Source organism: Cognatiyoonia koreensis (assembly GCF_900109295.1).
Taxonomy (GTDB): domain Bacteria; phylum Pseudomonadota; class Alphaproteobacteria; order Rhodobacterales; family Rhodobacteraceae; genus Cognatiyoonia; species Cognatiyoonia koreensis.
In genome coordinates this window covers 1,644,643-1,755,047 of sequence record NZ_FOIZ01000001.1, presented here as the reverse complement: position 1 = coordinate 1,755,047, position 110,405 = coordinate 1,644,643, and the positions used below count along the sequence as shown (strand labels likewise).

The following is a 110,405-nucleotide window of genomic DNA, read 5'->3' as shown; positions in this document are numbered from 1 at the left end:
GCTGGCTCCTGCTTAGTCTTTCGCTGCTGGCCGGACCGGTTGCGGCTTGTAGCGACCAGACTGACTGCGTGGTTGGCGATCGGATCTATCGCATTTCCGGTGTCGACAAGGCGGCCAATGGTGCGCTGGTCTTTGCCCACGGGTATCGCGGATCGGCGGCAGGTGTGATGCGCAATGGTGCGCTTAGACGGTTGGCCGACGAAATGGGCGTTGCGCTTGTCGGTCTTGAAGGCGTCAACGGGTCTTGGCAACTGCCCGGTCGCCCGCGCAACCGCAATGCGACCGGTGAGGTTGAGTTCGACTATGTCACTGACGTGCTTGCCGATGTCGAGACCCGGTTCGGGTTGAACCGCGACCGCACGGTTGCGACAGGTTTTTCGGCGGGCGGCATGCTGGTCTGGAACCTGGCCTGTTACAGATCGGACCTGTTTGCAGGCTACATTCCCATGTCGGGCACCTTTTGGGATCCTGTGCCGCAGACTTGCGCCGGACCTGTCGCGAATGTGGTCCACATCCACGGCACAAGCGACAAGACCGTCCCACTGTCGGGCCGCGCGATTGGTGATGGACGACAGGGCGACGTCATGGCAGCGCTAGAGATGTATCGCGACTTTGGTCAGTTTGGTCCAGCGACGGCGGATGAGGTCGATGGTGTGCTTTGCGAAATGTCCGCGAATGACGAGGGCAAGACCCTGTCCTATTGCCGCTTTGAGGGGGGGCATTCGTTTCGATTGAAGGATTTGCGTGTTGGCTGGGATATGCTTCTTGGCGCGCGCGAATAGAGGCGTCTAGCTGCGCGGATCCAACAATTTGGCGAGTATCCTGTCCTTTGTGATCTGCCCGATCAGTTTGCCGTTTTCAGAGACACCAACGATGGAGTCGCCGTCGCCGATCTGTTCCATCACGTCGCGGATATCCGTATCGGGCGCGACGATCACGTCCGGCGAACTGTTCAGCGGTTCTGCCACATCACGCGCGCACAGAACGCCAAGCGGGTTCATGTGGGCCACGAAATCCGCGACATACCCATTTGCAGGATTTGAATAGATCTCTTGCGGCGTGCCGCATTGCACGATCCGTCCGCCTTCCATGATGGCGATGCGGTTGCCGATCTTGAAAGCCTCATCAAGATCGTGGCTGACAAAGATGATCGTGCGTTTGAGTTTGGACTGCAAGTCAAGCAGTTCATCCTGCAACCGTGTGCGGATGAGGGGATCAAGTGCGGAAAACGGTTCGTCCATCAGCAGAATTGGCGCTTGTGTCACAAAGGCGCGGGCCAGACCGACACGCTGTTGCATCCCGCCTGACAATTCGTCCACTTTACGATCTGCCCAGTCTGACAGCTGTACCATGGCAAGCTGTTCGTCTACGCGAGTGGCACGTTCCGCAGGTGCCATTCCCGACAATTCCAGACCCAGCCCGACGTTGTCGCGTACCGTCCGCCATGGCAGAAGTCCGAACTGCTGGAACACCATCGCGATATGGTTCTGCCGCATCTTGCGCAGGACGGATGGCGCGGCCTCGGTGATGTTCACCATAGTGTCGCCGTTGTTCACCAGCACTGAGCCGCGCACCACAGGGTTCAGCCCGTTTACGGCCCGCAAAAGCGTTGATTTTCCTGACCCGGAAAGGCCCATCAGAACCAGTATTTCGCCCTCTGCGACCTCCAGCGCACAATCATGCACACCGAGCACCTGACCAGTCTTTTCTTTGACGCTGGCCCGGTCTTCGCCATCGTCCATGTACGGCAGCGCGCTTGCAGGTTTGTCCCCGAAGACAATGGAGACGTTATCGAAGATGACAGCCGCCATCGTCTAACGCTCGACCCGCAAGATGCGATCAAGCATGATCGCAAGCACGACGATGACAAAGCCCGACTCGAACCCCAGTGAGGTGTTCACCTGATTGAGGGCGCGCAGCACTGGTACGCCAAGACCGTCTGCCCCGACGAGTGCGGCGATGACGACCATCGACAAGGAAAGCATGATCGTCTGGTTCAGACCGGCCATGATTTGCGGGAGCGCATAGGGCAGTTCCACTTTGTAGAGCGTCTGCCATCCTGTGGCCCCGAAGGCCTGCGCGGCTTCAAGCAATGGTTTCGGGGTCGAGGCGACCCCAAGTTGCGTCAGCCGGATCGGAGCGGGCAGGACGAAGATCACCGTGGCGATCAGGCCGGGTACAAGCCCGATCCCGAAGAAGACGATCGCGGGGATCAGGTAAACAAATGTGGGCAAGGTCTGCATCAGGTCAAGCACGGGCCGGATAAGCCGAAAGAGGCGGGGGCGGTGCGCCATGGCAATGCCGATGGGTACGCCGATCGACATGCAGACGAGACAGGCGCTGAGAACGAGCGTGAGGCTTTCGGTTGTTTCTTCCCAATAGCCTTGGTTCATGATGAAGAGAAAACCCAAGAGCACGAAGACGCAGGTCAGGATACTGCGCTGCAGTGCCCACGTAATCGCGACAAATATGGCGATGATGATCAGAGGATGCGGTGTTTGCAGCACCCAGAGGATCGCATCGATCATAAATTCCATACTGTCTGACAGCCCGTCGAAAAAACCTTGGAATGTGGTCTGGAGCCATTCGAACACAGCAGCGGCAGCTTTGCCGACCGGGATCTTTGTTTCGTCATACCATGCCATTGAACCGCCCCTTGAAAAATGCGCGCTGCCCCGTGTCAGGGCAGCGCGCCGGTCATGTTGTTGTCAGCAGCCTAGAGGCCAAGCGCGGCCTTCACGGCACCCATGGCGTCGCCGCCATCCTGTGTTGTCACACCGTCAAGCCATCCGTCCAGAACGGCAGGGTTCGCCTTGAGCCATGCGCTGGCTGCATCCGCTGGATCGGCCCCGTCGTTCAGGATCGCGCCCATGATTTCGTTTTCCATGGCCAGTGAGAATTCGAGGTTTGTCAGCAGTTTGCCGACGTTTTCGCATTCGGCCACATATCCCGCCCGCGTGTTTGTAAAGACGGTCGCACCCCCCAGATCGGGTCCGAAGAAATCATCGCCGCCCGTCAGGTAGCCCATTTCAAAATTGGCATTCATCGGGTGCGGTTCCCAACCGAGGAAAACGATTGGTTCTTCGCGTCGCGTCGCGCGGTCCACCTGAGCAAGCATCCCCTGTTCAGAGCTTTCCGCAACTTCGAAACCGCCCAGACCGAAAGCATCGTCGTCAATCATCGACTGGATCAAGCGGTTGCCGTCGTTGCCGGGTTCGATGCCGTAGATCTTGTTTTCAAGCGCATCCGCATGCGTAGCGATATCGGAAAAATCGGCGATACCGAGATCCATCGCGGCCTTGTTCACAGCCAGTGTGTATTTCGCGCCTTCAAGGTTCGCGCGCACTGTGTCGACGGTGCCAGCATCACGATAAGAGGCGATATCGCCTTCCATGGTGGGCATCCAGTTGCCAAGAAACACGTCGATGTCACCGGCGGCCATGGATGTATAGGTGACGGGAACGGACAGCACCTTGATGTCGGTCTCGTAGCCCAGTGCGTCGAGAACGACGGTGGTTGCTGCGGTTGTCGCCGTGATGTCGGTCCAGCCGACGTCGGAGAACGTCACCTCTTCACAGGCGGCGGCTGCGCTGTTTGCGGCCGCGAGGAGCGCGAGGGTGGAAAGCGTTGTGCGAATTGTCATGAAAGTCTCCCTGGGTGTTTGGTCTTCATTATCGTCACGTTAACCCGTTTGTCGGGGCGGGGAAACTGCCATGCGCATCGTGGACAGTGCTGACCTTGGATACCGGTTGATCTGCGTCAATGAACCTTTTGTCCGCACCTCCTAGACTTGTGAGGAACCATCGAGGGAGTTGACCCATGCGTGCCTTACTTCTCGCCGGACTTTTGTGCCTGCCGCAGATGACTGCGGCACAGGATGCTGCTGCGGGGCAGTTGATTTACGAACGCAGTTGCATCACCTGCCATGGTGTTGCGGGGCAGGGCGATGGTCCGATGGTGGGCAATCTTCTGGTGCAACCTGCCGATCTGACGCAGCTGTCCAAAAGCAATGATGGCGTCTTTCCCATCGTGCGGGTGTTGTCACGCATCGACGGGCGCGATCCGCTGGTGAGCCACGGAAGCGACATGCCGATCTATGGCTGGTATTTCGAAGGCGAGTCCTACGTCATGCGCACCCCCGCCGGACAACCGATCCTGACAACTGTGCCGGTGGCCGATCTGGTGGCTTATCTGGAGACGTTTCAGGTGGAGTGACGACCGCCCGGGCGTGAGTGCGCGCCGGGATGGACGGGCACGGCCCGATGAAGCCATGCGACCGTGTTTTAACCCCGGCTGGGGCCTATCTGAGGGTCAAACATCCAGTTCTTCAACAAACTGTGCGTTTTCCTGAATGTACTGAAACCGCAGTTCGGGCTTTTTCCCCATCAATCGCTCGACCAGATCGCCGGTTTCGCCGGGGAATTCGTCGCCGACTGTGACCCGGATCAGTTTGCGGGTTTTGGGGTCCATCGTGGTTTCCTTCAGATCCTTGGCGTCCATCTCGCCCAGACCCTTGAAGCGTTGCACGTCGATCTTGCCCTTGCCGCCAAGGCCCTTGGCCAGCACGGCCTCTTTCTCGCGATCGTCAGCGACGTAGACGCGCTTGGCCCCTTGCGTCAGCCGGTACAGCGGCGGGCAGGCGAGGTAGAGGTGCCCTTGATCGATCAGGGGGCGCATTTGGGTAAAGAAGAACGTCATGAGGAGCGAGGCGATATGCGCCCCGTCCACGTCGGCGTCTGTCATGATGATGATCTTGTCATAGCGCAGGTCTTCGACGTTGAACTTGCTGCCAAGCCCGACGCCAAGTGCTTCGCACAGATCGCGGATTTCCTGGTTCGTCGTCAGCTTGTTCGACGCAGCCCCAAGAACGTTCAGGATCTTGCCCTTGAGCGGTAGCAATGCTTGATTCTCGCGGTTGCGCGCGCCTTTGCCGGACCCGCCGGCAGAGTCCCCTTCGACGATGAAAAGTTCGGTGCCCGCACGATCTTTTGACGTGCAGTCCGTCAGCTTGCCGGGCAGCCGCAGTTTCTTTGTCGCCGATTTGCGGGCGGTTTCCTTTTCCTGCTTGCGGCGCATCCGTTCTTCGGCGCGCAGGATCAGGAAATCGAGGATCGCACCGGCAGATTTTGTGTCCGCAGCAAGCCAGTTGTCAAAGTGGTCGCGCACCGCAAGATCAACCATGCGTTGCGCTTCTGTCGTGGCCAGCCGGTCCTTTGTCTGTCCGACGAATTCCGGTTCACGGATGAAACAGGACACAAGGGCGCAGCCGCCGGTTGTCAGGTCTTCGCGCGTGATTGTCGCGGCCTTCTTGTTGTTGGTCAGTTCGCCGTAGGCCTTGATGCCCTTCAGCACCGCGTTCCAGAACCCGATTTCATGGGTGCCGCCTTCGGGGGTGGGCACCGTGTTACAGTAGGATTGAATGAATCCGTCGCGCGTAGGGGTCCAGTTGATCGCCCATTCAACCTTGCCGGGGACGTTGAATTTCTCTTTGAAATCGACGGTGCCTGCGAAAGGCGCATCGGCATAGGTGGTCGACCCGTTCAGCGTTTCATTCAGGTAATCCGATAGACCGCCCGGGAATTTGAATGTCGCCTCGGGTGGCGTGTCGCCGTCTTCGATCGCGGTTTTCCAGCGAATTTCGACGCCCGAGAAAAGATAGGCCTTGGAACGGGCCATCTGGAAAAGCCGCTTGGGTTTCAGTGTCAGCCCGCCGAAAATCTCCGGGTCAGGGTGGAAGGTGACGGACGTGCCGCGCCGGTTGGGGGCCGCGCCGATCTTGGCAAGCGGGGCCTTTGGTTCGCCGCGCGAAAACTCCATCATGTAGAGTTCCTTGTTGCGTGCCACCTCGACCCGCAGATGATCCGACAGGGCATTTACAACCGAGGAGCCGACCCCGTGGAGACCGCCGGATGTTTCGTAAGAGTCGCCCGAGAACTTGCCACCTGCGTTCAGCGTGCAGAAAATGATTTCGAGCGCGGATTTGTCCGGTTCGTTCGGGTGCGGGTCCGTGGGAATCCCGCGTCCGTTGTCGCGCACGGTTACATGCCCGTTTTCGTGCAGTTCGATTTCAATCCATGTGGCGTGGCCCGCGACCGCTTCGTCCATGGAGTTGTCCACGATTTCTGCGACCATGTGGTGCAGCGCCCGTTCGTCCTTGCCGCCGATGTACATGCCGGGGCGCAACCGCACATGTTCCATGTCCTTGAGGACCTGGATCGAGGACGCATCATAGGTTGACGATTTCTTCGGGGACTCTGCGGATGTCAGAAGGTCGGCCATGCGTGCTGCTCTTTTCTTTGGTTTTGCGCATTATGGCAGGGCACTTCCCGAATCGGAAGCGGGAAGTCGGCTGGCACGACGCTGTTCAAACTCGTCGATTGTCGCCAGAAGCGAAACAATAACCCCGATTTCTGCTCAAATACTGTGATTTTCACCGATGATTGGGGGCCTGTCCCATAGACGCGGACCCATGCCGGCTGATAAGTTAACAAAGTATTAAGGGGAATAGTAATATGTTAATAAAGACAATGATGGCGGGCGCGATTGCGCTTGCAGCCACAGCAACGACCTCCACAGCAGCAACGTTTGATTTTGTTTCGATCGCGAACGCATACGATGGGTTGGCAGATTCCGGCAACTCGCGTCATGAAGCAGAATTCGACACGCTGAACGCATTCAATTCGTCGCTGTTCACAGTCGATGGAATTACGATCAGCGACATGACCGCGGGCTATACCAGCGGCAATTACGCTGAAGCGTTTTTTGACAAAACAGACGGCAGCGGACCTGCAGGTTTGGGTGTTTGTCACACTGTAACGCCACAAGATGCAAGCGGATGTTCGACAGCTGGTGGTACAGGCACTGATGCCGGTGACGACAACGTCACCATGGGCGAGTCTGTGGTGATTGTGTTTGATCAGGCTGTGTCGGTAATGGATCTGGTGTTTTACAACGGAACCCACAAGTTGCTGAATGGGGCAGTTGAGATCAACGGACTGAATATCAATGTCGCAGGCGGTGTTCTGACTGCTGCCGATTACCTCAATATCAACGCGAACAGCTTGTTTGCTCCCAACCAGGTGTCATTCGCGAATAATGGGTCCGAGTTCTACGTCGGTCGCATCGACGTGACGGCTGTTCCATTGCCAGCGTCTGCCCTGCTTCTTCTCATGGGGCTCGGTGGTCTTGGCGCGATGAAGCGTCGTCGCAAAGCCGCTTGAGACTAGCGCATTTGTAAATCGAAGCGGCACCCGGTTGGGTGCCGTTTTTCGTTTCAGCGTGCGTTTTCCAGCGTTTCAAACCGCAAACCCGCAGCGGTGCGGTTCGGGAAACCTTCCCAATACGTGTGCCCATCGGTCGGAACCCCTGCATCATCCACCGCCCAGACCCCGTCACGCGCATTTTCGGTCAGTTCAAAGTAGCTGCCCGTATCCGCACCCTTCAGATGCATGTCGAGGTAAGCGGTGATGAAATGCACAGAGATATTATTCATGCGCACGTTGTCCCACACTGCATCCGCGTAATGTTCAAACGGTGAAAACCCGAGTGCTTCGGAGTAGAAATAGCTTTCGGCCGGTGCCGGCATCGGCGCGCCTGCGTTGTGGTTTGCATCATTGAACGTCAGAAGGTGGCGGGTCGTGTTCGTCAGGCCGGTGAAAATGTCGCGCATGTTGTCATAGACCGACACGTCGTCGATGCTGCCTGCAATCATCAGAACCGGCTTTTCGACCCCGGCCAGTCCGTTCGCATCCCAGAACCCAGTATTCATGCCCCAGGGTCCGAAGGCGACGATCGCCTTGACCCTATCGTCCACAAGGCTTGCATGGCTGTTCGATCCCGCAAGATTGCGTTCCAAGAGGCCCTGCGGTGCCCCCCATTCGTAGGTTGTGCTGATTTCGGTTACGCCAGCGCCAGCATAGATCAGTGCGCCATAGCCGCCCATCGAATAGCCAATCACGGCGCTGTTTTCGGCGTCGATAACTGCGCCAAGCTCGTCATCCAGTGCTTCGAGGCTATCGATGACAAACCGCTGGTCCCAAGGCCGGTTCACAAGGGTCGAACCAAAGGCCCCGAGATCGGAATAGATGCTGTCTGCATGGTCGATGGATGCAACGACGTAACCCTTGGAAGCGAGGTTTTCACCAAGGTGCGACAACAGGAACCGGTTGCCGGGATACCCATGCGAGATGATCACAAGAGGATAGCGCGCATCTGCAGGTGCCGCGTCACGCGCAGCGCTGCCGGTCAGTGTTGCGGTCGTTGTGCCATCGCGCAGAAACGCTGTGTAGGTCCCGCCCGGTGTCGTGCCTGCCGAAGCCGGATACCAGACTTCGACCGTCAGGGTCCGGTCATAGGTGGGAATATCGCCTATAGCCTCGGTCCGGGCCACGTCGATCTGGTCGGGATTGGTAAAGGTCATCGTGCGCACGCCGATGGGGTTGTCACCAAAGGCCGCCAGTGCTGGCGCATCGGGCCGGATCGTATCAATCCGGTTTTCAGCGCTTGCGGTGCTGGCAAGGGCGATGGTCGCTGCGGTCATGGCATGGCGCATGTGTCTCTCCTTCAATCAATGGTTGAAAGCTAGCACGTATAAACGACTTGTCGCCCATGTTCATGACGCTAGGCTGGTCTTTGCAAATCGGGAGGACATGATGCGCGTATTTTTCACAGGCGGCAGCGGGAAAGCGGGACAACATGCGATCCGCCATCTTCAGGAGCAGGGGCATACGGTCATCAACGCGGATCAGGTGCCATCGGGTCTGGATTGCAGCGAGCTGCTGATCGACCTTTGCGACTCCGGACAGGTCATCGGTGCGATGTCGCAGTTCGCCGATTTTCACGAGCTTGATGCAGGGACTGGCGTGCCGACCTATGATGCTGTCGTGCATTTTGCCGCCATTCCCCGCGTCATGATTGGGTCGGACGGTGAGTGTTTTCGCCAGAACACCCTGTCCACCTACAACGTCATCGAGGCCGCGACGAAGCTGGGGATTCCCAAGATCGTCTTTGCCAGTTCAGAGACCACCTACGGCGTGTGTTTTGCCGATGGCGAGTTGAAGCCAGCTTATGTTCCTATTGATGAGGATCACCCGACCGTTCCTCATGACAGTTATGCCATGTCCAAGGTCTGCAATGAGGTCACGGGGCGGTCGTTTCAGGCGCGATCGGGTGCGGACATCTATGCGTTGCGTATCAACAACGTCATTGAACCGCATGAATACGAAGAGAATTTCCCTGCCTTCATGAAAAACCCCGCCAGCCGTCGCCGCAATATTTTTGCCTATATCGACGCGCGCGATCTAGGTCATATGGTCGATTGCTGTCTGAAAACGGATGGCTTGGGTTACGAGGTTTTTAACGTCGCCAATGACGATATGTCCGTCAATATCACCAGCGACGAAGTTATTGCGCAATTCTATCAGGGCGTCCCTGTCAAACGCGAGATGCGGCCAGACGAGACGTTCTATGCCAACGACAAGGCCAAACACTTGATGGGCTTTGCCCCGAAGCATTCCTGGCGCGAGGTCCTTGGCGATGTTTGAGCGTTTTGATCTTGCCGCATTCGAGGCAGATTCAACAGACGCAACCGCAGTGGACCGGATCTGCCGCGAGACGGGCTTTCTGATCCTGCAAGGTCATGGTGTGCCGCAACAGGTGATTGCAGATATGCAGGCAGCCGTGACAGCATTTTTCGCCCAAGACGCCGCCGCGAAAGAGCAGGTGCGCGCGCCGTATCCCGGGTACCCTTACGGCTATATCGGCCCCCAGATGGAAGCGCTGGCTGCATCGCAGGGCGAGGAGACACCGCCGGATTTGAAGGAAAGCTTCAATGGCGGCCCTTTACGTGTCCCTGCGAATGCGTCGGCAGATGCGCTTGCTTTCTGTTACCAGCCGACGCTTTGGCCTGACCTTCCGGGCTTTCGGCCTGCGTGGGAGGCCTATTACGCCGCGATGGAGGATCTGGCTACGCGCGTGATGCGTGTATTTGCGGTCGCCCTTGGCAAAGCTCCGGATTTCTTTGCGCCATATATCGGAGAGCCGATATCTGCTTTGCGGGCACTGCACTATCCGCCGACCCAAGGTGTGCCGCTGGACAATCAGCAGCGCGCCGGCGCCCATACCGATTATGGATCGCTGACGATCCTCTTGCCGCAGCCGGGTAGTCAGGGACTAGAAGCGCGTGCCCCGAACGGCGATTGGGTTGCTGTTCCGGCACCCGCAGATGCCTTTGTGATCAATATCGGTGATCTGATGGCCCGATGGACGGCGGACCGCTGGGTCAGCACCCTGCACCGTGTGGTTGCCAAGCCGCATCAGCCCGCGCGTCAATCGCTTGCTTTCTTCCATCAACCCGACTGGGACGCCGAAATCGTGCCGTTGGATGGGTCCGATAGCTATGCGCCAGTACGGTCCGGTCCATATCTGATGGACAAGTTCAAAAGCACTGGCGCATGATTGCGGCGGCTTCTTTGCCGGATCATGCCCTATTGCGACGCTATGCCGATCGCGCCGATTGTTTCACCGATTGCTATGTTGCCGACATCGGAAGGCCGGTCGAACTTGGCACCTACCTGTGTGCGTTCTACGCGACATGGGTCTTTGCACCGGAAAAGGCACTGCTGCGGGTAGTGTTGGGACGTCCGGCGCGCGATTTCGATGTCATGCCGCTGGCCTTGGGCGAATCTGACAGGTTCGCCGCTTGGGATGTAGAAGAGCGGGCTGAAGGGCAGGTCTTGTTGTGCGATCTCAGCGGACGGACGCGGTCTTGGTTCATGGTGGATGGCACGCAGGTCTATTTCGGGTCCGCTGTCGTGCCGCCGTATGAAGGTGCGGACTTGGGCCGCGTGTTCAGGGCCTTGCTGGGCTTTCATCATGTTTATTCCCGCGCTCTTTTGCGGGCGGCGGTCGCGCGGCTGCGCGCAATGTCGCGCTAGGCTTCTACGATCTGGATCAGCAGGTTGTTCAGCGGCCAAAGTGCTGCAAAGGCGGCCAGAACATCGGTTTCGACCGTCGCGGTCTGCCCCAATTCTCTGCTGGCAACGCATCCTTTCATGCGCAACAGATCGCCCGCAGGGTGATCCTTGTCGTAACCTGATGGCACACGTTTGAGCGCCGGTTCACGCAACGTGAACTGATCCGCCTTCAATCGCTCGACGATCTTGAGGATGCGTTTCTGATCCTGATCCACAAACAGCCGCCAGTTTTCCAAGGTGGGTTTTTCAAAGGACATGATGCCGCCCCCGGCGCTGACATAGTCTTGACCGATGCCAAAGAAAAAGGCCACGTCCTGCAGTCCTTCTGTCTTGGCCATCCAGATCATGTGCAGATGGGTGTTGAAAGGTGTCTTGTCTTTGGAAAAACGCACGTCCCGATGCGCGCGGAACAGCTTTCCTGTGACGGGAAGACCGCTAAGGTCGGCAATCTCTGGTGTGAGCCGTTCGATCAATGACAGTGCCGGTGCCTTCAGCTGTGTGTCGTATGTATCCTTGTGCGCGCCCCACCATTCACGGTTGTTGTTTTTGGCAAGCGTGCTGTGGAATTTGCGGGCATCGGTGATGAGCGTGGCAAAATCTGGCAAGGGACACCTTTCGGGCTGCGTATTCGATTGAAACCGGGCCCACTGTGTCTATTTTCCATCCAATGCGGGGAATCAGACATATCTTCTTGGCTGCGGGCATTATGACGCCGGCTACAGGTCTGGCGCATCCGCATTTGTTTGTCGAGACCGCGCTGACCATCCTGTATGAAGGAGATATCCCCGTTGGCGTGCAGGTCGAGTGGATTTATGATGATTTCTTTTCGCTCTTACTAACGTCCGATCTGGGCATTGATCTGGACGGCGATCTTGCGCTTTCCGCTGAAGAAGAAGCTGTCCTTGATGCGGCTGTGACTGCGTGGCCAGAGGGGTTCGCTGGTGATCTGGAAGTGCGCCAGAACGGTGAACTTGTACCCCTCGGAGACAAGACGGATCACACAATGTCTTATGAAGCGGGTATTGTGCGCGAAACCCATGTGCGCCCGCTGCCCCAATTGAATGACCCGAATATCACGCTGCAAGCCTTTGATCCATTTTACTATATTGCCTATGACCTGACGCAGCCCGTGCAGATCATCGGCCGCACTGATTGTGACGTTGCCGTATTTCCCGCTGATCTGGATGCGGCCCGCGCGCTGGTCGCTGATCTGCTGGATGGACTTGCCCCCGAGGATGTCGGGCCTGACGAACCGTTTCCCGAGGTCGGCAGCGAATTTGCCGACAAGGTCAGTGTGACATGCGGCTGACCGGTCTGATGTTTCTTGCCGTTCTAACTGTGCTGGCGCTGTGGCTTTGGGGCCTTGGCGGTGCTGACGTTGTGTCGCGCTGGGCGGCTGACATGCAGCGCGTTGCGCAGAATGCGATGGCGGGCGCATTGCGGGCGCTGCGGGCCAATGAACCCGGTGCACTGGCAAGTCTGTGGGGCCTGTGTTTTGCCTACGGGTTCGTTCACGCGGCGGGACCGGGTCACGGCAAGCTGATCATTGGCGGCTACGGCGTTGGTGCCCGTGTTCCGCTGAAACGGTTAAGCCTTCTGGCACTGGGGTCATCCCTTGCACAGGCGCTGACGGCTGTCGTTTTCGTTTATGCAGCAGTGCTGGTGCTCGGTTGGACACGGCAGCAGGTGGCTGGCACGGCGAATCAAATCATGGCCCCTTTGAGTTATGCATTGATCGGGCTGATTGGCCTTTGGCTCATGTGGCGCGGTATCAAGGCATGGCGCACACAACCCGCGCACGATCATGCGGGCGGCCATTGCAGCACTTGCGGTCATGCCCACGGGCCGACATTGGCGCAGGCTGAAGCGGTGGCGGGCTGGCGCGAAGCCTTGTCTGTCATTGGGGCGATTGCGATCCGCCCCTGCACCGGTGCCATCTTTTTGTTGATTCTGACGTGGCGGCTGGGGCTTGATTGGGCGGGGATTGTCGGCACCTTCGTTATGGGTCTTGGCACGGCCAGTATTACCGTCATCGTCGCCGTCGCAGCCGTTGGCTTGCGCGAAAGTGCGCTGGCGCAGTTAGCTGGCAGCCCGCAGACTGCGCGGGTCATGGCCATAGCCCAGTTGGGGGCGGGGCTGATCGTTGCTGTTCTGGCCGGACAGCTGATGCTGCGCGGTCTGGCAGTTTAGCGCAGCGATCCGTCTGGACCCGGCTTGCGAAGACGCCTAAGGCTGGTGCTATGCAAGACGTCGCACTCTCTCGCGCTGCCCATGGCAGGGCCATCCTGAAGCTGGGTTTGCCGCTGATTGCGAGCAACGTAGCGCAATTCGCGATTCACATTACCGATACGATCATGTTGGGTTGGTATGATGTCACGGCACTTGCTGCCGCGACGATTGCCACCACGTTGTTCTTTCTGACGTTTATCGTCGGGGCTGGTTTCGCCTTTGCTGTTACCCCGCTGGTTGCCGCCGCAGCCGAGGCCGAAGATTCAGTGCAGGTGCGCCGCGTCACACGCATGGGCGGCTGGCTGTCCATCTTTTACGGCGGCGTCGTCATGGTGCCGTTTTTCTGGTCCGAGGACATACTGCTTTGGATCGGGCAGGCCCCTGACGTGGCCGCATTGGGCCATGATTATCTGATTATTGCGCTTTGGGGCATGGTGCCGGCACTTCTGGTCATGACGCTGAAATCCTATCTGGCCGCGCTGGAGCATACCGCCATCATTCTTTGGGGCACGATAATCGCGGCGGTCCTGAATGTGGCGCTGAACTACGTGCTGATCTTTGGCAATTTCGGCGCACCCGAACTGGGTATTCGTGGGGCTGCGATCGCGTCAGTTGCACTGCAAGCCGCGACGGTGGGCATTTTGCTGCTGTATGGTTTGCGTGTGCTGCCGCAATACAAGCTGCTTCAGAACATCTTCAAACCGGATAACGAAATCATGGGGCAGGTGTTCCGGCTTGGCTGGCCCATCGGCGTCACGTCGCTTGCCGAAGGCGGTCTGTTCAGCGTTAGCGCGATCATGATCGGCTGGATCGGTGAACTTGAACTGGCTGCGCATGGAATTGTCATTCAACTGGCAAGCCTTGCTTTTGTTGTGCACGTCGGTTTGTCACAGGTCGCAACGATCCGCGCGGGCCGCGCGCTTGGCCGCCGCGATGAGGCGAGCTTGCGGCGGGGCGGACATGTCGCTTTTTTCATGTCCTTTGCCTTTGCAATGGTCACTGTCTGTTTCTTCCTGCTGTTTTCGCGGCCTGTGATTTCCGCTTTTCTTGGGGCAGACGAACCGGCCCGCGATCAGGTCATTGCAATTGGTATCGGATTGTTGGCGATGGCCGCATTGTTTCAGGTCGTTGATGCATTGCAGGTCATGGCTCTGGGGATGCTGCGCGGCGTGCAGGATACGACTGTGCCGATGTTCATGGCGGCGATCAGCTATTGGGGAATTGGCATTCCCGTCAGTTATCTGCTGACATTTGAGATGGGCCTTGGTCCTGTCGGAATCTGGCTGGGGCTGGTCATCGGCCTGACGATTGCATGCATGCTGCTTAACTGGCGGTTCTGGACGCGTTCGGTGCGGATCAACGATCGCTTTGCAGCCGAAGGCGTTGCAGCGTCTTAGCGCCTAGTCCTTGTCGTCTTTCAGCAGGCGGTCCGCCTTCTTGCGTACCAGCACCGTGCGCAAATCATGCATGGCAAGCAGCAGATCGTCCGTGACCTCTTCGAGTTCATCGTCTGTTGCCTTGGATTGCACCCATTGCGTCGTGGTGTTCATATAGTCGACGGCACGAAGGATATCGTCGATGTTGCGCTGTGCGAGAAGGGCGACGCGTTTGTTCAACCAGTCCTGTATGGCGGCCACGTCTTCTTCAGATAGCGTCCGGTCACCATGCGGTTTGACTTCGCCCTTGTTGACGTTGACGACGGCGATCTGGTCCATCTCGATGCGGCGTTGCCGGTTTTCCGTGTCCACGCGGAAGACAGTCGCGCCATTTTCGCGGATGCGGAAATAGTAATCTGGAAGGTCTGCGCCCATCTGCCCCTCGGGTGGTTTTCGGGCAAGTTAGCAGGGGACGTAGCGTTGCGTAAGGGGTTTATGGTGTCGCGCCGCTAGTCGGTCGGGTCCAGCGCTTCAAAGACTTTGCGCGCGACGCGAAAGCACTCAAGCCCCTGTGGCACGCCGCAATAGATGGCGATCACATGAATGATGGCCCGGATTTCTTCCTTGCTGACCCCGTTGCTGATGGCGCCACGACAATGCAGTTCCCATTCCGACATTTTGCCCAACGCACCAATCATCGACAGGTTCATCATAGAGCGTGTTTTGGCATCAATCGTGTCATCGCCCCAACCGAAACCCCAACACCAAGCGGTCATGGCCTCTTGAAACGGCAAGGAGAAGTCGTCGGCGGCTGCAAGGTTCTTTTCGACATACTCCGCCCCAAGGGTGGCTTTGCGTTGTTCCAGTCCTTTCAGGAACAGGTCTTCGTCAAAGGTGCTCATGCGTTGTTTTTCCGGTGACAGGGCCGCATCAGTTCAGCCCTTCGCAGAAGGTCTTGATCCGTGCGCAGGCTTCGGTCAGTTGCGCGTCTGATGTGGCATAGCTGACCCGGAAATAGGGCGAGAGCCCGAATGCCGCCCCGAAGACAACCGCAACGCCAGTATCTTCAAGAAGCGCTGTCGCGAACGCCTCGTCTGTATCAATCAGCGTGCCTTTGGCAGATGACTTTCCTATGCAGTCGGCAATTGATGGATAAACGTAGAAGGCACCTTCTGGCGTCGGGCAAGTGATCCCCGGGCAGGCGTTCAGCGCGTTCACAACCAGATCGCGGCGTCGTTCGAACAGTTTCGCGTTCGGGGCCAGAAAATCCTGTGGACCATTCAGCGCCTCGACCGCTGCGTATTGGCTGATTGAACAGGGATTCGATGTGGATTGCGACTGGACCTTGCGCATCGCTTTGATCAGCATTTCCGGCCCGGCCGCATAGCCGATCCGCCAACCGGTCATGGCGTAAGCTTTAGAGACACCGTTCACCGTCAAAGTGCGATCATAAAGCTGGGGTTCGACCTCTGCCGGTGTGCAGAATTTGAAATCACCGAACACAAGGTGTTCATACATGTCATCCGTCATCACCCAGACATGTGGATGACGCATCAGCACATCGGTCAGCGCCTTGAGTTCATCATGGCTGTAACCGGCACCTGTCGGGTTGGACGGCGAATTGAACAGAAACCATTTCGTCTTGGGCGTGATCGCTGCTTCCAACTGCTCTGCTGTCAGTTTGAAGTTTCGCTCCAGCGAGGTTTCGATACAGACCGGGGTGCCGCCGCCCAGGAGCACCATATCGGGATAACTGACCCAGTAGGGTGCAGGGATGATAACCTCGTCCCCGGGATTGAGCGTCGCCATGAAGGCGTTGTAGAGCACTTGCTTGCCACCCGTGCCGACGCTGATCTGTGCCGGAGTGTAGTCAAGATGGTTGTCGCGCTTGAACTTCGCGCAAATCGCCTGTTTTAGCTCGGGAATGCCATCAACAGCGGTATAGCGCGTATGCCCGTTCGAGATGGCGGCCTTCCCTGCAGCCTGAATATTCGCAGGTGTGTCGAAATCGGGTTCACCCGCGCCAAGACCGATGACATCGACGCCTGCTGCTTTCAGTTCGGCAGCTTTTGTCGTGACGGCAATGGTCGGGGATGGCTTCACCCGGTCAAGTGTTGCTGATAGGAAAGGCATGGTCGGCTCCCGGTGGCCAAGAATGATCAGGTCTGTCATAGGATGGGCCGAATGCGCGATGCAAGGGAATGCAACATGACAGCTGAAGAGAATTGGTATGCAAATGATGCGGCCACGTTTGGCGACCGCCTTGCAGGTGCGCGTGAACAGACAGGGTTGACCCAGGGCGAACTCGCCGAGCGTCTCGGCGTGAAGCTGGCCGTGCTGGAAGCGTGGGAGCAGGATCTTAAGGAACCACGTGCCAATCGCCTGCAGATGCTGGCAGGAATGTTGAACATCTCGCTCAGTTGGTTGCTGACCGGGCAGGGTGAAGGCCCCGAAGGCCCGCCAGACGAAGAACCGCTGGATTCAGACATCAACCTGCTGCTGACTGAAATGCGTGGCCTGCGAGGCGAAATCGCGCAAACCGGTGAACGACTGGCCCAGCTGGAAAAGCGTTTGCGCAAGGCGTTAAAGCAAAGATGAGCGAGACACGCGAAGTCAGGATCAAGCGCCTGCACATGCGGTCCATCCGCCGTGGCATCAAGGAGATGGACCTGATCCTGACGGATTACGCGACGCGGCATTTGCCGAACCTGTCGGATGACGAGCTTGACGTCTACGACTCGCTTCTGTCCGAGAGCGATCATGATATCTATGGCTGGATCACGAAACAGTGGCCGGTGCCAGAGCGGTATCAGCCGATCATGTCAGTCATCATGGCTGATGCTGAAGGGCTAACGAAACCGGCTATACGCCTTTAACCCAATTTTGTTCTTTTTCCCTGAAAACAGTCACAACGACGGTTTTCGGAGAAACGGAAGATGAGCATACATCAGTCACTGGCCAAGACTAAGGACGTGCCCGACCTATCGCCTGCGGGCACCGCTTTCATGGCAAGCTATCTGGAAGGGCTGACCCTTGTGGAACGGCTTCACCGCCTGCTGCTGGATGTCATCAAGGATGAGTTTGAGCGGGTCGGCGTGCAGGAAATCAACGCGGTGCAGGCGCTTTTGATGTTCAATGTCGGCGATAACGAGGTGACCGCGGGCGAATTGAAATCGCGTGGATACTATCAAGGTTCGAACGTCAGTTATAACCTGAAAAAGCTGGTGGATTCCGGTTACATGCACCACGAACGCAGCGAGATTGACCGCCGTTCGGTTCGCGTGAGGCTGACGCAGAAGGGCCGCGATATACGCATGATCGTCGCGAAATTGTTTGCAACCCATTCCGAAGGATTGATGAGTCGCGGTGTGCTTGACCAGTCGGGGATGGACGATATCACGCGATCGCTGCGCCGGGTGGAACGCTATTGGACCGAACAGATCCGCTATATCTATTGATCGACAAGTTGGCCGATCGCCAAAGCCTGCAATTCACGTAGCAGTTTGCGTTCCATCGCGGTGGCATAGCTGCTGAACCCTGCGGCGGTTTCGACAAATGCGTCGGGGCCGCCAATGACATACGCCCGGTAATAGGATGACAGCGATTTTATGTCTTCCTGCCGCTGGTCGCCGATATCGGGATCATCTGCACCGATCACCAGCCCGTTCACGATGATTTCTGCCGGGCGGGCGATGTCCTGCGGTCTTGGCCCTGTATTGGACGGGCCGTCGCCTGAAATATCGAGGGTCTGTTTCCAACAATCGGGCTGTTCTGACAGATAGGCAAAACCGGTTCGAAGTGCGGCTCCCAAAGCCGTCGTCGGGCTTTGCGGCCCGCGCTGATGGGCGCGGAGCGTTGTCGTGGCAGTTGTGATGTCTGCCGCAGAATTGATGGTAAGCCATGGCAGGATCAGCGTGGAATCATCAGATCCCGCCCATTCATAGACCAGCACCCGCACAGGCGCATTGCTGCCGCCCAATAGCGCTTTTTGCACAGCCGTGCTTTCCAGCGCGCTGGCCAGACCATCAATCTGGAGCCTGTATTCTTCGGCATTCACGGAGCCTGACACATCAAGACCAAGGGCAAGCGCCTGACGGCATTGCGCTGAAGCTTGCGCGCCCCAAAGGCAGATCAGGAATGCCAGCGTCGTACGCATCAGCCCGGATCAGCGACACCGGCGTCGATGGCACCGATGACCTGTGCAGAAAGTTCGCGGATCAGCTTGCGGCGGATTGCGCGGGCATAATCTTCAAACCCTTGCGCGATTTCGACAAAGGCCCCCGGGCCGCGGATCACTTCGGTTTCGTAGAATTCAATCAAATCGACTTCAGACGTGAATTCGGCGGCGTTGACCACCAGCCCGTTGACAGTGACGCCATCGAAGGGGAAGGCGGCATAGGCTTCGGCGGGACCAAAGCCATCGTTGTTGATACCGTCGCCCGACATATCAATCGTGCTGAACTGGCAATCCGGACCGCCGTCCAACGCGGTCGCAGCATAGCCCAACGCGTAGCCAAGTGCTGTGGGAAAGTCATTGTGACTGCGAATCGAGCGCCCGATTCGACCCGATGCGCGGAGCAGATCAGCCTGATTTTCGATCATGGTCCAGTCAAGCAGGTTGACCTGATTATACCGCCCTGACCATTCGAAAACCATCAATGCCACGGGTTCAGGGCTGACAAAGAACGCGTCCTGCACGTCCGGATCAAGCAGCGCGCGCGCAAGTCCACCGCGTTGCAGCGCATCTTCTGTTGCGTCGACAGAAGAAGATACATCAATCGCCAGGACCAGTGCGAGCCGACAGGCCAGCGCGGCCTGCGGTATCAAAAGCAACGTCAGACAGAGAGCGAAACGCTTTACCAATGCCCGGTGTTTTCCATGCTTGCCCACGGCTCTTGCAGTGGCAGGCTGTCGCCCTCCTGCAAGAGCTCGATCGAGATATTGTCGGGCGAGCGTACAAAAGCCATGTGGCCATCGCGCGGCGGACGGTTGATCGTGACACCGTTGTCCATCAGATGCTGGCACAGGTCATAAATATTGGACGTGCGGTAAGCGAGGTGACCGAAATGACGGCTGTCGGACGGCAGGCCATCGTCACCGTCCCAGTTGTAGGTCATTTCGATCGGGCAGTCCTCGTCCCCTGGTGCCGCCATGAAAACGAGGCTGAAACGCCCGCCTTCATTGTCATGCCGGCGGATTTCCTGCATCCCAAGCAGTTCGAAAAATGCCTTGGTCTTGTCGAGATCTTTGACCCTGACCATCGTGTGAAGATATTTCAGTGACATCGCCGGCTCTCCTTTGCGTGCATTCGCAGCATCATGCTAGAAGGAGGAGCGGAGATCAAACCCAATACGGAAAGTGTCGGTATCATAGCGCGCGTTCACTGATTCTGTCGTCGTGCCGTTGAATGAAATCTCGGGCTGGAAGCCGTAGAATTCGAAATCGGTAAACCGCGCGCGCGCATTAACAGAGATGATTTCATCGACGCGGTTGCGCTGCGACAGCCCGTCAAACCCGAAGTCTTTCTCGGAATAACCAACCCCGATCCCGAACAGCACTCCACCAAAGGAGCGCCCGAAACCGTAATCAGCATAGATCGAGACTTGCTCAAAATCGCTATTCGCGTTCGACGACTCGGATTTCGCCACGTCGAATGAGACAGAAACGACATCGTTGTTTGCAAGGGCAAAGGCCGCAGCAACGCGCCCGTCGATCTTTGTGACGCCGTAGGGATCATCGTCATCGCGTTCCAGTATGTTGCGCTTTTCCGCGCCAATCTGGAAGCTGAGTTCGATATTATCGGCCACATCGTAATTCTGTGACACGCTGCCGCCGTATTTCCACGAAAGCGGATCACCCGCATACCAGGTGTATCCTGTATTCAGGCGGAAGGTTGTCGGGTCCCAGCCTTCAAACAAAATACGGCGGTGCGTCACGCCGGTGCCCAGCACGATCGAAGAGAAATCACTGCCTGACACGTCCTGCGCCTCGAACGTTCGTTGCGAAATGCTGTCCTGAATGAGGGCCTCGAACAGGATGTTCTGGCGTTCCGCGCCGATCGGCAAAAGCTCTGCTTGTGCCAACAGCTCGTCCCGCCGGATCGCTGCGGCGGCAGCTTGATTTTCGACCCGTTCCCGTTCTTTTGCGTTTTCATCATCGATCGCGCTTTGCTGCAGGACCGCGGTGCGGAAATTGCCGGAGAAATTGAGAAAAGTCGCCGATTTCTGGTTCAGCGAAAGTCGATAGTTCGAACTGAACCCGCCGAAGATTTCCAGCCCGGGCAGCGCACGTGCGTCCAGCGATAGCACGGACGAGCCGCCAAGTGACGGGATAAAGAGCGTGTCTTCGGAGGATCCGTTGTTCACGTTGCTGGAGGGTGTGATCCCGAATTGCAGTCTGGTTGACCAAGGGTTGCGTTCTGCAAGAAAGCGATAGTCCCGCGCGACCTGTTCTGCATTGGCAGCGTCCGGCGCAAACTGCCGGGCCCGCCGTAGCCAGAGTTGCGCAAATGTATCTTCGCGCTGTTCGGCGTGGGCCAGTGCCGCAAGCCGTGCAGTCACGTACTTTACCGTGGGGTTCGACGTGCTGCGATAGGCCCGCTTGGCCACCGTGGCGGCCGTGTCGAAATCCGACAGATCAAGCGCGGCACGCGCCCGCACAATCAGTGCGTCCGTATCGTTCGGGTTTTCCGCAAGCAGGAGATCCGCAAGTTCAGCCGCGACTTCCGGCCGCCCATCTGCAAGGAAGCCCGCGCTTGCGGCGCGGACTTCATCAGGTGTCAATCTGGCTTGTTGGGCTGTGGCCGGAGTCGCCAAAAGGGCGACCAGGGCCAGTGCCATCCAGTTTTTCATGCCTGTGCCTTAGGGCTGTGCGCGATCAAGAATGAAGCCACCGGTTTCCTGCACGAACAGGTCATTGACCCGCGGATCTTCGCTGTCGACAACAAAGACACCAACGAGTTCGCCGCCGTCACCCGCTGTCGCGTCACCTGCGATGATGGCATAGTATTTTCCATCTTCGTAGATTTCGAGTTCACCATTGTTATTGACCCGTGTATTCCGCAATTCGCCGGAAAGTTCACCGGTTGGCAGAAGCGTATCAATCCCCTGCTGGATGACAAACGGCAAATCAGGCAGCAGCAATTGATTGCCAACGAACAGATCGACCTGTGCCCCTTCCGGCGTAAAGGCGCGACGGTTCGAGACAGTCCCTTTTACACCGTCGTTTGAATTGAAGTCGTCAAAGTCGATCGCGATTGCAACATCGCCGACTGTGTATTCAAAGATCGCGAGCGGGTCGAAAACGCGGATACCGGCGTATTCACCTTCCCACTGAGCCTGACCAGAGGTCGGAAGCGTGACGTCGCCGTTGCGCGCATAAACGAAACCGCCAAAGCCGTAGCTGGAATATCCGCCCGTCCGCACGATCGCGAATGTTGTGCGTGGATCGCCGTCCTCGGTGAGGATGCCACTGCGTCCGGTGATTGCGCGGTAGGGTACGATCTGGTCAACCGGGCCGCCGGTCAGAAGGTCGGGCACCGTTTCATCTGCCGCGTAGACCCCGTAACCACCAAGCGTCGTGAACACTTCATCGGGCTCGTATTGGTTTTCGCCATCGAAGGCGAGGTTGTCGAAGACGTAGACATCGTCATCTTCGTTATAGGTAGCGCCGCGAACAAGGCCCCCACCTTTTTCGTTCGCGTTGCCGTCACCGTCGCCAGGTTCGATCCGGATGATGCTGCGGTTCGCGTTCGGATTGTCGGTGCCATCCAGCTCGATCTGGACGTCAGGCACTTCGCCTTCTTCGTCGACATCGTAGAAAGGCTGACCGTCGCCACACGCAGTTAGTAGTGCCATCGCCGAGATGGCAGTGAGTGAACGCATCATAGCAGCAGGTCCCCATCCTCAAATTCAAAGTTAACGCATTAATCCTGTTGCGCATGGCATGAGTCAATGCGCATTGGCACGGAAAACGGGATTCTTTTCCGCATATCGACGCCTTAGCATGGTGAATCGCAATATATAGTTAAATTTTCGCACTTTGTTCCACTCTTGCTACTTGGCGGGCCGGGGAATCGTCGTTACCCATGAGACCCGCGATATCCGCCAAGGGGGAAGAGATGGAGCAGTATCACGCACTTTTGCAACGCATCCTTGACGAGGGCGAGTCGTCGGATGACCGCACCGGCACTGGCACGATATCGACCTTCGGGATGCAGGCCCGCTATCGCATGGCTGATGGATTTCCGCTGGTCACAACGAAAAAGCTTCACCTGAAATCCATTATCCACGAACTTCTATGGTTCATCTCGGGCGATACGAACATCGGCTATCTCAAGGCCAATGGTGTATCGATCTGGGATGAGTGGGCGGATGAGAATGGCGATCTTGGTCCGGTCTATGGCTATCAGTGGCGCAAGTTCCCCAAGGCCTTGCCGTCCGGTCAGGTCTATGACGGCCAGCCGCTTTATTTTGCCGACAGCGTCGATCAGATCGAAGACCTGGTAACGGCGATCAAGGCAACGCCAGACAGCCGTCGTCTGATTGTATCGGCGTGGAACCCGGCGGATGTGCCCCATATGGCGCTCCCACCGTGCCATACGATGTGGCAAGTGCGGGTGTTGGGCGGAAAGCTCCACCTGCAATTATATCAGCGGTCTGCCGACATGTTTCTTGGCGTGCCGTTCAATATCGCATCATACGCGCTGCTGCTGCACATGTTGGCGCATGTGACCGGATACGAACCGGGGGATTTTGTCCACACGCTGGGCGATGCACATATCTATTCCAACCACATGGATCAAGTGAAACTGCAGCTTTCGCGCACGCCCAAAGCGTTGCCGCTACTGCGCATCAAACGGCAGGTCGGCAGCATTTTCGACTTTACCTATGATGACTTCGAGATCATCGGCTATGACCCCGATCCGGCAATCCGCGCGCCGGTGGCCGTATGATTACCCTGATCGTTGCCCGCGACCGCAACGGTGCGATCGGCAAGGATGGCGATATACCTTGGCACGCCCCAGAAGATCTTAAGTTCTTCCAGCGCGAGACGGTGGGCGGGGCGATTGTCATGGGACGCAACACGTGGGACAGCCTGCCGTTCAAACCGCTCAAGAACCGACTGAACATCGTGGTGTCTTCGCAAGATGTAGATGCTGAGCACGTGGTTCGTTCGGTGACAGAGGCCGTCGCCTTGGCCGAAGCGCACGGCCATCGCCGCGTCTATGGGATTGGCGGGGCAGGGATTTATAAAGAGATGCTGGGCATCGCCCATCGGCTGCTGATCACCGAGGTGGGAATTGATGTTGCCGGGGCTGACACTTGGTTCCCTCAAATCAATGATGATGCGTGGCGCGTGGTCGGTGAGAGCGTTTTGCGGGATGCGGAGCCAGAATGCCGGGCCCTGGAGTTGCTTCGCCGGATGGGTTAACCTCAAGCGGAGGTCTCAGAATTCGAGCTGCTGTTCACGCTCGCGCAACAGTTTGAATTATGGACAGTGACTGTTTCAGCGTTTGCATCGCGCGGCGTTCGGTCGATGAAAACCTTAGTTCTCTGATATATATGGGAAATTTCAGGAATGACGTGGCGTCTGGGGAATTCTGGGTGCCGCTTCCCATTAATCGAAAGGCAAATCTCTTAGATTTCGTTGCTATCAACTTGTCTCGATAGGGGTGCCAAGATGCAGAATGAAGCTACTGGGAAATCGCGTAACACGTTTCCAACTATTGAGTCTGATATGGTTAACCGACTGGTCAAAGAGGCCGAGGAGCGCACGATGCAGCCGCAGCAGGTGGATTGGAAAGAGGTCCACCAACAAGCTTCACTCGTGCGGGATCGGTCCTAGTAGGGTTTTTTGAAAACTGACCCGGTTTCAGGTCATGCGCCGGGTGATAACCGGCGTTAGCCCGCAGCCAAATTCCCGGCCATCTTTCGTCCGTCACGGCCCTCAACCAGGTCGAACGAAACTTTCTGGTCGTCGGCAAGGCCCGTCATGCCAGCAGCCTCGACAGCTGAGATGTGCACAAAAATATCAGAACCGCCGTCATCGGGTGCGATGAAACCGAAACCTTTGGTGGTGTTGAACCACTTGACTGTACCTGTGGGCATGAACGCCTCCCTTTCTTGTCACAACGCCAGTCTTGATAGCGCCGCAGAGGCGGTCGTAATTCTGGCCTTGTCGTCAAAGATGTGCGCCTCATTGTAAAAATCAAATGACATACGCGTTAGAATGCCCAATTATCGGCTTCTGGCGATCACTTGCCTAAAAAGGAGGCAACATGCGGTTTTTTGGGCTGAAATCCTGTGACACGTGTCGCAAGGCGTTGAAAGCGATCCGGGAAAATGGGCTTGACGTAACAGTGACCGACGTGCGCGCCGACGGTATCGCATCCCGAGATCAGGCGCGGATCGTGGAGGCGTTTGGCGAAAAATCATTGAACCGGGCTTCAACGACCTGGCGCGGGCTAAGCGATGCCGAAAAGGCGCTTAGCCCGGCGGACCTGTTGTCCACCCATCCCACCTTGCTGAAGCGACCAGTGATCGAGAAGGATGGCGTCTGGACCATCGGCTGGAGTCCTGACGTCCAAAAATCGGTCCTTGGCGGGTGAGGTTTCCCTTCCTATGTGGAGGACGACAAAAGGAGAAACCCGATGCGCAATGCAGCATTCACACTTGGCATGATCGGCGGACTTATCGGCATTCTGGTCAGCCTGTTCGGCTGGGGTTACACCAGTTTTGCCGAAGCTCAGCCTGAACTGGCGCGCACCTTTGGCCTGTTCGACAATCCCGGCGTGGTAAAAGCCGCGAGTTTCTTTGCGCCTTTGCTGGCCATTGGTGGTGCTGCAATGTCGCGCGATCGGGCCTTGTGGGGCGGTATCGCGATGATCCTCGGGGCAGGGGCGTTTTATATCGGGTTCGGCTTTAACGTGGCGACACTGTTCCCGATCGGTTTCGTCGGCCTTGCAGGCGTTTTGGCGATTGCGGCGCGCAAACCGGACGCGCCAGTGGCCCACTAGCTTTCCGCGTCCCGGAGCGGATCCGGGACGAGGTTTCCCTTAGCGCAGATCAGGCGGTGTAGCCGTGCCTTGCAATTCAGTGACAATCGCGTCCAGCGCCATTGTGGCTGTCTTGTTTTCACCAAGCCGCCGTACTGTGACAGTTCGCTCATCAATTTCCCGCGCGCCAATGGCAAGGATGATCGGCACCTTGCCGTGGCTGTGTTCACGCACCTTGTAGTTGATCTTTTCATTGCGAAGGTCCGCTTCGGCGCGCACGCCCGCGGCCTTGAGTGCGGTGACAACTTCGCGCGCGTAATCATCCGCGTCTGACACGATTGTTGCGACAACCACCTGACGCGGTGCCAGCCAGAACGGCAGTTTGCCCGCGTGTTCTTCGATCAGGATGCCGATGAACCGTTCAAACGATCCAAGCGTCGCACGGTGCAGCATGACTGGACGGTGTTTTTCGCCGTCCGACCCGATGTAGGTTGCGTCTAGCCGTTCAGGCAGCACGAAATCAACCTGGTGCGTGCCACACTGCCAGTCCCGCCCGATGGCATCTGTCAGCACGAATTCCAGCTTTGGGCCGTAGAACGCGCCTTCGCCGGGATTGATCTCGGGCTCGATCCCTGCAGCACGTGTCGCGGACAACAATGCCTCTTCGGCCTTGTCCCAGACGGCATCGCTGCCAGCGCGCGTTTCCGGGCGATCCGAGAACTTGACGCTGAAGTTTTCAAAGCCAAGGTCTTTGTAGATCGCGGAAAGAAAGTCGATGAAGACGGCTGTTTCTTCTTCGATCTGGTCTTCACGGCAAAAGATGTGGCCATCGTCTTGCGTAAACCCGCGCACCCGCATGATGCCGTGCAACGCACCCGAGGGTTCATAACGGTTGCACGACCCGAATTCAGCCATCCGCAACGGCAGGTCGCGGTATGATTTCAGGCCTTGATTGAAGATCTGCACGTGGCAGGGGCAGTTCATCGGTTTCAGGGCGTTGACTGCTTTTTCACGGGCGTGTTCTTCGTCCACTTCGACGATGAACATGTTGTCCTGATACTTCTCCCAATGACCCGAGGCTTCCCAAAGCTTGCGATCCACAACCTGCGGTGTGTTCACTTCGACATAGCCACCAGCCCGTTGGCGGCGGCGCATGTAGTCCTGCAGTTCGGTGTAGACTGTCCAGCCATTCGGGTGCCAGAACACCTGACCCGGGGCCTCTTCCTGCATATGGAAAAGATCCATCTCGCGTCCGAGCTTGCGGTGATCGCGCTTGGCGGCTTCTTCGAGCATGTGAAGGTGTGCTTTTAGCCCTTCCTTGTTGGTGAAGGCAGATCCGTAGATGCGCTGCAGCATCGGGCGGCTTGAATCGCCACGCCAATAGGCACCGGCAATCGACATCAGCTTGAAGCAATCACCAGCGATCTGGCCTGTGTTCTGCAAGTGCGGGCCGCGGCACAAGTCTTGCCATTCGCCGTGCCAATACATGCGCAGCGGTTCGTCGCCGGGAATGCTTTCGATCAGCTCGACCTTGTAGGGCTCACCGCGGTCCTTGTAATAGGCAATAGCCTTTTCACGATCCCAGATTTCCGTCTTTACCGCATCGCGCTTGTTGATGATTTCCTTCATCTTCTTTTCGATCAGCGCGAGGTCTTCGGGAACAAACGGTTCCTTGCGATCAAAATCGTAATACCAGCCGTCCTTGATGACCGGGCCGATAGTGACCTGCACGTCAGGCCAGATTTCCTGCACTGCGCGGGCCATGATGTGCGCCAGATCGTGACGAACGAGTTCGAGCGCCTGCTCGTCGTCCTTCATGGTGTGCAGCGCGATGGTCGCGTCTGTTTCGATTGGCCATTGCAGATCCCAGTGCTGACCGTTCACGGTCGCGCTGATTGCTTTCTTGCGTAAGCTTGAAGAGATATCGGCAGCGACATCGGCGGCAGTGATGCCAGCGTCATATTGACGCGCATTGCCATCGGGAAATGTCAGGGAAATTTGGGCCATGTCGGCTCCTCGTCGGTTTGGCGCCTACGAAACGCCGGGTTGCGGGTGTGGTGTTGATGCGTAATGGCAAAGGGGAATGGGCCTGTCAACGCGGACCTCGCGTTGCAACCATTGGGCGAAAATGGCAAGGGTTGCGCTCAATCAAAAAAACAGGCGCACGCGCCCCTCTCAAGGACAGTATCTTTCGTATGACATTCTCAACACGCCCTCATCACTTTGTTGCTTTCGTTTCACTTGTTGCCCTGGCCGCGTGTGGTGGGTCCGGTTCGGGAGGGTCAAGCTTCAGTTCAATTGAAAGCCGGGCAGAGACGCTCGCGCAGAAACTTGACCGCGCAGACCCGACGCCAATGGCTGACCTGCCATCAGGCAGCAGCACGTACGACGGTGTGTTTGGCATTATTCTTGATACAGACCGCCCGGACGGTGTGCTTGGTGACGCAAGGATAGACGTGAACTTTCGCAGCAACACATTCTCGGGGAAGGCGGACAACTTCTACAATCTGTCCCAACAACGTGCATCAGGGAGCGTCACAATCAGCGATGGACGGTTCGACGGCGATGAAGAAGTGATCGGTATTGCAGAGGTCAGCGGCAGCGCCCAATTCGAATCTGGCCGCCGGACAATTGACGGTATCGCAGTTGCGACATTTGCCGGAGATGACGGTGAGCTGATGACCGGAATTGTCGGCGGCGACGCAACCCGTTCGGGTGCCAGCGCGGTCGGGTTCGAAGGTGTCTGGATCGTCGAAGACTAAAGTGCCCTTGCGCGGTATACCCAGATATACGTTGACTGCGACCTGATGGCGTTTAAATACGACATCAGGTTTCCAATCGGAAACGTCGCAAAACTGGGGATTGATATGCCGCGCTACAACCGTTCTTTTGATCTAAGCCTTCATGACGTTGACTTGATTGAAGAGGCGCTGCGCGCGCGCGGACGGGAGTTGTCGAACATGCGGCTTGCCTTGTCAGACCAGAATCCGGCCCACTTCGAAAGCATCCGTGTAATCGAACAGGACCAACGCGAGAACGAGGAACTTCTTGGTCGTTTGCACCACCAGAAGATATTCTATCGGCCGCAGGCGAACGTTTACGTCGGCGGCTGAAAGACGCCTGTTGCTTCGCCGCATCCATTTGGCGTGGCTCTCTGGTAACACATTGATTTTACGTCACTATCAGGTTGACCCGAACGTCCCTTTGCTTAGTCTGAAATCGCGCGTGCTGTTCTAGTATGCTGCATTCATTCTACAAAAGGACGACCTATGAAACTTGCGACAATTTTGCCGCTTGGCGCGATCGCTTTCACCGCAGCCTGTGGTGGATCTTCGACCAATTCGAACACCAATGCCGGAACACCTGAGCAGACGGCGCAATTGCAGGCGTTCCTGACAACCGGTGAAGATATCTCTGACCGGATCGAGACATTCATCAACGATGACGAATTTGGCGCGTTACCGGATAACGGCGACGCGAGCTACTCCGGGGTGTCGCTGGTCGTGGTCGGAACAGGTGATCCTTCTGACGAGGGCGCAGACACGTCCGTTGACTCGATCGCCGTTGGGTCGTTCGAGGCAGATGTCGATTTTCAGCGTGGCGAACTGAACGGTTCTGCGACGGATTTTATCGAGATCGCGAATGCGTCTGAGATATTTGGTATCGATACCGACGAAGACGACTTTGACATCAAGCAGATTGAAAGCGGGGGGGCGGTTTCCGGCACGCTTGATTTCGAGGCGCGTGGTCCAGATCCGGTTTTTTCAGATTTGCTTGCAGTCGGCATCTCTGGTCACCTGAGCGATCAGGCCGGGAACACACTGACATTGCAAAACCTGGCAGGTGAAGCGGAATTCTTTGGTCCTGACGAAGATATTGTCGAAATTTTCGCGGCCGATACGTTGCAGCTAGACAATGCCGAGACTGGCTTCGTCAGCATCACTGCGATTGGCGACAAATAACTTGAGATGCAAAGCCACCGCTGGACATCCGGCGGTGGCTATTGATGTGATCAGGCTAGCCGTGCGGCAAAGACCGCATATCCCATCAGCAAACAGCAGACCCATCCCAGTGTAAAAATTATGGGGCGGATCGGAAAACCGGCCCAGCCTGTGATGTAGCCGACCGCGTGCGCGACCCGCAGCCAGAAAAAGGCGATGGCGGTCCAGTAGGTCAGGGCGCTGAACCCGTTGACCCGATCCACAAGGAGGACGAGCAGAGCAAATGGCACGAGTTGTTCCAACAGGTTGAGGTGGGCGCGATAGGCCCGCTGTACCCAGGGTTTGTGCAGCAACGGATTGGCGATCCGGGTGAATCCGTCAGGCGCATCGGCGGGCAAATTCGCACTGGCCGCGCCTGCGATATACGGAATCCAAAGCGATGCGGCCAAGAGGCCGAGGCAGGTCAGAATGCCAAGTTCGGTTGGAAAAATATCCATGGGATCAACTCCTTACATTACATCGCGGCTTTGAGGCCGGTTCCGGTTTCGAGATAGGTTTTCAGTGACGACGCCAGACGGGCCCAGCCTTCGGCAAAGCCTTCCTGACCGGGGGCCATGTCGTAGTGTTCGATCGTCAGCTTGCACATGTCGCCCTGCGGTTCGATGAGATAGACCATGTGTGACGCAGGGGCGTCGGGGCCCATGAAAAGTGGCTCAAACGTCATTGCGATCCGGGTTTTCGGGTCAACCGCCGTTGTCACCTGCCGCAGCATCGCGCTGCCATCCGGGCGGATGAATGTCGTGGCCTCATCGACCAGCGCGTTACCTTCGACCACATTGCAGGCAAAGTGATATGCGGCCATTTTGTCGGCTTCGGTCAAGGCCGCCCAAAGCGCGTCCTGCGTGCATCCGATGAAGGTCTGCATCATGAAATCAGGTTTTCCCATATGCGTGTCTCTTTCTAGTTTCTGTTTCAATTCGGTCAGTGCGCGGGCTTGGCGCTGAAGAAATGGTGCGGCCCACCGGTCCATAACGTCCTGCAAGGGAACGATGTTGAGATAGTGGTATTTGAACCGGCCCTCCTTGCGGGTAAGGACCAGACCGGCCTCTTCCAGGACCTTGAGGTGCTTCATCACGCCAAAGCGCGACATCGACAGCACGGTTTCGAGGTCCGAAAGCGATTGCCCGTCCTTTCGACGCAAACTGTCGAGCAGGTCGCGACGGGCGGGATCGTTGAGGGCTTTGAAAATTGCATCCATGCGGATCACTATAGGTGACTTTGTAGTCACGTGACAATAGGGTAACGTGACAAGCTGGACATTGCCTCTAGGTTCCTGATCACGACCAGAGGGGATTTTCCATGTCATCGACCAAGATTGCAGATGCGGTATTCGAGGGGCTGACTGAGACCCCGGATCAGGCGAAAGGCCTTTCTGATAAGGCGATCAAGGCCGAACCACTGAATTTCATCCGACATATTCTAAGCCTGAGCGGCAGCAAGATCGCAGACGGCTTGATCGATCCCAAGCTCGTTCTGTCATGGCTGCTGACCCACCTTGGTGCAGGGGCATTCTGGACTGGATTACTTGTCCCGGTTCGGGAATCGCTTGCACTTTTACCGCAAATTTTCACCGCACCGCGAATCGCACGGATGCATCGCCGCAAGTGGGCTTGGGCCGGTGGGGTAGCTGTGCAGGGCATCTGTGCCGCTGGTATCGCGGTTGCAGGACTGACGCTGTCAGGCCGCACCGCGGGGATCGTCGTTGTTGCATTGCTTGCCGTTTTGGCACTGGCGCGTTCCGTGTGCTCAGCCAGCTACAAGGACGTGCTGGGCAAGACTGTCGCCACCGCGCGCCGTGGCACTGCCACTGGGACGGCAAGTTCTGTCGCATCCGCCGGTGTGATCCTGTTCGCGCTGTTGCTGATCACTGGCTGGGTCGATCGCTATGTTTTGGTCATCGGCGCAATCTTTTGTGCCGCACTGTTCTGGATCATGGCGTCAGCGATATTCGCGACTTTGGTCGAGGAAGATAATCCAGCCGAACCTGATGGAAGTGCTGCGCAGTTTGCATTGTTGCGTGAATATCCGCAGCTGACCCGCTTTATCATCGTGCGCAGTTTGCTGGTCGGTACGGCGCTGGCACCGCCGTATCTGGTGATGCTGCAAGGGCAGGGTGCGCTTGGTGCGTTGGGGGTCATGGTTCTGGCCTCGTCTGCGGCGTCTTTTCTATCCTCCTATGTCTGGGGGCGTTTGTCGGACCGCTCGTCGCGCGTGGTTTTGCAACTGTCCGGTCTCGCGGGTGGGGCCATCCTTTCGGCAGTGGCCCTCGTCGGTCTGCTCGACTGGGCGAATACGCCGTTTTTGGTGCCAGCTCTCTTGTTCGGACTGATGATCTCTTATCACGGGGTTCGGCAGGGTCGGTCCACCCATTTGGTCGACATGGCCCCCGAAGACCAGCGCGCCGCCTTTACTGCTGTGTCAAATACGCTGGTCGGGCTGGCTCTGATCGCGGCAGGGGCTGCATTTGCCAGTCTGGCCACGATCAATGTCCCCCTTGTCATCGGGGTGTTTGCTGTGATGTGTCTTGGCGGTGCGGGGTTGGCCCGTGGTCTGGACGAGGTACAGGATGGCTGAATTTCTTAACACGCCACAGGGGCGCAAGATTGCTTATCATCTGACGGACGGGACGGGGCCTGCTGTCGTCTTTCTGGGCGGGTTCAAATCCGACATGGGCGGCACGAAAGCGGTCTATCTGGAAGACTGGGCGCAGAAATCGGGCCGTGCATTTCTGCGATTCGACTATTCAGGTCACGGCGAAAGCAGTGAAGCCTTTGTGGACGGGTCCATCGGTGACTGGTTCGAGGACGCCTGTGCTGCCATTGGATTGCTTGCCGGGCCAATCATTCTGGTCGGCTCGTCCATGGGCGGTTGGATCTCGCTTCTGGTGGCACGCGAGATGCCTGAGAGGATTGCAGGCCTTGTCACGATTGCTGCTGCCCCCGATTTCACCGAAGACAGCATGTGGGCAGATGCAAGCGATGAGCAGCGTCGCCAGTTGATGGACGACGGGCAGATCGCGCTGCCATCCGATTACGGCGATCCCTACATCATCACGCGGCGTCTGATCGAAGAAGGGCGCGACCGGCTTGTCTTGCGCGCGCCGCTGACATTGGATTTCCCTGTGCGCTTTTTGCAGGGAACGGCGGATGAGGATGTGAAAATGACTGTGGCATTGCGGCTTTTGGAACACGCCGAAAGTCCCGATATGCGCCTGACACTGGTCGATGGGGCTGACCACCGGTTTTCAGATGATACATGTTTGGCATTGATCACGGCCTCGGTAGAAGAGGTCATAGCCCGGACCTGACAACCCATGGAAGCCACCGATACAGTTCCGACGTTCCTGTTGTTCGCATTTCAGGGATGTCATGCGCCGGGGCTGCTTGCTGACCCTTGGGCGCGTCAGGATACCTTGCAAGAGGTGCGTCCGGTTACAATTCCGCTGTTCCTGATCTGCATGGCCGCCGCGTCGATGCTAATGGCGACGGTGCTTTGGTGGCGCGAGGTTGCGAAGACCGTCCCCATGATGCTGATCGCGGTGTCTTTCGTCTGTGTTACAGCGTTTCTGGGCTATCAGGCCAACGACGTCTATCAGAACACACCCAGTTTCGAGACCTTCCTGAACGGCGGAAACTACTTCATCGCAGTGGGCGAATTCAGTTTCTATCTGCTGGGCGTCTTTGCGATGTTGTTTGTGTCTTTCATCCTTGTTTGGCGGGAAGTCGGCTGGGAGACAGAGCGTAACCTGATGTTGCTGTCCACCGGCAGCGTAACCGTCATGGCGGTTTGCTGGACCTTTTTCAGTGCGGCTGTCTGGCAGTGCCTATGACGGCAGCGCTATTGCGGCAGTTCATGCCAATTGATGTGCTGAACTGTGGTGACACAGGGTCGAGAGAGTCGCCCTTTCCAGATGACATCTTCCCACCTTCTGATTTTCCGACGATGCCCGGTTTTGATTGGACGACTGTAGCTTTGTGTCTCGCTGCACTGGCGCTGATTGCAATCGCCTTAAGGCTGCGCGCCTCGCGAAGAAACGCGATGTGGGCAACTGGCGGGGCGTTGTTTTGCGTTCTGGCGTGGATGGCCGTGGTTGCAATGCGCATTTACGACCCGCAACTGGTGTTCGACTACAATGGGCAATGGTTGCTTGCTGCCGGCTATTTCGGTGTGACGTTCCTGTTTGCAGCGATATGCCTGATCGTGGCGCTGATGCTGTTCTTTTTTCGCGCCCGCCGTGTGATACCGATCGTGGCGCTGACCGTGGGACTGGCGACGCAGGCTTATGTCACCATCGGCTGGGTCATGTTTTCGTATCAGTATGCGAATTGCGTCTGACGCGACGTTTCGCTTTCTGAAATTGTTGGTTGCCCTTTAACGTCCGCCAAAAGCGGGGGGACACGCATGGCACTTTCTCTAGGGCAGAAGGCGGGCTGGGGCCTTGCGGACATGGGCATTGTTGTCTTTGTCGTGGTCAAACAGCTTTTGATCCTGAATTACCTGACAGCTTACCTTGGCGTGCCGGTTGGCATCGCAGGTTTTGTGACAACCGGTGTGCTTGTTTTTGATATGATCACCGATCCTCTGATTGGCTACTTTAGCGATCGCACCATCAGCAGGCATGGCCGCCGTGCGCCTTGGATGTTCTTTGGTGCGCTGGTGATGTGTGCGGGGATGGTAGGTCTTTTTGCCGTGCCTGCGGGATACGGTATGGCCGGAAACCTGATTTGGGTGATTGCGTTTTTCGGGCTTGCCACCATCGGTTTTACGATGGTTGCCATCCCCTACAGTGCGCAAGCAGGCGAAATCACACAGGACCGCCGCGAACGATCTACGATGACCGGCTGGCGGATGGGTTTCGCCAGTCTTGGCATTCTTATCGGTGGGGCGATGATCCCTGCCTTTGCCGGGTCATTGGGTTATGCGATGGCAGCACTGATAGTTTGCCCGTTGATTGTCGGGGCGATCTGGCTGTCGCTGTTTGCCACGCGCAACGCGCCTCGTGCTGAAGCCAGCGGTGAAAGCCTTGGCGGCATGTTTGCGTTGGTGTTCTCGAACAAGCCCTTTATCGTATTGGCTTTGCTTTATGGTTTGATGACGCTTGCGATTGCGCTCATCACGGCGGGGCTGCCGTTTGCAGCGACTTACCTGATCGTCGATAGCGGTGATACGATGTTGTCCGGTGCAGCTGGAGCGTTGAGCACGCTGAGCCTGATGTTTGCGGCCTTTGTGCTGGGCTCTATCCTTAGTCAGGCAATCTGGGTGCTTTTGTCCCATCGAATTGGCAAGGTGAACGCGCTGCTGGTCGGGCTCGGGCTTTATGCTGTTCTGCTTTATTTCCTGAATGCCAGCCTACCGTCCGTGAACGTGACGGCCATCGCGGGGCTGTTCGTGCTGGCAGGCATGACAAATGGATCCTATCAACAAATCCCCTGGGCGATTTACCCCGACCTGATGGACGTCACCCGCGCGAGAACTGGCGCCGCAATCGAAGGCGCGTTTTCCGCAATCTGGCTGTTCGGGCAGAAGCTTGCCAATGCGATCGCACCGGCGCTTTTGGGGCTGATCCTTGCCGCAGCGGGTTGGCAGGAAACCACCGAAGGACAGGCGATACAGACGCCAGAGGCATTGGGGCAGTTGCAGTGGGCTATCACGCTCCTGCCAGTGCTCATCCTGCTCGTGTCACTCGCGGCACTGGCGCTGGTTTATCTTCCCATGCAGCGGCGAGTCTTGGCCCAATTCGCGACATGATGCCTTGCACGCAAGGGCTGTCTCTGTAATCTGCGGGGAAAAAGAGCAGAGGCAGAACATGAGCAATGAACCACTGGTTCTGATACCCCCGATGCTATGCGACGCACGCGTGTTCGCCCCCCAATTCGAAGACCTGTCACTTGATACGCCGGTTATGTTTGCACCTACATCCACGGGCGAGCGGATCGAAGAGATTGCCAGCAACATACTCGGGGCCGCACCCGCGAAATTCGCGCTCGCGGGCATGTCAATGGGCGGGGCTGTCGCGCTTGAAATGCTGCGCCGCCAACCGGACCGCATCACCCGCATCGCACTGATTTCCGCGTCGGCCCAAGGAGAGACCCCGCAAGCTGCCTCTGCCCGAGAGCCATTGATCGTTGCGGCGCGGTCGGGGCGTTTTGGTGATGTGATCCACCAGGAAATGAATCCCAATTGGCTGGCCGAAGGACCAGAGCGCGTGCGTATCACCAATCTGATAACGTCGATGGGGCAGGCCGTCAGCGCCGAGGGTTACGTGCGCCAGGCGCGTGCCATGCAAAAACGCAAAGATCAGCAAAGTACCCTGCGCAACGTCAAACAGCCCACACTTGTCGTCTGCGGGGCAGAGGACAGCTTGCTGCCGCCCCGCCGTCACGAGTTTCTGGCCGAACTCGTGCCTTACGCCAAGCTGGAGATTATTCCGGGCGCAGGGCATCTGCCAACGCTGGAACAGCCAGAGCTGACCAACCACGTCCTGCGAACATGGATGCGTCAACCGCTGGTGCTGCGGTAGGTCAATCTGTTTGGGGCAGGACGCGCGGCTGCGCGTCCTATTTCAGTGCGACGACCTTGCCGCTTTTGCGGCGTGCCGGTTTGGGCACATCGCTGTTGGCGTCGATGAAGTCGAGCACCAGCGGGCGGATGTTGCGGCGCCACTTACCACCAGCAAAGATACCGTAGTGACCCGCACCCGGTTCAAGGTGTGCGGCTTTCTTGCTTTCCGGCAGGCCGGTCAGCAGCCCAAGTGCTGCAAGGCATTGGCCCGGGGCTGAGATATCATCTTTTTCGCCTTCGACGATCTTGACTGCGACAGTCGTGATCTTTGAAATGTCGACGGGACGGCCGTCGACGACGAAAGCGTTGCGCGCAATATCGCGGTCTTTGAAAATGCGCTGCACCGTCGAAAGATAGAACTCCGCCGTCATGTCCATGACCGCAAGGTATTCGTCGTAAAAGGTGTTGTGCTTGTCATGATCCGCGGCTTCGCCCTTGGCGGTGCGGATGATCTGGTCACGGAACGCGTTGGCGTGCGTTTCGCCATTCATCGAAATGAATGATGCAAGCTGTAGCAGCCCCGGATAGACCATCCGGCCGACGCCTGCGTATTTGAAGCCGACGCGCTGAATCATTGTTTCTTCCAGCTGGCCCATGGTGACTGACCGGCCAAAGTCTGTGACTTCGGTGTGGTTCGCCTCTGGGTCGACCGGTCCGCCGATCAACGTCAATGAACGGGGCTGAGCGGTCGGGTCTTCTTCGGCAAGATATGCCGTGGCGGCCAAAGCGAGAGGGACAGGCTGGCAGACGGCGACCACGTGAATATCACTGCCGAGCTTTTTCATGAAGTCGACAAGATAAAGTGTGTAGTCCTCAACGTCGAACTTGCCAGCGCTGACCGGGATGTCACGGGCATTGTGCCAATCGGTGATAAACACGTCGCAGTCGGGCAGGAGGCTCATCACTGTTTTGCGCAGCAGTGTAGCGTAGTGGCCCGACATCGGTGCGACCAAAAGCACGCGGCGTGCCATAGGCTGACGTCCGACGACCTTGAAATGGATCAGATCACCGAAGTCGCGTTCCAGAACCATCTCGACCTTTACGTCGTGGTCTTTACCATCTTCCATAGAAACAGACGGGATGCCCCAGTCCGGCTTGACGACCATGCGGCTGAAAGTGCGCTCTGTCACCTCGCCCCACGCCTTGAGCCAGTCAATCGTGGGGTTCGCGCCCCAAGACATTATTGGATAGCTTGCGTAGGCGCGTGCGGTGGCCCCCAACCATTGGTTAGTATTGCGCATACTTTCCATCAGGTCGTAGGTTAGCATATACTTCATTGTATTTCGTCTCCCGATGGGACAAGTGCAGACAAAATGCTGCACCTGCAAACTAGGCCGAGGATTCCATTATGGCAACCGATGATGTCACGAAAGACGCAACATCTGGTAAAAACCTTGCCAAACTTGAGGCAAATCTTGCCCATGTGGAGGAATTGACCCAACGTCTTTTGACCGCAATGGGCAAAGGGCGTGCTGTGCCTGCATCATTGCAGGGGCCGTCCAGCGAACTTTATGCCAAGGCCGCGGGCGCGTATTGGGCCGGAATGATGAATAATCCGGCAAAATTGCTGGAACATCAGCTGGGTTACTGGACCAAATCGGTCAAACATTATGTTGAGGCCCAGCACTTGCTGGCCCAGGGCAAACTGGAACCTGCATCGGACGAAACCCCGAAGGATCGCCGGTTTTCGCACGAGTTGTGGGACACGAACCCCTATTTCAACTTCATCAAACAGCAATACCTCATGAACGCCGCTGCGATGAAAGACGCCGTGGAAAAGCTTGATGATCTGGAACCGGGCGAAAAGAAGCGTCTGGAATACTTCAGCCAGCAGATCGTTGATATGTTTAGCCCGACGAATTTCCTGCCGACCAATCCCGAAGCGCTGGCGCTCGCCGCCGAAACCGACGGCGAAAGCCTTGTGAAGGGTTTGGAAAACCTTGTTGCCGATCTGGAAGCGAACGACGGCGATCTGGTTGTGACCCTCGCAGACCGGGATGCCTTCAAGGTGGGCGAAAATCTTGCCACGACCGAAGGTAGCGTGGTCTTTCGCAACCACATGTTCGAGTTGATCCAGTATGCGCCGACAACCGGAAAGGTGCACGAGACGCCGCTGATCATCTTTCCGCCGTGGATCAACAAGTTCTACATCATGGACCTGAAGCCGCAGAATTCGCTGATCAAATGGATCGTGGATCAGGGATATACGCTGTTCATTGTGTCCTGGGTCAACCCGGATGCAAGCTATCGCGGGACCGGCATGAGCGAATACGTCGAGGACGGATATCTGACAGCGATCCGCGAGGTGAAGAACATCTGTGGCGTCAAGAAGGTGAATGCTGTCGGCTATTGCATTGCCGGGACCACCCTGAACATCACGCTTGCCTTGATGAAGCAGCGCAAGGATACATCGATCAATTCGGCGACATTCTTCACGACGCTGACCGATTTCTCGGATCGCGGCGAGGTGGGTGTTTTCCTTGATGACGATTTTGTTGACGGGATCGAGGCCGAGGTGGAAGCCAACGGTATCCTCGACAGCTATTACATGTCGCGGACCTTCAGCTTTTTACGTTCGAACGACCTGATCTATGGCCCTGCGATCAAAAGCTACATGATGGGCAAAGCTCCCCCCGCATTCGATCTGCTTTATTGGAACGGGGATGGGACAAACCTGCCGGCCAAGATGTCGGTCGAATATCTGCGCGGGCTGTGTCAGGCCGACAAGCTGGCAAGCGGTGAGGGGTTTGATGTCTGTGGCACGACGGTTCATCTGAAAGATGTGACAGTCCCCGTCTGCGCGATTGCGTGCGAAACTGACCACATCGCCGCTTGGAAAAGCAGCTATCGTGGCGTTCAGAAGATGGGGAGCAAGGAAAAAACATTCATCCTGTCAGAAAGCGGTCATATCGCCGGGATCATCAATCCACCGACAAAAGTGAAATACGGTCACTACACCAACCCCGAAATGGGGCTGTCTCCCGAGGACTGGCAGGCTGATGCGGACAAGCATGAAGGGTCGTGGTGGCCGCGTTGGGAAAGCTGGCTGAAGAATAAGTCAGGCAAGCAGGTTGCAGCACGCGAACCGGGTGACGCAGATCATCCGGTGCTTGGGCCTGCGCCTGGCACCTACGTATTGCCCAAGCGGTAACGCAAGCGATCGGTGTGCGGCGGACAGTTTTACCGGACCCAGATAAGCTGATCGCGAACATCAGTCTTTACAAGATGCCGTCACAAAGCGGGAAGGCTCGGGTAGGGTGTGATGCAGATGCCAGCACAATAACGACGATGCCCAGACATGCCAGATCGCTGTCATTTCGAGGCTCCACCGACTCAGCCTATGCCTGATTCCAGCGCTGGCCGATGATTTGGTTCAGTGCCAAATGCCGTTATTCCTAACGCCCATGACAGTTGCATGGTTGAATATACCAATCAAATCAGGCCATTATGCAAATGCAGAAAAAAGTTATGCTGCAGTGCAGAAAATACTTGAAATGCCGCACTGCAGCATCTAACTTAGGGTCAAGACGAAATAGCGGTGCCTCCCTGCCGCAACTTACAACCCGAAGGAACAAGACAATGGCTAAGACACAAGATTTCACAGCTGCTTTCAAAGACGTCATGGGTGCATTCCCAGTTGACACGAAAGCAATGGAAGACGCTTTCAAATCCCAGACAACTCTGGCTGAGAAAATGTCCGCAGTTTCCATCAGCGCCGCACAGCAGTCGACAGACCTGTCCGCAAAGTGGGCCGCTGACACGCTGACGAAAATGCAGGACCTGACAAAGGCCAAAGCAGAGCCAGCAGACTACGCAAAGTCCGTCACAGATTTCGCATCTGCTTCTGCTGAGTCCGCTGCTGAGCACATGGCTGCTTTCGCTGAGATCGCGAAAAAAGTTCAGACCCAGACAATGGAACTGATGATGGCTGCTGGCAAGGACATGTCCGAAGAAGCAACCAAAGCTGCCAAGAAGGCAACGGAAGAAGTGACTGCTGCTGCTAAGAAAGCAACAACAGTAAAGTAAGCTGATCGGTTCTGCCCTCCCTCAGAACCTCGCTTTCAACGGGTCGCCCATCTGGCGGCCCGTTTTCTTTTGACGTAGTGTAACTGAACGTCGTTCATAATAGATATTGAACGTTGTTCATGATTTTAGTATATCCGATCCTGTAGCCTCACAATGGAACAGGATCATGCAACAACAACGCCCCAAAGCACACTTCATTTTCGTTATTCTTTCGGCACTCGCTGCACCGCTGGGGGCGTTTATCATCGCCTTTACCCTGCTAGTCGCGATCGAGCTGCCCCACCAGACAGGCATGATTGATTTGGGTCCGTTCTTTGCCATCTTCGGCGCGCTTGCCCTGCTTGTGTTGACAGCAATCATGGTACCGATCTGGTATGCAATCTACCGCGAAAGCGCTGCGCGTGTCGGCGGCTATCTCGGGTGGTCCGCTATATTCACGCTGATCTTCGGAGTGAACGCGTTTGTCTTCAACGGGTTCGTTCAACGTAACCTTCCATGGGATGCGCATGCAGGCTATTTTGAGGCGGTCGGATACACCTTGGCACGACCTGACGGTAGCGCGATCTTCCTGCTGCTTTGGCCACTCATACCGGCACTTTTCTTTGCTGTGCTGTGGGTCCGTTCACGGACATTCAAGCTGCTGGCCCTTCCGTCATGACCGCCTGTTTGCCCCATCACATCGCAAATTTGCACTGAATCTAAACGTATCGCCGAAATATATGGTCCATTGACAGCACATTCGGCGGCACGGTTTCCCTTTCCTTTTGTGCATTCGCGGCATAGGCTTTCTCTGCACTGCAATATGTCTTGGGAGGGACGCACGTGGCCGGAACCGACAAACCACTGCTGATCAAGCGCTACGCCAGCCGTCGTCTCTATAATACCGAGACATCTGATTACGTCACGCTAGAGGATATAGCCGCCTTTATCCGGGAAGGGCGCGAAGTGCAGATTGTTGATCTGAAGTCTGGCGACGATCTGACCCGCCAATACCTGTTGCAGATCATTGCCGAACACGAAAGCCGTGGCGAAAGCGTTTTGCCGGTGGATGTGCTCACGGATCTTGTCCGCAGCTACACCAGTCAGGCTGCAAGCGTTGTGCCGCAGTTCCTGCAGGCCAGTTTCGAGATGCTCCGCGACGGTCAGTCCAAGGCGATGGAAAACATGACGAAGGCGAACCCGATGGCTGCCATGCCAGGTTTCGAAGCAATGCGTGCCCAACAGGAAGCTTTTTTCAAAGCGATGACCGGTGGGATCATCAGTGCTCCTGGTGCTGAGCCCAAAAAGGGTGGGGGCGACGATCTGACCGATATCAAGGATCAGCTCGCTTCATTGCAGGAAAAACTGAACAAAATGGGCAAGTAGCCGATTACGTCGGACCGGACAGGGTTTTCACCGTGCCCGGTCGTGTTGCACATGATCAGCCGACTTCTGCAAAGACCTTGTCGAGGGCGCTATCCAGTTTGCTGAACATCTCATCCATATGCGCCGGTGTCATGATGAATGCGGGGCAAAGCACCACCGCCTGGCCAAGCGGGCGGCAGATCAGCCCGTGATCGGTGCAGGCATTGGCAATGCGTTCGGATACGGACAGCGACCCGTCAAAGGGTGTTTTGGTATCCTTGTCCTTCACTGCCTCTAACGCGCCCATCAGCCCCTTGCCGCGCCATTCGCCGATGTTCTTCTTTTCTGCAAGCCGTGCCATGCCTTCTTCGAACAAGGGCGTCAGTTTGCGCACATTGTCGAGCAAGCCTTCGTTCAGCACAACGTCGATCGCTTTTAACGCGATGGCACAGCCAACGGGATGGCCCGACGCAGTAAACCCGTGGGGAAACTCCTCGATCTCTTCGGCGGCTTTTTGCAAACGGTCGGTCAGGTCGGGGCCAAGCAGGACAGCACCCATCGGGAAAAAGCCCGCAGTCAGGTTCTTGGAAGAGATAATCGCGTCAGGCACAAAATCATAGGTTTCGCAGCCCCATGTTTCACCCGTGCGGCCAAAACCGGTAATCACCTCGTCCGCGATCAGCGGGATGTTGTATCTCTTCAGTATCGGTTGGATCGCTTGGAAATATCCCTTTGATGGCGGAATGACACCGCCAGCGCCCATCACCGGTTCTGCAAAGAATCCGGCAATTGTTTCTGGACCCTCCTTCTTGATGGTGTCCTCCAGTTCCTTGGCCATACGCTTCGTGAACTGCGCCTCACTTTCCCCCTCTTTGCCAAAACGCCAGTAGTGCGGGCAGGACAGGTGGATGAAGCCATCAAGTGGCAAACCGAAAACGCTGTTATAGGGTTTGCCGGTCATCGAGGCCGACACGACCGTGACCCCGTGATACCCGTTTTCGCGGGTCAGGATCTTGCGCCGTTGCGGTTGGCCTTCGCTTGCCCAGAGGAACCAAAGCATCTTGACCATCGTGTCGTTCGCTTCAGAGCCTGAGTTGGTATAGAACACCTTGCCCCGGTTGAACGGTGACACCTCGATCAGCTTTTCGGACAGCATAACCGTCTGATCGGACATCCGGCCAAAGAACGCATGATATCCGGGAAATTTGTCATACTGCGCCTTTGCCGCTTCGGTCAGGCCTTTGTGGTCAAATCCGGCCACCATGTTCCAGAGCCCCGAATTGCCATCAAGGTATTCACGCCCGTGCACGTCATAAACGTAAGGCCCCTTGCCATGGGTCAGAACGATCGTGCCGCGGTCTGCAACGGTGGGCAGATCCGTGAAACCATAGAAGGAATGGGCATCGGCGCGGGCTTCCCAGCTTTGTGGGGTTTGGGTGTTCATGGTGCTCTCCTGTGAGTCTTGCGATCACACTATGCTTGCCCGATTGCCCTTACAATCCGCCAAATATCGGCTAGCGTTAAACCGGGGAGCGGGAGACGAAGATGAGCCAAACCAAGATCACCTTGTGGGGAATAGAGGTCTTTGTGGCGACCGCGGAAGAAGCTTCGATCACGGCCGCCGCCCGCCGTCTAGGAGCGTCTGCCGCTACTGTCAGCCAGCAGATCACGAACCTTGAAGGCGCTGTTGGCACGTCGCTTATGGATCGCAGTGCACGCCCAGTCACCCTGACGCCAGCGGGCGAGATGTTTCTGCGCCGCGCCAATACGATCCTGAACGAGGCCGAACAGGCGCAAGCCGATCTGAAACTTGCTGACCTGTCACGTATGACCCGCTTTCGACTTGGCATGATCGAGGATTTTGACGCCGACGTCACGCCGGCCTTGCTTGCCCAAATGGCGACAGAACTGAAAAACTGCCGCTTTCTGCTGGAAACAGGCGCGTCACACCAGTTGGTCGATCTGCTCGATGCGCGTGCGCTGGATGTCGTAGTCGCCGCCGATGTAGGGCCGGGCAAAGACACGGTCGAACGCCATCCCCTGATGACCGAACCGTTTGTGGCTGTGGTGCCGCACGGGGCGCTGAAGGACGGAGATCGCGCCAAGCAGTTACGCCGCATGTCCCTTATCCATTATTCCACCCGACAGTACATGGGACGCATGATTGCCGATCATCTGGCCCAACAGAACCTGAACCTGACCCGCCGTTTCGAGCTGGATAGCTATCACGCGATCATGGCGATGGTCGCGCAGGGGGCGGGGTGGACAATCATGACCCCGCTTGGCTGGATGCGTGCCGACCGGTTCCGCGCGCAGGTCGATGTGATGCCTTTGCCATTCGCACCGCTGTCGCGCACCATTTCGCTGATTGCCCGTCGGGACGTTCTGGGCACGATGCCAGCTGGCATTGCTGAGCGCCTGCGTCCGCAACTTCAGTCGATGATCGTTGATCCGGCTGTGAAAGCACTGCCATGGCTCAAGGACGACATGCAACTGTTGTGATCAGATACCAAGGCGGTCGCGCATCGCATACCATGTCATGGCGAGCGTCAGAAGTGGGGCGCGCGCCAGCGTTCCGCCGGGGAAGGCCGGTGTCGGCAGGCTTGCCATGACGTCAAAGCGTTCAGCCTGACCCACCACCGCTTCGGCCATGAGTTTGCCTGCAAACCCCGATAGCGCGACGCCATGTCCTGAAAAGCCCGCCGCTGACAACACGTTCGGGGTGATCCGCTGCACGGCAGGCAGGCGCGACATGGTAATCCCAAGTGTGCCGCCCCAGACATGCGTGATCGGCACGCCCTTGAGTTGCGGGAAAAGCGTGCACATCCGGGAGACCAGTTTCGTGCTGATGTCCTTGGGAAAACCAATCCCATAGCTTTCGCGCCCCCCAAACAGCAATCGCTTGTCTTCGGACAAACGAAAGTAGTTCACCACGAATTTGCTGTCAGCAACGGCAATATCACGCGTAAGGATTTCAGCAGCGCGCTTGCCCAAAGGTTCGGTCGCGCAAATGAAACTGTTGATCGGCATCACGCGCTGATTCACCTGCGGGGCGATATTCGGCAGATAGCCGTTGCCTGCAAGAATGACATGCCGCGCAATGACATGACCCTGACCGGTTTGCACCTTGGCCGGATCGCCCTGGGCAATGTGATGCACGTCGGACCCTTCGAAGATCGTCGCGCCCGCACTTTCGGCTTGTTTGGCAAGCGACAGAACATAGCGCAGCGGATGGATATGACCTGCCCCCATATCAAGCACCCCGCCGACATAGGATTTCGTACGGATCAGATCCTGTATCGCAGTCTTATCGAGCGTCGCAATCTGTGTGTATCTGTAGGTCTCAGCAAGGTATTCCGCGGCTGCCTTGTCCTCATCGACTTCTGCCTCTGTATAGGCACCATGAGCGACGCCCGGCGTGAAACGCGCTTCTGGCGGGGCGAGCGTGCGCAGGTCGGCCTTCGCTTCCTCTGCCATCTCCCATAGCGCACGGGCAGGTCCGTCACCCAGTTTGCGGGCAATCCATTGCTGTGACTGGTTAAAGCCTGATCCGACCTGACCACCATTGCGCCCGGACGCCCCGAAACCGGCGCGGTGTGCTTCGAGGACGATGACTTTCATGCCCCGGTCTGCAAGACGTAGTGCTGCTGTCAGCCCTGTGAAACCGGCTCCGACAACGCAGACATCGGCTGTTTCCTGCCCCTTTAGTGCGGGCCGCTGGGGCGGGATATCGGCGCTGTCGGCATACCAGCTTGGCGCATGTTCGCCGCGGCGGTCATTGCGGAAAAGAGGGTTCATGAAAGCTTTCTGTTGGTCTCACACGTTCAGCAGCAGGTGTTCCCGTTCCCAAGGGCTGATGACGTGTAGAAATTCCTCGTATTCCGTGCGCTTCACGATGGAATAAACCCGGGCAAATTCTTCGCCAAGCACCTGGTGCATTTCTTTTGCTTCGTCAAAGAGTTCCAACGCGGCATAAAGTCCTTGGGGAATGTCATCTTCGGATTCGTAGGCATCACCACGCCAGCGTTTATCCGGGCGGGTCTCATTCATCATACCAAGATAACCGCAAGCCAGCGAAGCAGCGATGCAAAGGTAGGGGTTGCAGTCCATTCCCGCCAGCCGGTTTTCGATGCGGCGCGCACTGGGATCGGAAATCGGGATACGGATGCCAGTCGTGCGGTTGTCGCGACCCCATTCCAGATTGATTGGCGCTGCATGGTCACGGACATAGCGGCGGTAGCTGTTCACATAAGGCGCAATGACGGCGATGACGCTGGGCATATGTTCCTGCAGGCCGCCAATGAAGTGGAAGAACGCGTCGGTTTCGCCGCCCCCTTTGCCGGTAAAGATATTCTGGCCTTTTGCATCCATTACGGAATGATGCACATGCATCGCGCTGCCCGGTTCGCCTTCGATCGGTTTTGCCATGAAGGTCGCAAAGCAGTCATGTCTCAGCGCGGCCTCACGCAGGAGTCGTTTGAAATAAAAGACCTGATCGGCGAGTGCGACGGGATCACCGTGCCGCAGGTTGATTTCAAGCTGGCCAGCCCCGCCTTCCTGCGTGATACCGTCGATTTCTATACCTTGGATTTCGGCGAATTCGTAGATGTCGTCGATGACGGGGCCGTAGTCGTCGACGGCGGACATCGAATAGGCTTGCCGCCCCGCCGCAGGACGCCCTGTGCGGCCCATCATTGGTTCGATCGGTTTGGCCGGATCGATATTGCGCCCGACAAGGTAGAATTCCATTTCGGGTGCGACGACGGGCGTCCAGCCTTCCTTGGCATATAGGTCGCAGACGCGTTTCAACACGTTGCGCGGCGCACAGCCCACGGGCCGCCCTTTCTGATCGAACGCGTCGTGGATCACCTGAAGCGTTCCGTCATCCGCCCAAGGGGCAGGGGTGGCAGTCGCAAGATCGGGCTTCAGGATCATATCAGGTTCAAGAAAACCATCAGGTCCCGCGGCTTCACCCCAATCGCCGGTAATGGTCTGAAAGAAGATCGAATTGGGCAAGTGGAAATGTGCCTGGTTTTCCCACTTTGCAGCGGGGACGGCCTTGCCGCGCGCAATGCCGGGCAAATCGGCAATGACGCACTCGACCTCGTCCAGACGGTTGCTTTCGAGGTAAGCCTGTGCTGCAGGCGGAATTTTCGTTTGCCAGCTCATGCGATGGACCTTTCACGAAAGAACTGCCCGATGCGCGCAGCCAGCAATGCGTTGTCATTGGGTTTGTCGAGCCCGTCCTTGACCGCGGCAAGCTGGACATCAGGTACGACGCCGGGGCCACGGTGTGTCGCCAGCAGGTCGATGAAGGTACTGTCGAATTCCGGGTGGGCCTGCACTGTGAATGCCTTCTTGCCGTAAATCAGTGCGGCGTATTCGCAGAACTCGTTCGTGGCACATACGGTTGCGTCATCGGGTTTCGCCACGATCTGATCCTGATGCCACGCGTTGAGTGTTACAGGCTGGCCCTGCCAATCATAAACCTGTCGCCCAACGGCCCACCCGCTGTCGAACTTTTCGACCTTTCCGCCAAGGGCTTGTGCGATGATTTGATGTCCGAAACAGATGCCGACGAGCGGTCGGTCAGCCGCATAGATCGCGCGGATTAGATCTTCGAGCGGGGGAATGAACGGATGGTCTTCGTAGGCGCCATGTTTCGAACCGGTAATAAGCCAGCCGTCGGCTGCCTCTGGTCCGTCGGGAAACTCCATATCAACCACCGAATACACGGTGAAGGTCAGACCCTGGTTGGCCAGCAGTTTTTGGAACAGCACCCCGAAATCGCCTGTCGATTCGATCAAAGCATCGGGAGCGTGGCCGGTTTGAAGAATGCCGATGTGCATGGTGTGCCCTACTGAATTCGCACTAAGCGCAGATTAGACGGTATCGAGATAGAGCGCGAGTTGTTCTTCATCGCTCAGGTCCTGAAAATGATAGTGTTCCTGCCGCTTTGTGCGGGTGAAGTTGTCGACCAGTTGCGCCCCGAAAATGCGGTGCGCGATATCGCTTTTCTCGAACCGGTCGATCGCACCAGACCACGTGTGCGGCACCTGCGGTAGCTTCTGCTCGTAAGCGTTTCCTTTGATCGGTGCGGGCGCTTGCATCTTGTCTTCGATCCCGATCAGCGCGGACCCGAGCACGGCGGCAAGGAAGAGGTAAGGATTCACGTCCCCCCCGGCAAGGCGATGTTCGACGCGTTTGGCCGCTGGGTTCCCGCCGGGCACACGGACAGAGGCCGTGCGATTGTCATAGCCCCAGCAAATCGACGTCGGCGCATGGCTGCCGGGCACAAGCCGTGCGAAGCTGTTGCCGTGGGGCGCAAAGATCAGCGACAGGTCTGCCATACCGTGCAAACATCCGGCGACAGCGTGTTTCAGTGTGTCAGTGCCGTCATCGGTTCCGTCGGCAAAAATGTTCTTTCCATCCGCGTCAATCACGCTGAAGTGGGTGTGCAGCCCGTTCCCGGCATAGTCGGGATAGGGTTTGGCCATGAAACTGGCCGCCATGTTGTGATTGCGCGCCAGACCCCGCACCAGCATCTTGAAAAGCCATGCATCGTCCGCGGCTTTCAGCGCGTCAGGCACGTGGCAAAGGTTCACCTCGAATTGACCTTCGCCACCTTCGGAAATGGCGGCCTCTGCCGGGATATCCATGTCTTCGCAAGCATCATAAAGCTCGTTGAAGAAAACATCGAAAGCATCAAGGGCGCGCAGACTCAGGATTTCGGCTCCGGCACGGCGTTTGCCGGAACGGGGTGAAAGCGGTTGACGGATCTCGCGCCCGGTATCGTCAACCAAATAGAATTCCATCTCGGTCGCACAGACCGGTGTCAGCCCCAGCGCACGATAGCGCGCCACCACATTTGCAAGTGCGTGACGCGGATCACCGGCAAAAGGTGTGCCGTCTTCATGGAACGACCAAAGGGGCAGCAGGGCGGTCGGCGCGGACAGCCATGGCATTGGAAGATAGCCACGTTCCGTCGGCAGCAGAACACCGTCCGGATCGCCGCTTTCAAAAACAAGCGGGCTGTCGTCGATGTCTTCGCCCCAGATATCAAGGTTCAACACGGACAGCGGAAAGCGCGTGCCTTCCTGTTCCAGTTTTGCGGCAAATTTCCGGGGCATCCGCTTGCCGCGGGCCTGACCGTTCAGGTCGACCGCACCACAGCGGACGTTGCGCACCTCTGGGTGCTGTTCGAGCCAATTCATCGGATGACCTGCGGACGGACCTTGAGTTTGACGCGCTTGTCAGACGGCAGGTGTCTGTTCAGGCGCGTATTTATCAGACCAAAGACCCCAATGACGATCAGCGTCAAGAGGATAAAGTAGAATGCGAGGATCGGGTAAGGCACAAACGGGTTGAACGTCTTATCCGCAAAGTAATTGGCGTAATAAAGGGCGTCGCCTTTTTGCTGCAACGCCGGGAAGCCTGCAAAGAAAACCAATGTCGTCGAGTGAAACAGAAAAATAGCTTCGTTCGTATAGGCGGGCCATGCAAGGCGCAGCATCGTCGGATAGGTGATCCGCCGAAATTTTGACCAGCCGGTAATACCGTAGGCATCAGCAGCTTCGGTGTCGCCCTTGGGGATGGATTGCAGCGCGCCATAGAAAATTTCGGCCGAGTAGGCGGCTGTATTTAGAAACAGGACCACCAGTGCGCCATAGGTCGCAGAAGTCAGCGGGCTGAAGATCGGAAAGCTCGACTTGAGCGAGAGGAACAGAAAATAGGCAAAGAAGAACTGGATAAAGAGCGGTGAACCACGGAAAATGAAAATGAACCATTCGCTGATCTTGCGCAGGATCCGGTTGGTTGAAGCCTTTCCCATTGCGACCGCAGTCGCAAGGAAGAACCCGGCGACAAGTGCGAGCAGGCCAAAGTAGATGTTCCAGATCATCCCCGACCCGATCAGCGTGAATTGCTGACACAGGGTGAAATCAGTGCGTGGAAGCAGCCGTTCGCCGATCCCGATGGCCCGCAGGCCATAGTCCATGATGGTTTGAGCGCAACTCATGCCGCAGCCTTGCGCTGTGCTTCACCGGCGGCAGTGGCCTGTCCTTTGGTGAGCCCCGCCATAATCCGATCAAGCACAACTTCACTGACTTTGGTGAAGCAAAGATAGAAAACCAGAAGTCCGAAGAAATACCACATGCGCCAGTCGGGGTGGGGGTAGTCGGTGAATTGTGGGGTTTTTGAGCCGCCAAGTTCACGCGACCAATAGACGATATCCTCGACACCCAGCAGAAAAAGAAGGGGCGTCGCCTTGATCAGCACCATCCAGAGGTTCGAAAGTCCGGGCAGCGCATAGACCCACATCTGGGGGATCAGAATGCGACGTGTGGCCTGTCTGCGTGACATGCCGTAAGCCTCTGCCGTTTCCATCTGTGCGCGGGGCACGGCGCGCATCGCCCCGAACAACACGTTGGCCGCAAAGGCCCCGAACACGATGGCAAAGGTGAGAACAGCCAAAAGAAATCCATATGTTTCATGAATCCACTGTGGCGCGTTGCCAAGCGGGAGTTTGGCCGCCGTGCAAACAACAAAGTCATTGCCTTGGCGCACCGGTTCGGACCAATCGGGGCACTTGATGCGGTGGCGAATGTATTCGAACACCTGGTCCAGCGCGATGACGAAGAACAAAAAGAACGCAATGTCAGGGATGCCGCGCACGATCGAGATGTAGGTTTTCCCAAACCAGCGAAACGGCAGGATATTGCTACGGGCGGCGGTGGCACCAGCAAAACCGAACAAAAGGGCAGTCGGGGCCGTAATAGCGAGAAGCAACAAAACCGTACCAAGGGACCAATACAATCCCATATGTTTGGCGGTTGTCAGATAACACGACAGCCAGCTGATGCCGGACAGCGTGCTTGGGTCGGTGCAATAGCTGAACATAAACGGTGTCTTCCCTCGTGATTAACACCTGTCCCATGGCGGCAAAGGTGTCAATGTCGGACGAGACGGCTTGCAAGTCGGGCTGCGTGACATGAAACTCTGCGGAACAGATCGGCGGGGTAGGCATGGCACAAAAAATCATCGTACTCGGCTCTGGAATCATCGGAGCCAACATCGCCTATCAACTGCAAAGCGGCGGGGCCGATGTCACGATAATCGACGCAGGAGGGGCATCCGCAACCCAAGCATCGTTTGGATGGATCAACGCCAGTTTCTTTCTAGATCATGATCATTTTCACCTGCGCGCGGATTCAATTGCGGCCTATCGCGACCTGACGGCAGCATTGGATTTACCGGTCGACTGGTGCGGTTGCCTTTGCTTTGAAAACAAGGGCGATGCGCTGGACGCACAAGCCGCTGAACTGCGCGATCTTGGCTACGAATTCACGGAGATCGACGCCAAAACCTTTGCGCAATTTGCCCCTTGCGTAGCAAACCCACCCGAACGCAGCCTACTTTTCGCGCAAGAGGGCGCAGCTGAGTCAGGGGCCTTGGCAAACCGGCTTTTGAAAGCTGCACTCGCGGCGGGCGCACGCATCGCAAGAGGGGTCAGCGCCACCGGTTTCGAGGTCGTCGCAGGCAAAGTTGTTGGCGTGCACACCAACGCAGGCACGCTGCAAGCTGATCAGGTGATTTCTGCCATTGGAACCGGAACACAGAGCCTGCTGAACTCTGTCGGCATAAACATCCCACTCGCACAACGCCCCGCCGTCATGCTCAAGACTCAGCCCCTTCCGCCGCTGTTCCAGCACATACTGGTGACTGAAATGGGCGAGATGCGACAACTGCCTGATGGCTCTCTTATGATGCCCGCCGCGATTTCGCACCAACGTGACGCATCCGAAACGCTGGCGCACGCCATCGACAAAGAGGCGGACATTTCGCTTGCGCGGTTTCAGGCGCTGATGCCTGATGTCGCACTGCGGTGGGACGCGGCCGAACTCGCCCATCGTCCGGTCCCAGCAGATAATCTGCCCGTCGTGGGGCATGTGATGGAAGGGCTCTATGTCGCCTGTATGCACTCGGGCATTACACTTGGTGCACTGATGGGACTGCTCATTGGGGCAGAGGTACTGAACGGGCCGACCAACCCCACGACAAAACGACTGGCACCCTACAGACCGGATCGGTTCAGAACATGAAAAAAGGGCCGCGCATCAGCACGGCCCTTTGCAAGTCTATGGTTTAGCTTAGAACTGTTCGCCGACTTCCCACTTTGCGATTAGTTCGTTCAGTGTACCATCTTCTTTGACGGACATGATCGCTGCGTTGAACTTTTCGCGCAGTTCGCCATCGCTTTCACGCAGGCCAAGACCGACGCCGCCACCGATCAGCTCTTGCTGGTCAAGCATAACGAGATCAGGGTCAGCATCTGCAATCGGCATCAGGAATGACTTGTCGGCAAGAACCGCATCAGCTTCGCCATTCTTGACGGCTGCGACGGTTTCGTCAGGTGTCGCGAATTCAAGCAATGTGGCACCGGATGATGCAACATGGCTGGCCTGAATTGTACCGGCCTGCGCGGCGATCACACCACCGGCGATGTCGGCATCTGCGGACAGGGCTAGATAGGCAGACGGGTCGGGCTGAGTGTAAGCCTCTGAAAAGTCGATAACTTCGTCACGTTCGTCCGTGATCGACATACCGGCCATGATGACATCATAGTTGCCGGAAACGAGGTTCGGGATGATGCTGTCCCATTCGTTCGTAACCCACTCGCAGGTCAGTTCGGCACGGGCGCAAAGCTCGTCGCCCAACTCGCGTTCGAAGCCGTCGACCTCGCCAGCGTCATTCAGAAAGTTATACGGCGGGTATGCGCCTTCAGTACCCATGCGGACGACAGAATGTGCGTCGGCGACGGCGAAAGTTGCAGTGACTGCCAGAGCCGCAGTGCTCAGGATCAGGTTTTTCATGTGTAGTCTCCCTAGATGCGCGGGCTTGAGTGCACCCGCGTTGACCGCGCGAGGGTTATGCGAAACGGCGGGAAAGGCAAGAGGGTGGCCGATACGCGTCATCAAAATTCGGTTGCAGGCATAGCTGACGTAGGGACAGGCCATCTGAATTTACGAGCGTCAATGTGGTGTGATCAGAGCGGCGAGACGCGTGTGCGGAACCAATTGATGCCCACGAAATCCGGAAACCATGCTATACTTGATCATTCCGCGGACAGAAATCGCGGAGAACTGACGCGCAACTCGGCGCGTCCGCAGTGAAAGGTAGCACTTATGTACGCTCGTATCACGCCTTACAAAATGAAACCCGGCAGCAAAGACGCAGCGATGAAAATCATGGATAAGCTGAAGGACCAGATCATGGCTTTGCCGGGCCAACACAGCTTTCTGAACGTTCTCGATGACAAGGCTGGCTCTGGCTATGTTGTCTCGACAACCGAACTGTCAGAAACATCGCCCGAGACCGCAGAAAAGATCAAAGGTCTCTGGGCAAATTTCGCGTCCTATATTGAAGGGCAGCCGCAGGCGCATTCCTTCGAAGTTCTGGCTGACTGGAAACGCTAAGCCAGCATAGTAGCAGGATGGACGGGGGGCCGTCCTGCATCGTATCCAGCCTATGCGCTGACAGTGGCTGACAAGAAGCCTTGCAGGCGATCAGTCTTCGGGCTGCCGAATAGTTCAGCCGGTGCGCCTTCTTCCTCGATCTTGCCCTGATGCAGAAACACGACATGGTCGCTGACGTCGGCTGCAAGGCGCATGTCGTGCGTGACGATGATCATCGTGCGCCCTTCGGCAGCAAGATCCTTGATCACCTTCACCACTTCCTGTTCCAGTTCTGGGTCAAGTGCGGATGTCGGTTCGTCGAATAGCAGTGCCTTGGGTTCCATGCAAAGCGCGCGTGCGATAGCGGCGCGCTGCTGCTGACCGCCTGACAATTGCGCCGGAAACACGTCGCACTTGTCGCCGATCCCGACCTTGTCGAGGTATTTGCGTGCCGACGCCTCAACCTCGGCTCGGTCACGTCTCAATACGGTCAGCGGGGCTTCCATAACATTCTGGAGGATCGTCATATGCGCCCACAGGTTGAACTGCTGGAACACCATCGACAGGTTTGTGCGGATGCGGATCATTTGTGCATGATCTGCCGGGCGGCGGTTCAGGCCAGAGCCCTTCCATTTGACGGCTTCGCCTTCAAACAGGATGTCACCTTGCTGGCTGTCTTCCAGCAGGTTCGCGCAACGTAATAGGGTGGATTTTCCCGATCCAGATGAACCGATCAGGGACACGACGTTTCCGGCTGGCGCGACAATGTCGACGCCCTTGAGGACTTCGAGCGCCCCATAGGACTTGTGCAGGTCGCGAATTTCAATGACAGGTGCGGTCACGGGCTACATCCTTTCAGGTCGGATGACTTTGGGCCGAAAATGAACATGAATGCAATGGCTCAGGCATAGGCCGATGCAGGAAGGGCCACGACATCCCGCAGACCCAGTGTCGTGCGAATGTCGAGGGGCAGTGCCACAATGGCCGACTTTATCGCGGCGAAATAAGGGGCAGGGTCATCGCTTTGGCGTGTGATGAACGTCTGTCCGGGTGCGGTGTTGGTCGCGCCGAGAACGCGCAGATGGCGGGTCTCTGGCATGTCAGCTTGTTGCATCCGCCACGTCTGGGCATCAATGCAAGCGAAATCCGCTTCGCCTTGGGCGACAGACCTGACGCTTGCGCCGTGGCTGCCCGTGATCAGCGGATCAGGAAGGGTAAGCCCCAAATCGGCAAGCTTTTCTTGCGCTGATTGGTAGCCGGAGAATGAGTGTTTGGCATTGGCGGCAAAGCGCGCCCCTGATAGCGCTTTCAGATCGCGCGGATCATCATGGCGACAGACGAAAAGCGCACGAAAATGCCCGGGCGGACAGCCTTCGAGCCCGTAATCACTGGAGCCGATGACAGTGACATCTTTCGCATAACTCGTGCGGTAAGGCATGATGCAAATCTGGCCAAGCACAAGATCGGCACGGCTCCAGGTATCGCGGTACAGGACGCTGCGGTCGAGCTGGTCGGGTGCATCAATGCCATCATCGCGCAAATGATCGCGGATCAACGACCAGAACAGATCATGTGCGACCGCATTGGTCGGGCGGTCATACATCGGCAAGCTGGCGATCACGTGTCAGCCTTTGCGCTGGTCTTCGATCCGGCGGCGCGCGGCATGGCTGTCCTGATCTTCGACACCGATCATCGGCGGGACCAGACGCATCAGCTGGTTCTCATGTTCTTCACGCACGCCATCTGCCAGCACGACCTCCCACATGGATGCGACGACACCAAGCCTGTCTTCATAGGCCACTGCGTCTTTGATGGCGCGGGTAAAGCGCACCGTATCAGGTGCCTCGGCCTCAAGCGCTTCGCATTCCGCAAGCAAGGCAGAGGCATCATCCAGGCCGTAGCGTTTGGACAGCACGTGCTGGATGGTATCTTTTTCAACGTTGGCGTAATCGCCATCGGCCCGTGCGATCCTGACAAGCAATGCCCCAAGTGCAAGGCGCGCGTCATCGTCGGGCATTTGTTCAGGGGCGGGGGCGGTCAGACGCCGGATCAGGTCAGCAAACATAGTGCCTACATAGGTCGCCACCTTGCCGGTGAAAACCCCTAGCCGTCATAGCCTTCCACGATCACCAGATCGGCGGTGCTGATCGGGTCGCGGATCGCCTTGGCCGCTTGATAGGCGTCCGAATGATAGCAATCGACTGCCGCCTGATAGCTTGGGAATTCGATGACGACAGTGCGCGGGCGGGCAGTTCCTTCTGCAAGTTCGCGCGACCCGCCACGGACCAGAAACCGCCCGCCGAATGCGGCAAGGGGGGCTGCATTGGCCGCACGATAGGCGTCATACGCATCGAGATCATCAACTGTCCCATGGGCGATCCAGTATCCTTTGGGCATCTCAATTCTCCAGTTTTTTGAACAGGTTAGAGAGGCGACTTTCTTCGGCGTCAAAGCCGTAAGGCGCGTTCACGACGAAAAGCCCCGATCCGATCATACCATGCCCCGGACGGGCCGGTGCAAAGGCTACTTCGGACACGTCGCCATCGGGGATCGCGCTGCGGAGTGCCTTGATCATCGGCTTGTGTCGGGCGTCGACAAGGATGGGATACCACACGACCAGCACGCCGACCGGCCAGCGACGATGGATTTTGGCCAGAAAATCCGGAATGGCAGCGTAATCAGCTTTGACCTCGTAGGACGGATCGCACAACAGCAGGCCACGGCGCGGCGACGGCGGCGTGATCGACATGGCAAGCTGAAAGCCGTCGATCTGTTTGACCATAGCCGGAAAGGGCAGCATCGCTTCTGCCAGTGCAGTATTTTCCTGCGGATGAAGTTCGGCAAGCGCCAATGTATCGCTGTCGCGCAGCAAAGTGCCAGCGATCAGGGGCGAGCCTGGATAATGCGGTGCCGCCGCGTCGAGAACGCGACCAAAGGGGTGATCGTTGAACCAGTTTGCAACCCGTCCGATACCGGTCGCGGCTTCGCCAGTCTTTGCAGCCTCTGGCCCCGCCAGATCATAAACCGCCCGTCCGGCGTGGGTTTCGATATAGGACAGGGGTTTGTCCTTTTGCGCCATATAGGCAAGCATCCAAGCCAGCAGTGCGTGCTTGTGCACGTCAGCCAGATTTCCGGCGTGATAGCTATGTTGATAAGACAGCATTCCCAGCACCTAGCGCGGATGTTGTTGACTTGCCAAGTGCTTGGCGTGTGTTAGGTGTGGAATACCGCAACCGGAGGTCGATCAAATGCGCCTTGCCCCACTTCTTGCCATACTGGCGACACCTGCTTTTGGACAGGCGGATAGTGGGAATGAATTGTCGTTCGATCTTGGACTCGGTGCGCAGTCCGGTCCGGCCTATTTTGGATCGGATGAGACGGTGATCGGGCCGACAGGCAGTTTTGCGCTAGATAGATTTGCATTCGGATCAGTCGTCATCGGTGACGGCGATCCCAACGGGATCGGCTTCAAAGGCGGTTTTCGCTATATTGGTGAACGCTCCGGCGACGACTACGATGAACTGCTGGGCCTGAACGATATTGATGCCGCGCTCGAACTGGGTGGAGGGATCACCTATACTGATCTGCCGACGGGACACGGAGACTGGGGCACGCTAACATATGCAGAAGTGCGATATGGCGTGATCGGTCACGAGGCCTGGGTCGCCGAAATCGGGAGCGATCTGATCTATACACCGACTGACGATTTGACATTGACCTTGGGGCCGCGTCTGTTCGGCGGCACCGACGATTACGCCGAAACCTATTTCGGGGTAAGCCCGGACGAGGCCGCTTCAAGCAGTTATGACGCCTTCGCCGCGACGGGCGGCGTCCTTAGCCGAGGGCTTGAAGCCAGCGCCAGCTATGATTTCAACGAAGACTGGGGCGTCACGGGAACAATCACCTACGAAGAATTCCTGAATGACGCAGCAAACAGCCCGATTGTGCAGCAGGGCAGCAGCGACCAGCTGAATGTCAGCCTTGTGGTGACCCGCTCGATCAGTTTCAACTTCTGATCTGGCAGCGCGTCAGACCAGACGGGAATTCTCGACAGCCGCCTTCACAAAACCTTCGAACAGCGGATGCGGTGCAAAGGGTTTCGACTTCAGTTCCGGATGATACTGAACGCCGATGAACCACGGATGATCCTTCCATTCGACAATCTCGGGCAGTTTGCCGTCAGGGGACATGCCCGAAAACACAAGCCCGACCTTTTCCAACGCATCACGGTACTTTGTATCGACCTCATAGCGGTGGCGGTGACGTTCCTCGATAGAAGTACTGCCGTAGATCTTTGCCACTTTGGAATCCTCAAGAAGCGTCGCATTGTAGGCACCAAGGCGCATCGTGCCGCCCTTGTCATCATCGGCCTTTCGGGTCGTTTTGTGATTGCCCTGCACCCATTCCTTGAGGTGGTAGACCACAGGTTCAAAACGTTTCTCGCCCGCCTCATGGTCGAATTCCTCGGACCCAGCCGTCTTGATACCCGCGACGTTGCGAGCGGCCTCGATTACGGCCATCTGCATGCCAAGGCAGATGCCAAGATAAGGCACCTTCTTTTCACGTGCGAATTGCGCGGCCTTGATCTTGCCTTCGGTGCCGCGTTCGCCAAAGCCACCGGGCACAAGAATCGCATGGAACCCTTCAAGATAGGGGGTCGCGTCTTCGCGGTCGAACTGTTCGGCGTCCACCCATTCGATCTTGACCTTCACCCGATTGGCCATGCCGCCATGGGTCAGCGCCTCTGCGATCGACTTATAGGCGTCTTCCAACTGGGTATACTTACCAACAATCGCAACCTTGACCGTGCCTTCGGGATTGTGGATGCGGTCATAGACGTCGTGCCAGACAGACAGGTTCGGCTGCGGGGCCGGCGAGATTTCGAACGCGTCCAAAACGGCCTGATCCAGACCTTGTTCGTGATAGGCCAGCGGAGCTTCATAGATGGATTTCAAATCATAGGCTGCAACGACGCATTCCTTGCGCACATTACAGAACAGCGCGATCTTCTCGCGTTCCTTTTCAGGGATGGGGTGCTCGGACCGGCAAACAAGCACGTCCGGTGCAATCCCGATGGACTGCAGTTCCTTGACAGAGTGTTGTGTCGGCTTGGTCTTCAGTTCGCCTGATGCGGCCAGATAGGGCAACAAGGTGAGGTGCATGAAGATGCACTGGCCGCGTGGCTTGTCATGGGAAAACTGGCGGATGGCCTCGAAAAAGGGCAGACCTTCGATGTCGCCGACGGTGCCGCCGATTTCGCAGAGCATGAAATCGACCTCATCCTCGCCGATCTTCAGAAATTCCTTGATCTCATTCGTAACATGCGGAACGACCTGAATGGTTTTGCCCAGATAATCGCCACGCCGCTCTTTTTCGAGGACGCTGGAATAGATGTAGCCCGAAGAAACCGAATCCGTCTTGCGGCAGGGCACACCGGTAAAGCGTTCATAATGGCCAAGATCCAGATCGGTTTCAGCGCCGTCGTCGGTGACGAACACCTCGCCATGTTCAAACGGCGACATCGTACCGGGATCGACATTCAGGTAAGGATCAAGCTTGCGCAGGCGGACCGAAAAACCACGCGCCTGCAACAGCGCGCCCAATGCCGCCGAAGCAAGACCTTTGCCAAGGGACGAAACAACACCACCAGTAATGAAAATATAACGCGCCATGCTGCTGGCATCCCCCGTGAGATCTTGAATTCAGTGCAAATCGCGGACCCGAAAGTTCGCATCATCACGGGGTTTGAGAATACCGGGATTCGGCCCCAAATGACAACCCATGACGCAAGATGATGTTGCCCCATTTACAAAAAGGGGCAGTTGTTGTGGTGTTATAAGGGCTTAGTTACCGGAAGGAACCAGCGACTCGTCATCGTTTGTTCCGGGCGGCAAAAGACTGTCACCCAAGTCAGGTGTTGTCACCTCTTCGGTGGTCGGTGCGCGCAAATCGGCACCATCAACAACCGAGGAATTGGCTGCATTATTCGCCGCAATGATTGTAAGTGCGATCGATGTGCCGATGAAGGCAATTGCCAGCAACCATGTGAATTTGCCCATTGCCGTCGCAGGCGCGCGTCCACCGGTAGCGCCACCACCACCACCGCCGATGCCAAGGCCGCCACCTTCGGATCGCTGCATCAGCACGGTGCCAATCAAAGCAAGTGCCAGGATCAGATGGACGACAAGGACGACATTTTCCATGGGGGGCTGGGCCTACGGTTCGGATGTGTTCGGGGGTATCTATGACTTTGCGTTGGGCCTCGCAAGCCCCCTATGCGTCAACGTCGTCAACGTCGGCCTGACCAGAGATACGCCGCCGTACAATCGACCACCCAAGGCCCACAGCCAGCACGAAAGACAAAAGCGTAATGGCCAGCCAAGTGTTGACTGTCGGATTATCAAGACTGATCCAACCGAAATCAAAAAGAACCCAAAGGGCCGTTCCGACAACGGCCAGTACCAGCAGCAGGCCAAAGAAGCCGATCGATCGCAACGTCGCCCGCAGATAGATGATATATCCGATTAGCAGGATCAGCGAAAACAAAATGGTCAGCGGCAGATGCGTTTCCCAACCCGTCTGCACCCAGCGAAAGAAATTCCACTGTGTCGGGTTATAGGTCGCGCCAAGTAGGATAAACGCGCATACCCACCGAATTACAAAGCCCATCCTGATCGTCCTTCGCTACCGCGTGCGAAACTGCCAACAGAGCGTGGTCAAGTCCAGCATCGTTTTGCGCCTTTTATCACGCGGTCGCTGTCGCTATAGCAGCACGCGGGATTCCTGAAAGGACGAAGATCATGGCGAATGTAGTGGTTGTCGGCGCGCAATGGGGCGACGAAGGCAAAGGCAAGATCGTGGATTGGCTGTCCGAACGCGCTGACGTCGTCGCCCGCTTTCAGGGCGGGCACAACGCCGGGCACACCCTCGTCATTGATGGTAAAGTCTACAAGCTGAACGCGCTGCCATCGGGCGTCGTGCGTGGCGGCAAGCTCTCTGTCATCGGGAACGGTGTGGTGCTGGATCCTTGGCATCTGGTCAAGGAGATCGCGACGATCCGTGAGCAAGGTGTCGATATTTCGCCCCAAACGCTGATGATTGCGGAAAATACACCGCTGATCTTACCGATCCATGGCGAACTCGACCGTGCCCGGGAAGAGGCTGCAAGCAAGGGCACAAAGATCGGCACGACCGGTCGCGGGATCGGCCCGGCATACGAAGACAAGGTTGGCCGCCGTTCCGTGCGGGTCGCCGATCTGGCGGACCCGGCCACGCTTGAAGCCCGCGTCGATCGCGCGCTGCAGCACCATGACCCATTGCGGCGTGGGCTGGGAATTGATCCCGTGGATCGCGACGCATTGGTTGCGCAACTGCAGGACATTGCACCCGCAATCCTCGAATACGCCGCCCCGGTTTGGAAAGTGCTGAACGAACAGCGCAAATCCGGAAAGCGGATCCTGTTCGAAGGCGCGCAGGGTGCCCTTCTTGATATCGACTTTGGCACATACCCATTTGTGACGTCATCAAACGTCATTGCGGGGCAGGCGGCGACGGGTGTCGGCCTTGGGCCGACCGCCATCGACTATGTGCTGGGGATTGTCAAAGCCTACACCACGCGTGTCGGCGAAGGCCCGTTCCCGACAGAGTTGGACGATGCAGACGGGCAGCGTCTGGGCGAGCGGGGCCATGAATTCGGCACTGTCACAGGCCGCAAGCGGCGCTGCGGCTGGTTTGATGCCGCCCTTGTGCGCCAAACATGCGCGACGTCTGGGGTTACGGGCATTTCACTGACCAAGCTGGATGTGCTCGATGGGTTTGAAACGCTGAAAATCTGCACAGGCTATGAACTTGACGGGCAAATACTGGACTATCTGCCGACAGCGGCCGATCAGCAGGCGCGTTGCAGGCCCGTCTATGAGGAAATTGAAGGTTGGTCGGAAAGCACCGAAGGGGCGCGGTCCTGGGCCGACCTGCCGGCGCAGGCAATCAAATACGTGCGCCGGATCGAAGAGTTGATCCAGTGTTCCGTTGCACTAGTTTCAACCTCACCCGAACGGGACGATACCATCCTCGTCACCGATCCCTTCGCTGACTAAAGGACAGTCATGACGTACAAAGCCCGCCGGCGCTGGTCATTGTTCATTCTGGTGGTCGGGTTGCCCGCCTACATCGTGCTGGTCGTCACACTGATGAGCAACACGACTGAATGGCCGCGGGCGGTACAGTTCGTACTCTACGTCGTTCTTGGCGTCGCATGGGTGTTTCCACTAAAATTCGTTTTCAAAGGCATCGGGCAATCAGACCCGGACGCCGACTAGGTTCCTGAGCAAGGGTCAGGCAAACCTGACTACCCCGATCGGCGGATCTGCTGCATTCTGTCTGCATTTGAATATGCATAGATTGAGTGTCGCCATGCCGACTTTGTCCTACAGACTTCAAGCATTCGCCTTTTCCATTGTTCAAGCGGTCGAGCCTTTGGCCGTTTTCGCCAACCGGTGGGCAGTTAACCGGGTGGTCAAACGAGCACGCGCGCGTCCGCACCCGTTGTCGACAAAACATGATTACGTGTCCTGGTCCGGCCTGACGGATCGACGCTGGAGCGGGCGGCATCTGCCGCCGGATAAACGTGATGATCCGCCCGCGGTGGATGACTTGTTGGAACTTTTTGCGCGCGGCGAGGGCAGCCAGCGGCTTTGCCCGAAGTCGACATGCTTGTTCCCGGCATTTGCGCAATATCTGACAGATGGCTTCATCCGCACGGAATCCGAAGACCTGACGCCCGAAGGTGAGGACTTGGCTGACAGGTTCAAGCGCAACACCTCGAACCATGAAATCGACCTCTGCACGCTTTACGGTCGAACGACCGCGCAAACCCGCGCGCTGCGCCTGAATAGCGAGGTTGGCGACGAACGCGGGCAGCTCAAGTTTCAGGTCATTAACGGCGAGATATATCCGCCGTTTCTTTATGAAAACGACGCTGTCAAACCAGAGTTCGCAGCACTCGATCCACCTTTGGGACTTAGCAGCCTTGAAGCGGATCGCCGGGCAAAGCTTTTTGCGGTGGGCGGTGACCGGGTGAATTCAGTACCACAGGTCGCCATGATCAACACAGTTTTACTGCGTGAACACAATCGTCTGGCGGCTGAAATTGCAGCGGCCCATACCGATTGGGACGACACACGGGTGTTCGAAACAACACGCAATGCGATGATCGTCATGTTCATCAAGATCGTGGTCGAGGATTACATCAATCACATCTCTCCAATGCCGTTCAATCTGCGCGCTGACCCGTCCGTCGCGTGGCGTGCAGTCTGGAACAAGCCAAATTGGATCACGACTGAATTTAGTCTGCTCTATCGCTGGCACGCGCTGATTCCAGATCAGATCACATGGAATGGCACGACATTTCCCACGCGCAAAACCTTCATGAACAATGCGATCCTGATCGACGGCGGGCTGCTCCAGGGATTCAAGGACATGAGCGCGAACCGGGCGGCAGAACTAGGCCCGCGAAATACCGGTGCGATGCTGCTGAACGTGGAACGGGAATCGATCAAGCAGGACCGGCACTGCCAGCTGGCCAGCTATTCGGATTACTGCGCCTATCTTGGCCAGAAGCGGCCACAGCGGTTCAGTGATATTTCATCCGATCCAACGGTGGCTTCACTTTTGGCGCGCCACTACAGCCATCCCCGAGATGTCGATTTTCACGTTGGTCTGTTTTGCGAAGACCGGGTGACGAACAGCCCGTTGCCTGGATTGGTGCTGATGTTCGTCGCGTTGGATGCGTTCAGTCAGGCACTGACGAACCCGCTCTTGTCGGAACATGTCTTCAGGCGGTCAACGTTTTCAGGGCCGGGCTGGTCGGCAATCAAGTCGACACGGTCACTGGCCGATATGGTTGGCCGCAACGTCGCGGGCGGCGTGGGCGACGCGTTCATAAGCATGACCCGGAAAGACTGGGTGCCAGAATAGACAACGGCGCAAGGTTTCCCTTGCGCCGTTGTTTGTGCGTCTTGTGACGGTGATCAGCCGGCTTTCTTTTCCGGCTTGAAGCGTGTCTGGTCCGAAACCTGGAAGCGACCGTTGCGGACCTTGCTGATCCGACCCTGACGCAGCAAGGTGCCGAAAGAGCGCAGGCCATCTTCGCGGCTGAACTCTTCTGTCGCGGACGCCTGAACCTTCTTCATGATCTGCGGGCGCGAGAAGTCCTCGACACCTTCGACATAGGCCGTGTAGGCAGCAGCGGCTTCCAGCAGATCTGGCAGCTCCGTCGCGCCCATTTCTGCTGCGAAGTCGGCAAAGTTGCCGGCATCGACCATGCCTGCATCGCTGGCAACGCGGCGCGGCAGCACAGGGGCGGCGTCGCTGTCTGCGGTGTCCGCTTCGTCGACGCGCTGGGCGGGGACAAGCTTGAGCGGAGCAGGACGCGGACGTTCCGTGCGCAGTTGGGTGCGTGGCAGTTCATCGCCACTGCGGGGACGTACGGCTTGGTTCAGATCATCGCGGAACGCGTTTTCCTTGGAAGCCTGGTCCTCACCCTTGTCACCCAGCTGACGGGCAGCTTCGGTCGCGGCGACGGCTGCTTTCAGCTGCGCAATTGCGCTGCGGCGGCGGCTGCCTTCGGGTTCGGACAGCTGTTCGTCCGCCTGATCCATGATGCGCGACATTGCGGCGTCATCAGCTTCCGGCAGGATGTCACGGCCAGTTGGCGTTGCGGGGGCTTCGGGCGCGGCTTCAGCGGCGGGCGCTTCGCTCGTTTCCTCAATCTCCCGCTCGACCTCTGCCAGATCGGCAAGCAGTTCTGCTTCGTCCTCGTCAGACAGCGTGGCTTCTGATGGTTCGTCAATGTCTGCCAGTTCGGCGACGTCTGCATCGTCGATATCATCATAGGCACCGTCAGCCTCTGCAACCACATCGTCACCCGACTGGGCCGCGATGCTTTCGCGTACGGCGTCTGCAGTGTCTTCAGACAAGTCGTCTGCTTCGTCTGCTTGGGCTGAAAGCGCAGGTATCTTGGCGACGCGCAGGATGCGGGCACGGAAGTTCTGCTTTGGGGCTTCGACAGCGGGTTCCGCGTCCTCGGCGACTTCAGCTTCTGCTTCGTCCGCTTCGGCAGCGTCGTCTTGGTCGAATGATTCCGCCGCGCTGTCATCGTCGATGTCGGCATCAGCAGCGACGTCAGCGTCACTGTCGTCTTCCATCGCGTCAGCCTCGGCGTCATCGTCTTCGCCCGTCGAATCGTCAGCCAGTTCGGCCTCGTCTTCTTCGGCTTCAGCGATATCGTCGTCTGCACTCTCATCGTCTTGCGCTTCAGTGTCGATGTTATCCAAGTCGGCGGCAAAATCGTTTTCGTCCTCTTCGTCGAAGGAGTCTTCGGCGGCAAAGGCGGCGAAATCGTCGCTGGCTGGTGGCATGTCTGCGATCTCTTCCTCGGCGTCATCGGCAAAGGATTCGGTCTGCTCATCTTCGAGCATGTCGTCGTCGGCGGCAGCAGGACCAACCACTGCGCGGATGCGCTGCAATTTGGCCGCAACGCTGTCGGCGTCCGGATGCGCTGGCACTTCTGAAATCTGGCCGGCATCCATTTCGGCAAAGCTGGCCGCCGGAGCAGTGACGTCCATTTCTTCGGCCATGTCATCGTCAAGCGCGTCGTCAGCGTCAGCCGCCGCCGGGCTGGAGGCCACGAGCGTTGGGGCAGTTACTTCCCCGGCCTCCGGCCTAGCGACGTCACCATCCGCGTCTGCCGTCGCAGCGTGGGTGGATTCGACATGATCTGCGACAGCGGCTGTCGCGACTGCTGCGACTTTCACCTCTGTCGGTGGTGTCGCAACCGGCGGCATGGCCGGTGCCGCGGCAGGTGCCTGTGCGGCATCCACGGCGCGCAGCACGATTCCGCTTTCGTCCGCGCGGGCTTCGACCCGGCGGGCAATCTCTTTTTCCGCAATGCGTGTCAGCATCTCTGCGTCAGGTGCGGGGGGTTCTGCCCCGAAGTACCGGTCGCCCTGTGCCAAATCGCGGAAATACTCCGCAATCGCCTTCATCGTGCCAAAGGAATCTTCGAAACCTTCCAGCGTGCACGAAAAGGTGCCATAGGACACGGTAAGAATCTTGCTCGACTCAACCATTATTTTGCTCGCTTTCTCCAAACCCAGTGACACCTTATTCACCATCAATTGGTTCTAAATCCGGAACAAGAAGGGGAAATATGCGGTATTATTTCGTGTCGAGAATAAGGAATGTCCACGAATTCGGGACAATCCAGCATGCATAGCCCAATTGTTTCCAGTTCTTCTCCAATCACGGTGCTTGGTGGTGCAGAACTTGGCACGACCGAGCTTAACATTTCTCTAAACCACGCGCCAAGTGTTGTGGCTGCAGACGGGGGGGCTGATCACGCTCTTGCTCATGGCTGCGACGTCGCAGCGGTGATTGGCGATTTGGATAGCATTTCGAAAGAAGCACGCAGCGCATTCGCGGATGTGATCCATCTGGTCACCGAAAGCGATACCACGGATTTTGAAAAGACACTCAGCCGCATCAGCGCACCGCTGATCCTAGGGTGCGGTTTTCTGGGCGGACGTCTGGATCATCAGATGGCAGTCGTGAACGTGCTTGCACGATACGCCCATCAACCGGTCATTTTGCTCAGCACGACCGACGTTGTGTTTCTGTCACCTGCAAGGATGCGCTTGGCCGTGCCCGTTGGAACCCGCATTGGCCTGCTGCCGCTTGCGACGGTAAAAGCCCAAACGACCGGTCTGCGCTGGAATCTCGACGGCGTGGACCTGCATCCAACGCGTTGGGTCAGTTCGTCGAACGAGGCTGCGGATGATACGGTAAGCGTTGTGGCGGACGGCCCCTTGTTGATTACTCTGCCGCTGGCGCAGCTTGACGCCGCGATAGCCGCTGTTCGCGCAGAATAATGTAAAGACCAGCCCCGACGGTGATGCAGATTCCAAGAGCAGCAAGCCCGTTGGGCAGATCCTTGAACACCATCCAGCCAATCAGCGTCCCGATGGGGATTTCGAGGTACTGCATCGGGGCAAGGGTTGCGGAAGGTGCAAAGCGCAGGCTCCATGTCATCATCAGATGCGCAAAAGTGCCAAGCAACCCAAGCGCGATCAGCAGAAAAACCGTCCAGCGATCCGGCATGGCGACCGCGAACTCGGGGTGCTGCGGCAGAAGGAGGAAAAAGGGCAACAGCATCGCCGTCGCTTGAAGCCCGCTGATCGTCTGTAACTTGATCGGATCCAGTTTCTTGGCAACTTGTCGTGTGACCAGCATGAACAGGGCAAAAACCACAGCTACGCCAAGCGGATAAAGCGCGGGCGCGCCGACCGCTGCAAAGTTCGGCTGGATGACAAGAAGCGTGCCGCCAAAACCGACCGCGCAGGCCGCCAGGCGATGAAAGCCGACCTCTTCGTGCAGCACGAAATGGCCCAGCAGCAGCATGATGAACGGCATGACAAATGCGATGGCCAGTGCATCGGCAAGCGGCAGATACCTTAGCCCCATGAACATCATCGCAATACCGCAAATATGCAGTGCCGTGCGCGTCAGAACGAGCCAGAGCGTGCCCGGCGGCAACCGCAAGCCGTCGCCACGCCAGAGTACGATGGGCAGCAAGATCATCGCCTGAATCGAAAAGCGCACGAAGACGAGCACGCCAAGCCCGATCACGGCGCCCAACAGCTTTCCGATGCTGTCACCAAGCGGTGCCAGCACACAAAAGCCAAGCATCAGGAGTATGCCGAGAAAAGGGCGATCTGTCTGCATTGCGAAACGTTAGGCGGCAGATCACAGAGTTGCAATTCGGCCAGCGAAGCCAGGAGCAGTTCTTTTCTGTCAGTCCCTAGCAGTTCGGAACGTTCACAGCCAAACCGCCCAACGCGGTTTCCTTGTATTTCTCGCTCATATCGACACCGGTTTGACGCATTGTCTCGATGGCGACGTCGAGATGCACCAAGTGTTTGCCGTCACCGCGCATCGCGAGCGAGGCAGCCGATACCGCCTTGATCGCGCCCAGCCCGTTACGTTCAATGCAAGGTACCTGCACCAGCCCTTTGACAGGGTCACAGGTCATGCCAAGGTGATGTTCAAGCGCGATTTCAGCGGCATTCTCGATCTGTTCAGGCGTGCCGCCAAGCACTGCCGCAAGGCCCGCTGCAGCCATGGCTGCAGCACTGCCGACCTCTGCCTGACAGCCGCATTCCGCACCAGAAATCGACGCGTTGAACTTGATCAATCCGCCAATTGCCGCGGCAGTCAGAAGGAATTCGGGCACTCGGGAAACGCTCGCGCCGGGCACATGGTCCAGCCAGTATCGGATCGTTGATGGCACAACGCCCGCGGCTCCGTTGGTGGGGGCGGTGACGACCTGACCACCCGCCGCGTTCTCTTCGTTGACGGCCATGGCATAGGTGCTCATCCAGTCGTTGATGGTGTGCGGGGCGGTCAGGTTCATGCCCCGTTCAGCCATCAATGCATCATAAATGCCTTTGGCGCGGCGACGCACGGACAGGCCGCCGGGCAGGATCCCGTCGGTGGTCAGCCCCCGGTCGATGCAATCGTTCATGACCTCCCAGATCCGCTTGAGCCCGCGGTCGATTGCTTCGTGCGGCTGGCGTGACAGTTCGTTTGCGCGCTTCATATCGGCGATTGATTTACCCGAAGACGCGGCCATTTCCAGCATTTCAGCTGCGGATTTGAACGGATAAGGGACAGGCGGGCCGTCGTCGGTGTCCTTGCCAGCGGCCAGTTCCCTTTCGGTCAGAACGAAACCGCCGCCAATAGAATAATAGGTTTCCTGAATGATGACGTCGCCCTGCGCATCATGGCCGCGCAGGATCAGTCCGTTTGCATGGCCGGGAAGGGGTGGGCCATAGTCGAAAACGACATCGTCCTTGGGGTGGAACTTCAGCGTGCCAAGGCCGTCCGGGCGTACAGTCTGTTCGTCCTTGATGCGCGCAAGTTCGGCGTCGGCTTTGGTCGCATCGTAGTCATGGGCGACGAGACCTGCGAGGCCGAGGACGACCGCGCGATCTGTGGCATGGCCGACGCCGGTGAAGGCCAGCGATCCGTGTAGGCTGGCCGACACACCAGCGACGCTGAAAGGCTGGGCGCGTAGATGATCCAGAAAGCGCGATGCCGCGACCATTGGACCGATCGTATGGGACGATGACGGGCCGATGCCGACCTTGAACATATCGAAGACGGACAGAAACATCTAAGTTGCACTTCCTTCGGGTGGATTTGGCGCAATCGGTGCGCTGAAAGGTGTCGGGCCAAGTCCTTCGGCTCTTGCCGCCTTCCGGGCAGCGGGATGATCCTCGAATTCATGTGCGAATGCAGCGAGGGCCGGATAGTCGGACAGCCGAAACCAGCGCGTGTCCCCGCCATAAAGCGCCGACCAACGCAGCATCGGGGCAAGGTAGCATTGCAGAACCGGCGTCTTTCCGACGTCGGGCCAAACACCGTCAACCAGCGTCAAAAACTGCTGCAACCGGTCTCGTGTCATATTCGCAATCGCTATGGGGTCGCGTGCATACTGTTCCGGATAGAATAGCATCCGCAGGGTCGGATGCAGCGTGTTTGAAAGCCAGAACAACCACGTCAGTGCAACGCCCCGGTCCTGCGCATCCGATTTTGGAAATAACGTGCCTGGGGTCTGGTCTGCGACCCAAAGCAGGATGGCCCCGGTTTCAAAGATCACGCCCTTGGATGTTTCTAGGGTCGGGATCAATCCGTTCGGGTTCAGCGCGGTATATGACGCGCTTTTCTGTGCGCGGGCGGCGCGGTCAACAAGCACCGTCGTATATGGAACGGATACCATTTCCAGCGCCAAACGTACGCAAAGCGACGCATTGTCAGGGGCATAGTGAAGGCGCAATGTAGATGTCATGCGCGCAACATAAGGGGCAGCGTTTTTAAATCCGGAGTGGAAACCGACCCATCGGGGATGAATTCCGCAAAGTCACAAAAAATCGACCCTCGCACGACGTCCTGAACTTGCCTATAAGGCGGCAAAGACCTTGCGGAGCTGCCACATGCCTAGTGATCTTTCACCCATCGACAAAGCCAAATTTGTCGCCGCGAAACAGGCCACGACCTACGTCCAATCGGGCATGAAGGTTGGCCTTGGGACAGGATCGACAGCCGCATGGCTCGTGCGCTGTCTTGGCGAAATGGTGCGCGACGAAGGGCTGCGGATCAAGGGCGTGCCAACGTCGACACGCACGGCTGAACTTGCCCGCGGCGCGGGGATCGAGGTCATCTCGCTTGATGAAGCCAAGTGGCTGGATCTGACGATTGACGGGGCTGACGAATACGACGGTGATCTAAACCTGATCAAAGGTGGCGGCGGTGCACTGCTGCAGGAAAAAATTGTCGCAACGGCCAGCGACCAGATGGTTGTGATCGCGGATGTATCCAAGCAGGTCGAAACGCTTGGTGCCTTTCCGCTGCCTGTCGAGGTCATTCCATTTGGCTGGCAGACCACGAAGACGCTGATCGAGGAATCCCTGATCGGGATGGATGTGCTGGGCAACACTACCAGCCTGAGAATGAACGGAGAGACCCCGTTCGTTACGGACGAGGGCAATCATATTCTTGATCTTCACCTTCACCGGATCGGAAATGCGCGGCAACTGAGCCTCGTGATAAACCAGATCCCCGGTGTCGTCGAAAATGGTCTGTTTATCGACATCTGCGACTCTGTCGTGATCGGCTATGGCGATGGCCGGGTCGAGGTGCGTGACATCACCAATGGAACGACGGACGAAAAGACCTTCGACTTTCTGGACGAAGACAACCTCTTTTCCGATATCGCTGATTGATCCAACGGGGCCGTAACAAAGGGATGCGGCAAGGACTTGCCCATAGGTAAGCGGATTTCAGAACAATCCGCGGCATCCCCCGTCATTGTTCAGTTATGACCACACGCTAGCGTTGCAAGTTGGCGGCTTTCTGCTTGTTTCACAAACGCTTATCCGCCGATAGCGATTGCCGTGAGCTAGCCAAATTCTGACCAGAATTGCTAGTTAACCCTGACAAGAACACAGAAATTCCTGCCAGGAGAATGCCCAATGCCAACCCGTTCAGAAATGCTGTCCAACCTTGAATCGATTGCCGACTATCTGGCGCAAGACACAGGACTAACGGATTCTGTCACCAATGCAGACCTGCAAGGCGGGCAGGACGCGGCAATTCTGATGAATGGCGTGATCGTGGATGCGATCGAGGCCACGGGCGTGAACGACGACGGTCTTTTGTCGCCGGGTGATCTGCGCAAGATAAGCGACTACGTGCGTGCCAATTCAGACCTGTACGATCTTTTCGTAGACGGGCACGGCGACGACGAAGGCAATGAGGAAACCGGATTTCACCTTGTGCAGGGTGATGGCGGGTCGCTGCGCTTTCAGGGCCGCCAGTTCATCAATACGACAGCTGATGCGATCTATCACTTCGGCTTTGCCATCGCGAATGGCCGGTTTCGCAACGAGGATGGTGATGAAAACGAACGTGTCGCCGATGTCGCGGGATGGCTGAATTACTTTTTGAATGGAAAGAACGTTGTCTGGGGAGGGTCCGGTGATGACACCTTGAAATCCGGCGACTACTCCGAAGTGTTTGCTGATGCCCGCAACGAAGTATTCAAGGGCGGTGACGGCAATGACAAGATCTGGGCAGGTGACGGCCGTGACACCGTGCGCGGCGACGAAGGCCATGACCAGTCTGGGGGCGGGGATGGCAACGACCTGATGTATGGCGGGTCTGGCAACGACAAATTCAATGGCGAAGACGATAACGACAAGGTCTATGGCGGCACCGGCCTTGATACGGTTTCCGGCGGTGATGGCGATGACCGCGTTTATGGCGGTGGCAATTCGGATGAAGTCTATGGTGGTTGGGGCGATGATCGCCTTTATGGCGGAACAGCGCATGACAAGGTCGCCGGGGGTCAGGGTGACGACTATTTAGACGGCGGCAGCGGGAACGACAGCCTTTGGGGCGAAGAAGGCCGTGACCGGATTGCCGGTGGCGACGGGGATGACCGGATCGGCGGCGGAGAGGGGAGTGACATCCTTGCTGGCAAGGACGGCGACGACGTGATCGGCGGCGACACGGGTCGCGACCGGATCTATGGCGGCGACGGACATGACGAACTTTACGGTGGTGACTCAGAAGACATGATCCGTGGCGGCGAAGGCAATGATCGCGCCGGCGGTGGCGATGGCTTCGATGACATCGAAGGCGGTCGCGGCAATGACTCGCTCCACGGGGATGACGGCGACGACCGGATCGTCGGCGAAATAGGTCGCGACGAACTTTTCGGTGGCAACGGTCACGACAGGATGGCGGGCAACACGAACCATGACGAACTTCACGGGGGCGACGGTAATGACCGCATGTATGGCGGGACGGGCGATGATACGCTGACGGGTGGCAGCGGTCGGGACGTCTTTTACGGCGGTGAGGGTGCCGACACGCTACAAGGTTGGGAAAGCGGTGAACATCGCGATACCTTCGTGTTCCGTCCTGGCGATACTGGCGTATCGCGTGATGAACGTGATGTCATCAAAGGCTTTCAAAGCGGAACCGACAAAATCGACCTCAGCGCGTTCGATAACCTCGGGTTCATCGGGAACGCCGACTTCTACGGCAACGGAATCGCGCAGGTGCGTTTTGACGACGGTTTCCTGAAGATCGACAACAATGGTAACGGCCGAACGGACCACATTATCGAAGTAACCCATATGGGCACGTTGCAAACCGACGATTTCATTCTCTAGCAGTCGCAGTGCGTTCAAAGATTTCGTGACATGCCGTTGTTGTTCTGTGGCGTGGTGACTAAGTTGCCCCGACAGAACACCGACAGGACTGGAATCGCGACATGGCTTTTGACTACGACCTTTTTGTCATCGGTGGCGGTTCCGGCGGAGTAAGAGCGGCGCGAGTCGCATCCTCGGGTGGGGCAAAGGTCGCACTTGCCGAAGAATACCGCATGGGCGGCACCTGCGTGATCCGGGGCTGCGTGCCCAAGAAGCTGATGGTTTTTGCCAGCGGCTATCCCGCAGCGGTCGAAGATGCGCAGGCATTTGGTTGGGATGCCAGCATCGGTAATTTTGACTGGCCCGCATTCCGATCGAAACTGCATGATGAACTTGACCGGCTCGAAGGGGTCTATCGCAAACTTCTGAACAGTTCCGATGTCGAGATTTTCGATGCCCGCGCGACGCTGAAAGATGCGCATACCGTGCAGGTCGGCGACAAGACGGTCACTGCCAAGCACGTATTGGTTGCAACCGGTGGTCATCCGGTGCGACCCGATCTGCCAAACGCTGATTTGGGGATCGTGTCCAACGACATCTTCCTGATGGAGGAAAAGCCAAAATCAATTCTGATCATCGGCGGCGGTTACATCGCGTGTGAATTTGCGTGCATTCTCAACGGGCTTGGCGTGGAAGTGACGCAATACTATCGCGGGGCCCAGATCCTGCGCGGCTTTGACGACGAAGCGCGCGGACTTCTGGCAGAGTCGATGAACGCGCATGGCATCGATGTGCACCTTGGAACAGATATCGTCGAAATGGCCCCCGCAGATGAGCGCAACGACGACCCGACTCCGACAGGATCGGATGCGACGATGGGCGCAAGTGCGCAACATGCCAAAGACATCTCTGAAAACCCGAAAAGTGACACCCGCGAAAAGGCCAAAGGCCCGATCTGGGTCAAGGCCACCAACGGAACAGAGCGAGTCTTCGACCACGTGCTGTTCGCCACAGGTCGGGCACCAAACACCGGCAACATGGGACTGGAGGAAGCAGGCGTCGAACTGGGGCGGGGTGGCGAGGTTGTCGTCGATGAATACAGCCAGAGCAAGGTGCCATCGATCTATGCCATCGGAGACGTCACAAACCGTGTGCAGCTTACTCCGGTCGCGATCCGCGAAGCGATGGCATTCGTGGAAACCGTGTTCAAGGGCAACCCGACACCGATTGATCACGACCTGATCCCGTCTGCCGTGTTCACGCAGCCCGAACTTGGCACAATCGGAAAAACAGAGGAGCAAGCCCGCGACGAAGGCCCGATAGAGGTCTATTGTACCAGCTTCAAGCCGATGCAGCAGGCGTTTGCCGGTCGCAGTGATCGCGTACTGATGAAACTCATCGTTTGCCAGGACACCCGCAAGGTGCTTGGCTGTCATATCGTCGCAGAGCACGCGGGAGAAATGATTCAGCTCGCTGGCATCGCAGTCAAGATGGGTGCAACTAAAGAAGACTTTGACGCAGTGGTTGCAGTTCACCCCACAATGGCAGAAGAACTTGTGACGATGAAAGAACCCATGCGAACCGCTTGAAAAAGCGGCTTCAGGGCACATTTTGAATCATGACGGCCCCGTCCGGGGCAATTCAGTAAGGAATTGACTGACAGATGGCAGGTAATAACGGTGGCCCCTGGGGGGGCGGCGGAAACAACGGCGGAAATCGTGGCGATGATGATGATCGGCGGCGCCCGCCGGGTCGTCCCGGCGGCGGTAACGACGGACCTCAGATCCCCGAGATCGACGATCTTGTAAACAAGGGTCGCGAACAGTTGCGCGTCCTGATGGGCGGCGGCAAAGGCGGCGGCGCTGGTGCAGGAAGCGAACCGCCATTCCCGACGAAGATGGTCGTCTTCGGTGGTCTTATATTGCTCTTGTTATTCTGGGCGTGGAACTCGTTCTACCGCGTGAACCCGGAAGAACGCTCGGTAGAGCTGTTCTTCGGTGAGTTTTCCGAAGTTGGGGAACCTGGCCTTAACTTTGCGCCTTGGCCCGTCGTGACCTACGAAAAAGTTCCGGTCACGCAGGAACAACGGATCGACATCGGTACGTCCACCACCGGGCAGGACGCCGGTCTGATGCTGACGGGCGATGAAAACATCGTGGATATCGACTTTCAGGTCGTGTGGAACATTATCGATCCCGCGCGGTACCGGTTCACGCTGGCCGATCCGGAACGCACGATCCGTGCCGTGTCTGAATCTGCCATGCGCGAAATTATCGCCCAATCAGAGCTGACGCCAATTCTGAACACCAACCGTGGTGCGATCGCTGAACGGCTGCAATCGCTCATCCAATCGACACTTGATGAATACGATAGCGGCGTGAACATCGTCCGCGTGAACTTCAACAAGGCGGAAGCGCCTGACATTCAGGTAGAAGTCACTGCCATGAATGACAGTGGCGATATGGTCACCATGCGCCGCTCTCCCTTTGATGCGTTCCGTGAAGTACAGAACGCCCAACAGGAACGCGTCCGTTTACAAAACGTCGCTGACGCATATGCCAACCGGGTCGTTGCCGAAGCCCGCGGTGAAGCTGCGGCCATTCTTGAAGAAGCCGAAGGATATCGCGCTGAGGTGGTCAACAATGCATTGGGTGAAGCCTCGCGTTTCTCGGCCGTACTTGAACAGTATGAACTGGCCCCTGAGGTAACGCGCAAGCGGATTTACCTTGAGACGATGGAACGTGTCCTGGGCGGCGTCGATCTGATCCTGCTTGATGAAACAGGCGGCGAGGGAAGCCAGAGCGTCGTGCCATACCTCCCGCTTAACGAACTACGCCGCTCCGGAGGGTCGAACTGATGAACCGCTCACTTCTACTTCTGCCACTTCTGGCAATTCTGATCTTCGTGGGCTTGTCATCCCTGTTCATCGTGGACGAACGTGAAAAGGCGCTGGTATTGCGCTTTGGTCGTGTCGTTCAGGTGCAGGAAGAGCCGGGCCTTGCCTTCAAGGCACCGTTTATCGACGAAGTCGTGCGGTATTCCGACCTGATCTTGTCCCGTGACCCCGATCCGATCCGGGTTACGCCGGAAGACCAGCGCATCCTGATCGTTGATGCTTTCGCGCGTTATCGCATCGAAAATGTCACCAAGTTCCGTCAGGCCGTCGGTGCCGGCGGTCAGCAGAACGCTGAACGCTCGCTTGATCTGGTTCTGGACGACAGTATCCGTGAGGTGCTGGGTTCGGTGACGTCAAACGACATCCTGTCGGTCGATCGTGTGACGCTGATGAACCGTATTCGTGATCGTGCGGATGCGCGGGCCGAAAACCTTGGTCTGACCATCATCGACGTCCGTCTGAAGCGCACCGACCTGCCGCAGGAAAACCAAACGGCAACATTTGCCCGTATGATCGCTGAACGGGACGAGGAAGCCGCAGATTTGCGCGCGCGTGGTCGTGAGGCCCAGCAGGCCATTCAGGCTGCCGCTGACAGGACCGTGGTCGAACTTGAATCTGATGCGAATCGTCAGTCGCTGATCATTCGTGGTGAGGCAGATGCGGAACGAAACCGGATTTTTGCAGATTCCTTCGGTGCGGACCCGGAATTCTTTGAATTCTACCGGTCGATGGAAGCTTACGGCAAATCATTGACCCCCGGAAACTCCACGATGGTCCTTTCACCAGATAGTGAATTCTTCAATTATCTGAAATCTGATCAGGGACTCGCTGCATCTGAATGATCATAGGTTACATCATTCTGGCCCTCGGGTTGGTCTTGATCGTCGAGGGGCTGGTGTACGCACTGGCCCCTTCGCTTGTCGAAGATCTGCTTGCAGCACTTCGCAACCTGAGCCTTGAACAACGTCGGATCGTCGGAGTCGTCGCCTTGGCCAGCGGTGTGGCGCTGGTTTGGATTGCGGCGACAGTCCTCCCGGGCATATAAATCAGGTTAAATACCCCTGCGTCATGTCACGAAGAATGCACATATCATTCACGCGGGCTTGAACGAGGTTTGAGTTGCGTCTTTGTCGTCCTACATTCACTTTCAGGAAATCACTGAAATCCAAAGGAGCTTGCCGTGAAATCCCAGGCAATCGCACTTCAATCACGACCCGCTGACAGCACCGGGCCACTTGCAAGCCTGCTGGCTGCCCTCACGCTGGCACTTGCACTTCTGTTCGCCCAAGCCATGCCGGGTTACGCGCAACAGCGCCCCGAAACATTCGCCGATCTGGCCGAGCAGATTAGCCCGGCCGTGGTCAATATCACGACCTCGACTACTGTTGCAGGTCGCACCGGCCCGCAAGGCATTGTCCCCGAAGGATCTCCGTTCGAGGATTTCTTCAACGACCTTGATCGCGGTGACGGTGATCGCCAGCGCCGCTCATCCGCGCTTGGCTCCGGTTTCGTCATTTCCGCTGACGGCTATATCGTCACCAACAATCACGTGATCGAGGGTGCTGACGAAATCCTGATCGAATTCTTTCCGGGTGGCGAAGAAGCTGTGCCTGCCGAATTGGTCGGAACCGATCCCAACACCGATATCGCCGTGCTGAAGGTTGATCTGGAAGACCTGCCATATGTGGAGTTCGGAGACAGCAATTCCGAAGGTGCCCGCGTTGGTGACTGGGTCATGGCCATGGGCAACCCGCTGGGGCAGGGCTTTTCTGTATCCGCAGGCATCGTCTCGGCCCGCAACCGGTCGCTGCAAGGCACTTATGACGACTACATCCAGACGGATGCCGCGATCAACCGCGGTAACTCCGGCGGCCCGCTGTTCAATATGGATGGTGAAGTCATTGGCGTGAACACGGCAATCCTGTCTCCGAACGGTGGTTCCATCGGCATCGGCTTCGCGATGTCCTCTGCCGTTGTGACAAACGTTGTCGACCAGCTGATCGAGTTCGGTGAAACCCGCCGGGGCTGGCTTGGTGTTCGTATTCAGGATGTGACGCCTGATATGGTCGATGCCATTGAAGGACTGGAATCCGCACGTGGCGCATTGGTCACTGATGTCCCAGCAGGTCCAGCGCTTGATGCGGGCATGCTTGCCGGTGACGTGATCACGACCTTTGACGAGATTGAAATCGAAGACACCCGCGAACTGGTGCGCATCGTCGGCAATTCGCCGGTCGGTAAAGAAGTCCCCGTCATCGTTCTACGTGACGGTGAAACGGAAGCGCTGACCGTGGTTCTGGGTCGCCGTGAAACATCCGAAGCGGTTGCCTTTCCGGCATCCGATGAGTCAACGGAGTCCCCTGAAGAAGCGGAAATCCTTGGCCTGACGTTGTCACCGATAACGGAAGAGCTGACCGAGCAGTACGGGCTTTCCGCTGATGAAGGTCTGGTCATCACGTCAATTGATCCGGACTCCGAAGCGGCATCCAAAGGCCTTCTCGAAGGTGATCTGATCACCGAAGCCGGCCAGCAGAAGATTACCTCTGTCGAGGATTTCGAGGCCCGCATCGAGGAAGCACGGGACGCTGGTCGCAAGTCGCTCTTGTTGCTGGTGCGCCGTGGCGGAGACCCGCGCTTCGTGGCGCTTGTTCTCGAAGAATAAGCCCACCTCACAACACAAACAAAAGGCGCGACCTTCGGGACGCGCCTTTTCCCTTGGGACTAGAGGCTGTCGCGCTCCACGGCAAGCACGCCAAGCTGTCGCGCTGTGCTGACGGCAAGATAGGGGCTGTCGATGCCTTGTTCCCGCTGGAACCGCTGCACGGCAAGGCCCGTAGCAGTGTCATACTGTCCATTTACCGCGCCGCTGTAGGCGCGTCGCGTGATCATTGCTCTTTGCAGCGTTGCGACAAAGGCAGGGGTCAATGCAGGGGGGCAGACGGTTTCAAACCGTTCACCGTCACCCACGGTATTGGTCGCGGGTCGCGACACATTGCGGAAGACGGCAGGTGACACCACGACGCCGTTGCGATCTTTGACCGCCGGCGCAACTTCAAGCAATTCCTCGATCACGACTGTTTCGGTTGGTCCTGCGGTCTTTGCAAAGCACGCGCCAGAGGTCGAGGTTTCAATCGCACCAAGCGTGATAACCTCGTCTGCGCTGCTTTGTGTGGGCTGCTCGACGCCGGGCTGCGGGCCACAGGCCGTCAGGGCAATCACGCCCAGAACACTGATATATTTTGCGGTCATGGTCTGCTCGGCCACCATAGTTTTGTATGGTTCTAGCGCAATTCAGCGCGTTTCCAAAGCGCACTTGCATCACATCGGCAACATGTTGTCCCCACGGGCACCCAGCAGAGTTGATTTCATGCTGGCAGAGGCCACATCAACTGCTTAGAAACACCGGGACGAAAGCGGATAGGAAAGCTCTGATGGCCAAGATTACATACGTCGAACACGGCGGAACCGAACATGTTGTGGATGTGGCGAATGGCCTGACGGTCATGGAAGGCGCACGCGACAACGGGATTCCCGGGATCGAAGCCGACTGTGGCGGTGCCTGCGCCTGTTCGACGTGCCATGTCTACGTCGACCCAGCTTGGGTGGAAAAACTGCCCGCCAAAGATGCAATGGAAGAAGACATGCTCGATTTCGCTTACGAGCCTGATCCAGAGCGGTCGCGCCTGACATGCCAATTGAAAGTGACGGACGATCTTGACGGCCTGCGGGTGCAGATGCCTGAAAAGCAAATCTGATGCGGATCGCGCTGGCCATTTCGCTTACTGCGATGGCTGGCCCGATTTCTGCCTGCGCGATCTTCCCTGAACCTGATCCGCTTCTTGGCGCGACCTACAACGCCGACGGGACCGAGGCGCTGGTGTGGTATGCCGATCCAAGCGATGCATATCAGCACGGCGTTCTTGGCGATGCGATCGAGGGAACGCGCATCCGGCTGCGCTCCAGCCGCACATGGAACACCTGTGGAGTCTTCTTTGCATGGGCTGGCGAAGACCACGTGTACGAGGATACGGCTCCACGTCTTGCCGACATGGACGGTGACGGGGTTGCCGAAGTGATCGCAGTGCGCAGCAGTGTGTCAAAAGGTGCGCAGCTGATCGTATATGCTGAACCGAACGATCCGATGGAAAATGGCTTTCCAGACATGATGAGCGTAGTTGCGGCGACCCCTTATATTGGAACGGCGAACAGATGGCTGGCACCGATTGGTGCAGCCGATCTGGACGGCGACGGCACGATAGAGATCGCGTATGTGGATCGCCCGCATCTTGCAAAAACGCTCCGCATCGTCAGCATTCAAGGCGATCAGTTGCTTGAAGAGGCTGCTTTGCCAGGTGTCACGAACCACCGCATCGGAGAGCGCGACATCGCCGGTGGCGTGCGCGACTGCGGGCAAGGACCGGAAATGATCGTGGCCAGCGCAGACTGGTCCCAACTTCTCGCGGTTACTTATGACGGCAGCTTTCAAACGCGCCAGATTGGAACGGACACCAGCCGCTCTGCCTTTGTTGCCGCGATTGCTTGTCAGTAAGCAAACGCGCTTGCGACGACCAACGCGACAATTTCGCAAACCTGTTGTGTGGCCCCAAGGATATCGCCGGTCTGCCCGTTGATCTTGCGACGGGCAATCATGCCACATAGTGCAGCGGCAATAGTCACGCTGATGACCATAAGGATGGCTGCTGCGGGATGACCGACCAGCAACCCGAACAAAAGCGTGGCACTGATCGCAATCGCCAAGGCAAACCACATTGATTTGACCGGTACGTGTCCGACGCTTCTGCTTAGCCCGCGACCGCGCGCGTTGGGCAGATGATGCATCAGCGTCACCATTGCAGCGCGCGACAATCCTGCTGCACCAACAACCGCCAGCGCAAATAGTGGGGTCAGGGCAAGTTCGGCCAAAGCCGCAACCTTGATAAGGAATGCCAAGAGTAACGCGCAAACACCGTAGACGCCGATGCGACTGTCTTTCATGATTTCCAGACGCCGCTCGATTGTCCAACCACCCCAAAGGCCATCAACGGCATCGGCGAGCCCGTCTTCGTGCATGGCGCCGGTCACGACAACGTTGAAAGCCAACATGAAAATCAACGCGACCAGTGGCGGCAAGCCGATAACTTGGCAAAGCGTGAACAGAAGCAGGCCAAGACCACCAAGGATCAAGCCGACGACAGGATAGGCCCAGGCCGACACGGCACTGCGCGCCATGGCGACATCGGGATCCAAGGCGACGGGAACGCGGGTCAGAAGACCGAAGGCAGTCGCGATATCGTGGACCCAAACGGGCGTTGCGGGTTTTTGTCCCATGTGGTCGTTGTTGTCCTTTTCTTCCCAAACTTCATCGTTAGACAGGTGCAAGGACTTCTGCAACGAGGACATAGATGACGGCCGCTTTCGATACCCTTGATTCATTTCGCACCATCCTTGCCGCGCAGACGGTGGTAGACAGCGACGCAATCGCCGGTGCGAACCAGCGCAATGGCCAACTGACCAAACCGCCGGGGGCACTTGGACGCCTTGAGGATCTCGCGATATGGTATGCGGGCTGGCGCGGCAATCCGAAGCCGACCCTTGAACATCCGCAGGTCGTCATTTTTGCAGGCAACCACGGCGTTTGTGCGCAAGGCGTTTCCGCATTTCCTGCAGAAGTCACAGCACAGATGGTTGCCAATTTCGAACATGGCGGTGCCGCGATCAATCAGCTGTCCAAAACCTTTGGCGCGAAGATGACCGTCTACGCAATGGCGCTTGATACGCCCACCGCCGATTTCACGACCGCCCCCGCCATGACCGAGGCAGAGGTTGTCACGGCTCTGCAAACCGGCTGGAACGCGGTTGATCCTGAGTCAGATCTGCTTGTTGCCGGCGAAATGGGTATCGGCAACACGACAGCCGCTGCTGCGTTGGCCTGCGCCCTTCTTGGCGGCAACGCGGCGGATTGGACGGGGCGTGGCACTGGCGTTGATGACGCTGGCCTGGCCCGCAAGACAGAGGCGGTCGCCAAGGCGCTTATGCTGCATGACACGTCTGACCCACTCGAAGCTTTGCGCTGCGTCGGCGGTCGCGAGCTTGCCGGGATCGTCGGTGCGATTGCTGCGGCGCGAACGCATCGCATCCCCGTCATCTTGGATGGCTTCATCTGCACATCCGCTGCCGCTGTCCTGTTCAAGGCCTGCGATGGTGCGCTTGATCATACGGTCGCGGGGCATCTTTCCGCAGAAGGCGCGCACAGGCGTCTGTTGAAAGAGCTGGGCAAGGAACCACTGCTGAACTTCGGCCTGCGCCTTGGCGAGGGGTCCGGTGCAGCTTTGGCGATTGGAATTCTGCAAGCTGCGGTCGCGTGCCATTCCGGCATGGCAACCTTCGCCGAAGCAGGGGTCAGCGACGGATAAAGCGTCAGCGTTCGGCTTACTCTGCCGCCTTCTTGTTGCTATTCGCTTGGACGTTTGCCGCAAGGGCCGTTTCAAGTTCGTTGTTCAACTCTTTCGCGCGGGCGACATATTCCGGATTATCCGTGACCGGCACCCCCGGCTTCCAAAGGGCCGCAAGTTCCTTCAGCCCTTCACGGTCGTGGTGGTAAAAGGTCGTTTCCGCCTCTGCCGCTTCGTATTCCGTCAAACCCATGTTCTCAAGAACGTAACGTCCCGCACGCAGCGAGCTATCAAACATCTCGCGTACGATGTCGTCTGCGCCAGCACTGTAAAGTTCATAGACATGCACGCGGTCATGCGCACGTGCGACGATGTGCATATTCGGTCGCTGCTTTCGGGCATAGGCGACAAGCCGGTTCGCGGCCGCCCGATCATCAAGTGCAACGACAAGCACACGCGCATCCTGCAAGCCTGCTGCATTCAATAGATCAGGACGGGATGGATCGCCAAAGAAGCCACGGAAACCGAATTTGCGCATCATCTGCACGGTCGGCAGATCGTTGTCGATCACCACGGTCTTGAACCCGGCACTTTGCACCAACCGGTTCACGATCTGACCAAAGCGCCCGATTCCAGCGATGATGACGGGGCCGACCTCGTCAATCTCGTCCTCTTCCGCGTCCGGATCATCTGTCATGCGACGGCTTAGCCAGTCGTATGCGATGAACAGCAACGGCGTAATCAACATCGACAGGGCGATGACGAGAAGCAGTATATTTGACAGCCCCGCATTCAGCACGCCCTGTTGCGACGAAAAGGACACCAGCACGAAACCGAATTCACCGGCCTGCGCCAGACCAAGCGTGAACAGCCAGCGATCCTTGCCCTTGATCTTGAAGATCACGGCAAGCGCAAACAGGATGACGCCCTTGATCAGCATCATCCCGACGGTCAGCCCGAGGATACGCCCGGGTTCATTGAACAACAGGCCGAAATTGATGCCTGCTCCCACGGTGATAAAGAACAAGCCAAGCAGTAAACCCTTGAACGGCTCAAGGTCGCTTTCCAGCTCATGCCGGAATTCAGAGTTCGCAAGCACCACACCGGCAAGAAAGGTGCCAAGCGCCGGCGACAAGCCGACCAAAGACATCAGCACCGCAATCGACACAACCATCAAAAGGGCCAGTGCCGTATACATCTCCCGCAGGCGTGCATGGTGGATATAGCGAAAGACTGGGCGCGTCAGATAGACGCCGACCAGAATGATCGCCGCAACCGCGCCTACCGTCACAAGCGTCACACCCCAACCGGGCAGACCTTCAACGAGGCTCATGGTATGGTGGGCTTCGTCTTCGGCCGCGCGCTCTAGTGATCCATCAGCAGTAATGCGCATCGGTGATGTGACGACCAGCAATGGCAGCAAGGCCAGCATCGGGATAACAGCAATATCCTGCGACAACAGGACAGAGAATGTCGAACGTCCGCCGCTGGTCTGCATCAGGCCTTTCTCGGACAGGGTTTGCAGGACGATGGCAGTAGACGAAAGGGCGAAGATCATGCCGATGGCGATCCCGACTTCCCATTCATATCCCAAAGCCATGGCACCCGTGGTGATCAGGACCATCGTGATGGTGATCTGCAGGCCACCAAGCCCAAGCAGCTTGTGGCGCATATCCCAAAGTGCACGCGGTTCCAGTTCGAGCCCAATCAGGAAAAGCATGACGACGACGCCGAATTCGGCGAAATGCTGGATGTCCTTGGCCTCTGTCCCGACCAGACCGGTCAGCGGACCAATAACGATCCCGGCAAGCAGATATCCAAGAACCGAACCAAGTCCCAGACGGGCCGCCAGCGGCACCGCAATGACGGCGGCACCCAGATAGATTGCGGCTTGAAAAAGAAAGGTTTCCATAGTTCTTCTATGCCGCTCAGTTCAGACAACAGCAATGCAGAACTAGCCAGATGGCAGCTGCAGCGCGTAAGTACGTCCACGTTTGACGTAATTGAGTGCGCTGTCGCCAATCGCAGTCACGCGACCGCCGTCAAGGCTACTGCCGACCTCAACCTTAACGTAGCGCCCATTGCCAAGCCGGATCAGTGCGCGACGGTCGTTCGGGCGGCCGTAAACACCAATCAGGTTGATGTCGCGCAGGCGGATCGCATTGTCGACTGTTGCGGCACGTGCCACACCGCCGGGGACGGCACCTGTTGGCTGCGCCGGTGCAGATGAAACTTGTGTCGTGGGGGCAGTCGCAGCCGGAGCCGCTTGCTGTGGTGCAGGCTGCTGCTGTTGTTGTTGTGCAACTGCCGTGGCACGCGCAACAGTGCGGCTGAAATTACTAGGCCGTGATCCGGGGCGCGGTGACGTGGCAATCGCCTGCGCCGTTGCATTCACAATCGGGCTGGGCGGGGCAGATTGGGCAATCGCGGCAATCACGCTGTTGATATCGTTGCTCGGCGTTTCTTCGGCGGGCTCTTCAGCTTCTTCCGGCACGTCTTCAGGGGCCAAGCCATCAGGACGCACGGAAGGCCGGAAACCGGCAAGTGTCGGGTCAGAGATGATCGTTGCGACCACTTCCTCTTGCGCCGGTGCCAGATCACCGGGCCGAACGCTGGGCCGGAAGGTGGCCAGCGAAAGACCGGAGGCAGACAGGATGTCGGTCGGGTTTACGTTGACGACGGCATTTTCAACCGACGGCGGTGCGAGTGCTGCAAAGGCCGTCGGACGCACCGGCGGCACCAGTTGTGGGCGGCCCGTCACAAGGATCACGTCTTCTGCAGTGGCGTCGGACTGATCAGGTTCCTCAATCGCTTCCGCGACATCCGTTTCGTTGACTTGAGGCGCAGGTAACTCTTCGACCGCGGCTTCGTCCTCAGGCGCAAGGTCATCAGGGCGCAAGGGGGGCACGATAGGTGGACGGCCGGCAATCAGGATCAGGCCATTACGGGCAGCCGGGGCCGCGACGGCTGGCTCGGCCGCTGGCGCAGGTGCGGTCACTGGGGTGCCCGGCCGCAATGGCGGCACCGCCTCAGGACGTCCTGCAATCACAATTGCTCCGTCCGGTGTAACCGTGCCTTCTGGTGTGGCTAGAATGAAGCCACGCAAATCACGCGCAAACTCAACGCCAAGGGGCGGTGGATTGGAAGGTGTCGTCAGGGGCGCGTCCGAGAACACGACATGGGAGTCGGGCATCGCTGGCTGCACAATCCTGTCAGCCGCGACAATCGCCGTGGCCTCTGAAAGCCCATCAAGCGTGGTTTCTTCCGGTGTCAGCGGCAGACGGGGCGCGCGTTGGTAGACGCCCGTCGCCGCATAGATACGGTCTGCTTCTGCAGGGCTAAGGACACGTCCGGCTGGCTGGCGCAGCACCGGTGGCGCAGGGGCGACTTCCTGTTCCTGAACGGCGGCGGTTTCTTGCGTCGTCGGGGCCGGCGCGGTCACCTCTGGAGCCTGAATGACAGGTGTCGGTACGTCCGCAGTTTCGATCAACTGCGGTTCACGCTTGAACCAACCCGCAATGCCGTCCTCGGTCAGCGTGTTCGCCCACAACGCCACAAGCAGCATGAAGACCAGCAGGGCTGACATCAAGATCAGCACAAGATACTTCGGCTTGCCACCGATCTCGCTTTTCGGGCGGGCCCCGAAAACGGTCATGTTTTCGGATTCTTTCTTGGCGGCTGTCTTGCGACTTTCCTTGACGGGCGCTTCCGCTTCACGCGGCGGGGCTGTCAACGGGCGACGCTCGGCGCGGTCGATGGTGATGCGCGGCGTGACAACCGGCGTATCCGCACCGTCTGTGGCACGGATGGAACTGAATTCGGTCGCCTCACCCGGAGCATCCGGCACGACGGCGGCACCAATCGTGGGGGCAGGGGCAACGTCAGTGCCTTCGGACGCACGAATGGATGTGAATGGTGCGGTCTTGGGGGCAGCAGACATGACCGGCGGTTCGGACGGTTTTGCCGAAAGAACCGGCGGCTCTTTACGGCGCGTGAAGAGCGGTTCAATCTCTGGCTCTGGCTCTGGCTCTGGCTCTGGTTCTGGCTCTGGCTCTGGCTTTGACGTGAGAGCAGTTTCCTGCAGTGCCTCGTCTTCGTCTACTTCAGTGTCTTTAATTTGCGCTGCGTCGTCCTGTTCGCCGGCAATGTCATCGGGTTCTGAACTGCGATGGCGCGAACTGAAAACGACGTCCGCGTTCTCTGCCGGGGCGTCATCGGGTTCAAGCATCAAAGGCGTGACAGGCGTACTTTCGGACGTGTCATCGCTCTCAACGGCCGACACTTCGCTGGTGGGTTCATCATTACCGACAATTCCGGGGGCGGGCATGGCAACCGAGCCGATGACAACGACCGGATTGTCATCGCGCGCGACTGGAGTGCTATTGCCAAGAATGCCCTTGGACGCCTTCGTCGGTCCGAAAAAGACCTCTGTGCTAAACGTGAACGGGGGCGCGACCGCAGCGAAACAAACCGGCGCAAACGCATGTTCGGTGGCAAAGGCCTCGGCTTCGTCCAGGGTCTCGCGGGCGACAGCGGCGATATGGGTGCGCCCGCCGGTGCGGTCAAAATCAATCGCAAGATCGTGGATGCTATAGGGGGTCTGCCCGTCCAGCGCGTGGTGGACATCGTCCAGATCGGTCTGCGTGCTGTCGATCGCGGTATACTTGATTTGTTCGTTCGGGATCAGCAGTTTTGTGCGCAATCCAGCGGGGTCAAGCTCTAGCGCAGTCTTGCGCAGTACCTTCAAAGCACCTGATAAATCGGTGTTATCCAGCGCAACTTCGCCGACCAAATGCCACCCGCCCGTCACCCGATGCAACAGACGGATGCCTTCAAACGAAAGCGATAGGGCAAAATTAGGCGTCATATGATGGCCTTAGCATCGAAACCTGTGGCGAAAAACTGCTAATTTCCGCTCGTCACTAACTAGCGCAGTTTCCCGCGCAGGCCAAGGAGTTTGCCCGCCGGATCAACCGGCGGGCAAGGCACTATCAGGCTGTCGCCTTGGACAGCGCCTGATCAAGATCGGCGATAAGATCGTCGGCGTCTTCGATTCCAATGGACAGACGCACGATATTCGGACCGGCTCCTGCGGCCTCTTGCTGTTCAGCCGTCAACTGGCGATGGGTCGTCGAGGCCGAGTGGATAATCAGCGACCGCGCATCGCCAAGGTTGGCGACGTGGCTGAAAATCTCAAGACTATCAACGAGTTTGATACAAGCGTCATAGCCACCCTTGACCGCCACAGTGAACAGCGCGCCAGCACCGCGCGGGCAAAGTTTCTTGCCAAGCTTGTAGTAAGGCGAACTTTCCAGCCCGGCATAGGTGACGTAATCGATGCGGTCATCCGCCTCCAGCCACTTGGCGATCTTTTCGGCGTTCTCGACATGGCGATCCATCCGCAGCGACAGTGTCTCGATGCCCATCAGCGTATAGTGTGCCGCCTGCGGGTTCAGAGTCATGCCCAGATCGCGAAGACCGATTGCGATACCATGGAAGGTGAAGGCCAATGGGCCAAAGGTCTCGGCAAATTTCATGCCGTGATAGGCAGGTTCTGGCTGGGACAGGGACGGAAACTTATCGTTCGCGGCCCAATCGAATTTGCCGCTGTCAACGACACAGCCACCTGTCACGGTGCCATTGCCGGTCAGATATTTCGTAGTCGAGTGAACGACCAGCGTCGCACCATGTTCGATCGGGCGGACAAGATAGGGGGTCGCTGTCGTGTTATCGACGATCAGGGGGATACCCGCCTCGTCAGAAATTGCGCTGATGGCATCAAGATCGGTGATATGGCCGCCCGGATTCGCAATGGCCTCGCAGAAAATCGCGCGGGTGTTGTCGTCGATGGCATTCGCGACAGCCTTGTGATCGTCCATATCCACGAACTTGGCCGACCAGCCAAAGCGCTTGATCGTCTGGCTGAACTGCGTGATCGTCCCGCCGTAAAGGCGCGACGAGGCCACGATATTCATCCCCGGTTGCATCAAGGGAAACAGTGCCATGATCTGCGCGGCATGGCCGGACGAACAGCAGACGCCGCCGACGCCACCTTCCAATGTTGCAATGCGTTCCTGAAGCGCTGCAACAGTCGGATTGGTCAGGCGCGAATAGATATAGCCGACCTCTTGCAGATTGAACAAAGCGGCGGCGTGATCGGCATCACGAAACACATAAGCCGTGCTTTGATAGATCGGCACCTGGCGCGCGCCAGTCGCTGGATCGGGGCGTGCGCCCGCGTGGATTTGCAATGTATCAAAACCGTAGGATGGTCCGTCGGTCATGGTAGTTCCCCCTTGGAAAGTTGTTGAGCGCAGGTCTAGATGGTTTCGAATGCAGCCTCAACGGCTGACCTGCAAATGAGGAAACAACATGCCACACCCGTTCCATTTCGCTTTCCACGTTCGGGATTTGGACGAAGCACGGGAATTCTATTCCGACGGGCTCGGCGCGGCAGAAGGTCGGTCGTCCGACACATGGGTTGATTTTGATTTTTTTGGTCACCAGCTCAGCCTCCATCTGGGAGAGCCGTTCGCGAACGCGCCGACCGGCAAGGTGGGGGACCACATGGTGCCGATGCCGCACTTCGGGGTCGTGCTGCCCCTGTCGGACTGGAATTCCCTCGCAGGTCGGCTGGAAGAGCGCCAGACAGATTTCATCATCGCCCCCTCTGTGCGTTTCAAGGGGGAACCGGGTGAACAATGGACGATGTTCTTCCGCGACCCGTCAGGGAATCCGATCGAAGTGAAAGGCTTTGCGGACAGCGCCGGAATTTTCGCGCAATAGCGCCTAGCGCATCCAGAAACCGGCAGATTTGATCTTGTTCCGGATTTGCTGTTCCTTCACCGGCAGGTTGTCACGGTCGAACATATCACGCACCTTGCGGCCGCGCGCCTGATAGATCATGCGCTTGAACGGCTCGTATTGCTTGAGGTGCTTCTTGATCTTGTTGGGCGCGGCGACAGCTTCCATCGTATTGACGGGGTGATCTGCCTCGCGAGCGTAAAACAGGGGCAAAAGCCTGTAATGGCAGGTCACGTCACCATCAAGACCCGACAGTTCAGGCCCCGGACGCCCGCCGCCAAGCGCGTGAATCACCAGCGGTAGAACGATTTGGTCAAGCCACGGATCAAGCGGTTGGATTACCATTTCCGGGGTCGGACTGTCGCGCACGGAAAGTGCGTAATCAAGGAACAGCGCGCCAAAGACAGCCGGATCAGCCCCGAAAAACCACCCGGCGTTGAAGTAAAGATAACGTTTCCAGTATTCGTCAGGCTGCGACAGGTCGAGCGTGCTTTCGAATTCGAGCCCGAACTTGTCATAGAGCGATTTCCAGATCGCGGTGTAGCCGGGCCAATAAAGCTCTTCGACGGGCCAGGTCCCTTCGCGTTTCATCGATGCGGCAGGTTGCTCGAAATCGAATGTTACTGACATGATGTCACCAACGATGACAGTGTCCGTATCAAAAAAGACGAAGGGTTCGCCGGGCGGTAAGGTAGTCAACCCTTCGATTTTGTTACCGTAGGGATAGCTCTCACCAAAGTGCTTGCTTTCAAAACCAACGACTTCCGCGCCCATGCTTTCCAGCAAGGCGCGGATGTCCGACGACATGCGTGGGTCCTTGCGCCACAGCGGGCCGGGCTGGGGTTCGGCCACGATCAAACGGCCGTCGAACGTCGGTGACATTTCGCGCAAAGAGGCCACAAACAGCACGGCTTCGTACTGCAACCGTCCGCCCTGACCGACGATCATGATGTTGAAAGGCTGGCGTGATGCCTTTTTTCCCGCCATAGTTTCACTGCCCCACGGATATTTTGGGCAGAGTATAAGGGGGCCGCAACTTGTTGACGACACCGCATTTGCAGGAGCAGATATGTTTGATCTTTATGTGCCATTTCTGATCGGAACCGCCATGGGCATCTCGCCGGAAGAAGCGGCATCTGTGGCGGAACCAGCGGCCATTGTGGTCATGGAAGGATCAAACAACGACGCAGCCACCCGCGTGCCGGAAGAACAGATTCCGCTGGGCAAATACACCACAGCGCTTGAGGTTAAGCCGATCCTTGGCATGACGAAATCGAACTGGGTGGCCGTGCGTGATTTCAACGGGCAGGACTTGCTCTACTTTACGCATCTTCTGGCATGGCGCTGCGGGATGTGGGACATCAAGTATGGCCTGAACGGAGAGGACGCGACGCAAACCGTGCCGATGGAGCCCTGTCACGAAGACCTCGCCGCGCCGAATTCTCTTGTCGAAATCGAAGACTATCTGCCCTACGTCACGCTGCCTGCAGGATCAGTAGAGTCTGTCTATGTGGAAATCACCTATGACGACGGCACAACGGATTTTGCGCGGTTCAATCGCAACGACATCGCGATCCCCTGACAGCGCATGTTTCGCTGATGTGTGAAAGTGGTGGGCGACCCTGGAATCGAACCAGGCGTGCGTCTCCGCGAGGGAGTTACAGTCCCCTGCCACACCTTGCGGCCTGTCGCCCACTGGCGTGCTGATTAGCGGCGGGGGCAGGGGGCGTCAACTGGAAATGTCCGCAAGATCGGCTGCAATCCCGACGGACCAAGCAGGACCAACCACAGTCTCATTCCGGGACTGGCCAAGAGATATAAGATCACGCATTCCTACCCACTTTTCGACAAGTATCGTCCTCTTGATGATCCCGCTGGCCTTCACACTGGCGATGGTGTCCGGTATCGCGAACGTGTACGCGCGCTTAATGCGCCTGACAGGATGGTGACGGCATGAAAAAGCCAAAGTGGGTTGTGGCCAAGGAACAGGCCAAACGGAAATCGGCAGCCGAAACGGTCTGGCTGTTTGGTTTGCATGCGGTGCGCGACGCGCTGCAAAACCCCAAGCGCGAAAAACTGCGTCTGGTCATCACCAAGAACGCGTTGGACAAGCTGGCCGATGCGGTAGCGATAGCCGGAATCGAACCTGAAATGTCCGACCCGCGCAAATTCGCTGCCCCGCTTGATCCGCAATCGGTCCATCAAGGGGCAGCACTTGAGGTCAAGGCGCTGGATTGGGGATCACTGCAGGACATCGCCCTTGGCGACGGCGCGATGCCGCCGCGCATCGTCATGCTGGACCGCGTCACCGATCCGCATAATGTGGGGGCTGTGCTGCGCTCTGCCGAAGTGTTCGGTGCCCGCGCCGTCGTCGCAATGAGCCGGCACGCAGCGCCAGAAACCGGGGCCTTGGCAAAAACCGCGTCCGGTGCGCTGGAACGGCAACCCTATCTGCGGGTGCGCAATCTGGCCGACGCCATCGCTGAATTGCAAAAGCTGGGCTATATGGTGCTAGGCCTTGATGGTGAGGCCGAGATGTCGATCGCCACCGCACTTGAGGGCAAGAAGGACCGCGCTGTTGCACTGGTAATGGGGGCCGAGGGGCCGGGATTGCGCGAAAAGACACGCGAAACCTGCGATCAACTGGTGAAAATCGACGTAGTCGGGCAATTCGGGTCACTCAACGTTTCAAATGCGGCGGCAGTCGCCCTATATGCATCTCAAAGTTAAAGAGACGAGAGATTCATGCCGGCGACCAAAGTTGCAACCTGTTGTTTTTGCGGCACCCGCGCTGCGCTTGTCTTGCGCGGACGCGAGCGCCACGAGTTGGCCTGCAACTCCTGTGGTGCACCACTAAGCGAAATGAAGCAGCTGCATCCCACGCGCCCGTCAGCAACGACGCCTGCACGCCCAGTGCAAAGACAACGTGTTGTTCCTTATGATTCTCATGACCGCTGGTCGGGATCACGCAAGAAGAAACGAAAGTCGCTGAAACGGCGGCTTTTCAGCGAAGTGCTCGACCTGATAGAAGATATCATCGACTGACCGGGTTCTAGTTAACGGCCTGTTCACATTTTCCTGATGAAGTCTTCCGGGAACACATATCGTTCTTATCTGTTATTCATGGAAGCGGGTTCATTGGAACTGATCCGCTTTGACACTGTCCCTCGTTCCAACACTACGCGTCCAGAGTTCCCCCCTCTGGGCGCGTTTTTTCTTATCAGCTAAGCTCGTGTCATGACCTATTCGGATGCTTTCCTCAAAGATGTGCTGCAGCGGGCCAAAACCGTTGCTGTCGTAGGCGTTTCGGCCAATCCCGTGCGCCCCAGCTATTTTGTCGCCCGCTATCTGGGGCTGCGCGGATACCGGGTGATTCCGGTGAATCCCGGCATTGCGGGACAGACGCTCTTGGGTGAAACGGTCTATGGCGACCTTGGCGAGGTGCCGGATCGTGTCGATATGGTTGATATCTTTCGCCGTTCTGACGCCGTGCCACCGATTGTCGACGCTGCTTTGGCACGCTGGCCGGACCTGCAGACAATCTGGATGCAGATCGGTGTCATGCACGCAGAGTCGGCAGCAATTGCAGAAGCTAAGGGGGTGACCGTCATTCAGGACCGCTGCCCAAAGATCGAATATCAGCGCCTGTTCGGAGAGTTGCGCATGGGCGGTTTCGCGACAGGTGTGATTTCGTCCAAACTCTGATCAGACAGGCTGGGCGCTACCGGTTCGCCTTTTCCACAAGTCCAGATGTGCCTTGCCGCTTGGCCAGCACGTCCAACACATCTGCCAGATCGACATCACAGGCGCTCAGCATGACAAGCAGATGGTAAAGCACATCCGCCGCTTCTGATGTAAGCCGTTCACGGTCGCCCTTGACAGCTTCGATGATTGCTTCGATGGATTCTTCACCGAATTTCTCGGCACATTTCTCTACACCCTGTGAAAGCAACTTGGCTGTCCAGCTGCTCTCGGGATCGGCCGTCTTACGGGATTGAATCGTCGCGGCAAGTTCGTTCAGCGTCATTGCAACCTCACAGGAATTCCGGCGTTAGCCATATGCTGCTTGGCCTCTGCGATGGTGTAGGTGCCAAAGTGAAAGATCGACGCAGCCAGCACCGCTGATGCACCGCCTTCGGTGACACCTTCGACAAGATGATCAAGTGTGCCCACGCCGCCTGATGCAATGACCGGCACATTGACGGCATCGCTGACGGCCTTGGTCAACGGCAGGTTGAACCCGGTCTTGGTGCCGTCACGATCCATCGAGGTCAGCAGGATCTCTCCGGCCCCTTTTGCCACGACCGTGCGCGCAAACGCGACGGCGTCGATTCCCGTCGGTTTGCGGCCGCCATGGGTGAAAATCTCCCACTTGCCGGGGCTGACGGTTTTCGCATCGATCGCCACCACGATACATTGGCTGCCAAAGCGCATCGCGGCTTCTGCCACGACGTCGGGGTTGGCGACGGCGGCGGAATTGAAACTGACCTTGTCGGCACCCGCCAGCAAGAGATCTCGCACATCATGATGCGTGCGCACGCCGCCGCCGATGGTCAGCGGCATGAAACATTGTTCAGCCGTGCGCGTGGCCAGATCAAACATTGTGCCACGGTTTTCATGGGTGGCTTTGATGTCCAGAAAGCAAAGCTCGTCCGCGCCGGCGGCGTTATAGGCGATAGCCTGCTCGACCGGATCGCCAGCGTCGATCAGATCGACGAAATTCACGCCTTTCACGGTGCGCCCTTCGGCAACATCAAGGCAGGGGATGATCCGGGTCTTCAACATGGCGTGAGGTTTAGGCGGATTGCCGCGAAAGGGGAAGGGGGCTGTGCTATGCGTTTGATCTGAACACAAAGGAGTCCGTGTCTATGAAATACGTCCTGACCGCCGCGCTATTGGCATTTTCCACCCCTGTTATGGCCGAAGATATGATGAAACCATCCCCAATGTCCGTGTCCGAAACGATCGACGGGCTTGTTGCTGCGGTCGAAGGGGCCGGTGCCACAGTCTTTGCCCGCGTCGACCACACGGCTGGTGCCGCCTCGGTTGATAAGTCGATCCCCGACGCACAGCTCCTGATTTTCGGAAATCCCGCGCTTGGCACGCTTGCGATGGAAGAAGATCTGCGCGCCGGGCTGGTGCTGCCCTTGCGGGTACTGGCCTACGCCGATGCAGACGGGAACACGCAAATGCGTTGGACACCGGCAGAGGACATGTTCGCAGGCCTCGATGTTTCGGATGACGTCATCGCCAAGGTCAACGGCGCGCTGAACGGGTTGACCGACAAGGCACTGGGCGCGAACTAGGCGTCCGGGTCCGGCGGCAGGGCAAGCAGCGATGTCAGCCCTGCGGCCGAAAACAGGATCACGCCATAGATGATGCCCACCAGATAACTCAGGATTGCCAACCCGTTGACGAGGTTTGCGACGCCGTCCGAGATCACCCTGCACTGATTGTAGCTGTAAAGCGCGCTCCCTTCGCAAAAGTAAGGCGGAAGGACAGCGACAACCAGCACGATGAGCAGCCAGGCCCCCCAGAAGACAGCACTGCGGCGCAGAAGCTTTGACAGCCAGCCAATCATCGTTAGCCGTGACCAGAGATAGGCCAAACCGCAGACCAGAATCACGGGTCCATAGACAAAGAAAAAGGCCTGCGCGACACCACTCATTTCAATAATGACAGCGCCTCTGACAGATCAATCGCACCGTCATAAAGCGCACGGCCCGAAATCGCGCCAGCAATCACGCCGGTGTCTTTCAGCGCCTTCAGATCATCCATCGACGACACGCCGCCCGAGGCAATGACCGGAATATCAACGGCCCGCGCCAGCGCTTCGGTCGCGGCAATATTCGGGCCTTTCATCGCACCATCACGCAGAATATCGGTATAGATGATGGCCGCGATGCCTGCATCCTCGAACGATCTTGCAAGGTCCGTCACCTGCACATCGGTTTCTTCCGCCCATCCACGAGTGGCAACAAACCCGTTGCGCGCATCCAGGCCGACAGCAACCTTGCCGGGAAACTCGCGGGCTGCCTCGCGGACAAGGTCGGGGTTTTCGACCGCGACGGTGCCAAGGATGACCCGTGCCAGCCCTTTATCGATCCAGCGGGCGATTGTGGCCATGTCACGGATACCACCCCCCAACTGGGCGGGAACAGGGCACGCCTTCAGAATAGCCTCGACAGGGGCGGCGTTTACGGGCTCACCGGCAAAGGCACCGTTCAGATCGACAAGATGCAACCACGAGCAACCAGCGGCAACGAATTCCTTGGCCTGCGCAGCGGGATCGTCATTGAAAACGGTGGTCTGATCCATGTCACCATGCACAAGGCGCACAGCCTTCCCGTCTTTGAGGTCAATGGCGGGATAAAGGATCATCGGTCAGGCCTTTCGTGTGTTCGCCATCTTTTGCCCCGACACCGGATCGGATGCAACCGACCCAACGTTACGGTTGCCTGACGCGAGGCGCGAGGGCAAAGATTTTCCATCACTCTAGGGAGGAGTAAGAGATGAAGAAGATTCTACTGGCCTTGGTCGCCATCATCGGATTTGCAGGTGCAGCGACAGCACAGGATGCCGCAGTCGGCATCTGGCAGACAGAGGTCGACGACGGGTCGTTCGCCCACATCCAGATGCAGCCTTGCGGCAGCGCGGTTTGCGGTAAGATCCAGCGCACGTTCAACGCTGATGGGTCCGAATACCAGTCGCCTAATATCGGCAAGCAGATTGTGATCAATATGGTGCCGAACGGTGACGGATCCTATGACGGTCAGGTGTTCCGCCCGTCCAACGGCAAGACATACATCGGCAAGATGACAGTATCCGGCAATTCCCTGCGTCTGCAGGGCTGTGTTGCCGGCGGCCTGATCTGCGCCAGCCAGAACTGGGTGCGTGCGGGCTAAGCATTCCCCAGATTGACAACGCAAAGGGCCGTGCAGATCGCACGGCCCTTTTTCGTTTTCAGCAGCGTTCGCGATCTGCAAGGCCGGTGGCGACCAGCAGGCATTTGTCGCGCGCGGCATAGTAATAGCCACGGGCATACCACTGCACGGCCTCGGCTTCGTCACCATCCGCCACCAGATAGGCACCACGCAGATAGCGCCCGGCGTAAAGCAGGTTGGTTTCGGCATCCAGCAACTCGCGCGGGCTGCCGGTAAAACCCATCGACCGCGCCGTCGCTGGCAGGATTTGCATCAGTCCGTAATAGGGTCCGTTGCGGGCACCGGGGCGATAGTCGCTTTCGCGTTGAATGACGCGATGCAGCAGGCTTTCGGGTATGTCATGGACCTTGGCGTATTTCTTGACCAACGCCCGCATCTGAGGCGTTTCGCCGGGATTAAGGGCAACCGCCGCCGGCGCGGATGCTTCAACGACCTCGGCCCGTGGACTACACGCAGCAAGGGCGACGAGAACTGTAATAAGGATGTGTTTTTTCATGGTGGCCGCAAGCTGGCCAAAAAGGGCGAAAAAGGCGAGTCCCTAAGGGGCCCAACGCAGGAAATTGCCGATCATGCGCAAACCGGCGGACTGGCTTTTTTCCGGGTGAAACTGCGCACCAACGATATTGTCACGGGCCACCATCGCGGTCACGGCGCCGCCATAAGCCGCATGTGCCAGAACATCAGCCGGATCAGTGGCTTGCAAGGCAAAGCTGTGCACGAAATAGGCATGATCGCCAGTTTTGACGCCGTCCAGAACCGGGTGCGGGCGGTCAATCACAAGGTCATTCCAACCCATGTGAGGCACCTTCAGATTGGGGGCCGCGATCGGCAGAATATCGCCTGCGATCCAGCCAAACCCGGGGGTCGGTTCATACTCGTGGCCCGTCGTGGCTAGCATCTGCATACCGACGCAGATGCCGAAGAACGGTACACCGCGTCTCTCTACCGAATCGATGATTGCTTCGGCCAGTGCGGACCGGCTGAAAAGCGCGTCGCGGCAGTGTGGAAAGGCCCCGTCACCAGGCAACACGATACGGTCGGCCTTGGCTACCACATCGGCGTCAGACGTTACGACGACGGGCCCCGCATCCACCTCGACGGCCATGCGTTCAAACGCCTTTTGCGCCGAATGCAGATTGCCGCTGTCATAGTCGATCAGGACAGTGGTCATAGGCTGCCTTTGGTGGACGGTATCGCATCCGCCTTGCGCGGGTCAGTCTCAACGGCTTCGCGCAAAGCACGGGCGACCGCCTTGAACGCTGCCTCGGTGATGTGGTGGGCGTTGAAACCGTGCAGCTTGTCGATGTGCAAGGTAATCCCGCCATGGGTGCTGAACGCCTGAAAGAATTCGCGCACCAGCTCTGTGTCGAACGTGCCGATCTTGCCGTAAGGCAGATCAAGGTTGCAGATCAGGTAGGGCCGCGCAGACAGATCCAGCGCACATCGGACCTGCGCGTCATCCATCGCAAGTTGACACGATCCATAACGCCGGATGCCCTTCTTGTCGCCCAACGCGGTCGACAATGCCTGGCCTAGCGCAATTCCCACATCCTCCACCGTGTGGTGATCGTCGATGTGCAGATCACCCGTGGCACGCACCTCCATATCAATCAGCGCATGGCGCGACAGTTGATCCAGCATGTGATCGAAGAAGCCGACACCGGTCTGGTTGTCATAGACGCCTGTGCCATCAAGATTAATGGTCACGGAAATATCCGTCTCGGCGGTCTTGCGGGTAATCGTGGCGGTGCGCATGGGAAACTCCGGCTTGTGTTGCGGCCTTATAGGCAGCAGCAGCGCACACGCCAAGTGGCCGCGCACAGGTGGGCGTGGTCAGAGGCTTCCGCGCCACGTTGAGCGCGGCTATCGCTTGCGGGGCAGGGCGTCGATCATGTCCAGCATCGTGGGCGGTATCTGTGTTTCATCCAGCTTGAAATGATGGGCACCGGAGTCATCGGTAACAGTGATGTCATAGGTGATCGTATCGGCACGGCCCGCAGGCGGGGCCTTTCCGGCGATCTCTGCCAGGGCGCTCGGGGCGAAAGCCGCACATATGCGATCATGTTCCGGTTGCGGCAGATCTTCGACGGTGGCCAGCTTTGTCATGCCCGCAGCCTGAAGCCCGCCAAAACCGCCGCTTGTGCTAATTTCTATCATCATCGCAAGACACCCCGCTACTGTCAGACCGCATCCCATGTCAAAACCCTACTGTCAGATATCAATGCCAACAAGGTTCCAGGCACGCCGCAGCATCATCATCTCATAGCTGCCCGCACCATAAAGTTCGATAGAGGCGTCAAGCGTCTGCGCAGCCCAATCGCCAAAGGTCGCATGGGGATTGTTGATCTTCTGCAAGGCCTTGTACCAGATCTGTCCGGGGCGTTCCCACGCATTGCCACCCAGATACATGCAGTAAAGGTAAAAGGCGTGGTTGGGGATGCCCGAATTAATGTGGACGCCACCGTTATCAGACGTCGTGTTGACGTAGAAATCCATGTGATAGGGCTGCGGATCCTGTCCCAGCAACGCGTCCGAATAAGCGGTGCCCGGTGCTTTCATGGACCGCAAGGCAACACCATTTATATTGGGGCCAAGGATACCTTTGCCGACCAGCCAGTCGGCCTGATAAACGTCCTGCCCCTGACTGCGCTGCTGGGTCATCGCGCCGAACACATCGGCGTAACTTTCGTTCAATGCGCCCGACTGGCCCTGATAAATCAGGCCGCCCGAATGCTGGACAACACCGTGCGAAATTTCATGGGCGATCACCGAAAGCTCTGTGAAGGTCTGGAAGATTTCCCCGTCGCCATCGCCATAAGCCATCTGCTCGCCATTCCAGAACGCGTTGTTGTAATTGCGCCGGTGGTGGACGGTCTGCACGATGGGCATGCCGAAACCGTCGATGGAATTGCGGTCGAATTCTTCGGAATAAAGGTTGAACACATCACCGGCCCCGTCATAGGCGCGGTCAACCTCCTCATCGCCAGTTGCAGCGTCGCCTTCGCCGCGGACCAGATTACCCGGCAGTGCAGCTTTCTCGTCGCCGTCATGAACACGCCGGTCACAGGTGTGGGCATCCGCTGCGCCCAACGCAAGCGCGCGTGATACGAAAGTTCCCGCACCGGCTGCGGTCGGCACGACGCCAGACCCGCTGTGGGCGGCGCGATCCTCGCGGACCGAGTCGGACACCTTCATGAGGCTTTCCGCCATCTTGCGGACAGATTTGTCGCCACGCAGCATCATCACGTCAAGCATATGGGGCGGTACGATACAATTAATCGGGTTATGGCACATACACATGGGCCTTCTCCTTGAAATGAAAAAATGGATTCAATGAATACCGCCAGCTTAGCATGAAACGGGCAAACCGCATAGAAACAGGGTCGGAAAAGCAAAAGGCCGCCCAAGGGCGACCTTTTCTTGCTGACGAACCGGGTATGTCCGTCTGATTGGAGCGGGCGATGAGATTCGAACTCACGACCCTAACCTTGGCAAGGTTATGCTCTACCCCTGAGCTACGCCCGCATCCGTGAAGGCTGATCTATAAAGTGTTCCGCCGCCGCGCAAGTGCAAAATTGCGCTGAATGTTCATTTTGTGGCCGCGGCCCGCGCGATCCCGCCAATCACTTAGAACAAGCGGTGGAGCAGTAGGCCAATTGCAGCGACAAAAATCATCCCCGTCGTCAGCAACATGCCGTAGACGCGGAAAGCCATCACTGGACGCTCTCCCCAAAACCCGACCGCATGCAAAAGACGTCCGGCAAGCAGCGCCATTCCCAGCACAATCGTCGCGACAGCGGGGGCACCGGCCATTTCGACAAGGGCCAAAAGGATCAGCCCAAGCGGGGCGTATTCGGCACAATTGGCCTGCGCGCGCACGCGGGTCTCAAGCGCCTTGTCACCATGATCACCTAGCGAAATCAACTTGGCGCGCCGATAGGCGATCACATGAAAGCTGAGTGCGAGAAATAAAAGCGCGATCAGCGCGGCGAAAACGGATGTGATGGGAAGCATGGTCAATCCTGTAAAGCGTGCAGGGCGACCATGTCATGCACAGGTCGCGATGCAACCCGTCCGGCAAAGTTTCTTCAGCGCAACCAGTCCGTCGGGACGGGCGGGTCGATGAACCGCGCCTTGTAGTGATTCTGCTCGCTCTGGCTCAGCCTGCTGATTACGACCCGCGTCGTGTAATCTCCGTAGAAACGCCCGGCACCCGCGTCGAGGTTCCAGTCCACGATCATGTCGTAGTCAAACGTCACCTGATCGCCGGCATTCAGGCCCGGCATGGCTTCGGGCTGATTGGCCAACAGACCAACGAAATCGGCCCGATCCAGCCTCAGGAACGGGCCGACCCAGATATTCTCGTTGTCGAAATTCCCGCCGCTGACAGGGAACCGCACTTTCACGTATGCGCCTCGCGGGCCAAAACCGTCGGCATCCAGCGCGTTGTTCAAAAACAACGGCAATGACTTGCGTGCCGCCGTGATGGCCGAGTTCATTTCCGGATCATTGGCGTCAAACAGAACGGTGGGATCGGGTTCCGGCAGGACCTCCGCGCCAGCCGCAACAGGCAAGGCAAGAGCCAACCCAAGGACCAACGCACGTGCAATCATTCGAATTCGACCAGCAAATCTTTGGCGTCGATTTGACCACCCGCCGTGATATGGACAGCCTTCACTGTTGCGTCCCGTTCGGCATGAATGCCGGTTTCCATCTTCATCGCTTCGATGGTCAACAGCAGATCGCCTTCCTTGACCTTCTGCCCGGCCTGCACGCCGACCGTAGCAACAACGCCCGGCATCGGCGCACCAATGTGGTTTTCGTTGCCCGGTTCCGCCTTCGGCCGTGTGACCTTGTCAGCGGCGGCGAGGCGGTTCTTGACACGGATTGCACGGGGCTGGCCGTTCAACTCGAAAAAGACCTTGACCTCGCCGTCCTCGTTCATGTCGGAAACAGCCTGCAGGCGAATTTCCAGCGTCTTGCCGGGGTCGATTTCCGCAACGATTTCCTCGCCCGGTTCCATCCCATAAAAGAACGTGCGCGTGGGCAGGGTACGTACGGGGCCGTAAATGCGGTGACGCCCCATGTAATCAAGAAAAACCTTGGGATACATCAGATAGCCATTGAGGTCCTCGTCATCGATCGCCTTGCCTTCCAGAAGGTCGGTCAACTCCGTACGCTTGGCGTCCAGATCGACGGGCGGCAACGATTTGCCGGGGCGTTCCGTGATCGGCGTCTCGCTTTTCAGCACTTTCTTCTGGATCGCTTTCGGCCAGCCACCAGGGGGTTGGCCCAGCGCGCCGCGCATCATTTCGACAACCGAGTCGGGGAAAACAACGTCGGTCTTGGGGTCTTCGACATCCGCGCGGGTCAGGTTCTGGCTGACCATCATCAGAGCCATATCACCGACAACCTTGGAGGATGGCGTCACTTTGACGATATCGCCGAACATCTGGTTAACATCGGCATAGGTCTGCGCGACCTCGTGCCAGCGTTCTTCCAGACCCAGACTGCGCGCCTGCGCCTTGAGGTTGGTGAACTGCCCGCCCGGCATTTCGTGCAAATAGACTTCGGATGCAGGGGCCTGCAGCCCGCTTTCAAACGCCTTGTAGTGTTCGCGCACCTGTTCCCAATAGTTGGAAATCTCGCGGATCGCCTTGATATCAAGGCCGGTATCACGATCCGTGCCTTTCAACGCCTCGACAATCGACCCCAGCGTCGGCTGAGACGTATTGCCCGACAGCGCATCCATCGCCCCATCGACGCAGTCAACGCCAGCGGCAGAGGCAGCCAGTACCGTGGCAATGGCCGCACCGGATGTGTCATGCGTGTGGAAGTGGATCGGCAAGCCGACTTCTTCCTTTAATGCCGTGACAAGCGCTGTCGCGGCGGCGGGTTTGAGCAATCCGGCCATATCCTTCAGGCCCAGCACATGGGCACCGGCTGCCTCAAGATCCTTGGCCATACCGACATAATATTTCAGATCATACTTGGACCGGTCCGGGTCCATCATATCGCCTGTGTAGCAGATGGTGCCTTCGCAGACCTTGTTGGCCTTGATCACAGCGTCCATCGCAATCCGCATGTTTTCGACCCAGTTCAGGCTGTCGAACACACGGAACACATCGACACCGGAAACGGCGGCCTGCCGCACGAATTCCTGCACCACGTTGTCGGGATAGTTGGTGTAGCCGACGCCGTTCGAGGCGCGCAGCAGCATCTGCGTCATGATATTGGGCATGTGCGCACGTATATCGCGCAGACGTTGCCAGGGGCATTCCTGCAAGAAACGATAGGCTACATCGAACGTCGCACCACCCCAGCATTCCACGCTGAAAAGCTGGTTCATCTTTGTCGCGTAGGCGGGTGCCGCGTTGATCATGTCGATCGACCGCATCCGTGTGGCCAGCAAGGACTGATGGCCATCACGCATCGTCGTGTCCGTGATCAGCAGCTGTTTCTGATCGCGCATCCAGTCGGCGACAGCCTCCGGGCCGAGATCGTCCAGAATGTTGCGTGTGCCATGCGGAATGTCCTTGGTCGGCTTGACAACAGGTCTGGGCGGCTTCACATCGGCCGCTGGCAAGGCGCGACCTGCGGTTTCCGGATGCCCGTTCACGGTAATATCCGCGATGTAGGTCAGGATCTTTGTCGCCCGATCCCGACGCTTGGAAAACTTCATCAGATCAGGCGTCTCGTCGATGAACTTCGTGTGGTATTCATTGTTCAGGAACGTCGGATGCTTCAGCAGATTTTCGACAAAAGCGATGTTGGTGGACACCCCGCGTATCCGGAATTCGCGCAAGGCACGATCCATCCGGGCAATAGCCATTTCGGGCGTCGGGGCGCGGGCGGTGACCTTGGTCAAAAGCGAGTCGTAATAACGTGTGATGACCGCACCGGAATAGGCCGTGCCACCGTCAAGGCGGATACCCGGACCTGTGGCGCTGCGATACATCTGGATGCGACCATAGTCGGGGATGAAATTGTTCTGCGGGTCTTCGGTCGTGACACGACATTGCAAGGCGTGCCCGTCAAGTTTGACGTCATACTGGGACGCACAGCCCGTGGCCTCGACCAGCGATTTGCCTTCGGCAATCAGGATCTGGGCGCGCACGATGTCGATGCCTGTGACTTCCTCGGTGACAGTGTGTTCGACCTGCACGCGCGGGTTCACCTCGATAAAGTAGAATTCACCACTGTCCATATCCATCAGGAATTCGACGGTACCCGCGCATTCATAGTTCACGTGCTGGCAGATCTTCTTGCCCAATTGGCAAAGCTGTTCGCGTTGCGTGCCGGACAGATAGGGGGCAGGGGCGCGCTCAACGACCTTCTGGTTGCGGCGCTGCACCGAACAATCACGCTCCCACAAATGGTAGATCGCACCATGGCTGTCGCCAAGGATCTGCACCTCGACGTGGCGGGCGCGCATGATCATCTTTTCAAGATACCCTTCACCGTTGCCGAATGCGGCTTCGGCCTCGCGACGGCCCTCGCGCACTTTTTCTTCCAGTTCGTCCTCGGACATGATGGGGCGCATCCCGCGACCACCACCACCCCATGATGCCTTGAGCATCAGGGGATAGCCGACCTTCTTGGCCTCTTTCTTGATCGCGGCCATATCCTCGCCCAGCACTTCGGTGGCAGGAATGACGGGCACGCCGGCCTCGATTGCCACCCGGCGGGCGCTGGCCTTGTCACCCAACTGGCGCATCGTCTTGGCTTTGGGACCAATGAAGGTGATGCCGTTGTCGGTGCAGGCATCCACGAAATCAGGGTTCTCGGACAAAAGACCATAGCCCGGGTGGATTGCATCGGCCCCGGACATCTTGGCGACACGGATGATTTCCTCAATCGACAGATACGCGGCGACAGGTCCCATGCCCTCGCCGATGCGGTAGGCTTCATCGGCCTTGAAGCGGTGCAAACCCAGCTTGTCCTCTTCTGCAAAGACCGCGACGGTTTTCTTTCCCATCTCGTTGGCGGCGCGCATGATGCGGATTGCGATTTCACCGCGGTTGGCAATGAGGATTTTCTTGAAGTCGGCCATGGCAGTCCCTTTTGCAGTTGCAGCATTTCTATGGCGTGAAATGCAGGGCGTCTATACGGGTTATTGCGTAGAAATGAGGCGGTTTGGCAATTCGGACAGCGTTCTGGTGCCTAGTTGCCCCATGTTCGCGATCATATCCTGGCGGATGATATCGATGACATGGGCGGCACCGGGTTCACCCATCGCGGCAATGCCATAGTGAAACGGACGCCCCATCATCACGAAATCCGCGCCAAGAGCGAGTGCGCGCAGCACGTCAAGTCCGCCCGTGAAACCACTGTCAATGATAACAGGCAAATCTGTCGCGGCGCGGACCTGCGCGAGGACGTCAATTGTCGCCGGGGCCGCGGCGAATTGGCGGCCGGCGTGATTGCTGATCCAGATGGCGTCGGCTCCGTCAGACTTGAGCCGGTCGCAATCGCGCGCGTCCAGAACACCCTTCACGATCAAAGGGCCATCCCATTCATCGCGCAAGGCGGCCAGATAGGTCCAGTCCGGCGACGTGCGCAGCAGGTAGCCGACATGCTGGTTGGATGGCAGTTTGGTCTTCTGTTCGGCGTAGCTGTCCATCAGCTTCATGCGTGGCATGCCGGTCTGGTAGATTCCCATCAGCCAAGCGGGGCATATCGCTGCTTGCAAGGCCAGACGACCCGACAGTTTCGGCGGCTGCGTCAGGCCGCCGCGCGTCTGGCGTTCGCGACGCGACGCGACCGGCACATCCACCGTAAGAACAAGCGTGTGAAAGCCGGCGTCCCGCGCACGCCGGAGCATATCTTCGCGGATCGACTTGTCACGCGGCGGGTAGATCTGGAACCAGCCCTGATCGCCCATATGCGGGCCCACATCCTCGGGTGCCTGCGTTGCGACGGTTGAAATGGTGTAGGGGATGCCTTCCTTTGCGGCTGTCCGCGCCAGCATTTTCTCTGCGCCGGGCCAGATCAGCCCGGACATGCCGACAGGTGCGATCCCTATCGGCAGGGGATAGCTGCGCCCGAGCAGGCTGGTTGACAGATCAGGCGTGAATTCACCGTGCAGGATCGACGGCTGAAGAAGAATGGACTCCAGTGCCGCGCGATTGCGATGCATGGTCGCCTCGTCCCCTGTCGCGCTGTCGAGGTATTCCCACACGAAATGCGGGATCCTGCGGCGGGCGCGGTCCTTCAGGTCTGAAATGGCAGGATATTTCGCGTGGCTCATAGTCGGACGCTATGGCGGAACCTGTGCCGCTTGCAAGTGTCGAGCCTCCGGCGGAAGTTTGATTGGACAAAGAAAGAAGAACGTTTCGCGAACATGCTTTCCTCTTGCCCGATTGCCAGCTATATTTCGCGCCATGAGCAGTTTTTCCGAAGAAGACGCCTTTGAGGCCGCGAGTGTCCCCTTGTCCCAACGCGCCATGGTCGGGCGGGGCGCGCCCTACCTTGATGAATTGAACCCTGCCCAGCGCGAAGCGGTGCAAACACTTGACGGACCTGTGTTGATGTTGGCGGGGGCTGGCACGGGCAAGACCAAGGCGCTGACATCGCGCATCGCCCATCTGCTGACGACCGGCACCGCCCGCCCGCATGAAATCCTTGCTGTGACCTTTACCAACAAGGCCGCACGCGAGATGAAGATGCGCGTGGGTCGCCTGCTGGGCGAAGCGGTGGAGGGGATGCCCTGGCTTGGCACATTCCATGCGATCAGTGTGAAGCTGCTGCGCCGTCATGCGGAACTTGTCGGGCTGAAGTCGAACTTCACGATTTTGGATACAGATGACCAGTTGCGGTTGCTCAAGCAGTTGGTCGTTGCTGACGACATCGATGAAAAACGCTGGCCGCCGCGCATGCTGGCGGGGATCATTGACGGCTGGAAAAACAAGGCGTTGACACCCGACAAGGTGCCAGTCGCTGAAAGCGGGGCCTTCGATCACAAGGGCATCGATCTCTATGCGGCCTATCAGCGGCGTCTGCTGGACCTGAACGCCTGCGATTTCGGCGATCTGCTGTTGCACGTCGTGACGATCTTCCAGACCCATCCTGACGTGCTGGAACAGTACCAGCGCTGGTTCCGCTATATTCTGGTGGACGAGTATCAGGATACAAACGTTGCCCAGTATCTCTGGCTGCGCCTGCTGGCGGGCGGGCACAAGAACATCTGCTGCGTCGGCGATGACGATCAGTCGATCTATGGATGGCGGGGTGCCGAAGTTGGCAATATCCTGCGCTTTGAAAAGGATTTTCCGGGTGCCCATGTCGTCCGGCTGGAGCAGAACTACCGCTCGACGGGTCATATCCTTGGTGCGGCGGGCGGCGTGATCTCTGCCAATAAGGGGCGGCTTGGCAAGACGCTTTTCACCGAAGGCGATGATGGCGAAAAAGTCCGTTTGATCGGCCATTGGGACGGCGAGGAAGAGGCCCGCTGGATCGGCGAGGAGGTCGAGGCCCTCCAGCGCGGCACGCGCGGGTTGTCACCCTATTCGTTGGATCATATGGCCATTCTTGTCCGCGCCTCGCATCAGATGCGCGCCTTCGAAGACCGTTTTCTGACGATCGGTCTGCCATACCGCGTGATCGGGGGGCCGCGGTTTTATGAACGCATGGAAATCCGCGATGCCATGGCCTATTTCAGGCTCGCGGTCAGCCAGGACGATGATCTCGCGTTCGAGCGGATCGTGAACACCCCCAAACGCGGCCTTGGTGACAAGGCAGTGCAAACGATCCAGCGTACGGCGCGATCGAATGGTGTGTCCCTTGTGGAAGGGGCGCGTCTGGTCGTGCAGGGCAAGCTGCTTGGCGGGAAGGGGCTGAAGGAACTGGCGCTGTTGGTGGACGGTCTTGATCGGTGGCACGCACAGGTGCGTGCCGAAGAGGACACACACGTCGAACTCGCCGAGATGATCCTGGATGAAAGCGGCTACACCGGCTTTTGGCAGAATGACAAAACGCCCGAAGCGCCGGGGCGGCTGGAAAACCTCAAGGAACTCGTCAAGGCGCTGGAGAATTTCGAGAACCTGCAAGGATTCCTCGAACACGTCAGCCTGATCATGGACAACGAAACCGAACAGGAAGGCGAGAAGGTCAGCATCATGACCCTGCACGCTGCCAAGGGGTTGGAGTTTCCGTGCGTCTTTCTACCCGGTTGGGAAGACGGGTTGTTCCCGTCGCAGCGGTCCATGGATGAAAGCGGGATGAAGGGCCTCGAGGAAGAACGTCGTTTGGCTTATGTCGGTATCACCCGTGCCGAAGAAATCTGCACGATCTCCTTTGCTGCAAACCGGCGCGTTTACGGGCAGTGGCAATCGTCCATGCCGTCGCGGTTCATCGACGAACTGCCAGAAGATCATGTGGAGGTGCTGACACCCCCCGGTTTGTACGGTGGCGGATACGGTGCGGCGGGCATGGCGGCCTCAGCCAATCCGCGCGTTCAGGAAATGATGGGCAGCGACTTGCATCAGAAGGCTGCAGAGGCGAATGTCTACAATTCCCCAGGCTGGAAGCGCCTGCAATCGCGCAGCCAGCAGCGTGGTATGGCGCAACCGTCAGAGGCGCGCAACATGACGATTGATCTGGATGCGGTCAGCGCTTTTACCGAAGGGGACCGCGTGTTTCACCAGAAATTCGGCTATGGCGAAGTCATGGGAATCGAAGGTGAGAAGCTGCTGATCGAGTTCGACAAAGCCGGTACGAAAAACGTGATCGCCAAGTTCATCGTGAACGCGGACGCAGCGGATGATGTGCCGTTTTAGCGGCTGTGATTTGCGTGCACCGGGCGTGCACAGCGCGTGCACCGGGGTTCAGGAATGTCCCAGACTTGGAATTGTGCAGACGAGAAAAGCATATTAGCCTTTTCAGGGTAATGAGTTTGATAAAGGATGATTCGTCATGAAATATGCTGTATTGGGTGCTGCATTGGTCGCAGCAGTGGGTGTTGGTCAGGCCGAAGCCGCAACCTTCAATTTTGAGAGCGCAGGTCCAAGCGTCCAGCAGATCGTCACATCGGATTTCACGATCAGCTACGCGATCGACGGGATTTTCAACTTCGCCGGCGGCGCGATTACACAAAATGCGGATGGTCTGGGCATTGCCGGTAATCCGGATACCGACCCGTCATCAATCGACGGATTTCCAATCGCCAGTTCTGAAACGCTGATTGTTACGTTCAACGGATCCTATTTCCTTGAAAGCTTCCGGTTGGGTAATTTGAATGCGCCTATCTGCGGCTTTCTCGGATGTGCCGGCGGCGATGATTATGCCCTGTCGATTGATGGCGGAACGGCGCAGCAGCTGGATATCACCGACGGCAATCCGTTCATGGTCAACCAGACCGTCAGCAGCTTTTCCATCACGGCGCTTGGCGAGTTCAATGCAGATGATTTCTGGATTGGCAACGATAGCTTTACGTTGGCAGAGTTCACAGCGTCCCCAACGGCGGTGCCACTGCCAGCGGCTGGTTGGTTGCTGCTTGCCGGGCTGGGCGGACTTGGACTTGTCAAGCGTCGCAAGGCCTGATCGTCAGGCCCAGATCGGATAGAGTGTCAGCACCAGCAGTGCGGCCATCAGGTAATTGAAGCTGCGCAATGCGCGGGGGCGGGTCAGCAGGCGCTTGACCTGCGTCCCGATGGTTGCCCAGACCGTGATAGACGGCAGGTTTGTCATGGCGAACACGCCTGAAACAAGAAGCGCGCCGCGCCAGCCGGACCCGTCAGGTGCAAAATTTCCGACCGCATAGATCGCCATGTACCATGCCTTTGGGTTGACCCACTGAAAGGCGGCGGCTTGCAGGAACGTGAATGGCTTGCCAGTCGCTTCGCGCGCTTCTGGCGGCGCAGCGTTGGCGATCTTGTAGGCCAGAAATAGCAAATACCCTGTCGAAAGGATCAGAAGGGCTATTTTAAGTACCGGATAAGTGTCGAGCAGCTGGCCCAGCCCGATCCCGACCAGAAACACCATGAACATGTGCCCCAGTGAAATGCCCAGCATGTGGGGAACCGTGCGGCGCAGGCCAAAGTTTGCACCTGACGCCATCAGCATCAGGTTGTTGGGGCCGGGCGTAATCGAACTGGCAATCGCAAATCCGATGAGGCCAAGGAAAAGTGTCGTCGTCATTGCCGCACTCTAATTGCATTCAGGCGCAATGAAATTGCCAAACCGTGCATGCCGGGTGTATTTCTGCAATTCATGACGAAAATTGACCGAATAAACGCATCCATATTGCGCGAGCTGTCCCGCGATGGACGTATCAGCAACCTGATCCTTGCCGAGCGGGTTGGCCTGTCACCCTCTGCTTGTCTGCGGCGGGTGCAGGAACTTGAACGCACTGGCGTCATCAAAGGCTACCGCGCGCGTCTTGATCCTGCGCAGACGGGGCGGGCCTATGTGGTTTATGTCGCCGTCGGTCTGGCAGAGCATACCAAGGTGGCGCAGGAAACCTTTGAACGGGCCATGCAGCGGGCCGAGGAAGTGACCGAGTGCCACAACGTCGCCGGCGCGTTTGAATACATGTTGCGGGTCGAGGTCGCGGACCTGCCCGCCTACAAGGCGTTCCACACCGACAAACTCGGCACCGTCCCGCACGTGCGCTCGATCACAAGCTACATGGTGATGGGATCACCAAAGGATGTGCGGGGGTAGGGGGTGCGCCCCGGGGGAATAGGTCAGCTTTGCGGGACAAAGCGGCCGTTCTGACGAGAGCTTTAAATGTCTACATTTCCAAAATTGCACAACCGCACATGCCCAAAAATGTCATGTGAAAACAGGACTGTCGAATTTATACTATCGAGCGCGAACGACGGATTGAAGCACGGTTGCCTTTGAGATGACGGTGCGATGCACGTTAGCTTTTTTAGTATGTGATTGGGGCAGGAAAAAATACGAAACATGAACCGAGTTGGCTCGCGGTTTTGGCCAGAATGGGACCAAAATTGATATACGGCCCTCGCGTTTCGCACGCGCGTTCAACCCTTCCTTGATTTACGTGATCCAAATCAAGCCTAAACGTCTGGATGTGATGCCAAGGTTTAGAGCGGTAACTGCGGTGCCAGATCAGAGTTTGGCCACCAACCTTTCGCATGTCTGACATAGGATCAGTGATTTGTTTCGTGAAGACTTGCGGGTTAACGCATTAAATGCCCCCCCGGCGTCTGGGAGGGCATGGATCTGTATCGAGCCCGCAGTTAGTCCCGCAGGCCATCTGTTTATAGAAGCTGTCATTGTCCCAAAACAGATATTCTTCGCTCATATTCCCTGCTGCGGTCCAGTGGCCGATTGTGGCCATGGTCAGGGAATAGGAGTTGCCGGTGGGTTGAATGAATTGACCATCACCGATGGGCATAGGCTCTGTAAACGTACCTTTAATTTCACCAACGACACCTGTCCATTCTCCTTGGCCAATACGGATTGGATGGGTTTCGATTTTGGTGTCCGGGGCAAAGACGAAGAAAGCTTTCAGGTCTTCGATATAAACGTCAATTCCGGTCGTGGTGCGCCCGTCGGGCCAGTGCACAATCACGTCATCGGCGTGGCTTTCATGCAGCCGGTCCCATTGTTGATTTGAGAAGACTTCGAAGTCCAGAACATCGAACGTGTTCAAATGTTCAGCGATCTTCGCGTCTTCAGCTTGGTGCTGTGCCAGTTCAGCCAGCGCGGCCGTCATTGCGGCGTTGTCATCGGCCAAAAGCGGTGCGACAAGACCAGTTGCAAGGGCAGTCACGGCAGTCAATGTAAGCAGTTTCATGATAGGGATCTTTCCTGTTTAAGGTCATCGTTGTGTTTCGATGTCCTGAACATGGCACCCTAAATTTAAGCATAAGATGATCTTTATAACGAATGACTGTCGTCATACTGTTCTTAATATGGTGCCCTACAAAAGCCCTGAACGGCGGATGTCGCTTTGCGCAAAGTCGATCAGTGCGCGCAGTTTGCGCGGCAGGGTCCGGCCCTCAAGATAGACGGCGCTGACGGGCAGCGTTTCGCCCTCAAACCCTGGGAAAACGCGTTTTAGACGTCTCGCTTCAATCGCCGCTGACAGAGAGAATTTCGGCACGTACACAATGCCATGCCCGTCCATGGCCAGCTCGCAAGCGGCATGGGCCGAGTTCACCATATACCGCCCGGCGGTCGAGACGCTGTGGTCTTCCCCGCCCTTAAAGAACCCCCATTTGTGTGTGGCGTGGCGGTTGGTGTCCACGATGCACGCATGGTCGCTCAGCTCGTGCGGCTGGATTGGCTCGCCATGGTCCGCCAGATAGCTGGGCGAGGCCGCGGCCATGATTTCCAACATCCCCAGCTTGCGTGCCTTGACGGATAAAGTCTGTGTGACGCCAATGCGAAACGCCAGATCAATCCCGTCACGCGCCAAGTCGACATAACGATCGCTCAGGCGCAGGTCGATCCGCAGGTCGGGGTGTTCTGCGCCAAACCGGCCCAGCATCCCGGCCACATAAATTTCGCCAAAGGTCACGGGGGCAGACACCCGGATGGTGCCTTTGAATCCGCGCGACCCTTCGCCCGCTTCGGTCAACAGATCGTCAAGCTCGTCCAGCAGGGCCGGCGCGCGCGCCAAAAGGTCTTCGCCAGCGGGGGTCAGCCCCACTTTACGGGTGGTGCG

Annotated in this window: 117 protein-coding genes and 2 tRNA genes (2 of these 119 only partly in view); 56 read left to right on the top strand and 63 right to left on the bottom strand. The window is 57.6% G+C overall.

Annotation, left to right across the window (positions count from 1 at the left end; translation table 11 throughout):
• Window positions 1-782 carry the 3' portion of a CE1 family esterase gene (locus BMY44_RS08730; protein ID WP_089992866.1) on the top strand. 7 nt of this gene lie to the left of the window's left edge, so 782 of the gene's 789 nt are visible here — the last part of the coding sequence; the start codon falls outside the window, past its left edge; it ends in the stop codon at window positions 780-782.
• A 6-nt stretch (window positions 783-788) separates the two neighbouring features.
• Here the strand turns inward: BMY44_RS08730 and choV are convergent, their stop codons facing one another.
• The 3 genes from choV to BMY44_RS08715 all read right to left on the bottom strand — a co-directional run bounded on the left by choV (window position 789) and on the right by BMY44_RS08715 (window position 3,643).
• Complete coding sequence (gene choV, locus BMY44_RS08725) at window positions 789-1,811, bottom strand: choline ABC transporter ATP-binding protein (RefSeq protein WP_089992864.1); 1,023 nt, start codon at window positions 1,809-1,811, stop codon at window positions 789-791.
• 3 nt (window positions 1,812-1,814) lie between these two features.
• Window positions 1,815-2,645 (bottom strand): choline ABC transporter permease subunit, encoded by an 831-nt coding sequence (gene choW, locus BMY44_RS08720; protein WP_089992861.1) that lies wholly within the window; start codon window positions 2,643-2,645, stop codon window positions 1,815-1,817.
• Between the two features lie 71 nt (window positions 2,646-2,716).
• Window positions 2,717-3,643 carry a choline ABC transporter substrate-binding protein gene (locus BMY44_RS08715; protein ID WP_089992859.1) on the bottom strand — a complete coding sequence of 309 codons (927 nt, stop codon included), beginning with the start codon at window positions 3,641-3,643 and terminating at the stop codon, window positions 2,717-2,719.
• 176 nt (window positions 3,644-3,819) lie between these two features.
• Between BMY44_RS08715 and BMY44_RS08710 the strand changes: the two genes are divergently transcribed.
• Window positions 3,820-4,215, top strand: a complete 396-nt coding sequence (locus BMY44_RS08710; RefSeq protein WP_089992856.1) for a c-type cytochrome — start codon at window positions 3,820-3,822, stop codon at window positions 4,213-4,215.
• 96 nt (window positions 4,216-4,311) lie between these two features.
• Here BMY44_RS08710 and parE read toward each other — a convergent pair whose 3' ends face one another.
• Window positions 4,312-6,279: a DNA topoisomerase IV subunit B gene (gene parE, locus BMY44_RS08705; protein ID WP_089992852.1), complete on the bottom strand. Its 1,968-nt coding sequence runs from the start codon at window positions 6,277-6,279 to the stop codon at window positions 4,312-4,314.
• Window positions 6,280-6,512: 233 nt separating this feature from the next.
• Here parE and BMY44_RS08700 point away from each other — a divergent pair, with 233 nt between their 5' ends.
• Entirely contained in the window at window positions 6,513-7,220 is a 708-nt protein-coding gene (locus tag BMY44_RS08700; protein ID WP_089992850.1) for a VPLPA-CTERM sorting domain-containing protein, read from the top strand.
• A 53-nt stretch (window positions 7,221-7,273) separates the two neighbouring features.
• On the opposite strand, the gene BMY44_RS08695 is transcribed toward BMY44_RS08700, so the two are convergent.
• On the bottom strand, window positions 7,274-8,551 hold the full coding sequence (locus tag BMY44_RS08695; protein WP_089992847.1) for an alpha/beta hydrolase family protein: 1,278 nt from the start codon (window positions 8,549-8,551) through the stop codon (window positions 7,274-7,276).
• Between the two features lie 100 nt (window positions 8,552-8,651).
• Here BMY44_RS08695 and BMY44_RS08690 point away from each other — a divergent pair, with 100 nt between their 5' ends.
• From BMY44_RS08690 to BMY44_RS08680, 3 genes are read left to right on the top strand one after another with little or no spacing between them, the layout of a single operon-like run.
• Complete coding sequence (locus BMY44_RS08690) at window positions 8,652-9,542, top strand: NAD-dependent epimerase/dehydratase family protein (protein ID WP_089994713.1); 891 nt, start codon at window positions 8,652-8,654, stop codon at window positions 9,540-9,542.
• Window positions 9,535-10,455 carry an isopenicillin N synthase family dioxygenase gene (locus tag BMY44_RS08685; protein ID WP_089992844.1) on the top strand — a complete coding sequence of 307 codons (921 nt, stop codon included), beginning with the start codon at window positions 9,535-9,537 and terminating at the stop codon, window positions 10,453-10,455. The genes BMY44_RS08690 and BMY44_RS08685 overlap by 8 nt, the downstream gene beginning before the upstream one ends.
• On the top strand, window positions 10,452-10,934 hold the full coding sequence (locus BMY44_RS08680) for a hypothetical protein (protein ID WP_089992842.1): 483 nt from the start codon (window positions 10,452-10,454) through the stop codon (window positions 10,932-10,934). Before BMY44_RS08685 ends, BMY44_RS08680 begins: the two co-directional genes overlap by 4 nt.
• Here BMY44_RS08680 and BMY44_RS08675 read toward each other — a convergent pair.
• Window positions 10,931-11,578, bottom strand: a complete 648-nt coding sequence (locus BMY44_RS08675; protein ID WP_089992840.1) for a DUF2461 domain-containing protein — start codon at window positions 11,576-11,578, stop codon at window positions 10,931-10,933. The two genes, BMY44_RS08680 and BMY44_RS08675, sit on opposite strands and share 4 nt — an antisense overlap.
• Window positions 11,579-11,679: 101 nt before the next feature.
• Here BMY44_RS08675 and BMY44_RS08670 point away from each other — a divergent pair, with 101 nt between their 5' ends.
• Genes BMY44_RS08670 through BMY44_RS08660 form a run of 3 tightly spaced genes read left to right on the top strand, consistent with a single transcriptional unit; the run spans window position 11,680 to window position 14,599 of the window.
• Window positions 11,680-12,282 (top strand): DUF1007 family protein, encoded by a 603-nt coding sequence (locus tag BMY44_RS08670; protein WP_242650507.1) that lies wholly within the window; start codon window positions 11,680-11,682, stop codon window positions 12,280-12,282.
• The gene (locus BMY44_RS08665) at window positions 12,273-13,163 is read left to right on the top strand and encodes a nickel/cobalt transporter (RefSeq protein WP_089992836.1); all 891 of its coding nucleotides are present in this window, start codon (window positions 12,273-12,275) and stop codon (window positions 13,161-13,163) included. The genes BMY44_RS08670 and BMY44_RS08665 overlap by 10 nt, the downstream gene beginning before the upstream one ends.
• A 50-nt stretch (window positions 13,164-13,213) precedes the next feature.
• The gene (locus BMY44_RS08660; protein ID WP_089992833.1) at window positions 13,214-14,599 is read left to right on the top strand and encodes an MATE family efflux transporter; all 1,386 of its coding nucleotides are present in this window, start codon (window positions 13,214-13,216) and stop codon (window positions 14,597-14,599) included.
• A gap of 3 nt (window positions 14,600-14,602) precedes the next feature.
• On the opposite strand, the gene BMY44_RS08655 is transcribed toward BMY44_RS08660, so the two are convergent.
• The 3 genes from BMY44_RS08655 to BMY44_RS08645 form a co-directional block, all read right to left on the bottom strand.
• Window positions 14,603-15,013: a hypothetical protein gene (locus tag BMY44_RS08655; protein ID WP_089992830.1), complete on the bottom strand. Its 411-nt coding sequence runs from the start codon at window positions 15,011-15,013 to the stop codon at window positions 14,603-14,605.
• 74 nt (window positions 15,014-15,087) lie between these two features.
• Window positions 15,088-15,480, bottom strand: coding sequence for a carboxymuconolactone decarboxylase family protein (locus tag BMY44_RS08650; RefSeq protein ID WP_089992827.1), 393 nt, complete (start codon window positions 15,478-15,480; stop codon window positions 15,088-15,090).
• 28 nt (window positions 15,481-15,508) lie between these two features.
• Complete coding sequence (locus BMY44_RS08645; protein ID WP_089994709.1) at window positions 15,509-16,711, bottom strand: pyridoxal phosphate-dependent aminotransferase; 1,203 nt, start codon at window positions 16,709-16,711, stop codon at window positions 15,509-15,511.
• A 75-nt stretch (window positions 16,712-16,786) separates the two neighbouring features.
• On the opposite strand from BMY44_RS08645, the gene BMY44_RS08640 reads away from it, so the two are divergent.
• Genes BMY44_RS08640 through BMY44_RS08630 form a run of 3 tightly spaced genes read left to right on the top strand, consistent with a single transcriptional unit; the run spans window position 16,787 to window position 18,036 of the window.
• Entirely contained in the window at window positions 16,787-17,176 is a 390-nt protein-coding gene (locus BMY44_RS08640; protein WP_089994707.1) for a helix-turn-helix domain-containing protein, read from the top strand.
• A complete protein-coding gene (locus BMY44_RS08635) occupies window positions 17,173-17,454 on the top strand; it encodes a succinate dehydrogenase assembly factor 2 (protein ID WP_089992825.1) in 282 nt (93 codons plus the stop codon). Before BMY44_RS08640 ends, BMY44_RS08635 begins: the two co-directional genes overlap by 4 nt.
• A 60-nt stretch (window positions 17,455-17,514) precedes the next feature.
• The gene (locus BMY44_RS08630; RefSeq protein ID WP_089992823.1) at window positions 17,515-18,036 is read left to right on the top strand and encodes a MarR family winged helix-turn-helix transcriptional regulator; all 522 of its coding nucleotides are present in this window, start codon (window positions 17,515-17,517) and stop codon (window positions 18,034-18,036) included.
• Here BMY44_RS08630 and BMY44_RS08625 read toward each other — a convergent pair.
• Genes BMY44_RS08625 through BMY44_RS08605 form a run of 5 tightly spaced genes read right to left on the bottom strand, consistent with a single transcriptional unit; the run spans window position 18,030 to window position 22,464 of the window.
• The gene (locus BMY44_RS08625) at window positions 18,030-18,734 is read right to left on the bottom strand and encodes a DUF1194 domain-containing protein (protein WP_089992820.1); all 705 of its coding nucleotides are present in this window, start codon (window positions 18,732-18,734) and stop codon (window positions 18,030-18,032) included. The genes BMY44_RS08630 and BMY44_RS08625 overlap by 7 nt on opposite strands.
• The gene (locus tag BMY44_RS08620; RefSeq protein ID WP_242650506.1) at window positions 18,734-19,441 is read right to left on the bottom strand and encodes a DUF1194 domain-containing protein; all 708 of its coding nucleotides are present in this window, start codon (window positions 19,439-19,441) and stop codon (window positions 18,734-18,736) included. Before BMY44_RS08620 ends, BMY44_RS08625 begins: the two co-directional genes overlap by 1 nt.
• The gene (locus tag BMY44_RS08615) at window positions 19,435-19,863 is read right to left on the bottom strand and encodes a VOC family protein (protein ID WP_089992817.1); all 429 of its coding nucleotides are present in this window, start codon (window positions 19,861-19,863) and stop codon (window positions 19,435-19,437) included. Before BMY44_RS08615 ends, BMY44_RS08620 begins: the two co-directional genes overlap by 7 nt.
• Before the next feature lie 36 nt (window positions 19,864-19,899).
• A complete protein-coding gene (locus tag BMY44_RS08610) occupies window positions 19,900-21,429 on the bottom strand; it encodes a surface lipoprotein assembly modifier (protein ID WP_089992815.1) in 1,530 nt (509 codons plus the stop codon).
• A 9-nt stretch (window positions 21,430-21,438) separates the two neighbouring features.
• A complete protein-coding gene (locus BMY44_RS08605; protein WP_089992812.1) occupies window positions 21,439-22,464 on the bottom strand; it encodes a hypothetical protein in 1,026 nt (341 codons plus the stop codon).
• Between the two features lie 233 nt (window positions 22,465-22,697).
• On the opposite strand from BMY44_RS08605, the gene BMY44_RS08600 reads away from it, so the two are divergent.
• Together BMY44_RS08600 and BMY44_RS08595 are read left to right on the top strand one after the other, a co-directional pair.
• The gene (locus tag BMY44_RS08600; RefSeq protein ID WP_089992809.1) at window positions 22,698-23,531 is read left to right on the top strand and encodes a thymidylate synthase; all 834 of its coding nucleotides are present in this window, start codon (window positions 22,698-22,700) and stop codon (window positions 23,529-23,531) included.
• Window positions 23,528-24,010: a dihydrofolate reductase gene (locus tag BMY44_RS08595; protein ID WP_089992806.1), complete on the top strand. Its 483-nt coding sequence runs from the start codon at window positions 23,528-23,530 to the stop codon at window positions 24,008-24,010. The genes BMY44_RS08600 and BMY44_RS08595 overlap by 4 nt, the downstream gene beginning before the upstream one ends.
• Before the next feature lie 470 nt (window positions 24,011-24,480).
• On the opposite strand, the gene BMY44_RS08590 is transcribed toward BMY44_RS08595, so the two are convergent.
• Entirely contained in the window at window positions 24,481-24,687 is a 207-nt protein-coding gene (locus BMY44_RS08590) for a cold-shock protein (protein WP_089992802.1), read from the bottom strand.
• A gap of 170 nt (window positions 24,688-24,857) precedes the next feature.
• Here BMY44_RS08590 and BMY44_RS08585 point away from each other — a divergent pair, with 170 nt between their 5' ends.
• Together BMY44_RS08585 and BMY44_RS08580 are read left to right on the top strand one after the other, a co-directional pair.
• Complete coding sequence (locus BMY44_RS08585; protein WP_089992800.1) at window positions 24,858-25,187, top strand: arsenate reductase family protein; 330 nt, start codon at window positions 24,858-24,860, stop codon at window positions 25,185-25,187.
• A 42-nt stretch (window positions 25,188-25,229) separates the two neighbouring features.
• Entirely contained in the window at window positions 25,230-25,595 is a 366-nt protein-coding gene (locus BMY44_RS08580) for a hypothetical protein (protein WP_089992798.1), read from the top strand.
• 39 nt (window positions 25,596-25,634) lie between these two features.
• Here the strand turns inward: BMY44_RS08580 and thrS are convergent, their stop codons facing one another.
• Window positions 25,635-27,581 (bottom strand): threonine--tRNA ligase, encoded by a 1,947-nt coding sequence (gene thrS / locus BMY44_RS08575; RefSeq protein WP_089992795.1) that lies wholly within the window; start codon window positions 27,579-27,581, stop codon window positions 25,635-25,637.
• A 188-nt stretch (window positions 27,582-27,769) separates the two neighbouring features.
• On the opposite strand from thrS, the gene BMY44_RS08570 reads away from it, so the two are divergent.
• From BMY44_RS08570 to BMY44_RS08560, 3 genes are all read left to right on the top strand, one after another.
• Window positions 27,770-28,336 (top strand): hypothetical protein, encoded by a 567-nt coding sequence (locus BMY44_RS08570; protein ID WP_089992793.1) that lies wholly within the window; start codon window positions 27,770-27,772, stop codon window positions 28,334-28,336.
• 45 nt (window positions 28,337-28,381) lie between these two features.
• Entirely contained in the window at window positions 28,382-28,687 is a 306-nt protein-coding gene (locus tag BMY44_RS08565) for a hypothetical protein (protein ID WP_242650505.1), read from the top strand.
• Between the two features lie 156 nt (window positions 28,688-28,843).
• A complete protein-coding gene (locus tag BMY44_RS08560; RefSeq protein WP_089992791.1) occupies window positions 28,844-29,536 on the top strand; it encodes a hypothetical protein in 693 nt (230 codons plus the stop codon).
• A 50-nt stretch (window positions 29,537-29,586) separates the two neighbouring features.
• Here the strand turns inward: BMY44_RS08560 and BMY44_RS08555 are convergent, their stop codons facing one another.
• Window positions 29,587-30,012, bottom strand: coding sequence for an MAPEG family protein (locus BMY44_RS08555; RefSeq protein ID WP_089992788.1), 426 nt, complete (start codon window positions 30,010-30,012; stop codon window positions 29,587-29,589).
• A gap of 17 nt (window positions 30,013-30,029) precedes the next feature.
• Complete coding sequence (locus BMY44_RS08550) at window positions 30,030-30,773, bottom strand: ArsR/SmtB family transcription factor (RefSeq protein ID WP_089992785.1); 744 nt, start codon at window positions 30,771-30,773, stop codon at window positions 30,030-30,032.
• 101 nt (window positions 30,774-30,874) lie between these two features.
• Between BMY44_RS08550 and BMY44_RS08545 the strand changes: the two genes are divergently transcribed.
• From BMY44_RS08545 to BMY44_RS08520, 6 genes are all read left to right on the top strand, one after another.
• Window positions 30,875-32,149 (top strand): MFS transporter, encoded by a 1,275-nt coding sequence (locus BMY44_RS08545; protein WP_089992783.1) that lies wholly within the window; start codon window positions 30,875-30,877, stop codon window positions 32,147-32,149.
• On the top strand, window positions 32,142-32,882 hold the full coding sequence (locus BMY44_RS08540) for an alpha/beta hydrolase (RefSeq protein ID WP_089992779.1): 741 nt from the start codon (window positions 32,142-32,144) through the stop codon (window positions 32,880-32,882). The genes BMY44_RS08545 and BMY44_RS08540 overlap by 8 nt, the downstream gene beginning before the upstream one ends.
• A gap of 6 nt (window positions 32,883-32,888) precedes the next feature.
• Window positions 32,889-33,404 (top strand): hypothetical protein, encoded by a 516-nt coding sequence (locus BMY44_RS08535; protein ID WP_089992777.1) that lies wholly within the window; start codon window positions 32,889-32,891, stop codon window positions 33,402-33,404.
• Window positions 33,401-33,910 carry a hypothetical protein gene (locus BMY44_RS08530; protein WP_089992775.1) on the top strand — a complete coding sequence of 170 codons (510 nt, stop codon included), beginning with the start codon at window positions 33,401-33,403 and terminating at the stop codon, window positions 33,908-33,910. The genes BMY44_RS08535 and BMY44_RS08530 overlap by 4 nt, the downstream gene beginning before the upstream one ends.
• Before the next feature lie 66 nt (window positions 33,911-33,976).
• Window positions 33,977-35,323 (top strand): MFS transporter, encoded by a 1,347-nt coding sequence (locus tag BMY44_RS08525; RefSeq protein WP_089992772.1) that lies wholly within the window; start codon window positions 33,977-33,979, stop codon window positions 35,321-35,323.
• Window positions 35,324-35,381: 58 nt separating this feature from the next.
• Window positions 35,382-36,095 carry an alpha/beta fold hydrolase gene (locus tag BMY44_RS08520; protein ID WP_089992769.1) on the top strand — a complete coding sequence of 238 codons (714 nt, stop codon included), beginning with the start codon at window positions 35,382-35,384 and terminating at the stop codon, window positions 36,093-36,095.
• 37 nt (window positions 36,096-36,132) lie between these two features.
• Here the strand turns inward: BMY44_RS08520 and phaZ are convergent, their stop codons facing one another.
• Complete coding sequence (gene phaZ, locus BMY44_RS08515; protein WP_089992766.1) at window positions 36,133-37,413, bottom strand: polyhydroxyalkanoate depolymerase; 1,281 nt, start codon at window positions 37,411-37,413, stop codon at window positions 36,133-36,135.
• Between the two features lie 71 nt (window positions 37,414-37,484).
• Here phaZ and BMY44_RS08510 point away from each other — a divergent pair, with 71 nt between their 5' ends.
• The 4 genes from BMY44_RS08510 to phaR all read left to right on the top strand — a co-directional run bounded on the left by BMY44_RS08510 (window position 37,485) and on the right by phaR (window position 41,527).
• Window positions 37,485-39,287 carry a PHA/PHB synthase family protein gene (locus BMY44_RS08510; protein ID WP_089992764.1) on the top strand — a complete coding sequence of 601 codons (1,803 nt, stop codon included), beginning with the start codon at window positions 37,485-37,487 and terminating at the stop codon, window positions 39,285-39,287.
• A gap of 428 nt (window positions 39,288-39,715) precedes the next feature.
• On the top strand, window positions 39,716-40,162 hold the full coding sequence (locus BMY44_RS08505; protein WP_089992761.1) for a Phasin: 447 nt from the start codon (window positions 39,716-39,718) through the stop codon (window positions 40,160-40,162).
• 166 nt (window positions 40,163-40,328) lie between these two features.
• Complete coding sequence (locus BMY44_RS08500) at window positions 40,329-40,820, top strand: hypothetical protein (RefSeq protein ID WP_089992758.1); 492 nt, start codon at window positions 40,329-40,331, stop codon at window positions 40,818-40,820.
• A gap of 164 nt (window positions 40,821-40,984) precedes the next feature.
• Window positions 40,985-41,527, top strand: coding sequence for a polyhydroxyalkanoate synthesis repressor PhaR (gene phaR / locus BMY44_RS08495; protein ID WP_089992756.1), 543 nt, complete (start codon window positions 40,985-40,987; stop codon window positions 41,525-41,527).
• A gap of 55 nt (window positions 41,528-41,582) precedes the next feature.
• Here the strand turns inward: phaR and BMY44_RS08490 are convergent, their stop codons facing one another.
• The gene (locus tag BMY44_RS08490; protein ID WP_089992754.1) at window positions 41,583-42,950 is read right to left on the bottom strand and encodes an aminotransferase; all 1,368 of its coding nucleotides are present in this window, start codon (window positions 42,948-42,950) and stop codon (window positions 41,583-41,585) included.
• Between the two features lie 101 nt (window positions 42,951-43,051).
• On the opposite strand from BMY44_RS08490, the gene BMY44_RS08485 reads away from it, so the two are divergent.
• Entirely contained in the window at window positions 43,052-44,008 is a 957-nt protein-coding gene (locus tag BMY44_RS08485) for a LysR family transcriptional regulator (RefSeq protein WP_089992751.1), read from the top strand.
• Here the strand turns inward: BMY44_RS08485 and BMY44_RS08480 are convergent, their stop codons facing one another.
• The 6 genes from BMY44_RS08480 to BMY44_RS08455 are packed head-to-tail and all read right to left on the bottom strand — an operon-like array spanning window position 44,009 to window position 50,404.
• The gene (locus BMY44_RS08480) at window positions 44,009-45,304 is read right to left on the bottom strand and encodes an NAD(P)/FAD-dependent oxidoreductase (RefSeq protein ID WP_089992749.1); all 1,296 of its coding nucleotides are present in this window, start codon (window positions 45,302-45,304) and stop codon (window positions 44,009-44,011) included.
• Between the two features lie 18 nt (window positions 45,305-45,322).
• The gene (locus tag BMY44_RS08475) at window positions 45,323-46,675 is read right to left on the bottom strand and encodes a glutamine synthetase family protein (RefSeq protein ID WP_089992746.1); all 1,353 of its coding nucleotides are present in this window, start codon (window positions 46,673-46,675) and stop codon (window positions 45,323-45,325) included.
• Complete coding sequence (locus BMY44_RS08470; protein ID WP_089992744.1) at window positions 46,672-47,355, bottom strand: type 1 glutamine amidotransferase; 684 nt, start codon at window positions 47,353-47,355, stop codon at window positions 46,672-46,674. Before BMY44_RS08470 ends, BMY44_RS08475 begins: the two co-directional genes overlap by 4 nt.
• Before the next feature lie 33 nt (window positions 47,356-47,388).
• A complete protein-coding gene (locus BMY44_RS08465; protein WP_089992741.1) occupies window positions 47,389-48,720 on the bottom strand; it encodes a glutamine synthetase family protein in 1,332 nt (443 codons plus the stop codon).
• Window positions 48,717-49,523 (bottom strand): ABC transporter permease, encoded by an 807-nt coding sequence (locus BMY44_RS08460; protein WP_089992738.1) that lies wholly within the window; start codon window positions 49,521-49,523, stop codon window positions 48,717-48,719. Before BMY44_RS08460 ends, BMY44_RS08465 begins: the two co-directional genes overlap by 4 nt.
• Window positions 49,520-50,404, bottom strand: a complete 885-nt coding sequence (locus BMY44_RS08455) for an ABC transporter permease (protein WP_089992736.1) — start codon at window positions 50,402-50,404, stop codon at window positions 49,520-49,522. The genes BMY44_RS08460 and BMY44_RS08455 overlap by 4 nt, the downstream gene beginning before the upstream one ends.
• A 125-nt stretch (window positions 50,405-50,529) precedes the next feature.
• Between BMY44_RS08455 and BMY44_RS08450 the strand changes: the two genes are divergently transcribed.
• Entirely contained in the window at window positions 50,530-51,606 is a 1,077-nt protein-coding gene (locus BMY44_RS08450) for an NAD(P)/FAD-dependent oxidoreductase (RefSeq protein ID WP_089992733.1), read from the top strand.
• A 48-nt stretch (window positions 51,607-51,654) separates the two neighbouring features.
• Here the strand turns inward: BMY44_RS08450 and BMY44_RS08445 are convergent, their stop codons facing one another.
• Complete coding sequence (locus BMY44_RS08445; RefSeq protein ID WP_089992730.1) at window positions 51,655-52,377, bottom strand: transporter substrate-binding domain-containing protein; 723 nt, start codon at window positions 52,375-52,377, stop codon at window positions 51,655-51,657.
• A 312-nt stretch (window positions 52,378-52,689) separates the two neighbouring features.
• Between BMY44_RS08445 and BMY44_RS08440 the strand changes: the two genes are divergently transcribed.
• Window positions 52,690-52,980 carry a hypothetical protein gene (locus BMY44_RS08440; protein WP_089992728.1) on the top strand — a complete coding sequence of 97 codons (291 nt, stop codon included), beginning with the start codon at window positions 52,690-52,692 and terminating at the stop codon, window positions 52,978-52,980.
• Window positions 52,981-53,030: 50 nt separating this feature from the next.
• Here the strand turns inward: BMY44_RS08440 and BMY44_RS08435 are convergent, their stop codons facing one another.
• The 5 genes from BMY44_RS08435 to rlmJ are packed head-to-tail and all read right to left on the bottom strand — an operon-like array spanning window position 53,031 to window position 56,122.
• A complete protein-coding gene (locus tag BMY44_RS08435; protein WP_089992725.1) occupies window positions 53,031-53,801 on the bottom strand; it encodes an ABC transporter ATP-binding protein in 771 nt (256 codons plus the stop codon).
• 59 nt (window positions 53,802-53,860) lie between these two features.
• Complete coding sequence (locus tag BMY44_RS08430) at window positions 53,861-54,580, bottom strand: phosphate/phosphite/phosphonate ABC transporter substrate-binding protein (protein ID WP_089992723.1); 720 nt, start codon at window positions 54,578-54,580, stop codon at window positions 53,861-53,863.
• A gap of 3 nt (window positions 54,581-54,583) precedes the next feature.
• A complete protein-coding gene (locus BMY44_RS08425) occupies window positions 54,584-55,024 on the bottom strand; it encodes a tellurite resistance TerB family protein (protein WP_089992720.1) in 441 nt (146 codons plus the stop codon).
• A 38-nt stretch (window positions 55,025-55,062) separates the two neighbouring features.
• The gene (locus BMY44_RS08420; protein ID WP_089992718.1) at window positions 55,063-55,356 is read right to left on the bottom strand and encodes a DUF1330 domain-containing protein; all 294 of its coding nucleotides are present in this window, start codon (window positions 55,354-55,356) and stop codon (window positions 55,063-55,065) included.
• Between the two features lies 1 nt (window position 55,357).
• Window positions 55,358-56,122 carry a 23S rRNA (adenine(2030)-N(6))-methyltransferase RlmJ gene (gene rlmJ / locus BMY44_RS08415; RefSeq protein WP_089992715.1) on the bottom strand — a complete coding sequence of 255 codons (765 nt, stop codon included), beginning with the start codon at window positions 56,120-56,122 and terminating at the stop codon, window positions 55,358-55,360.
• 85 nt (window positions 56,123-56,207) lie between these two features.
• Between rlmJ and BMY44_RS08410 the strand changes: the two genes are divergently transcribed.
• Window positions 56,208-56,975: a MipA/OmpV family protein gene (locus tag BMY44_RS08410; RefSeq protein WP_089992713.1), complete on the top strand. Its 768-nt coding sequence runs from the start codon at window positions 56,208-56,210 to the stop codon at window positions 56,973-56,975.
• Window positions 56,976-56,987: 12 nt separating this feature from the next.
• Here the strand turns inward: BMY44_RS08410 and BMY44_RS08405 are convergent, their stop codons facing one another.
• From BMY44_RS08405 to BMY44_RS08395, 3 genes are all read right to left on the bottom strand, one after another.
• On the bottom strand, window positions 56,988-58,631 hold the full coding sequence (locus BMY44_RS08405; RefSeq protein WP_089992710.1) for a CTP synthase: 1,644 nt from the start codon (window positions 58,629-58,631) through the stop codon (window positions 56,988-56,990).
• A gap of 171 nt (window positions 58,632-58,802) precedes the next feature.
• Window positions 58,803-59,162: a preprotein translocase subunit SecG gene (gene secG / locus BMY44_RS08400; RefSeq protein WP_089992707.1), complete on the bottom strand. Its 360-nt coding sequence runs from the start codon at window positions 59,160-59,162 to the stop codon at window positions 58,803-58,805.
• 70 nt (window positions 59,163-59,232) lie between these two features.
• Window positions 59,233-59,628, bottom strand: a complete 396-nt coding sequence (locus BMY44_RS08395) for a DUF6524 family protein (protein WP_089992705.1) — start codon at window positions 59,626-59,628, stop codon at window positions 59,233-59,235.
• A 131-nt stretch (window positions 59,629-59,759) separates the two neighbouring features.
• Here BMY44_RS08395 and BMY44_RS08390 point away from each other — a divergent pair, with 131 nt between their 5' ends.
• The 3 genes from BMY44_RS08390 to BMY44_RS08380 all read left to right on the top strand — a co-directional run bounded on the left by BMY44_RS08390 (window position 59,760) and on the right by BMY44_RS08380 (window position 62,934).
• Complete coding sequence (locus BMY44_RS08390) at window positions 59,760-61,055, top strand: adenylosuccinate synthase (protein ID WP_089992702.1); 1,296 nt, start codon at window positions 59,760-59,762, stop codon at window positions 61,053-61,055.
• A 9-nt stretch (window positions 61,056-61,064) separates the two neighbouring features.
• The gene (locus BMY44_RS08385) at window positions 61,065-61,277 is read left to right on the top strand and encodes a DUF2842 domain-containing protein (protein WP_089992699.1); all 213 of its coding nucleotides are present in this window, start codon (window positions 61,065-61,067) and stop codon (window positions 61,275-61,277) included.
• A 247-nt stretch (window positions 61,278-61,524) separates the two neighbouring features.
• Window positions 61,525-62,934 (top strand): peroxidase family protein, encoded by a 1,410-nt coding sequence (locus BMY44_RS08380; RefSeq protein ID WP_242650504.1) that lies wholly within the window; start codon window positions 61,525-61,527, stop codon window positions 62,932-62,934.
• 53 nt (window positions 62,935-62,987) lie between these two features.
• On the opposite strand, the gene BMY44_RS08375 is transcribed toward BMY44_RS08380, so the two are convergent.
• On the bottom strand, window positions 62,988-65,087 hold the full coding sequence (locus tag BMY44_RS08375) for a hypothetical protein (protein WP_089992695.1): 2,100 nt from the start codon (window positions 65,085-65,087) through the stop codon (window positions 62,988-62,990).
• A 138-nt stretch (window positions 65,088-65,225) separates the two neighbouring features.
• Here BMY44_RS08375 and BMY44_RS08370 point away from each other — a divergent pair, with 138 nt between their 5' ends.
• Window positions 65,226-65,885: a thiamine diphosphokinase gene (locus tag BMY44_RS08370; protein WP_165611807.1), complete on the top strand. Its 660-nt coding sequence runs from the start codon at window positions 65,226-65,228 to the stop codon at window positions 65,883-65,885.
• Here BMY44_RS08370 and BMY44_RS08365 read toward each other — a convergent pair.
• The 3 genes from BMY44_RS08365 to BMY44_RS08355 form a co-directional block, all read right to left on the bottom strand.
• A complete protein-coding gene (locus BMY44_RS08365; RefSeq protein ID WP_089992691.1) occupies window positions 65,830-66,738 on the bottom strand; it encodes a DMT family transporter in 909 nt (302 codons plus the stop codon). The genes BMY44_RS08370 and BMY44_RS08365 overlap by 56 nt on opposite strands.
• A 76-nt stretch (window positions 66,739-66,814) precedes the next feature.
• A complete protein-coding gene (locus tag BMY44_RS08360; RefSeq protein ID WP_089992688.1) occupies window positions 66,815-68,188 on the bottom strand; it encodes an L-serine ammonia-lyase in 1,374 nt (457 codons plus the stop codon).
• On the bottom strand, window positions 68,189-68,863 hold the full coding sequence (locus tag BMY44_RS08355; RefSeq protein WP_089992685.1) for a glutathione S-transferase family protein: 675 nt from the start codon (window positions 68,861-68,863) through the stop codon (window positions 68,189-68,191).
• 145 nt (window positions 68,864-69,008) lie between these two features.
• On the opposite strand from BMY44_RS08355, the gene rpiA reads away from it, so the two are divergent.
• From rpiA to BMY44_RS08320, 7 genes are all read left to right on the top strand, one after another.
• Window positions 69,009-69,797, top strand: a complete 789-nt coding sequence (rpiA, locus tag BMY44_RS08350) for a ribose-5-phosphate isomerase RpiA (protein WP_089992683.1) — start codon at window positions 69,009-69,011, stop codon at window positions 69,795-69,797.
• A 249-nt stretch (window positions 69,798-70,046) separates the two neighbouring features.
• Window positions 70,047-71,753: a calcium-binding protein gene (locus BMY44_RS18465; protein ID WP_089992680.1), complete on the top strand. Its 1,707-nt coding sequence runs from the start codon at window positions 70,047-70,049 to the stop codon at window positions 71,751-71,753.
• A 101-nt stretch (window positions 71,754-71,854) separates the two neighbouring features.
• Window positions 71,855-73,321 carry an FAD-dependent oxidoreductase gene (locus BMY44_RS08340; protein WP_089992678.1) on the top strand — a complete coding sequence of 489 codons (1,467 nt, stop codon included), beginning with the start codon at window positions 71,855-71,857 and terminating at the stop codon, window positions 73,319-73,321.
• 74 nt (window positions 73,322-73,395) lie between these two features.
• Window positions 73,396-74,589, top strand: coding sequence for an FtsH protease activity modulator HflK (gene hflK / locus BMY44_RS08335; RefSeq protein WP_089992675.1), 1,194 nt, complete (start codon window positions 73,396-73,398; stop codon window positions 74,587-74,589).
• On the top strand, window positions 74,589-75,470 hold the full coding sequence (gene hflC, locus BMY44_RS08330; protein WP_089992671.1) for a protease modulator HflC: 882 nt from the start codon (window positions 74,589-74,591) through the stop codon (window positions 75,468-75,470). Before hflK ends, hflC begins: the two co-directional genes overlap by 1 nt.
• A 2-nt stretch (window positions 75,471-75,472) precedes the next feature.
• Window positions 75,473-75,673, top strand: a complete 201-nt coding sequence (locus BMY44_RS08325) for a DUF2065 domain-containing protein (protein ID WP_089994698.1) — start codon at window positions 75,473-75,475, stop codon at window positions 75,671-75,673.
• Between the two features lie 135 nt (window positions 75,674-75,808).
• Window positions 75,809-77,290: a Do family serine endopeptidase gene (locus BMY44_RS08320; protein WP_089992668.1), complete on the top strand. Its 1,482-nt coding sequence runs from the start codon at window positions 75,809-75,811 to the stop codon at window positions 77,288-77,290.
• A gap of 59 nt (window positions 77,291-77,349) precedes the next feature.
• On the opposite strand, the gene BMY44_RS08315 is transcribed toward BMY44_RS08320, so the two are convergent.
• Window positions 77,350-77,877 carry a peptidoglycan-binding domain-containing protein gene (locus BMY44_RS08315; protein ID WP_165611806.1) on the bottom strand — a complete coding sequence of 176 codons (528 nt, stop codon included), beginning with the start codon at window positions 77,875-77,877 and terminating at the stop codon, window positions 77,350-77,352.
• A gap of 182 nt (window positions 77,878-78,059) precedes the next feature.
• Between BMY44_RS08315 and BMY44_RS08310 the strand changes: the two genes are divergently transcribed.
• Together BMY44_RS08310 and BMY44_RS08305 are read left to right on the top strand one after the other, a co-directional pair.
• Complete coding sequence (locus BMY44_RS08310) at window positions 78,060-78,383, top strand: 2Fe-2S iron-sulfur cluster-binding protein (protein WP_089992663.1); 324 nt, start codon at window positions 78,060-78,062, stop codon at window positions 78,381-78,383.
• On the top strand, window positions 78,383-79,177 hold the full coding sequence (locus BMY44_RS08305; RefSeq protein WP_089992660.1) for an FG-GAP repeat domain-containing protein: 795 nt from the start codon (window positions 78,383-78,385) through the stop codon (window positions 79,175-79,177). The genes BMY44_RS08310 and BMY44_RS08305 overlap by 1 nt, the downstream gene beginning before the upstream one ends.
• Here the strand turns inward: BMY44_RS08305 and BMY44_RS08300 are convergent.
• Entirely contained in the window at window positions 79,171-79,956 is a 786-nt protein-coding gene (locus BMY44_RS08300) for an adenosylcobinamide-GDP ribazoletransferase (protein ID WP_089994695.1), read from the bottom strand. The two genes, BMY44_RS08305 and BMY44_RS08300, sit on opposite strands and share 7 nt — an antisense overlap.
• A 74-nt stretch (window positions 79,957-80,030) precedes the next feature.
• Here BMY44_RS08300 and cobT point away from each other — a divergent pair, with 74 nt between their 5' ends.
• Window positions 80,031-81,041: a nicotinate-nucleotide--dimethylbenzimidazole phosphoribosyltransferase gene (gene cobT / locus BMY44_RS08295; protein WP_089992658.1), complete on the top strand. Its 1,011-nt coding sequence runs from the start codon at window positions 80,031-80,033 to the stop codon at window positions 81,039-81,041.
• Window positions 81,042-81,057: 16 nt separating this feature from the next.
• Here the strand turns inward: cobT and BMY44_RS08290 are convergent, their stop codons facing one another.
• From BMY44_RS08290 to BMY44_RS08280, 3 genes are all read right to left on the bottom strand, one after another.
• Window positions 81,058-82,932, bottom strand: coding sequence for a monovalent cation:proton antiporter-2 (CPA2) family protein (locus BMY44_RS08290; RefSeq protein WP_089992656.1), 1,875 nt, complete (start codon window positions 82,930-82,932; stop codon window positions 81,058-81,060).
• A 42-nt stretch (window positions 82,933-82,974) separates the two neighbouring features.
• Window positions 82,975-85,887, bottom strand: a complete 2,913-nt coding sequence (locus tag BMY44_RS08285; RefSeq protein WP_089992652.1) for a hypothetical protein — start codon at window positions 85,885-85,887, stop codon at window positions 82,975-82,977.
• A gap of 124 nt (window positions 85,888-86,011) precedes the next feature.
• Window positions 86,012-87,304 (bottom strand): O-acetylhomoserine aminocarboxypropyltransferase/cysteine synthase family protein, encoded by a 1,293-nt coding sequence (locus BMY44_RS08280; protein WP_089992650.1) that lies wholly within the window; start codon window positions 87,302-87,304, stop codon window positions 86,012-86,014.
• 88 nt (window positions 87,305-87,392) lie between these two features.
• Between BMY44_RS08280 and BMY44_RS08275 the strand changes: the two genes are divergently transcribed.
• Window positions 87,393-87,806, top strand: coding sequence for a VOC family protein (locus BMY44_RS08275; RefSeq protein ID WP_089992647.1), 414 nt, complete (start codon window positions 87,393-87,395; stop codon window positions 87,804-87,806).
• Between the two features lie 3 nt (window positions 87,807-87,809).
• Here the strand turns inward: BMY44_RS08275 and BMY44_RS08270 are convergent, their stop codons facing one another.
• The gene (locus BMY44_RS08270; RefSeq protein WP_089992646.1) at window positions 87,810-88,811 is read right to left on the bottom strand and encodes a hypothetical protein; all 1,002 of its coding nucleotides are present in this window, start codon (window positions 88,809-88,811) and stop codon (window positions 87,810-87,812) included.
• A gap of 82 nt (window positions 88,812-88,893) precedes the next feature.
• Between BMY44_RS08270 and BMY44_RS08265 the strand changes: the two genes are divergently transcribed.
• Entirely contained in the window at window positions 88,894-89,406 is a 513-nt protein-coding gene (locus BMY44_RS08265) for a hypothetical protein (protein WP_089992643.1), read from the top strand.
• A 28-nt stretch (window positions 89,407-89,434) separates the two neighbouring features.
• On the opposite strand, the gene BMY44_RS18190 is transcribed toward BMY44_RS08265, so the two are convergent.
• Window positions 89,435-89,518: transfer RNA gene (locus BMY44_RS18190), tRNA-Tyr, on the bottom strand.
• 259 nt (window positions 89,519-89,777) lie between these two features.
• On the opposite strand from BMY44_RS18190, the gene rlmB reads away from it, so the two are divergent.
• Together rlmB and BMY44_RS08250 are read left to right on the top strand one after the other, a co-directional pair.
• Complete coding sequence (rlmB, locus tag BMY44_RS08260) at window positions 89,778-90,554, top strand: 23S rRNA (guanosine(2251)-2'-O)-methyltransferase RlmB (protein WP_089992640.1); 777 nt, start codon at window positions 89,778-89,780, stop codon at window positions 90,552-90,554.
• Window positions 90,555-91,061: 507 nt separating this feature from the next.
• Complete coding sequence (locus BMY44_RS08250) at window positions 91,062-91,529, top strand: CoA-binding protein (RefSeq protein ID WP_089992634.1); 468 nt, start codon at window positions 91,062-91,064, stop codon at window positions 91,527-91,529.
• A 16-nt stretch (window positions 91,530-91,545) separates the two neighbouring features.
• Here BMY44_RS08250 and BMY44_RS08245 read toward each other — a convergent pair whose 3' ends face one another.
• Window positions 91,546-91,851, bottom strand: a complete 306-nt coding sequence (locus BMY44_RS08245) for a phosphoribosyl-ATP diphosphatase (RefSeq protein WP_089992631.1) — start codon at window positions 91,849-91,851, stop codon at window positions 91,546-91,548.
• Entirely contained in the window at window positions 91,848-92,609 is a 762-nt protein-coding gene (hisF, locus tag BMY44_RS08240; RefSeq protein ID WP_089992629.1) for an imidazole glycerol phosphate synthase subunit HisF, read from the bottom strand. Before hisF ends, BMY44_RS08245 begins: the two co-directional genes overlap by 4 nt.
• An 83-nt stretch (window positions 92,610-92,692) precedes the next feature.
• On the opposite strand from hisF, the gene BMY44_RS08235 reads away from it, so the two are divergent.
• The gene (locus tag BMY44_RS08235) at window positions 92,693-93,130 is read left to right on the top strand and encodes a DUF302 domain-containing protein (RefSeq protein WP_089992626.1); all 438 of its coding nucleotides are present in this window, start codon (window positions 92,693-92,695) and stop codon (window positions 93,128-93,130) included.
• Here BMY44_RS08235 and BMY44_RS08230 read toward each other — a convergent pair.
• Complete coding sequence (locus tag BMY44_RS08230) at window positions 93,127-93,492, bottom strand: hypothetical protein (RefSeq protein WP_089992624.1); 366 nt, start codon at window positions 93,490-93,492, stop codon at window positions 93,127-93,129. The genes BMY44_RS08235 and BMY44_RS08230 overlap by 4 nt on opposite strands.
• Window positions 93,489-94,205, bottom strand: coding sequence for a 1-(5-phosphoribosyl)-5-[(5-phosphoribosylamino)methylideneamino]imidazole-4-carboxamide isomerase (gene hisA / locus BMY44_RS08225; protein ID WP_089992622.1), 717 nt, complete (start codon window positions 94,203-94,205; stop codon window positions 93,489-93,491). The genes BMY44_RS08230 and hisA overlap by 4 nt, the downstream gene beginning before the upstream one ends.
• Before the next feature lie 131 nt (window positions 94,206-94,336).
• Here hisA and BMY44_RS08220 point away from each other — a divergent pair, with 131 nt between their 5' ends.
• Window positions 94,337-94,729, top strand: a complete 393-nt coding sequence (locus BMY44_RS08220; protein ID WP_089992620.1) for a DUF2147 domain-containing protein — start codon at window positions 94,337-94,339, stop codon at window positions 94,727-94,729.
• A gap of 58 nt (window positions 94,730-94,787) precedes the next feature.
• Here BMY44_RS08220 and BMY44_RS08215 read toward each other — a convergent pair whose 3' ends face one another.
• The 10 genes from BMY44_RS08215 to BMY44_RS08170 all read right to left on the bottom strand — a co-directional run bounded on the left by BMY44_RS08215 (window position 94,788) and on the right by BMY44_RS08170 (window position 104,018).
• The gene (locus BMY44_RS08215) at window positions 94,788-95,264 is read right to left on the bottom strand and encodes a lytic transglycosylase domain-containing protein (RefSeq protein WP_089992617.1); all 477 of its coding nucleotides are present in this window, start codon (window positions 95,262-95,264) and stop codon (window positions 94,788-94,790) included.
• A 42-nt stretch (window positions 95,265-95,306) separates the two neighbouring features.
• Window positions 95,307-95,939, bottom strand: a complete 633-nt coding sequence (gene hisH, locus BMY44_RS08210; RefSeq protein ID WP_089992615.1) for an imidazole glycerol phosphate synthase subunit HisH — start codon at window positions 95,937-95,939, stop codon at window positions 95,307-95,309.
• Window positions 95,936-96,523, bottom strand: coding sequence for an imidazoleglycerol-phosphate dehydratase HisB (gene hisB, locus BMY44_RS08205; RefSeq protein ID WP_089992612.1), 588 nt, complete (start codon window positions 96,521-96,523; stop codon window positions 95,936-95,938). Before hisB ends, hisH begins: the two co-directional genes overlap by 4 nt.
• A 108-nt stretch (window positions 96,524-96,631) precedes the next feature.
• Window positions 96,632-96,928, bottom strand: coding sequence for a protealysin inhibitor emfourin (locus BMY44_RS08200; protein ID WP_089992610.1), 297 nt, complete (start codon window positions 96,926-96,928; stop codon window positions 96,632-96,634).
• Window positions 96,929-96,979: 51 nt separating this feature from the next.
• Entirely contained in the window at window positions 96,980-98,068 is a 1,089-nt protein-coding gene (locus BMY44_RS08195; RefSeq protein WP_089992607.1) for a M4 family metallopeptidase, read from the bottom strand.
• 150 nt (window positions 98,069-98,218) lie between these two features.
• A tRNA-Gly gene (locus BMY44_RS08190) sits at window positions 98,219-98,293 on the bottom strand.
• Between the two features lie 102 nt (window positions 98,294-98,395).
• Window positions 98,396-98,782: an MAPEG family protein gene (locus BMY44_RS08185; protein ID WP_089992604.1), complete on the bottom strand. Its 387-nt coding sequence runs from the start codon at window positions 98,780-98,782 to the stop codon at window positions 98,396-98,398.
• 74 nt (window positions 98,783-98,856) lie between these two features.
• A complete protein-coding gene (locus tag BMY44_RS08180; protein ID WP_089992601.1) occupies window positions 98,857-99,381 on the bottom strand; it encodes a DUF2314 domain-containing protein in 525 nt (174 codons plus the stop codon).
• Entirely contained in the window at window positions 99,378-102,821 is a 3,444-nt protein-coding gene (locus tag BMY44_RS08175) for a pyruvate carboxylase (RefSeq protein WP_089992598.1), read from the bottom strand. Before BMY44_RS08175 ends, BMY44_RS08180 begins: the two co-directional genes overlap by 4 nt.
• A 60-nt stretch (window positions 102,822-102,881) precedes the next feature.
• Window positions 102,882-104,018: an alpha-hydroxy acid oxidase gene (locus BMY44_RS08170; RefSeq protein ID WP_089992596.1), complete on the bottom strand. Its 1,137-nt coding sequence runs from the start codon at window positions 104,016-104,018 to the stop codon at window positions 102,882-102,884.
• A gap of 133 nt (window positions 104,019-104,151) precedes the next feature.
• Here BMY44_RS08170 and BMY44_RS08165 point away from each other — a divergent pair, with 133 nt between their 5' ends.
• Window positions 104,152-106,545 carry an ATP-dependent helicase gene (locus BMY44_RS08165; RefSeq protein WP_089992593.1) on the top strand — a complete coding sequence of 798 codons (2,394 nt, stop codon included), beginning with the start codon at window positions 104,152-104,154 and terminating at the stop codon, window positions 106,543-106,545.
• A gap of 136 nt (window positions 106,546-106,681) precedes the next feature.
• A complete protein-coding gene (locus BMY44_RS08160; RefSeq protein ID WP_089992590.1) occupies window positions 106,682-107,308 on the top strand; it encodes a VPLPA-CTERM sorting domain-containing protein in 627 nt (208 codons plus the stop codon).
• Window positions 107,309-107,311: 3 nt separating this feature from the next.
• Here the strand turns inward: BMY44_RS08160 and BMY44_RS08155 are convergent, their stop codons facing one another.
• Entirely contained in the window at window positions 107,312-107,905 is a 594-nt protein-coding gene (locus BMY44_RS08155; protein ID WP_089992588.1) for a LysE family translocator, read from the bottom strand.
• Between the two features lie 72 nt (window positions 107,906-107,977).
• Between BMY44_RS08155 and BMY44_RS08150 the strand changes: the two genes are divergently transcribed.
• Window positions 107,978-108,430, top strand: coding sequence for an Lrp/AsnC family transcriptional regulator (locus BMY44_RS08150; protein WP_089994693.1), 453 nt, complete (start codon window positions 107,978-107,980; stop codon window positions 108,428-108,430).
• Window positions 108,431-108,920: 490 nt separating this feature from the next.
• Here the strand turns inward: BMY44_RS08150 and BMY44_RS08145 are convergent, their stop codons facing one another.
• Window positions 108,921-109,532 (bottom strand): ester cyclase, encoded by a 612-nt coding sequence (locus BMY44_RS08145; protein ID WP_089992585.1) that lies wholly within the window; start codon window positions 109,530-109,532, stop codon window positions 108,921-108,923.
• Between the two features lie 126 nt (window positions 109,533-109,658).
• On the bottom strand, window positions 109,659-110,405 hold the 3' portion of the coding sequence (locus BMY44_RS08140; RefSeq protein WP_089992583.1) for a LysR family transcriptional regulator. 150 nt of this gene lie beyond the right edge of the window; only the last 747 of its 897 coding nucleotides appear in the window; the start codon falls outside the window, past its right edge; the stop codon is at window positions 109,659-109,661.

Bases quoted from the DNA above. Each gene is read 5' to 3' on its own strand.
- BMY44_RS08665 (WP_089992836.1), top strand. From the start codon at position 12,273: ATGCGGCTGACCGGTCTGATGTTTCTTGCCGTTCTAACTGTGCTGGCG.
- BMY44_RS08365 (WP_089992691.1), bottom strand. From the start codon at position 66,738: ATGCAGACAGATCGCCCTTTTCTCGGCATACTCCTGATGCTTGGCTTT.
- BMY44_RS08310 (WP_089992663.1), top strand. From the start codon at position 78,060: ATGGCCAAGATTACATACGTCGAACACGGCGGAACCGAACATGTTGTG.
- BMY44_RS08315 (WP_165611806.1), bottom strand. From the start codon at position 77,877: ATGACCGCAAAATATATCAGTGTTCTGGGCGTGATTGCCCTGACGGCC.
- BMY44_RS08640 (WP_089994707.1), top strand. From the start codon at position 16,787: ATGACAGCTGAAGAGAATTGGTATGCAAATGATGCGGCCACGTTTGGC.
- hflC (WP_089992671.1), top strand. From the start codon at position 74,589: ATGAACCGCTCACTTCTACTTCTGCCACTTCTGGCAATTCTGATCTTC.
- BMY44_RS08520 (WP_089992769.1), top strand. From the start codon at position 35,382: ATGAGCAATGAACCACTGGTTCTGATACCCCCGATGCTATGCGACGCA.
- BMY44_RS08625 (WP_089992820.1), bottom strand. From the start codon at position 18,734: ATGCGTACGACGCTGGCATTCCTGATCTGCCTTTGGGGCGCGCAAGCT.
- BMY44_RS08390 (WP_089992702.1), top strand. From the start codon at position 59,760: ATGGCGAATGTAGTGGTTGTCGGCGCGCAATGGGGCGACGAAGGCAAA.
- rlmJ (WP_089992715.1), bottom strand. From the start codon at position 56,122: ATGCTGTCTTATCAACATAGCTATCACGCCGGAAATCTGGCTGACGTG.
- BMY44_RS08585 (WP_089992800.1), top strand. From the start codon at position 24,858: ATGCGGTTTTTTGGGCTGAAATCCTGTGACACGTGTCGCAAGGCGTTG.
- BMY44_RS08480 (WP_089992749.1), bottom strand. From the start codon at position 45,304: ATGAACCCTCTTTTCCGCAATGACCGCCGCGGCGAACATGCGCCAAGC.
- BMY44_RS08605 (WP_089992812.1), bottom strand. From the start codon at position 22,464: ATGATGCGTTCACTCACTGCCATCTCGGCGATGGCACTACTAACTGCG.
- BMY44_RS08475 (WP_089992746.1), bottom strand. From the start codon at position 46,675: ATGAGCTGGCAAACGAAAATTCCGCCTGCAGCACAGGCTTACCTCGAA.
- BMY44_RS08195 (WP_089992607.1), bottom strand. From the start codon at position 98,068: ATGTGTATGTGCCATAACCCGATTAATTGTATCGTACCGCCCCATATG.
- hisA (WP_089992622.1), bottom strand. From the start codon at position 94,205: ATGATCCTTTATCCCGCCATTGACCTCAAAGACGGGAAGGCTGTGCGC.
- BMY44_RS08545 (WP_089992783.1), top strand. From the start codon at position 30,875: ATGTCATCGACCAAGATTGCAGATGCGGTATTCGAGGGGCTGACTGAG.
- BMY44_RS08290 (WP_089992656.1), bottom strand. From the start codon at position 82,932: ATGGAAACCTTTCTTTTTCAAGCCGCAATCTATCTGGGTGCCGCCGTC.
- BMY44_RS08655 (WP_089992830.1), bottom strand. From the start codon at position 15,013: ATGGGCGCAGACCTTCCAGATTACTATTTCCGCATCCGCGAAAATGGC.
- BMY44_RS08455 (WP_089992736.1), bottom strand. From the start codon at position 50,404: ATGTTCAGCTATTGCACCGACCCAAGCACGCTGTCCGGCATCAGCTGG.
- BMY44_RS08235 (WP_089992626.1), top strand. From the start codon at position 92,693: ATGAAATACGTCCTGACCGCCGCGCTATTGGCATTTTCCACCCCTGTT.
- rlmB (WP_089992640.1), top strand. From the start codon at position 89,778: ATGAAAAAGCCAAAGTGGGTTGTGGCCAAGGAACAGGCCAAACGGAAA.
- BMY44_RS08285 (WP_089992652.1), bottom strand. From the start codon at position 85,887: ATGACGCCTAATTTTGCCCTATCGCTTTCGTTTGAAGGCATCCGTCTG.
- BMY44_RS08145 (WP_089992585.1), bottom strand. From the start codon at position 109,532: ATGAAACTGCTTACATTGACTGCCGTGACTGCCCTTGCAACTGGTCTT.
- choV (WP_089992864.1), bottom strand. From the start codon at position 1,811: ATGGCGGCTGTCATCTTCGATAACGTCTCCATTGTCTTCGGGGACAAA.
- BMY44_RS08565 (WP_242650505.1), top strand. From the start codon at position 28,382: ATGGCGTTTAAATACGACATCAGGTTTCCAATCGGAAACGTCGCAAAA.
- BMY44_RS08615 (WP_089992817.1), bottom strand. From the start codon at position 19,863: ATGTCACTGAAATATCTTCACACGATGGTCAGGGTCAAAGATCTCGAC.
- BMY44_RS08460 (WP_089992738.1), bottom strand. From the start codon at position 49,523: ATGAGTTGCGCTCAAACCATCATGGACTATGGCCTGCGGGCCATCGGG.
- BMY44_RS08500 (WP_089992758.1), top strand. From the start codon at position 40,329: ATGCAACAACAACGCCCCAAAGCACACTTCATTTTCGTTATTCTTTCG.
- BMY44_RS08355 (WP_089992685.1), bottom strand. From the start codon at position 68,863: ATGACATCTACATTGCGCCTTCACTATGCCCCTGACAATGCGTCGCTT.
- BMY44_RS08630 (WP_089992823.1), top strand. From the start codon at position 17,515: ATGAGCATACATCAGTCACTGGCCAAGACTAAGGACGTGCCCGACCTA.
- BMY44_RS08200 (WP_089992610.1), bottom strand. From the start codon at position 96,928: ATGATGATAGAAATTAGCACAAGCGGCGGTTTTGGCGGGCTTCAGGCT.
- BMY44_RS08300 (WP_089994695.1), bottom strand. From the start codon at position 79,956: ATGGGACAAAAACCCGCAACGCCCGTTTGGGTCCACGATATCGCGACT.
- BMY44_RS08185 (WP_089992604.1), bottom strand. From the start codon at position 98,782: ATGCTTCCCATCACATCCGTTTTCGCCGCGCTGATCGCGCTTTTATTT.
- BMY44_RS08510 (WP_089992764.1), top strand. From the start codon at position 37,485: ATGGCAACCGATGATGTCACGAAAGACGCAACATCTGGTAAAAACCTT.
- BMY44_RS08405 (WP_089992710.1), bottom strand. From the start codon at position 58,631: ATGGCGCGTTATATTTTCATTACTGGTGGTGTTGTTTCGTCCCTTGGC.
- BMY44_RS08465 (WP_089992741.1), bottom strand. From the start codon at position 48,720: ATGAATTGGCTCGAACAGCACCCAGAGGTGCGCAACGTCCGCTGTGGT.
- BMY44_RS08165 (WP_089992593.1), top strand. From the start codon at position 104,152: ATGAGCAGTTTTTCCGAAGAAGACGCCTTTGAGGCCGCGAGTGTCCCC.
- BMY44_RS08540 (WP_089992779.1), top strand. From the start codon at position 32,142: ATGGCTGAATTTCTTAACACGCCACAGGGGCGCAAGATTGCTTATCAT.
- BMY44_RS08445 (WP_089992730.1), bottom strand. From the start codon at position 52,377: ATGAAAAACCTGATCCTGAGCACTGCGGCTCTGGCAGTCACTGCAACT.
- BMY44_RS08425 (WP_089992720.1), bottom strand. From the start codon at position 55,024: ATGTTTGCTGACCTGATCCGGCGTCTGACCGCCCCCGCCCCTGAACAA.
- hisB (WP_089992612.1), bottom strand. From the start codon at position 96,523: ATGCGCACCGCCACGATTACCCGCAAGACCGCCGAGACGGATATTTCC.
- BMY44_RS08695 (WP_089992847.1), bottom strand. From the start codon at position 8,551: ATGCGCCATGCCATGACCGCAGCGACCATCGCCCTTGCCAGCACCGCA.
- BMY44_RS08490 (WP_089992754.1), bottom strand. From the start codon at position 42,950: ATGAACACCCAAACCCCACAAAGCTGGGAAGCCCGCGCCGATGCCCAT.
- BMY44_RS08685 (WP_089992844.1), top strand. From the start codon at position 9,535: ATGTTTGAGCGTTTTGATCTTGCCGCATTCGAGGCAGATTCAACAGAC.
- BMY44_RS08715 (WP_089992859.1), bottom strand. From the start codon at position 3,643: ATGACAATTCGCACAACGCTTTCCACCCTCGCGCTCCTCGCGGCCGCA.
- parE (WP_089992852.1), bottom strand. From the start codon at position 6,279: ATGGCCGACCTTCTGACATCCGCAGAGTCCCCGAAGAAATCGTCAACC.
- BMY44_RS08670 (WP_242650507.1), top strand. From the start codon at position 11,680: ATGACGCCGGCTACAGGTCTGGCGCATCCGCATTTGTTTGTCGAGACC.
- BMY44_RS08580 (WP_089992798.1), top strand. From the start codon at position 25,230: ATGCGCAATGCAGCATTCACACTTGGCATGATCGGCGGACTTATCGGC.
- BMY44_RS08220 (WP_089992620.1), top strand. From the start codon at position 94,337: ATGAAGAAGATTCTACTGGCCTTGGTCGCCATCATCGGATTTGCAGGT.
- BMY44_RS08525 (WP_089992772.1), top strand. From the start codon at position 33,977: ATGGCACTTTCTCTAGGGCAGAAGGCGGGCTGGGGCCTTGCGGACATG.
- phaZ (WP_089992766.1), bottom strand. From the start codon at position 37,413: ATGAAGTATATGCTAACCTACGACCTGATGGAAAGTATGCGCAATACT.
- hisH (WP_089992615.1), bottom strand. From the start codon at position 95,939: ATGACCACTGTCCTGATCGACTATGACAGCGGCAATCTGCATTCGGCG.
- BMY44_RS08180 (WP_089992601.1), bottom strand. From the start codon at position 99,381: ATGATTGCACGTGCGTTGGTCCTTGGGTTGGCTCTTGCCTTGCCTGTT.
- BMY44_RS08660 (WP_089992833.1), top strand. From the start codon at position 13,214: ATGCAAGACGTCGCACTCTCTCGCGCTGCCCATGGCAGGGCCATCCTG.
- BMY44_RS08700 (WP_089992850.1), top strand. From the start codon at position 6,513: ATGTTAATAAAGACAATGATGGCGGGCGCGATTGCGCTTGCAGCCACA.
- BMY44_RS08270 (WP_089992646.1), bottom strand. From the start codon at position 88,811: ATGGCGGGAAAAAAGGCATCACGCCAGCCTTTCAACATCATGATCGTC.
- BMY44_RS08710 (WP_089992856.1), top strand. From the start codon at position 3,820: ATGCGTGCCTTACTTCTCGCCGGACTTTTGTGCCTGCCGCAGATGACT.
- BMY44_RS08265 (WP_089992643.1), top strand. From the start codon at position 88,894: ATGTTTGATCTTTATGTGCCATTTCTGATCGGAACCGCCATGGGCATC.
- BMY44_RS08555 (WP_089992788.1), bottom strand. From the start codon at position 30,012: ATGGATATTTTTCCAACCGAACTTGGCATTCTGACCTGCCTCGGCCTC.
- choW (WP_089992861.1), bottom strand. From the start codon at position 2,645: ATGGCATGGTATGACGAAACAAAGATCCCGGTCGGCAAAGCTGCCGCT.
- BMY44_RS08485 (WP_089992751.1), top strand. From the start codon at position 43,052: ATGAGCCAAACCAAGATCACCTTGTGGGGAATAGAGGTCTTTGTGGCG.
- BMY44_RS08550 (WP_089992785.1), bottom strand. From the start codon at position 30,773: ATGGATGCAATTTTCAAAGCCCTCAACGATCCCGCCCGTCGCGACCTG.
- BMY44_RS08505 (WP_089992761.1), top strand. From the start codon at position 39,716: ATGGCTAAGACACAAGATTTCACAGCTGCTTTCAAAGACGTCATGGGT.
- thrS (WP_089992795.1), bottom strand. From the start codon at position 27,581: ATGGCCCAAATTTCCCTGACATTTCCCGATGGCAATGCGCGTCAATAT.
- BMY44_RS08690 (WP_089994713.1), top strand. From the start codon at position 8,652: ATGCGCGTATTTTTCACAGGCGGCAGCGGGAAAGCGGGACAACATGCG.
- BMY44_RS08420 (WP_089992718.1), bottom strand. From the start codon at position 55,356: ATGCCCAAAGGATACTGGATCGCCCATGGGACAGTTGATGATCTCGAT.
- BMY44_RS08215 (WP_089992617.1), bottom strand. From the start codon at position 95,264: ATGAAAAAACACATCCTTATTACAGTTCTCGTCGCCCTTGCTGCGTGT.
- BMY44_RS08280 (WP_089992650.1), bottom strand. From the start codon at position 87,304: ATGACCGACGGACCATCCTACGGTTTTGATACATTGCAAATCCACGCG.
- BMY44_RS08160 (WP_089992590.1), top strand. From the start codon at position 106,682: ATGAAATATGCTGTATTGGGTGCTGCATTGGTCGCAGCAGTGGGTGTT.
- BMY44_RS08650 (WP_089992827.1), bottom strand. From the start codon at position 15,480: ATGAGCACCTTTGACGAAGACCTGTTCCTGAAAGGACTGGAACAACGC.
- BMY44_RS08530 (WP_089992775.1), top strand. From the start codon at position 33,401: ATGACGGCAGCGCTATTGCGGCAGTTCATGCCAATTGATGTGCTGAAC.
- BMY44_RS08385 (WP_089992699.1), top strand. From the start codon at position 61,065: ATGACGTACAAAGCCCGCCGGCGCTGGTCATTGTTCATTCTGGTGGTC.
- hisF (WP_089992629.1), bottom strand. From the start codon at position 92,609: ATGTTGAAGACCCGGATCATCCCCTGCCTTGATGTTGCCGAAGGGCGC.
- BMY44_RS08570 (WP_089992793.1), top strand. From the start codon at position 27,770: ATGACATTCTCAACACGCCCTCATCACTTTGTTGCTTTCGTTTCACTT.
- BMY44_RS08600 (WP_089992809.1), top strand. From the start codon at position 22,698: ATGGAGCAGTATCACGCACTTTTGCAACGCATCCTTGACGAGGGCGAG.
- BMY44_RS08635 (WP_089992825.1), top strand. From the start codon at position 17,173: ATGAGCGAGACACGCGAAGTCAGGATCAAGCGCCTGCACATGCGGTCC.
- BMY44_RS08450 (WP_089992733.1), top strand. From the start codon at position 50,530: ATGGCACAAAAAATCATCGTACTCGGCTCTGGAATCATCGGAGCCAAC.
- BMY44_RS08275 (WP_089992647.1), top strand. From the start codon at position 87,393: ATGCCACACCCGTTCCATTTCGCTTTCCACGTTCGGGATTTGGACGAA.
- BMY44_RS08560 (WP_089992791.1), top strand. From the start codon at position 28,844: ATGAAACTTGCGACAATTTTGCCGCTTGGCGCGATCGCTTTCACCGCA.
- BMY44_RS08395 (WP_089992705.1), bottom strand. From the start codon at position 59,628: ATGGGCTTTGTAATTCGGTGGGTATGCGCGTTTATCCTACTTGGCGCG.
- BMY44_RS08250 (WP_089992634.1), top strand. From the start codon at position 91,062: ATGACCTATTCGGATGCTTTCCTCAAAGATGTGCTGCAGCGGGCCAAA.
- rpiA (WP_089992683.1), top strand. From the start codon at position 69,009: ATGCCTAGTGATCTTTCACCCATCGACAAAGCCAAATTTGTCGCCGCG.
- BMY44_RS08595 (WP_089992806.1), top strand. From the start codon at position 23,528: ATGATTACCCTGATCGTTGCCCGCGACCGCAACGGTGCGATCGGCAAG.
- BMY44_RS08645 (WP_089994709.1), bottom strand. From the start codon at position 16,711: ATGCCTTTCCTATCAGCAACACTTGACCGGGTGAAGCCATCCCCGACC.
- cobT (WP_089992658.1), top strand. From the start codon at position 80,031: ATGACGGCCGCTTTCGATACCCTTGATTCATTTCGCACCATCCTTGCC.
- secG (WP_089992707.1), bottom strand. From the start codon at position 59,162: ATGGAAAATGTCGTCCTTGTCGTCCATCTGATCCTGGCACTTGCTTTG.
- BMY44_RS08230 (WP_089992624.1), bottom strand. From the start codon at position 93,492: ATGAGTGGTGTCGCGCAGGCCTTTTTCTTTGTCTATGGACCCGTGATT.
- BMY44_RS08150 (WP_089994693.1), top strand. From the start codon at position 107,978: ATGACGAAAATTGACCGAATAAACGCATCCATATTGCGCGAGCTGTCC.
- BMY44_RS08680 (WP_089992842.1), top strand. From the start codon at position 10,452: ATGATTGCGGCGGCTTCTTTGCCGGATCATGCCCTATTGCGACGCTAT.
- BMY44_RS08470 (WP_089992744.1), bottom strand. From the start codon at position 47,355: ATGCACATCGGCATTCTTCAAACCGGCCACGCTCCCGATGCTTTGATC.
- BMY44_RS08175 (WP_089992598.1), bottom strand. From the start codon at position 102,821: ATGGCCGACTTCAAGAAAATCCTCATTGCCAACCGCGGTGAAATCGCA.
- hflK (WP_089992675.1), top strand. From the start codon at position 73,396: ATGGCAGGTAATAACGGTGGCCCCTGGGGGGGCGGCGGAAACAACGGC.
- BMY44_RS08170 (WP_089992596.1), bottom strand. From the start codon at position 104,018: ATGAGCCACGCGAAATATCCTGCCATTTCAGACCTGAAGGACCGCGCC.
- BMY44_RS08375 (WP_089992695.1), bottom strand. From the start codon at position 65,087: ATGGTTGAGTCGAGCAAGATTCTTACCGTGTCCTATGGCACCTTTTCG.
- BMY44_RS08245 (WP_089992631.1), bottom strand. From the start codon at position 91,851: ATGACGCTGAACGAACTTGCCGCGACGATTCAATCCCGTAAGACGGCC.
- BMY44_RS08370 (WP_165611807.1), top strand. From the start codon at position 65,226: ATGCATAGCCCAATTGTTTCCAGTTCTTCTCCAATCACGGTGCTTGGT.
- BMY44_RS08305 (WP_089992660.1), top strand. From the start codon at position 78,383: ATGCGGATCGCGCTGGCCATTTCGCTTACTGCGATGGCTGGCCCGATT.
- BMY44_RS08410 (WP_089992713.1), top strand. From the start codon at position 56,208: ATGCGCCTTGCCCCACTTCTTGCCATACTGGCGACACCTGCTTTTGGA.
- BMY44_RS08610 (WP_089992815.1), bottom strand. From the start codon at position 21,429: ATGAAAAACTGGATGGCACTGGCCCTGGTCGCCCTTTTGGCGACTCCG.
- BMY44_RS18465 (WP_089992680.1), top strand. From the start codon at position 70,047: ATGCCAACCCGTTCAGAAATGCTGTCCAACCTTGAATCGATTGCCGAC.
- BMY44_RS08535 (WP_089992777.1), top strand. From the start codon at position 32,889: ATGGAAGCCACCGATACAGTTCCGACGTTCCTGTTGTTCGCATTTCAG.
- BMY44_RS08440 (WP_089992728.1), top strand. From the start codon at position 52,690: ATGTACGCTCGTATCACGCCTTACAAAATGAAACCCGGCAGCAAAGAC.
- BMY44_RS08340 (WP_089992678.1), top strand. From the start codon at position 71,855: ATGGCTTTTGACTACGACCTTTTTGTCATCGGTGGCGGTTCCGGCGGA.
- BMY44_RS08360 (WP_089992688.1), bottom strand. From the start codon at position 68,188: ATGTTTCTGTCCGTCTTCGATATGTTCAAGGTCGGCATCGGCCCGTCA.
- BMY44_RS08155 (WP_089992588.1), bottom strand. From the start codon at position 107,905: ATGACGACGACACTTTTCCTTGGCCTCATCGGATTTGCGATTGCCAGT.
- BMY44_RS08590 (WP_089992802.1), bottom strand. From the start codon at position 24,687: ATGCCCACAGGTACAGTCAAGTGGTTCAACACCACCAAAGGTTTCGGT.